The following is a 105,284-nucleotide window of genomic DNA, read 5'->3' as shown; positions in this document are numbered from 1 at the left end:
GTAGGCGCTGTAGCAGTTACCGAACACTGACCAGTTAAATCTGGTAACACTGGAGATGTAGGGGTTTCATCATCATTAACAGTAACTGTTTGTTCGCAAGAAGCTGTATTACCCGCAGAATCTTCTACAATCCAAACAACCGTAGTGTTGCCTAATCCAAATTCAAAGGTTGCAGGGTCAATTGTGTTACTATTTACTTGAGCAATTACCGAAGCGACTGTACAATTGTCTCCTGTAACAGGAGAGCCTAAATTGACTGTCGTTGAACAATTGCCATTACCATCATCTGAAGTACCCGCAGTAACATTACTAGGACAAGTAATTGTTGGGTTAGTAGTATCTCTTATTTGAATTATTTGTTGTACGCTGCTGGTATTTCCACAGTCATCAGTAGCGCTATAAGTTCTTGTAATTTCTATTAATGTAGGTGTATTAGAAGTTATAACATCTATATATGTTATGCTTTCTATAGTACCATTATCTGAAGCCGTATAACCTGTGGTAACATATGTATCCTTAATGTCGGATGATGTTGAAGCACTATAAGGATATCTGGCATTTATAGCTGTAATAGATGTTTCATCACAACCTTCTAACTCCAAAGGAGTTGGAGCTGTGATTATTGGAGCTTCGTTTACATAATCTACATAGTCAATACCAATAATAATTGGTGCTGGGATAGGTGCACCTGTACATACTCCTGTAGTTTCGTAGCCTTGTATTAGCTCTGTTTCAAATTCTTCTCCTGAAATGGCTCCCTCACCTTTTAAGGTACCACTTATGGCAACAGTGGGTTGGAAATTAGTATCTCCTAATACTGTACAATCCGTGGTTACTGTTATTTTAAATCCTAAATTTGCAAGAACTGTATTCGGATCTGCAGGAATAGGCAATGTGCCTAAATCCCAAACTATAGAACCATTTACGCCTTCATTTGGATCATAAACAGGTACGTTTGTAGTCGTTAAAGGAGGATTTACACTAGATGTAATAGTTACATTGTTTGGATCTATAGATACAGGTAAGGGAATAGTAAGTTCGGCATTGTTAATTTCTTCTGTACCAGTATTTCTAATAGCAATTTCAAAATCTGCGTTTTCTCCTGGCTCTAAATTGTTATTTGTAGGTCCTGGAGGAGCACCGTTAATTGAAGTGTTAGCTATTACAATTTCTGGATCTGGAACGAAAGCATCAACCGCAAAAACTAAATTAAAAATAGCAAAACCATCACTACCTGATCCATATCTAAATGAAGTAGATGTTTGACCATTCGCAATTATACTATTTCCTGCATTTGGAATATCAATTGTTAAGATATCAACACCAGTATTGTTTACTAAATTAGGCGTTCTTGAATTACCACCAGTTTCAATACTTGATGTGAAAAAGTTGTTTGTTGCACCATTTATGGTGTTTTCAAGACTTTGATAAGTTCCTGTATTTTGTATTTCAATTTCAAGAAAATCAGAAACAAAGTTAGGCTCACCTTCACCAGCCATTACACCAAGTTTTACATTTACAGGTCCATTCAGTGAAGCTGTAAATCCGCTGGCGTTGAATGAGAACGTTTCGGTACCATTGTTTCCACTTACAAAAGCATGACCATCAAAAACGGTGATGTCTCTCCAATCTAATTGTGGGTTTTCGTATACAACAACCATTCCCCATCCACCAGATAAACCATCGGGAGTTTGAGACCCTTCAGTTAAAGCCATATCTGCAACAAAATACTCACCAACGCCATTAGTTCTTACAAACTGAGTAACATCGGCATATGCCGTATAAAGATTAATGTCAATATCTTCAGGAAAATATAGTTCTGCTCCAGTAAGGGAGGTATTTGCATCTACTACTTGATAGGTAGTATTAACTGGACCTTTTAAAAGAATTTTGCGTTTATCCAAAGATTTAGTAACACCATTTTTAGTAACGTTAAAAGTATTAGGGTCATTATCTCCATCAAGATTGGCATCTGCTCCTGTATCTGCTTTACCAAACCAATAAATTCCTGCAAATACGACATTGGAACAACTAGGTATTGCTCCATTTTCAGTTGAAAAGTTCAATTCAGCCGAAGATGAATTAAATGTGTTGCTATCACCATCAATATCTACATATATCATATTATTGGTGTTAGGCGTGTTATCCGAATAATTCAACAATGTAAGATTGGTGTTCCCCATCATGGCGAAATCACCTTTAACACTATACGTTGTTACCGTTGGAGTTAATTCAGAAGCTCTTGGAGAAAAAGGAACTCTTACTTGGGCCGAAATTGAATTCAAACTCGAAATAACCAAAAAAACAAATAACATCAATTTTATTAGATGTTTTTTAGAGCAGGTTGTGATTTGGTATAACTTTTTCATATGAAAATATTTTAGGAAGCAAAGTATTGCTGAAACAATATCAATAAGTTAATTTTATTTAGACTATATTTTTACTTTATAGTTAATTGTATAATTCATTTTAGCTTATGTAGTTTTCATTTATATTGATAACACAAAGCAACATTAGTGTTAGAAAAACAAACACTAAAATTAAACAGTAATAAAGTTTTTGAGGGGAAAAACAGTGAGGGATCAGTACCGTAAAACAATACCTTTTGTACATTTAAAATTAGATTTGGGGTCATAATTTGTTGTATTTATAGGTACCACAAAAAAAACAAGATGTAATAAGCTGCTCAAAAATACGTGTTATATCACTTATAAATTCGATTAACAGTATAACTGTAACACTTAATCGGTTTTTAGTTGTTTTTTAACGATAGTAATATTTAACCATATATTTCTTTGATTATTAACTTAATTACTGTAATATTTTATTTATTCTTTTAATTTTACGAAGCAAATAAATTGAATTTAAACGATAAAAACAACTATTTATCGATAAAAAAAGCGTTTAATCGGGTATGAAAAGACTAATTATAATAAGACACGCAAAATCATCGTGGGAATTTGATGTCATTGATCACGAAAGGCCTTTGAAGAATAGAGGTATTAGTGATGCTCATTTGGTATCAAAACATTTAAAACAAATGAACTTAAGTGTTGATAAAATACTATCTAGCGATGCGGTTAGAACAAAGTTAACCGCCGATATTTTCGTGAAAAACCTTGGTTTGGAAACATTAGATATAGAGTTCAAGTACAAGTTATATGATTTTGAAGGACGAGATTTGTTGGAAACAGTCAAAAATTGTGATAACACTATAAACACATTAATGATTTTTGGTCATAATCATGCTATTACTGCATTTGTTAATACTTATGGCGATAAGTTTATTGATAATGTTCCTACCAGCGGCGCTGTTATTTTGGATTTCAATATAACTAATTGGAATAGGTTGACTAAAGGGAAGACAGAGGCTTGTATTTTTCCAAGGGATTTTAAAGTCTGATAATTTGTAGGAAAGTTTCTTTTTTCGAAAAAAAGTTAAAATAAATCGATAAAATGATTGTTTTTTACGTTAAAATGTATAAATTAGCGCACTAGAACCACAAATCTATTAGAATGAAAACTAAATCAATCCTACTTAGTTTTAGCTTTTTATTAATGGCAGGTATTTGTTTTGCCCAAAAAAATAAGAATGCAAGAAGTATTATTAGCGATAAAGTAGCAATTAAGAAATACCATAGTAAGGAAGAACTAGACAGGAAACAAAAAGGAGAACTTTTAGTGCTTTATGTTGAAAGAATTGAAAGTCTAGTAAAGCTTATGCCATATATTGCTTTTGCCACTAAACCTGGGGTAACGTTGACTACATTAGGTATACCCAATGATAATGAGAATAGAAAGGTGCTTGATGCTCAATTTGAAGCAACCGATGAATTTCTAGAGCAAAATGAGCAATTTCAAAAACGGATTTTACCTTATTCCGATACGGATGATTTAATTGCTGCTATTTTATTTTATGAAGACACCTTAAAAGCGCTTCATGAGTATAGCGAATTTCATTGATAAGAATAATTATAACATATATTAGGAAGGAGTTGTTTTACAACTCCTTTTTTATTTCAAAAAAACAAATAAATAATTTATTTTAAATATGCATTTCGTCGAAAATATTTAATATTTCGTCTTGGTTGAGTGGTGTTTCGTCGAATTATTTTGTATTTCGTGGATTTTGAGCTATATTTGAGACCTATTAAAGAATGTACCAAATTCTACTGTATTAATCATTAATTATTGATTATGAAAACTATTAAAATCTTAACCTATCTATTACTATTGGTTACCGCCAATGTATTTGCTCAACAAGAAAAAGGAATTGTTGGGAACAACAATTGGTTAGACAATTGGACAGAATTCCAGCCTAATCAAAACAATTACCGAGAGCCTACTCAAATTATCTCTGGTAATATTACAGAAAATACAAACTTATACAAAAGAGACACGTATTTATTAGTAGGTGATGTATTTGTTATAAATAATGCAACACTTACTATTGAGCCAGGAACTGTGATTTTAGCGGATTATACTTCTAAGGCGTCTTTAACAATATCTAAAGGATCTAAGCTTATTGCTAGAGGAACTGAAACAGACCCAATCGTTTTCTCTTCAAATAGAAGTGTAAGGCATGCAGGAGACTGGGGCGGAATTACTTTATTAGGTGATGCTCCTTTAAATAAATTTGGAAATGGATCTGTAGCTAATCTTCATTACAATCTTAGCCCTGAAAATTACATAAATGTAAACTATGGAGGTGATAATACCTGTAGTAATTCTGGTGTATTAAAATATGTTCGAATTGAATATGCTGGTAAAAGAATTAGAGGTGTAGGATATTTAAATGGATTACTTCTAGCTGGTGTTGGAAATGAGACAGTTTTAGATAATATAATGATAAGTTACTGCGCCGGAGATGCATACGAACTGTGGGGTGGTGAAGTAACTTTAAATCAGGTAGTTTCGTATAGAACAAGTAGTAACGATTTTAAGTTTAACTATGGTGTTCAATGTAAATTGAATAATTCTTTAGCTATTCGTTCCCCATATTCTTCTGGAAGCGATGGTTCTAGATGTTTAAAGGTAATGTCTTACGATAAGAAAGAAGAAGTAGATTTTTCTAAGAATGGTACACAGGTAATTGCAAAGAATCTTACTATGTTAAATGATAGTAAAGATTTACAGGCCAATATGGATATGGGACTTATTAATGAAGCCGTTTATGTTGGTATAGGAGCTACACTAGATATGAATAAAAGCGTTATATCTGGGTTTAATCCAGCCGTAATTTTAGATGATCGTATAGTGATTAATCAAGAAAGTCTAGAAAAAGTTAAGTTCACGGATATGTATTTTAACAATTGTAATGGAAACATTTTTGTTGAAAATAATAGTAATAACGATGATTTAGAAAATTGGTATGGTAATGCTGCCTTTTTTAACGTGTATTCGAAGAGTAACAACTTAGAAACCTTCATCGATATTGAAAATCAAAGAAGACCAGATTATAGATTAAGAATAAATAAAATTATTGCCACTAATATAGATTCTGATATCGATGAGTAACTAAGTTGCTTGGATTGATAATTTAGTGGAAAGAAACCATTGTTTAATGAAGAATTTCACGTTAATAACACTAATGCTTTGTGCGTTTACCTTATCATCGGTAAATGCACAAGTTGTTATTGGTAAACCCAATTTAGGATTTACACAAGCTTGTGCAAGTGAATCTTTTAACACCTATAATGTTACCTTTGTATTTTCTCCTCCAGCTGCTTTAACGGGTTCTAATCAGTTTATAATTGAGCTTTCAGATGAAACGGGAGATTTTGCAACACCAACCGTAATTTATTCATCTCCAGCTGGTAGTGTAACCACATCTCCGGCAACACTTACATTTTCTTTACCAACAACTATTGCGGGTGAAGCTTTTAAAATTCGGATAAAAAGTACATCTCCAGCTGCAACAAGTTCTAGCTCTGATTCTTTTGCTGCGTATTATAAAATTCAAGATACACCGTTTACTATCAATAATTTAATAGAGTCAGCTGTTTTTTGTTCTGGTGATAGTTATCTTTTAACAATAGATAACCCCGGTGGACCTATGAATGATTCACCTCTTCAATACCCTTCTTTAACTTTTAATTGGTTTAAGGAAACGAGTGAAACAACATCTGTGTTTGTAGCCTCAGGGCAGAGCTTAGAGGTTACTGAGGCAGGAACATATTTTGCCGAAACTAATTATGGAACTTGTACTTCAAATTCGTTTTCCAATAAAGTAGTTATTACAGAAGCTGCTTCATCCGAAACCAATACTTCGATAAGTTCTTCACTAGGAAACCCGTATTGTCATGAAATTGGACCTACAATTTTAAGTTCAATACAAGGAGAGAGCTATCAGTGGTTTAAAGACGGTGAGCAGATTAATGGTGCAACAGATCAAATGTATGAAACTAATGAAGCAGGAGCCTATTCTGTTATAGTGGATTTAGGGGATTGTTCGGCAACAGCTTTGATAGATTTAGAAAATAGTGGATTTAATAGTAGTATAGATGTTGCGGAAATAAATGAATTAGAGGAAGGAGAAACTTTAACAGCAACGGTTACAACAACGGCTATTAGCCCACAATTTCAATGGTTTAAAGATGAAGTTACTATTGCTGGAGAAACCAACAGTAGTTTAGATATTACAGCGTCTGGAAATTACAAAGTCATTATTACTCAAAATATAGGATGTAGTTCTACAAAAGAATTTGTGTTTAGGGTAACGGAGCAGTTTCCTAATGTAGAAAAAATCCCAAATATTGTTAGTCCTAATGGAGATAATATTAATGATACTTGGATAATACCTAAAGAATTTACTAGCGGTTCTGAAACCCAAGTTATGATTATTAATTCTCAAGGGAAAACTGTGTTAAATACAAATGATTACCAAAATAACTGGCCTGAGAATCTGTCTTTTAAAGATGTTAATCCAGTTTATTTCTATATAATAACCCCAAAAAACTCTCAAACACGTAAAGGATCTATTACTGTTGTAAAGTAAAATGAGCAAATACCTACTATATGTGATTTTATTTCTTAGTCTTTCGAGAATATCATACTCTCAAGAGAATGGTGTTGTTGCGTTAGATTTACCTGTTCGAAATTCTCTAAAATTTAATAGACATGTTGTAAACCCAACATTTAGTTTTGTAAGAGAGCAGAATAAGTACATTAGTTTTAGTAATAAAAGACAGTGGATGCAATTTGAAAATGCACCACAAGCTTATTTGTTTGGTTTTTCAGGTAGGATAAAAGAAAATATTGGAGCTGGTGTAAGTTTGTTTCAGCAAGATTTCGGTGTGCAAACAACTTTTGGTGGAATTTTAAACTTTGCATATAATGCGGTAATAAATAGAGAGAATAATTTAACATTTGGTTTAAACATTGGAGCCTATCAAAGTAGTATAAATGAAGGGAATGTTATTTCGAATTTTCCGGACCCAGCGCTTCAAAATTTACCAAAAAACCTCTTACTTACGGTTAATCCGGGAATTAATTATGGAACCGAATTTTTCGATTTTGGTGTGTCCGTAAATAACTTAGTTTCCTATAATTTTAATACCTCAAAACTTATTGAAGACAACCCAGAACTAGGTTATCAAGCTCATATCATGTATACTGGGTATATGGATAGCAGAGGTTTTTTTGATGAGGCTAAGTTTTCCTCATTAATTACTGCTGAATTAAAAGAAGAAACAACAGTTTTTTCTGGTTTGGCAATGTTAAGTATTCCCAAAGGTCTTTGGGGGCAAATAGGTTACAATACACTTTATGGTGCTTCTGCCGGATTAGGTATTAATATAAGTGAACAAATAGCCGTAGAATATAACTTTGAAAAATCTTTAGGAGAATTATCAGGTTTTGGTAGCTCTCATGAATTTACTTTGGCCTACAGGTTTAAAAATAACAGTAGATATTTGTATAATGGTGATGATGAAGAAAAATCGGTATTTGCAACTAAAAGAAGAAAAAGAAGTGTAGCAAAACGTAATACTTCAAACAATAAAACGAGAACACCAGACAGAAGAAAAATTGCAAATACAAATAATAATGATACTCCAGTAGCTTCTGATAAACCAAAGGATAATGTTGCTGAAGATTCAACAACCCAAACAGAAGTAGTAGAAAATAAAACATCCCAAAGCGAAGAAGAAAGCAGAATACAAGAAGCAACTAATGAAGCTGAAAGAATAGAGAAAGATAGACTTGAGGCTCAAGCAGAAAAAGAAAAAAAGGAGGCAGAAGAGAAGGCTAGATTAGAAGAAGAGAGAAAAGCTCGTATTGAAGCTGAAAGACAAAAAGCGGCGGCAGAAGAAAAAGCTAGATTGGAAGCTGAACGAATTAAAAATGAAGAATTAGAAAGAGCTAAAAAAGAAGCTGAAGCAAAAGAAGAAGAGAGAATTAGAGCTGAGTTGTTAAAGAAAAAACAAGAAGAGGAAGAAAAGGCAAGAATTGAAGCTGAAAGACAAAAAGCAGAAGCAGAAGAAAAAGCAAGATTGGAAGCTGAAAGAATTCGAAACGAAGAATTAGAGCAAGCTAAAATAGAAGAAGAGGCAAGAAGAAGAGCGGAGGAGGCTCAAGCACAGCAACTACCTGAAGTTGACGAAGAAACGGCGGAGTCTATAAATGATTTGAATAAAACCGCTGAAGCATCTAATAATTCTCAAAAGGACTTAATTAAGAAATTAACGGAAAAAGTAGCTATTAAGCAAAAAGACCTCGATGATCTTAAAGAAGAAAATGATTTAAGTGAACAAGGTATTGTTGTTGCGCCTAAGGCATTTAAGAGTGTAACAGCTGAAAATGCTGAAATTGAAAACCTTAAAGAAAGGTTGGATAAAGTCATTGAGGAACAACGCATAAAAATTGAAGAGTTAGAGGCTATTTATATTACTAGAAAGCGCAAAGTACGGGATGATAAAGATCCTCTAAATGCGGCATACTTAAAAGCGATTAATGAATTAAAGGAGCAGCAGTTAACCGCAATAAAGACTAAATCTGATTTGGAAGCCTCTTTGGTAACCATTAAGGCAGCAACAGAAGAAGAAAGAAAACGAAGAATTAAGCGTGCGGCTTATGATAATCAAAAAGATAGATTTAATAAGGATAGTTTAGCTCTTGCTAGAATTAAGAAATTTACTGAAGAAAGTACTGAAAAACTAACTGAATCGGACTTTGATTTTGGTGAAGAACGAAATAATAGCAACATTGAAATCGTCAAAAATGTTAGTCACTCCGAAAGTGGTTATTACATGGTTATTGCTGTACATGATAGCGAAGCTAAAAGAGATGAATTCTTGAAGAAAATGGTAGCTTCAGGAAGAAAGGATGTGAATTTCTTCTTTGATGTGAACTCCAATAAATACTTTATTTATTACGATAAATTTGACAATATCGGTCAAGCCCAAAGGTCATTACAAAATAAGGAGAATGAACCTTATAATGCAAAAATGTCAATAGTTAAGATTGAAAACTAGTAGTTTTTTGATTTCTGTATCTGTATTCAAAATATTACAATAAAGGCTATTTTTACGTTAATCGGTGTTAAAATATGGTTGAAATGCATAAAAAATGAATTTTCGCTTCATTCTTTAATTTAAAATCACGATATTTACTTCGATTAAAAGTTGTTTGTTTAGTTAAACAGCAAATTGGTTATTAATTAACTTACAAATAACTTCAATTGCAATATTTCTTTTAACGCCCCTTAAAAGAGGTAAAAATAACCGCCCATGAAAAAAACTACTTATGTTAACTATAGCATATGCGCTATACTTCTTTTATTGGGAGTGCAAATGTTTGCCCAAAATTATGTGCCCTTTGCTCCAAGATTTAATCAAGATTTAAAAGGAGATATTGTTTTAATAGGAAATAATATTCTAGGTCCTGATAATAACGCATTTAATAATGGTTCTACTTACAACCACACTGTTGATATGCGTTATATTGATATAGATAGTGATGCTTCAACGTTTAGTTCATCTAGTGCAGATTTAGAAATTGCAAACCCAAACTGTTATCAAATAATTCATGCGGGTTTATATTGGAGTGCGGTTAACAGAGGAACAGCTCCTATTGATCAAGTTAGATTTAGGGGACCATCAGGAGGGTATCAAGATGTAACAGGAACAATAGTTTTTGACGCGGGTACAACCTCAGTCGATGGAGGAGATAGCTTCCCATATGCATGTTATGCCGATGTTACAAGTATTGTAACAGGTTTAACCAATAATTTAGGTACTTATACAATTGCCAATGTTTCTTCAGCAGAAGGAAGAAGTCAAGATGCTGGGAATTATACAGGACAATCCGCAGGTTGGTCATTATTTATAGTTTATGAAGATCCTACTGTACCTGGAAAATCCATTACAAGTTTTGATGGTTTTAGTGCCATTAGCGTACCAGGAGGAAATCCAGCACTAGATATACCAGTTTCAGGATTTAGAACTTTACCTGCACCACAACCTGTTAGAGCAAATTTTGCCTTTGCTACTTTAGAGGGTGATAGTCCAATCTTAGGAGACGGATTACGATTAAACGGCTTATCTTTATCTACAACAGATAGACCTGTTAGTAATTTCTTTAATAGTTCTGTTACACAATTAAGTGCGCTTCCAGTAAATAATAGAGTGCCAAATAGCACTAATACATTAGGTTTTGATACTGGTATCATGGCGGTTCCTAACCCAGGAAATGGTGTTATTGCGAATGATGCTACCTCAGCCACAGTAAGATTAGAAACTTCAGGAGATACTTTCTTTCCATATTTCTTTGCTTTGGCAGTTGATATTATTGAACCTAATATTGTCTTAACCAAAATAGTAGAAGATACCTCAGGTTCAAATATTGGAGGGCAAACCGTTAACTTAGGTGATGAACTTAATTACATAATTGGTTTTCAAAACACAGGAAATGATAATGCTACTAATTTAACAATAAGAGATGTTTTACCTGTAAATATTGTATTTAACTATCCTGCAGATATCGTTTCTTTACCTCCAGGAGTAACCATTCAGAGTTATAATGCTGCAACCAGAGAAATAATTTTTGATGTAGATAACTCTGTTGTTGAAGAGTTTGATCCAGCACTAGAGATTAGATTTAGAGTAGAAGTTGTATCCAGTTGTAGTTTACTTGATGATGCCTGCGCAAACGTAATTAGTAATCAAGCTTTCGCTACTTATACTGGAACATTAAACCCCACCTTTACCATATCTGATGACCCAAGTATTAACAACAATACAGGATGTTTACTAACACCTGCGGCGACAAACTTCTTATCAGACCTAAACTGTGAGTTTCGAGAGGAAGTTATTTTATGTGGTGATACTGTTGAACTTACTGCTGGATCTGGATATGATTCGTATTCATGGTCTTCAGATCCTTCCGGAACACCGGTTATTGGAACAGGGCAAACACTAACAGTGAATGCAATTGGAACTTATTATGTTCACAATACAGCTATAGCCCCTTGTCAATCCATAGATCAAATATTTGATGTTATTACGTACGGAGCAGGAGTTCCTAATCCAGTAATACCATTCGCTGATCAGGTAGTTACTTGTCCTAATGACGGAAAAGAATTGCCTAATTTCTTTTTATGTGGTGGAAATGACACGCGAATCATTCAAACGGGTATTACAGATACCTCATCAATGATTTGGGAAAGACTTGATGAGTCTAGTTGTTCTGCAGTTATCAATGCTGATTGTGCTAATGAGGACGCTTCTTGTGTTTGGAATCAAGTAGCAACTGGTCCTGATTATACTATAGATTCAGCTGGACAATATCGATTAACACTTAACTATACAGGAGGGTGTTTTAATCAATATTATTTTAATGTTTATGAGAATGTTTTAGTACCAACGGTAACAACTACAGATATTATTTGTTCAACACCAGGAGAAATAACTGTTGGGGGCGTGCCAAGTGGTTATGAATATAGTATAGACGGCGTTAACTATCAAAACAGTAATATCATTTCGGTTACAACTGGAGGTATTTATACTGTTTATGTAAGACAAATAGGTGTTTCACCTAATCCTTGTATTTTCCAAGTGCCAGATGTACAAATTAGAGAAAGAAACTTTTCGGTATCTACAACAATAAATCAACCTTTATGTAATGGAGATTTAGGTAATATCATTTTGGCAGCAAACGATGTTAGGCCTCAATATTTCTTTTCCATTTATCAAGGAGCTACACTTGTAAATAGTGTAGGACCTATCAGTCCTAATAATTATACTTTTAGTAATTTAAATGCAGGTACTTATACTATTAATGTTTCAACAGAAGATGGCTGTACTTTTACAGATGATATTGAGATAATAGAACCTCCTTTATTAACTGCTACTGCGGCTGTTACACAACCATTAACCTGTAGTGATGGCGAGATAACTGTTTATCCGCAAGGAGGAACAGCGCCTTATTTCTATTTTGTTAACAGTACTACGGTATTTCAAACGGTACCAACTATAGATGTTACAACAGGGGGAACCTTTAATATTACGGTTATAGATTCTAATAACTGTTCTACAAGCGTATCAATTGATATTGATGCAATTCCTCAACCTGACTTTAACATTTTAAGTACAGATATATTGTGTGCAGATAATCCCAATAGTGGTGCTATTGACATTAATGTAACAAACGCAAACGGAAATACATTAAGGTATAGTATTGATAATGGCGTAACATATTCTAGTTCTTCGGCATTTACCGGATTATCTGCAGGAACATATGAGGTGGTAATTGAATATACTTATGGTACAGATGTTTGTCTAACTACACCTCAATCTATTACCATTGATACCGTTGATCCATTAGATGGAACTGCAACAGTTACAACACCTTATACATGTACATCACCAGGTGAAATTACAGTTTCTGGTGTTACAGGAGGAACTTTACCTTATGAATACAGTATTGACGGTGTAAATTACAGGGTATCAAATAGTTTTCCTGGATTAAGAAATGGGACATTTACCGTATACATTAGAGACGCTAATGGTTGTATATTCATAATAGATCCGGTGGTAATTGATCCATTAAATCCTCCGTCAGATTTAGACTTCAGTCATACAGCATTAACATGTCCGACTAATACAGCAACAGTTACATTAACTGCATCAGGAGGTGTGGCACCGTTAGAGTATCAAATTGTTTCGCCTAGTGGCGCGGCTACCTCATATCAGGCAAGTAATACTTTTGCAGGTTTATCTCCTGGAACTTACACGTTTAGGGTAAGAGATGATTATAACTGTGAATATACAGAGTCTTATACCATAGATCCATTGCCATCTATTTCGGTAGTGGGACAGGTAACTGAAAATGTTAGTTGTTTTGGTGCTGCAGACGGGGAAGCAAATTTTGTAGTTTCAAATACAACTAGCTTTACATATACAATTAATGGTGGAACATCAAATACCGGTACTTCTCCAATTAACTTGACTGGGTTATCAGCAGGAAATTATACAATTGTAATTACCGATACTGTTACAAATTGTACGGCAACAGAAACAGTTACGGTAGATACTCCTTCAGCAGCATTATCAGTTTCAACTTCTACTAATGCTTTAACATGTATTTCTGGAGGAAGTGTTACAGTTACAGCTACTGGTGGATGGGGTAATTATACCTATGAATTAGAACAACCTGACACTTCGGTTTTAGGACCGCAAACGAACAATACGTTTTCTAATTTAACTCAGGCAGGAACATATACTGTTACGGTTACAGATGCTAACAACTGTGTAGAAACTGCAACTTTTAATCTTACAACACCAACTAATCCAACCGCAACAATTGATGCAGCTTCAGATTATTGTTATGATCCAGTAAATGGTGCTACTTTGGTTGTGTCGGCTTCAGGAGGTTTACCGCCTTACGAATACAATATTAATGGAGGTGCATTCAATACTAGTAATACATTCACAGGTTTAACTCCGGGCAATTATACAATTGTAGTAAGGGATGCAAATGGTTGTGATGTTACAATAGCAACGCAAACCATTGAGCCGCAATTACAATTAGATGCTACATTAATTAAAGGATTAGATTGTTCAGCAACTCCCGATGGTTCAATTTCTATAACTCCTAATGGAGGAACAGCACCTTACACCTTCGAAGTTAATTACAATGGAGGAGGCTTTACAACTATCACAGGAACTGTTTCACCATATACAGCTTCGGCAGATGGAACATATGAATTTAGAGTAACAGATAGTCAAGGTTGTGTTGCGCAGTCCACAGTAGTTGTTAACCCATTAACTAATCCTACTGCTACTGTTACTGCCGTTAATCCTACTTGTGATGGAGATACGAATGGCTCTGTTCAAATTATACCATCAGGAGGCGTAGGCCCCTATGAATTTAGTTTTAATGGTAGTGGGTTTAGTACAACATCTTTATATGGTACTTTAGCGGCTGGAACCTATAATTATCAGGTAAGAGACGCTAACGAATGTGTTTTTAGTGGTTCAGTTACTTTAACAGCACCTTCTGCTTTAACAACTTCAACAAGTGCAACACCATTTAGTTGTAGTGTTACTAATATTTCGCAACCATCTGTAATAACGGTAACAGTTCCTACCACAGGAACGGCGCCATATCAATATAGTTTTAATGGTTCTGGATTTAGTGCTACTAACACGTTTACCGTTAATGATAATGGTAGCAATCAAACTATAAATTATACAGTAAGAGATGCGCAAGGATGTACATTTACAGATTCAGTTACAATTACTGCATTAGCACCTCCTACAGATTTAACCTTTACAGCAAGTACGGTTACTTGTTCTGCAACAACTAGTAACGTAACAGCAGTTGCTACAGGAGGGGTTGGCACATTAACTTATGAAATAATATTACCAGCAGCTTCTGCAACATCAAATACAACTGGAAACTTTACAGGTTTAGCTCCGGACACATATGTGTTTAGAGTTACCGATGCCAATGGGTGTTATTACGAAGAATCTTTAATAATAGATCCTGTTATTAATTTAGGTGTTATTGGTGCGTTAATTAGTGATGTAAGTTGTAATGGTGGAAATGATGGAGCTGTAACATTTACAGTATCAGATTTTGGAAGTACTTATAGTTACACCATAAATGGAGGAACAACTATTACAGGGCAAACTTCTTCAACAATAGCACTAACAGCATTAACAGCTAATACTTACACTATAGTTGTAACAGATGAAGCAACCAATTGTACGGATACTGTGGCGGTTACTGTTTCAGAACCTTCAACGCCTTTGTCTTTTTCAGCTTCATCAACAAATGTGTTCTGTACTAATGATGAATCACAAATTACAGTTACTGCAACTGGAGGAACCCCAAATTATAGATTTGCGGCAGTAGTTTCTGGTGCTCCAGCTCCTTTAGCAGGTGCTTACACATCAACAAATACGATTACTGTAGATACGAATTCAGGAACAGATCTTGTTTGGGATGTCTACGTTAGAGATATAAACGATTGTGAATTTATGCAATCGGTTACTATTACAAGTGATGGTTTACCAACTTTAAATCCTATAGCCACACAGTGTTATGACGGAACTGATTTCAATGTAACTTTATCAGGAACAGTTTCAGTTGGTACTGCAGAATACAGCATGGGTAGTGGTTATCAAGCAAGTCCAACATTTACAATTACCGGACCTGGAACGTACACTTTTACAATACGTGATGGAAATGGTTGTACTGCAACACAGTCATTGGTGGTTGAGCCAAGTTTATTGGTAAGTGCTTTGCTAACAAAAGATTTAACATGTTCGGTTCCAATGGATGCTACAATAGATGTAACAATTTCAGGAGGAACAGGTACATATACTAGCTACGAAGTATCAACGGATGGTGGTACAACATATAATCCAGTGCTACCAACGCCAGTAGGAGCTTCATTTACATATACAACATCCATAGCAGGAACATACCAGTTTAGAATTACGGATTCCAATTCTTGTCAAGAGGAAACTAATGGTATAACGGTTTCTGCACCTGTAAATCCAAGTATTACTAGTATAACTCAAATAGCAGATGTATTATGTAGTGGAGAATCTACAGCAGCAATAGATATTGTTTATGATAATACACAAGGTGTCCCACCTTTTACTATAAATGTAAATAATGATACAACAAGTACGGATTATGGAACTCAAACTAGTGGACTTCCAGCTGGCACATATACTATTACTTTAACAGACGGAAATGGTTGTACAGATACCGATACAATTACAATTAGTGAACCAAACCCTATTTCAATGTCCCATTCTGTAACTCCAATTACCTGTGGTGTAGGAGGTGTATCTTTAGGGGAAATTATAATAAACTCTGTTTCAGGTGGCACACCAAATTACAGTTATCATGTTACAGGGGTAAATGGATATGATGTTGAATTAACTAACCAGACGGGAGCATCAGCTGTTTTTCAAGTTGTGGATTTTGGTTTATATGAAATAATTATAACAGATGCCAACGGCTGTACCTATTTAGAACAAAATATTTTAGTAGCTTCTCCACCAGACGATTTAGATATTGTAGTGACCTCTCCACCAGCAGACTGTTCAACCGGTGGTTCTGCAACAGTTAGTATTGGTGCAGCAACTACTTTAACGGGAACAGGACCTTTCTATTTTGCAATTTATACAGGACCAGGAATGGTTTGGGATGGCATAGTTGGTGGATCTGCTATATGGCAATTAGGAACAGGAAGTCCAGCTTCAACAACTTTTACTAATTTAATTCCAGGTGCAACCTATACCTTTATAGTTTATGATGACGATACTAATTGTTACTATTTTGAGCAATCTACGCTTCCAGTACCTACCAATTCTACTTTAACAACAAGTGCTCTTGTTTCAAACAACATAACTTGTACAGGCAGTGCAGATGGAAATGTGAGTTTTGATATTAATAGTACATATGGAATTGGAACACCTGTTACGTACGAGATTTTTGAGTCACTTTCATTAACAACTACGGGTATAACAGGGTCTGGAACAGTACCTGCAAATGGTACGCTATCTGTAACAAACTTAGGTCCGTTGCCTTTTGGAGATTATATTGTTGTTGTAACTGAAACTGGTAGTGCAACGAATGCAGGATGTAGTGTAGCTACAACGAACTTTCAGATTACGGAATCTGCAATTTTATTAACAGTAACGGCAGATGCTACAAGAAATGAAAACTGTAATGAATTAGGTATAATTACGGTTACAGCACAACATGGAACTGGGCCTTATGAGTATCAGGCAGTAACTTCAGGTTCTGGGACACCAGCTACTTGGGTAAGTACTAATTCTTTTGACTTAGCCGCTGGTACTTATGACCTTTATGTAAGAGATGCATATGGATGTATTCAATTTGATACAGAAACAGTAATAAGAGATGCTGATCCTACTTTAGCGCCAATTTCACAACAATGTTTTAATGGAACTCCAATTAGTGTAACACTTTCTGGTACGGTATCAGTTGGTCCAGCTTCATACAGCATGGGAGGCGCATTCCAAAGTAGCCCAACATTCTCTATTACAACATCGGGTACATATACATTTACAATACAAGATGCTAATGGATGTACAGCAACACAAAACTTAGTAGTGGAGCCACAATTAGAACTATTAGCAACTTTAACCAAAGATTTAGATTGTACCGTAACTCCAGATGCCTCAATTACATTTACTGCAACTGGTGGAACAGGTACATATACCACTTTTGAAGTAGATTATAATGGAGGCGGCTTTGTTCCTACTGGAGGTTCACCATACACAGCAACAGCCGCGGGAACATATCAATTTAGAGTTACAGATAGTCAAGGCTGTATTGCTGTATCAAATATTATAACTGTAGATCCTTTAGTGAACCCAACCGCTTCAGAAACGCATATTGATGTAAGTTGTAATGGAGGTAACGATGGCAGTATTACAGTTACAGCATCAGGAGGAGTTGGTCCTTATGAATATAGTATTGATAACGGCGCTACTTTTGTTACTACTAATGTGTTTACAGGCTTAACAGCGGCAGGAAGTCCTTATAATGTTGTTGTGAGAGATAGTAAAAGTTGTACTTCTGTTGCCATTCCGGTAACTATAGATGAGCCTACAGTTGTAACTGCAGGATTAGTATTAACTCAAGGTCTAACTTGTGGAACTTCAAATTCAACACAAGCAGCTATATTAACAGCTACAGGATCTAATGGAACGCCTCCATATATGTATAGTTTTAATGGAGGAGCATTTACATCAACAAATACATTTACAACTAATACAGCTGGTCTAGTATCAGTTGTTGTAAGAGATGCTAATGGGTGTTTAAGCGTTGCAGCAACAGAGACGGTTCCTGCTTTAGACCCACCAACAGATTTATCATTTGTATCAACTCCAATTACTTGTACAAGCACTACAAGTACAGTAACATTAACTGCCACAAACGGCGTAGCTCCTCTTAGTTATGAAATTTTAGCTCCTGCTAGTGCAATAACTTCTAATACCACGGGAATATTTGCAGGTTTAGCTCCAGATACGTATGTATTTAGAGTTACAGATGCCAATAATTGTTATTATGACGAAGCTTATACCGTAGATCCAGTAACAAACATTGCAGTAATTGGAAATTTAGATAATAACGTAAACTGTAATGGAGGAAATGACGGAGAAGTAACATTTACAGTTTCTGGTTTTTCAACAACCTATAGTTATACTATTAATGGAGGAACACCTGTTACAGGCGCATCAGCATCAACAATTCCTTTAACTGGTTTAGTGGCCAACACATATACGATAATTGTAACTGATGATGCAACTGATTGTACTGCTACGGTTGATGTAATCGTAACAGAACCAAGTTTATTAGCACTTACAGAAACATCAAATGTAAATGCAAACTGTAATATTGGTTCGCAAGTAACAGTTACGGCAAGCGGAGGAACTGCACCATATACGTATGCTTTTGTTCAGGATGGTACAACTCCAACAGCTGGGGATTATACTACAAGTGATTCACGAGTTTTAGATCCAGCAGTAGATACAGATTGGGATGTTTATGTACTAGATGCCAATGGGTGTCCTTTTATGATTGATGTCATAATTGATACAGATCCTTTACCATCTGCAACTGTTCCAACTTTTGCTGCCAACCAGTGTGACTTAACTGGACCATATACCTTTACTGTTACTAGTCCAACAGGAATTGCTCCTTTTGATTACAGTATTGATGGCGGATTGTCCTACCAAACTAGTCCAACATTCTCCGTAGTCACTCCGGGAACTTATACAGTTACCATAAGAGATGGAAATGGGTGTACTACGAATTTACCAACTACTATAGATATTTATACAGGATTAGATATTGCTGCTGCCATTACAACATTACCTTCATGTAGTAATGATGATGGAGAGGTTACTGTTACAGGTTCTGGAGGAACAGGTACTTACTCTTATAGTATTAGCCCAAGTACCGGAATTACACTGACTGGTAATACATTTTCTGGATTGGCTTCAGGAACGAATTACACTATTACACTAACAGACATAACCACGTCTTGTACTACAGACACCACTGTGATTTTAGATGCTGCAACACCAGTAACATTTACTACCTCAGTTACTGATGTATCTTGTACTTCTGGAAATGATGGTACCATTACTGTTAACTTACCAGCTAGTAATGATAACCCTGTGTATACATATGAAATAATTGCACCTATTACAGTAGGACCACAAGCTTCCAATATATTCCAAGGTTTAAGTGCCGATACATATACAGTTCGTGTAACTTCTGGAAGAAATTGTTTCTTAACTAGAGATGTTGTTGTTGGAGAGCCCGCACTATTAACTGTTTCAGGTTCTGCAACCGATTATTCTTGTACAGCATTAAATGTGGTGAACACCTCTGCACTTACCATTTCAGAAGTAGGAGGGACGGCACCATTTACTTATAGTATAGATGGAAGTAATTATTTTAGTTCAAACATCTTTGATATTATTGACACAGGAAGTGTACAGAACATAAATATTTACGTAAGAGATGCTAACAATTGTATAGCTTCTAATACAGTAACCATAAACCCACTACCAACTTTAACTGCTGCCGCGGTAATAGCTGCAACTCCAATTGATTGTAATAATACAGGAACTGTGAGCATTAGCGTAACAGGTGGTTCGGGTAATTTCTCTTACCAAATGTTGCCTAGTGGAACACCGCAAGCTTCAAACGTCTTTAATATTACCGACCCTGGAGATTACTTTTTCCAAGTAAATGATTTAACAACTGGTTGTACAATTACTACAGCAGCATTTACTGTTGCTCCGTACCAAACAATTGATGCTGTGGCTACAACCACAACAGATATTACTTGTTTAGGAGATAATAATGGTACTTTTGAACTTAATGTAACAGGATATTCCGGAAATTATACATATGAAGTATATGATAGTAATAGTGGATTATCAGTAATAGCGGCAACACCTGCCAATACATCAACAAATCCTTTGACTATTTCAGGTTTAGCTGGAGGTAACTATTATGTTGAAGTAATTGAAACCGATAGTCCGTTCTGTAGTGTGATTTCTAACACGTTTACAATTGACTCACCTTCAGATCCTTTAGATGTTATTGCTACAGAAACATCAAGTGTAACCTGTGATAATAACATAGGAACGATAACAGCCGTAGCAACTGGAGGTTGGGGAACTTATGAGTACGAACTTACAGGAGCCGCAACTGTAGCTTATTCAACTAATGCTACATTTACAAATTTATCAGCTGGTTCGTATACTGTAAACGTACGTGATGCTGCTGGGTGTATAGATTCATATAATATTACATTAGACCTACCAGCACCAATTAATGCTACGGCTATAGCAACGCCATCTACATTAAATTGTTTTGGAGATGATAATGCAACAATAACAGTTAATACGGTTACTGGCGGACAGGGTAGTAATTACAGTTATACCTTGAATATGGTTACACCAACGGCAAGTGCTTCTGGTCCGCAATCCTCTAATATTTTTACAAATTTAGGTCCGGGAACTTACACTGTCACTATTACAGATGGTTATAATTGTTCATTTACAACTCCGTATATTGTAATAACAGAGCCAAATCAAATTCAGGCTTCTTTAGTTAGAGCTTCGGGGCTAACGTGTACAACGGATGCTACATTAACACTTAGTGCAACAGGAGGAACAGGTATTTATGAGTATAGTGATTCAGATAGTTTTACTACAATTTTAGGTACGTTTACATCGTCTACTACGTTTTCCGTTACTCCAGGCGACTATATGTATTACGTAAGAGATGCTAATGGATGTGTGTCCTCAATATCTAATCAGATAAGCGTTGATCCTTTACCGACATTAACTTTAGATTTAGATACATCTAATGCGAGTATTAATTGTGCGGGTGATACAACAGGAGTAATTGTAGCGACAGCGCAAGGAGGTATGGGAAGTTATGTGTACACTTTACAAGATACTATGGGTAACGCCATACCAGCAACACAAAATAGCCCAGGAGTATTTACAGAACTAGCCCAGGGGGATTATAGAGTATATGTAGAAAGTGGAGATTGCGTATTTACATCTGCAACTATTAATATAACAGAACCTAGTCTTCCTCTACAAGTAAACTTTAATACTTCGGATGTCACCTGTAGTGGAGAGAATAATGGTATTCTTGAAATCATTGCAACTGGAGGCACAGGAGTTGTTAAATATGCTATTTCGCCTCAATTAAATCAATTTTTTGATGACGCCATTTTTGAAGATTTAGCGCCAGGTAATTACCAAGCACTTGTGCAAGATGAGTTAGGTTGTTTTGTTTTATTCGATTTTACAATCAACGAACCGGCACCGGTATTAATCACTATTGTTCCTAATTCAATAGTTCCAGAAGTTTGCGAAGGAGATATGGACGGAGAGTTTAGTATTGATATCTCTGGAGGTACATTACCATATAGCGTAGCTTTAGATGATGTTAATGGCACTTACACCACAGGAGGTGCTACTCAAACTTTATTTGATTTTACCAATTTAAGCGGTGGAGACCATATTGTTTACATAAGCGATGCAGAAGGATGTACTTCTGAATGGAATATCACTTTTCCAGAATCAGTTCTTTTAGATCCTCAGGTTAGCATTGAGTACTGTACAGATGTTGCAGATGCTACTAGCAACAGTGTAACGGTTTCCATTGATGCTAGTGTTAATCCTGCCGATGTAGATTATTCTTTAGATGGTGTTAATTTTCAAGCAAGCAATGTATTTGTAGATGTAGCACCTGGTTTAAACAGAACAATTACAGTAAGGCATACAAATGGCTGTGAACAAGTTGTTGTATTTGATGTTAATCAATATAACCCGTTACAAATTGCACTTAGTGATGGTGGCTTAAATGAAATAGAGGCACAAGCTACAGGAGGATCCGGACCTTACGAATATGCCGTACAACGCGTTAACGAAATAGACTTTGAACCATATCAAGATACTGGAACATTTATAATTTATGAATCAGGAGAATATACAGTTACCGTTACAGATAGTAATGGATGTGTGGCCACTGCCACCAGATATTTTGAATATATAGATGTGTGTATTCCTAATTACTACACTCCTGCGAGTGGAACTGATGGTTGGGGACCAGGTTGTACGTCTCAATATCAAAATCTCACTGTGGACATTTTTGATAGATACGGAAGAGTAATAGCAACATTAAAAGTAAATCAGAAATGGGATGGTAATTATAATGGTAGACCTTTACCTTCTGGTGATTACTGGTACGTACTTAAGTTAAACGACCCTAGAGATGATAGAAATTTTGTTGGTCACTTTACACTATATAGATAGTTTATAAAATAGAATAAGATGCAAAAAGCCCTCTCATATATAACGTTTTTACTGGTTGTGTTTTCAAGCTATGCGCAAGAGCTAAATTTACCAGTATACACACAGTATTTAGCCGATAATAATTTTGTAATCTCACCCACATATGCTGGTATTGGAGATAACGTAAAGATTAGAGCTAACGGATTAAGTCAATGGGTAGGCATAAAAAATGCGCCAGAAAATCAATCTTTTTACGGCGATGTAAGGATTGCGAATAGAACCGGAATTGGAGCTTCCTTTTATAATGACAGCAATGGTAACACGCATCAATTAGGCGCAAAGTTTTCCTTTGCACATCACTTAGTATTAGATTATTATGCCAAGATGTATTTATCCTTAGGTATCTCTTATAACTTAAATACCATAAGATTTGATATTGGTAATTTTACAAATGGAAATGATACGCCTGTAACGCTACCCTCAAGTTTAACAGATGCAACAACAACGAATCATAATTTTGATGTAGGTGCATTATTTAGGCTTAAAGGTTACTTTATGAGTTTAAATGTAAATAATATTTTAAGTAAAGATTTTGATGAATTTATAAAAGGTAGCGAGCCAGAATTACTCTTAAACTATCAGGTTTATACAGGTTATACATTTTTAGGAGCTAAAAACTCTGGGCTTGAGTTTGAGCCTTCAATATTTTATCAAATGTTTACTAGTGATAAACGCTCCTCTACAGATGTTAATTTTAAGGTAAGAAAGTACAATAGAAACGAAGATTATATTTGGGCTGGTATTTCTTATAGGTTTTTAAATGATCAGTTTTTTAAACCATTAAACATAGGACCAATGGCCGGATTCAAGAAATCTGCATTCTATTTTGGGTATTCTTATCAAATAACTACCAATGGTTTGTCTACATACAATTCTGGAACTCATATGATTACAATAGGAATAGACTTCTTACAAGGTATAAGTAATTGTCCATGTACTCAAGATCCTGTTCATCATTAGTACAATAATTTAATAGATTTTTAAAGGCGTAGACCCTTTTTTTAAAGTGTAAATAAATATATTTGTTAGGAATATATCCTGACACCTATGATTACTACAGAAACTTCTAAAAATACTTATTTAAATAGAGAAATAAGCTGGTTACAATTTAATGGAAGAGTTTTACAAGAAGCTTCAGATGAAAGGGTGCCACTTATTGAAAGGCTAAGGTTTTTAGGTATTTTCTCAAATAACTTAGATGAATTTTTTAAAGTGCGTTACGCTACTGTAAAGCGTATCGTTGAAGCTAAAAAGGGTGGTAAGAATCAGTTAGGAGGTATCAAGGCTAAGGAGCTCTTAGATATCATTACCCAAATTGTTATTGAACAACAAACAGAAAGCATTAGAGTTTTAAATGAAATAGATGCCAGATTAAAGGAAGAAAATATTTATGTAATAGATGAGACTGAAGTTGATAGTTCTCAACATGAATTTATTAAAGAATATTACTTTAAAAATGTTAGTTCTGCATTGGTTACTATTGTTCTGAACGATTTGGTTGAACTTCCAAACCTTAAGGATAGCGCAGCGTATTTGGCAGTAAAGATGCAAATGAAAGATGAGACCAATCAGTTTGCATTAATAGAAATACCTAAGGGAGTAGATCGTTTTATTGTTCTTCCTAGACAAAACGGGCATAATTATATCATTATGTATGATGATTTGTTAAGATATTGTTTAAATGATATTTTCAGCATTTTTGATTATGATTCTATTTCTGCTCACATGATTAAAATTACCAGAGATGCAGAATTAGATTTTGATGGCGATCTAAGTAAAAGTTTTATTGAAAAACTATCTGATAGTGTTAAACACCGTGAAATTAGTGATCCTGTTCGTTTTGTTTACGATAAAACAATAGATGGCGACACTTTGGAGTACTTAATGCAAAAAATGAACATCGTAAATACAGATAGTATTATTCCAGGTGGGCGTTACCATAATAAGAGAGATTACATGAGTTTCCCAAGTTTAGGGAGAACAGATTTAATGTATGACAAAATAAGACCATTAGAGGTTAAAGGACTGAGTTTAAGACACAGTTTATTTAAAGCTATAAAAGAAAAGGATTATATGGTGCATGCGCCGTATCAAACTTTTGATTATGTTGTAAAGTTTCTTAAAGAAGCTGCAATAGACCCCAAGGTTACAACTATAAAAATTACGATTTATAGACTAGCGCAGATTTCGCATGTTGCAAGTGCTCTTATTAATGCTGCCATTAATGGAAAATCTGTTACGGTAGTTATAGAATTACGAGCTAGATTTGATGAAGAAGCCAATATTCACTACGCAAACCTTATGAAAAAGGAAGGTGTTAATCTAATGTTTGGTGTTCCAGGTCTTAAAGTACATAGCAAAATGTGTGTAATTGAACGTGAAGAGGGGAAAAAACTTAAACGTTACGGATTTATAAGTACAGGAAACTTTAATGAATCAACTGCAAAGATATATACAGACTATACCTTATTTACCTATAATCAGCCAATCCTAAAAGAAGTTAACAAAGTTTTTAACTTCTTTGAGAGTAGTTATAGGGTGTATTCCTATAAGCACCTTATTGTATCTCCAAATTATACCGAAAAAAGAGTATTTCAATTAATTGATGAACAAATTGAACGCAGTAAAAGAGGAGAAGAAGGTTACATTAGAGTTAAGATGAATAGCATATCTAACTACGCTATGGTAGACAAGCTATACGAAGCTAGTAATGAAGGCGTGAAAATAGATATGATTGTAAGAGGTATTTGTTGTTTAATCCCTGGAATTGAAGGAATGAGTGAAAATATTGATGTTATTAGTGTTGTTGATAAATTTTTAGAGCACCCAAGGGTTTATATCTTTGGAAGAGGAGAAGACGCTAAAGTTTTTATATCTTCAGCAGACTGGATGACTCGAAACATTCATAATAGGGTAGAGGTAAGTTGTCCTATTTATGATGAAGACATTAAAAATGAAATTTTAGACACATTTAATATGTGTTGGAGTGATAATGTTAAAGCCAGATTAATAAATACTCCAAACGAAAATGAATACAGAAAAAATGATAATCCAGAAGTAAGATCTCAAGAAGCGATTTACGATTATTATTTAGATAAGCTTAAAGACTAATATGCTTTCAATAAAAAAATACGCAGCAATTGACATTGGATCAAATGCTGTTAGACTACTTATATCTAATATTATTGAAGAACAGGGTAAACCTGTAAAATTCAAAAAGAACTCCTTGGTACGTGTACCAATTCGTTTGGGGGCGGATGTGTTTATTAACAATAGAATTTCTGAGGAAAACAAAGAACGCATGGTTGAAACTATGTTAGCATTTAGATTACTCATGAAATCTCATAAAGTAGTAAAGTATAAAGCCTGCGCGACTTCCGCTATGAGAGAATCAGAAAATGGGAGTGAAGTTGTGGATTCTGTTCTAAAGGAAGCAGGTATTAAAATAGATGTTATTGGAGGAGCAGAAGAGGCAGAAATTATTGCAGCAACAGACTTAAATAAGTTTATTAACCCTAATAAAACATATTTATATGTGGATGTTGGTGGAGGTAGTACCGAATTTACCGTTATTAGAAGTGGAGAAAAACGAGCTTCAAAATCCTTTAAAATAGGAACAGTTCGCTTACTGAATAATCAAGTTAAAGATGGCACTTGGGAAAAACTTGAAGCCTGGATTAAAAAGCACACTTCAAATTACGATAAGGTAAGAGTATTGGGTTCGGGAGGAAATATAAATAAAATTTTTAAGGTATCTGGCAAAGCCGAAGGTAAGCCATTAACTTACTTTTATTTAACAAGTTATTACAAAACACTTCAAAGCTATACTTACGAAGAACGCATTACTGAATTAGAACTTAATCAGGATAGAGCAGATGTTATAATTCCAGCCATGAGAATTTACCTTTCGGCCATGAAATGGAGTAACTCCAAGCATATATACGTGCCAAAGATTGGTCTTGCCGATGGTATTATAAAAAGCATATACTATGATACTGTTTCTAGTATTACACAGTAAAATTTTGCACTTTACCCTGTAAAATACAGGTTTTTAATAATATAACATATATTCGTACTCGTATAATTAACTTTAATTATCAGCCCAAATTTATTACTTATGAAAAAAATATTACTTTTTACATTACTACTTGTGCTTTCTTTTGGCGCATTTTCTCAAGAAGAATCTAAGACAATTCCAGTTGATACCTTAAAACAAAAAAAAGAAGGTTTTGTTTTTAAAGGGGTTAAATGGGGTGTAAGAGGAGGATATAACATCTCGAATTTAGATTTTGAAGATGGCTCATCTGCTAATATTCCTAATAAACATAGAAATAGCGTATATATTGGTTTTTTTGCAAATATTGGCTTGTCTAGAACTATATCTTTAAACCCAGAATTACAGTTTTCTGCTGAAGGTGCTAATGATGAAAGATTACACCTAGATTTTATTCAAGCTCCTGTTTTATTAAGATTTAGATTAAGTGAAAAAATTCACGTTGCTGCTGGACCACAAGCAGGTTTAAAAGTGCATAAGTACGAGGACGGCATGAAGAACATAACATATTCAGCCGTTGGTGGTGTTGAATATAAAATTACTCATGTATTATTCGCCGAAGCCAGATATACTTATGGTATTAGTAATGTATTTGATGAAGATACTGGAATTTCCGCAAGAAATACAAATATACAATTAGGTATAGGATATAAATTCTAACCGTGTACGGTTTCCTTTTTACCTAAATCAGACATAATTTTAGCTTCATATTCAAGAAGTTGTTGCCATTTAGCATCAACTTCTTTTTTTTCGCCATATTGTCTGGCAAAACCTAAAAACATAGTATAATGGTTTGCTTCACTAACCATCAGATTTCTGTAGAAAGTAGCCAACTCTTTGTCTTCCAGTTCTTCAGAAAGTAATCTAAATCGTTCGCAACTTCGGGCTTCAATTAAAGCGGCATACAATAATCTATGAACTAATTGCGTGGTTCTGCTACCACCTTTAGGAAAGAATTTCATAAGTTGTATAACGTACTCGTCTTTTCTATCTCTTCCGAGTGTCCAACCCCGTTCAAGTATTTTATCATGTACCATTTTAAAATGGCTGATTTCTTCCTTTACTAGAGCAACCATTTCCTGAACAAGCTCTGTGTATTCAGGGAAACTCACAATTAAAGAAATAGCAGTACTCGTTGCCTTTTGCTCACAAAATGCATGATCTGTTAGAATCTCTTCAATATTTTTCTCTACAATATTTACCCATCTTGGGTCTGTTGGTAATTTAAGTCCTAGCATTTCTATCTATCTCATTTACATTAAACCTTCCATTTTCATCAATTGTTATTATATACTCAGGACAATTATGAGTTCTTGGAACGCATCGGGAAGTTACTAATACAACTTTATTTGTTTCAAGCGACTTTAGTTCTTCTATATAAACATCATTATTTATATAATCAAGATCTTGCGCATTAATACTTCCTAAATTATTAGAAAAAAACTGGTTGTTAAATCTTTGGTTAAAAATTAGCTTATCATTTTTAAAAACAGTAACATCTGAAACCACTTCTCTAAAATAGAGCTTAACCGACTCTGAATCAGTTTTAAAAGACTGCAAAACGGAATTGGACATATCTGTATATGTCTTTATTTTTATGTTATATCCATTACTTAAAAGTGTATCCGTCTCCGTGATTATATCGTACTCTGGTATGTATTGAACTAGCTCTATGGGTTCAAGGGAATCTTTGTATTTTGTGATAGATTCTTTTAGTAAATCGTTTTTATATTTTCGGCTATCGCAACTACATAATCCTACAAACACAGCTAAAAGGACTACTGGTATTTTTAATAAAAGATTTTTAAACATTTAAATTAAAAGTTTTTCTTAATAATTCAATATTCGGATTTTTCTCTTTAAGTTTTTCAAACTTTTCGATTGAAGTGTAAGCATATTTCTTTTCCATGACTTCATTAACCTCAATAGATAAGTCAATATCATAATTATTAAGCGTCTTTCTAATATAACCTAATAAATTATATTGATTGCGCTCCACTTCAACTTTGTTTGTAGCATTAGGAAACTCCAAATGAATGGTTGTTTCTTTTAGTTTTGGAGTATCTATAGATAAAATGGAAGCTAAATTTCGTTGTCCTTTTTCTATTAAAAGATCAACATAGGTATTCCAAGTTTTTAGTAATTCTTCTTCTGTAAATGGTTCCTTTGGCAGATCTTCTTCGTCTACCACTACTTCCATTTGTTTTATTTGATGTTCTTTTTTTGCTTTTAAACTGCTAAGAGATAAACCTGATCTTCTTTTTGTGTCTTTATTTAAAACAATCTTGGGAGTTCCAGTGTTTAATTGATTATTAGGTACTTTTTTTGCCTCCGTACTTTTTTCTTCGTTAACGGTATCTTCCTTTTTGGGAACATTAACCGGAACAGGAGTAATACCTTTCTTTTTAAAATAGGAAGCTGGAATTATGTAATGTTTGCTATTTTTTTTTTCTCCATCAAAAGTGATAGAGGCAAGCTGCATAAGGCATAATTCAACCAGAAGTCTTTGGTTTTTACTGGTTTTGTATTTTAGGTCGCAATCGTTAGCTAAATTAATACCTTGAATTAGAAATTCTCTAGAGGCCTTTCTGGATTGCTCCAGATATTTCATTTTGGTTTGTTCGCCAACTTCTAAGAGTTCTATAGTATTTTCAGTTTTACTTACTAATAAGTCCCTAAAATGAGATGCTAAACCAGCAATATAATGATGGCCATCAAAGCCTTTAGATAATGTTTTATTGAATAATAGTAATAGTTCAGGTATTTTATTCTCTAAAATAAGGTCTGTGCTTTCAAAATAAGTTTCGTAATCAAGAACATTGAGATTTTCCGTAACCGCTTGTCTGGTTAAATTTTTTCCAGAAAAGCTAACAACGCGATCAAAAATAGAAAGTGCATCTCTCATGGCACCATCGGCTTTCTGAGCTATAATATGTAAGGCATCATCCTCAGCTGTTATACCTTGTTCTTCAGCAATATATTTTAAATATTCCTTTGCATCCGTTACCGTAATTCGCTTAAAATCAAAAATTTGGCAACGGGACAAAATAGTTGGAATAATTTTATGTTTTTCGGTGGTAGCTAAAATGAATATGCAATGTTTAGGCGGCTCTTCTAAAGTCTTTAAAAAGGCATTAAACGCGGCTTGGGAAAGCATATGAACCTCGTCAATGATATACACTTTGTATTTTCCAACTTGAGGAGGAATTCTAACTTGATCCGTTAAATTTCTTATATCATCAACAGAGTTATTAGAGGCAGCATCTAACTCAAAAATATTAAAGGCAAAATCTTCTTCGGTTTCATTGCCATCACTATTAATCATTTTAGCTAAAATACGAGCACAACTTGTTTTTCCAACACCTCTTGGACCTGTAAATAAAAGTGCTTGAGCTAAATGGTTATTTTCAATGGCATTCAGCAAAGTATTGGTAATAGCCTTTTGCCCTACAACATCTTTAAAAGACTGTGGTCTGTACTTTCTGGCCGATACTACAAAGTGTTCCATTGAAAAATATTAGTATAACAAAGTTAAAAATTCAATGCTTAAATAAGAATTGATAAGCTATATTTTGAAATGAGTTATTAACAATTTGTTTATTTTTGCGCTCAAGTAAATCGCCTTATCGCTGCGTTTTAAACGTGGAGGAAAGTCCGAACACCGTAGTGCAATATAGTGGTTAATGGCCACCAGTTGTAAAATTAGGAAAAGTGCAACAGAAAGTATGTACAGGTAATGCTGTAGTGAAATCAGGTAAACTCTATATGGTGCAATGTTATGTATACCAACGTTTAAGGGTTGCACGCCCAATGTTGGAGGGTAGACAGCTAAAGTGTATTGGTAACAATGCACTCAGATAAATGATAAGGGCTTTTGAACTATTTTAGATATTCTGAAACAAGTTCGGAATGCACAGAATTCGGCTTATAGATTTACTTAAATATACAAAACCCTTCTTTAAACTAAAGAAGGGTTTTTGAGTTAAAAAAAGGGTTGGTTATTGGCTTATTCTACTTTTTTTGGAGCATAGGATAGGTCTGGTCTCATCATTCCTGAATATTCTTCCATTCTACTAATATAATTTAAAACTTTATTAAAAGTCTCATACCTATCTGGACCAAGTACCTCTTGATTTTCTTTAGCCCGCTTAGCACTATCTAATTCGTCTATAGCCGGTACAGAAACTAAATAATGACTTTCCATATTTCCAATACCACTTTGGTATACATTATAATACTCTTTAGAACCTTTACTCTCAAACATGTCTCTTACCGCCTTCATACCTTCTTTAACTTTGTCGGCATTTTTTGGAGTATAATACATTAAGAACCATTTACGATAATTTAGATCTGACATATCAGTTCCTTCTGGTGCTTTATAACTAAGCTCATCAACACTATGCATAAAGTAACTACCATAGGAACTACAGGATTTGTCCATACGATTAAACATGTCTTCCCATTTATCTCCCATGGCTTCTTTCATATCAGAAAAAGGCCGTTTATCCATTTCCGCCATGTTTTCAATAGGTACAATATAGTAATAGGTAAAGTCATTTCTCATTGCAGACATCCAGCTGGTTTGAACATTATTTTCTACACTTGCAGCTTGGAATTCTTTTACTACCTTTTCATATTCTGTTGCTTTTGATGGCTTAACATTATCTTGATTAATAAAGTAAGTCTGCTGCCCATAAGAAAGTGAGGTAAGGAATAGGGCGTAAGTAATTAAAATGAAGGTTGTTTTTAAGTTTTTCATTTGTAAAAATGTTATTAGGTTGGTTAATTAAATCATACCTTCAGAATTGTAGCATATATTGCTTAACTACATCTGTATAGAGCGAGTAAAAAGTTGTAATTCATATAAATTAGTTTATGGTTATTGCATTACTCAAAACCATAAGCATAAGTACAGAAACTCAAATATTTCTGAAGTAAAAGAGAAGTAATAATAGAGTTAGGAACTCTTAGGGATTTATCTAAGATACTGAAAAAAAGCCAATTAATACAGTTTGTTTAACTTTCAGTTAATTCAAAAAAGCTAAAAACACAACCTCCATAACTCTTAGAATAACTAAAATGATTTAAGTCTGAAAGGTCTGTATGTTTAGAATGTTCAATGATTAGTACACCTTCTTCGTTTAAAAGTTGGTTTTTAAAAACAAGTTCTACAATGGTAGAAAATTGCTCATTACTAAAGTCGTAAGGGGGGTCTGCAAAAACAACATCAGACGTCACGGTAGCTTTTTCTAAAAATTTGAATACATCCGACTTTATAGTCTGTATTGGCATTTCAAATTCATCAGCAGTTTTATTAATAAACTTAATACAGCCAAAGTTTTGATCTACACATGTAATGTTTTCTGTTCCTCTAGAGGCAAATTCATAACTAATATTACCTGTTCCGGCAAATAAATCTAAAACTGAAATATCTTCAAAATAATACAAGTTATTTAAGATGTTGAATAGGGATTCCTTGGCCATGTCTGTTGTTGGTCTCACAGGAAGGTTTCTGGGAGCAACAATTTTTCGTCTCTTATAAGTACCAGAAATTATACGCATTAAAAGCTTTTTATTAGGGAGAAGTTAGAAAAATCGGTCTTAGTAGATGTTTTGTAATTATAAATATCCTTTCTTGATCCGAACGCTACATTTCTAATGTATTTATAAGCTATTTTATACAAATCATTACTCTTTTCAATATCACCAATAAAAACCAACTCAAAAACCTCAGGATTTAACTTTAATTGTTCAGCAGTGAATAAGAGGTAATAAATGAAATCTTCTTTGGTAACGTAATCAAATGAATTGTAAAATAATAGTTGAGATTTATCCAAGGTAATTAATTCGAAATGTGTTTTGTTAACATTAACATACATTTTAACCGTTTCCGAATTCTTCTCTAATTGGAGAATAGATTCAATGAGAACGGTAGAAACATGCTTAAATGTAAAAGAACCGAACTTGTCATAAATGTAATTATTAATGTTTACATAAGGTACGTATACACAAACACTATCTCCTAAGGAAGATTCATCATAACAGATATAATCTGTTTTTAAGATTTTAGAATTAAATTTTAAATAATCTGCTAAGGCTTCTTCATTAAACAAAGGCTTAGGTACGAGCGTAGAAAGCTCATTATCATGTATTACTGTTACATTAGTAAAGTTACCCTGCAGTTCTTCTTCCAAACTAAAAATCTCTTTAATTCTATCTAAGAGCTCTAAAGGATTTAATTTTCTATCAAAATCAAATTGCTTTAGTGCTATAATAGTATTGGTATCTGAGTCTAGTACAGAAAAAGAAAGTCCATTCAAACCAATTTGAATGGACAGTTGTTGATTAGTTAGTTTACTAGTTATATTACTCGTTAGAGCCATATGTCTTCGGCCAATTTCCAGTTGTATTTACTTCTTCCATAGATCCAACTTTTAATTTGTCTCCATTTACACCATCTACAGATACAACTTGGTTCTCTTGGATGATTAAATCTCTATTTTGGTCATCTAAAATAACGTTCTTTTTTACTGAAGCTTCAAAAACAGGAATGTTAATTCCGTTTTGTTGAATAAATCCAGCCTGCATTTTAAATTTTTCTCCTTCTTTACCTACAGGTACATTCATCATAGTTTTATATCTATCCGAATTCTTGAATAAAGAATCTTTAACAGACTCAAATCCTAAAGTATCGATAACTATGATCTCTTTAGTCATTTCAACACCATAACGTTTTGTCATTTCTTCATCTGGAATAGTAGAATCTTTACGCTGTGTAATTGTAAATTCAGCAGTATCTATGAATTTTACTAAACCATCAAAGTCCTTAGCAAATTTTCCTGTTACAGTTTTGTGTGCTAATTGTGCGTCTCTAATATCAATTAAACTTTCAATTACTTTGGCATAACGCTTTTTCTTCACTTTGTTAAATTGAATTGGCTCGTAGATAGACATGTAAGTCTGGTAGCCTAAAAATATAATTAAAGCCCAAAGAGCTATGGTTACAAAAGGCTTAGCTTTTGCTGGAATAAATTTATCTATTAATTTAACTAGTAATACAGTTAAGAGAATAACACCAACTGCAATAAGAATAAATGTTAACATTGTTGTTTTAATTAAAAGTTATCAAAGGTCTCTCGCAAATCTACAATTTTTTTTTAATCGTTAAAACACCTAGCTAATAAAAATCCTTTCTATATTTGAATAATTTTTTTTCGTTATATTTTTTAATGACCTCTTCAGAATTTTATTCTCTTATAAAACAGCAATTTCCGTTTCAACCTACCTTAAAACAGGAGGTGGTTTTACAACAATTGTCGGACTTTATTTTTAGCAAATCCACCAATGCTTTGTACGTTTTAAAGGGATATGCAGGTACAGGAAAAACTACAATTGTTGGAACTATTGTTTCTAATTTGTGGAAAGCAAAAAAAAGTGCAGTATTAATGGCTCCAACGGGTAGGGCCGCTAAAGTTATTGCAAACTATTCAAAGAAGGAGGCCTTCACTATTCATAAAAAAATATATTTTCCTAAAAAAGAGAGAGGGGGAGGTGTAAAGTTTGTTTTGCAACCTAACAAGCACAAAAACACGATTTTCATCGTAGATGAGGCTTCTATGATACCAGATACTCCTGGCGAATCAAAACTTTTTGAAAACGGCTCTTTACTAGATGATTTAATGCAATATGTGTATTCTGGTCATCAATGCAAATTACTTTTAATAGGCGATACAGCGCAATTACCACCAGTAAAATTAGATATTAGTCCAGCTTTAGATGAGAACAAAATAAGTCTTAACTATAATAAGGATGTTAGTAAAATGGAATTGGATGAAGTCGTTAGACAGGAATTCGATTCTGGAATTTTAGCAAATGCAACTGTTTTACGAGAAGCACTCTCAAATGAGATTTATGACTATTTTAAGTTTGATTTAAATGGTTTTAAGGATATTGTTAGGCTGGTTGATGGTTATGATATCATGAATGCCATTAATGGAGCTTACAGTGATTTAGGTAATGAAGAAACCGCTATAATTGTGAGAAGTAACAAACGTGCTAATCTTTATAACCAACAAATACGCAGTAGAATATTGTTTAATGAAAATGAGCTTTCTGCAGGAGACTATCTAATGGTTGTAAAAAACAATTATTTCTGGATTAAACCCAATACAGAAGCTGGTTTTATTGCTAATGGTGATATTATTGAAGTATTAGAAATTTTTAGAATTGAAGAACTCTACGGTTTTAGGTTTGCATCGGTAAAAATAAGAATGGTAGACTATCCCAAAATGCGACCTTTTGAAACCGTACTACTTTTAGATACTATACATGCAGAAACGCCATCACTTTCTTATGAAGATTCTAATAGGTTATACCAAGAAGTTGCTAAGGACTTTGAGAATGAGAGCAATTATAAAAAATTCTTAAAAATAAAGGCCAATAAACACTTTAATGCTCTGCAAGTTAAGTTTTCTTATGCTATTACTTGTCATAAATCGCAAGGAGGCCAATGGAATACTGTTTTTGTTGAACAACCGTATTTACCAGACGGTATTAACAAAGATTATCTAAGATGGTTATATACAGCAGTAACAAGAGCTAAAGAAAAATTGTATCTTATTGGTTTTAAAGACGATTTTTTTGAGATAGAGTAAACTAGAAAAGTATTTCTTGAAGTTTAGTAAATATGAATCCGGAAACAATTATTAGCATATGCCTTGGCATTGGTCTATCCGCTTCGGTAGGTTTTAGAGTATTTGTACCATTATTTGCCCTAAGTTTAGCAGCCCATTTTGATTATTGGGCATTAAACGAATCTTGGCAATGGATAGGGAGCACAACTGCACTTATTACTTTAGGCGCTGCTACCTTAGTAGAAATAACAGCATACTTTATTCCATACATTGATAATTTACTAGATACTATCGCGGTTCCGCTTGCTGGAATAGCTGGAACTATCGTAATGTTATCTACTGTGGCCAATTTAGATCCTGCAATAACTTGGTCTTTAGCCATTATAGCTGGAGGAGGAACTGCAGCAGCCGTGGCAGGAACGTCAAGTACAACTCGTTTAGCGTCTACCGCAACTACAGCCGGAGTAGGAAATCCTATTGTATCTATTATTGAAACTGGAACATCTATAATTATGTCCATCATTTCTGTTGTTCTGCCGTATCTGGCAATTATTTTGGTTATAATACTCCTTTTCGTTGTTTTTAAATTGTTCAAAAAGTTTAAGAAGGGCATCTCAAAACCTGAATAAATTTGTGTTACTTTTGAATTACTATAGACTAACTAACCATGAGAATAATTTCAATGATTCCTGCGCGTTATAGCGCAACTAGGTTTCCTGGTAAACTAATGCAAGATCTTAACGGTAAATCAGTGATTCTAAGAACTTATGAAGCTACCGTTGCAAGTAATTTGTTTGATGATGTATATGTGGTAACAGACAGTAATGTAATTTTTGAGGAAATAGAAAACAACGGAGGTAAGGCCATTATGAGCATTAAAGAACATAGTTCTGGAAGTGATAGAATTGCCGAAGCTGTTGAACATATGGACGTAGATGTGGTCATAAATGTTCAAGGAGATGAACCTTTCACTGATAAAGAGTCGCTTGAAAAACTAATTGAGGTTTTTAAGAAAGATGATAAAAAAGAGGTTGATTTGGCGTCATTAATGGTTCATATTACAGATAAAGATGAAATTAATAATCCTAATACCGTAAAGGTCATCATAGATACTTTTGATTTTGCTTTATATTTCTCTAGAAGTCCAATACCATATGCTAGAGATGAAAATGTTAATGTGAAATATTACAAACACAAAGGCGTTTATGCGTTTAGAAAAGAAGCCTTGTTAGATTTTTACAAATTACCTATGTTAACTTTAGAGGCTTCTGAAAAATTGGAGCAATTAAGGTATTTAGAGTACGGAAAACGAATAAAAATGGTGGAAACAGATATACAAGGTATAGAAATTGATACACCAGAAGATTTAGAACGCGCAAAAAAAGCATGGAGATGAGTTACCAAAATATAAAAGTTATTGGCTTTGATGCCGATGATACACTTTGGGTTAATGAAACCTATTTTAGGGAAGCAGAAAATGAGTTTTGTAAATTATTATCAGATTATGAAACACCTAATAAAATAGATCAGGAACTGTTTAAGATGGAAATGGCCAACTTGGGTCTGTATGGTTATGGCATTAAAGCTTTTGTTTTATCTATGGTAGAATCTGCATTGGAACTTTCAAATTATAATGTATCTCACAAAACCCTTGAGCGTATATTAAATATAGGGAAGGATATGTTAAATAAGCCAGTGGAATTGTTGGATGGTGTAGAAGAGGTGTTAAAAGTACTTTCAACGAAGTACAAAGTAATATTAGCTACCAAAGGAGATTTGCTAGATCAGGAGCGAAAACTTGAAAAATCTGGCTTAACAGAATATTTTCATCATATTGAAGTTTTAAGTGATAAAAAAGAGGCCAATTATTCAAAACTTTTAAAGTTTTTAGATGTAGAACCTTCAGAATTTTTGATGATTGGAAATTCCTTAAAATCTGATGTGTTACCGCTTGTAAACTTAAAGGCTAATGCTGTTCATGTGCCTTTTCATACAACATGGGCGCATGAGGAAGTTACAGAAAAGGAAACTAATGGAAAAGACTATAAAACAATTGGTTCGTTAAGAGAACTTTTAAAGCTGCTGGATTAGTGAAGATTATTGATATAGAAAATTGGAATAGAAAAGCACATTATAATCATTTTATGGGATTAAAAGACCCATACTTTGCGGTAACTATTCCATTCAATGTAACAAAAGCCTATACGTTTTCAAAAGATAATAATATAAGCTTTTTTGCAAAATACCTACACGATTGTATTAGGGCAATTAATGCTGTTGAAAACTTAAAATATAGAATTGAAGATGACAAGGTTGTGGCATATGATGTTATTCATGCTTCCGCTACCATAATGCGAAGTGATAATACTTATGGATTTTCTTTTATCGATTTTGATGAGGACTTGAATACATTTATTCAAAATATTGAAAAAGAAAAACAACGGATAGAACATAGTAAGGATTTGTACCCACCTAAAAATGGTCTGGATTGCATTCATTGTTCTGCAATGCCGTGGTTATATTATACCGGGCATAAAGAACCTGTATCTGGAGCTTTGGAGTCCGTACCTAAAGTATCATTTAGTAAGGCCATTAAAAAAGGAACAGAATTAAGTATGAATGTTTCCATAAATGTAAACCACGCACTTGCAGATGGTTATCATGTTGGTGAATTTTCTGAGAAATTTCAACACTTTTTGGTTCAGTAACATTTAAAATAGTATTATTTTTACATTTGAAAAAGAAGTATAGTAGATGAGTTATAAAAACTTTCCAATGGTGCCAAGAGTTATTTTTGGCAGAGGTAGTTTCAATCAGTTAAGCGAAATTTTAGCCCCAAAACGCTTAAATATAAATGCTCCGTTTATATTTTTAGTTGATGATGTCTTTAAGGCTAATTCTTGGCTAACTTCTAGAATCCCGTTGTCCTATGACGATAAGATTATCTATGTATCTGCTGCTGAAGAACCTAAAACAAGTCAGGTTGATAGCTTAGTAGAAAATATAATTTTAAATACAAAAGAAAGACCTTCAGGTATTATTGGAATAGGAGGAGGTACATTACTTGATTTAGCTAAAGCTGTTGCTATAATGTTGACCAATGAAGGTGAGGCCAAAGATTATCAAGGATGGGATTTAGTAAAAAATGAAGCAGTGTATCATGTAGGCATTCCAACAATTTCTGGTACAGGCGCAGAAGTGTCTAGAACCACAGTACTTACTGGTCCTGATAGAAAATTAGGAATTAATTCAGATTATACACCCTTCGATCAAGTTATCTTAGATTCAGAGTTAACTAAAAAAGTTCCTACTGAGCAGTGGTTTTATACAGGAATGGATTGTTATATTCATTGCATAGAATCTTTAGAGGGTACTTATTTAAATACGTTTAGTCAAAGCTATGGGGAAATGGCTCTTGAGTTATGTAAAGAAGTCTTTTTGGATGAAGAAGGTTTAAAACAATCAGATTCTGAAGAAAAATTAATGATGGCTTCATGGCATGGAGGAATGAGCATAGTGTATTCGCAAGTGGGTATAGCACATGCTATGAGTTATGGTCTTTCTTATTTGTTGGGAACTAAACATGGTATTGGGAACTGTATTGTTTTTGATCAGCTAGAAGAGTTTTATCCTGAAGGAGTTAAGCTATTTAAGCAGATGAAAGAGAAACATGGTATTGAATTACCTAAAGGAATATGTTCTGAATTGAGTGAGGCAGATCTAAACAAGATGATTGATATCGCTTTTGATTTAGCACCGTTATGGGAAAATGCTTTAGGAAAGAACTGGCAAAAAATTATGACTCGAGATAAGCTAAAAGAGTTGTATCTAAAAATGTAAATGCAATGGTTGGCCAAATTTATCTACCATAAAATATTAGGCTGGAAAGTTGTAGGTAATATAAATTTCTCAAAAGATAAAGTAAAGAAAGCTGTAATTATAGCAGCTCCTCATACCAGTTGGCACGATTTCTATATTGGTATCCTATTACGTTCTGTTTTAGGCATTCAAACAAATTTTATTGGTAAAAAAAGTTTATTTCGATTTCCTTTTGGTTGGTTCTTTAGAACGCTTGGCGGTGCTCCAGTAGATAGATTTAACAATGAAAATAAAGTACAAGCCATTGCAAAAATGTTTAAGAAACGTGATGAGTTTAGAATAGCTATGGCTCCAGAGGGAACTAGAAAAAAGGTGGAGAAGTTCAGAACTGGGTTTTACTTTATAGCAAAAGAAGCAAAAGTTCCTATTATCATGTTTACTTTGGATTTTGAGAATAAACAAAATAAAATTTCAGCACCGTTTTATCCAACAGATAATATGGAGGCAGATTTCAATTTTATTTATAACTTTTATAAGGGCGTAAAAGGAAAAATTAAAGCCTATTCATAAAATATGGCATAAATATTGTAACATAAAAATTAAAATGTACTAGTAAATGAAACATAAAGTAAACAAGTTTTGTCACTAAAAAGAAACATCAACTAATACACTAAAGCGAAAAAGCTATTTCTCTCGAAATAGCTTTTTTTCTTAATAGATTTATTTTCCAACGTTTATTTTATTTCCTTTAAAGCATTATCAATTAGCATTCTTAAATGCTGCTTATGAGCTCTAGAGGTAATGTTCCCCGTGTTTCCGGCCATTGTTCTAATGCGCTTTAAATTATATAATGCCATAGATTTTGAAGGACTGGTAAATTTATCTTTTTGTTTACCCGTAAGCATTTGTATTAATCTACTTGTATATTCTATTTGTAGATTTTGCCTAAAACTATTTACGTTACCATAAATATCTACATTAAAAATGGCAGCATTAAGATCTGTCATAAACAGTGACAACTTATACTCATTACCATACAATTCGGAATCTGTAATACGTTGTAATGTATTAGGATGAAGTAGATGACTCAGAACATTTTTTTGATAGGCTAATACCTGATTGTGAATTTTAGGATCTTCTGGTCCTTTAAAAAAATCAAAACCACGTCTTTGCATTGCTAAGTAGTTATATAAATCTTTTGGGGCGTTAAAGGCATTGGGAGCAAAGACATAGTCTTTTAGAGCTTTCATAGCTCGTTTTTGATCTTTTATGCTAACGGGAGTATAAGGCTGTGTTACTCCTAGTTGTCCAACCATAGCTCTGTCTAAATAAACGCCTCCAATGTATCTTGAAATTATGGAAGCAGCTCCAGCTTTCTGTCCACTTAGTACACTATAAACACGTCTTAGTTCTTCATAAGATTGCCCTTCCTTTAAAAACTTTTCCTTAGCGGTTTTCATAAGGTTTGTAGATAATTCTATTCTATCTATAGCATATTGAATAGCATCATTTGATTGATCATTTGTGTTTACTCTAGGATCTATTGCTTTACCTGGAGAGCGCATGTCATCTGCGTCATTTCCAAAAATTAACTCAGGCTCTGTAGATCTATTCAATAGTTCTATTTTTTCCGTATCAGTCTTAAAAGGCGTATAACCAAATTGAATTGCCCAAACATCGTAAGGTCCTACAGCCACGTCATCATACTGTCCTTGTTTACTTCTATCTTTTGTTATGTTTAACGTTGCATAATCCATAACCGAAGCCGTTAAACATTTTCCTTTAATAAACTCCGGATCAGACAGCTGTTCTGGTGAAAATAATTGACTTGCTTTCATATTATGATTTAAGCCCAGTGTATGACCAACTTCATGCATAATTAAAGCAAGCATAGACTCTTTTTTAATGCGCTCCATTTCCAAATCTGAAGCACCGCTTGCACTAGCCACAGCATTTGCAAACATAATGTCTTGGTGCATTGCTTCTCCAAAAGTGCAATATTCATGTCCGTGATGACTTATGTTTTTACCGTTTTCGAATGGAGCCTCAAGATGAGCTAATTCGTAAACTTTATCATAAAACACACGGTTTGTAAAATGTACATATTCTAACATAATATCTGCTCCTAAAATTTGGCCTGTTCTTGGGTTTACAAAACTTGGGCCATAACCACCAAAAGGAGGGTTAGGAGAGGAGGTCCATCTTAATACATTATATCGAATGTCACCAGCATCCCACTCAGCATCATCTGGTTGTTGTTTAACCACTATAGCATTTTTAAAACCGGCTTTTTCAAAAGCTTTATTCCATTGTAAAACACCTTCCTTAATAGTTTCTCTCCATTCTAAAGGCGTAGAGTTTTCCATCCACCAAACAATCGGTTCAACAGGTTCAGATAATTGTGCTTCAGGATTTTTTTTCTTTAAATGCCATCGGTGCACTAAGTCTCTATATGGTGTTGTTGATGTAGATGTTTGATCATCTACTTGAGTAGTAAAATATCCAACTCTTGGGTCGTCGTATCGAGGCACATAATCATTTTTAGGCATTTCTATTAAGCTATGAAACACTTTTATGCTCACATTCCTACCATCAGCTACCGCATTTGAACCTCTGCTTAAAGTAGAAGGTTTGGAATACACATACTCCACTTTAATATTGGTGTTCTTTGGGTAATTTTTTATCTCACGTATTTTAGTTTTACTCTTACTTAAAATACCAAGTTTAAACGAAAAAGGTGAGCCTCCAGGCCTTGATGAAGGCTTTATTTGCGAGAAGGTTTCTCTTAAAAACAAATCGTTTGCTTTAATTAAGTATAGCCCCTTCTTTTTGTCGTGAATTTCAATTTTTATACTAGCCATATTTCCTTGGCTCATATTGGCTTCTGCCGATTTGGAAATAGGATTGTTTGAGTCAAAATAAAAGGAGGTGTTTTGCGCAACAAATTCTATCTTATCAAAATATTTTTCAATTTTAAACACTTTAGAACCTCTATACGAACCTCTGTTTGCCCTGGCATCAACGACACCATCAGCGATTTGACTAAAGTAAATGTATTCTTTCCCAATTTGATCTTCAGAAATTACCATTTGGAGAGAACCTGTAATTGTATCTTGATAAATTGTAAAAAGTCCTTCTATCTTTTTACTTTTCTTTACTAAACTGGAAATAGTTTTTTTCTTAGGTGTTTTCGGCTTTGGAGGAACTATTGCAGCAACAGCGTCTTTTTTTCTCTTTTTCTTTTTCTGGCCAGAAGCATTTTGTGGCAACATTATACAAATGAGCATTATAGCTATTAGTATAAGTCTAATAGATTGCCTAAATGTTTTATTCATAATAGAAGTTAAATTTTAGTAGTAGTTTGATAAAATATTGAAAAATGATACCAAATTTAACTATTGACTTACAGAATTGTCACAATAAAATGTTAAAGGATAGTATTTTATAAGTTGTAACTTGTCTATAACTTCCCAAGAATCTTATCCATTACCCAATTGGTATGAAGCGCTGATTTGCCTGTAGATGGGTGCATGTAGTTGTTAAAGATGAGTTCATCTCTCATACCCTCCACATGAAATTGCTGAATGTGTTTAGGATTTTCAATAGTTACAGATTCGTTTTCGTTTTCAGAAGTAAACACTAATGGCTTTTCGTGAAAGACAGCAAATTCTATTCTACCTTTATTTCCGTAAATAGTCACTTTGTCCATATGACTATCTGAGGCAAAATTCCAAGTTCCGCTACCAGTAACGTCATTTTCATGAATCCAACTGGCGGTAATAGCATCTTTAGCTGTGTAATAGCCTTGTTGATTTGTGGCGAAACCTTTGGCATCTTTAATATCACCCAACAAAAAAGAGAAAAGATCCAGGCCATGGCTTGCTAAATCATCGAAATATCCTCCAGGGGCTATTTTATAATCCGTTCTCCAATTATAGCGTCCCGATTTATCAATATCACTAGCAGGCTTACTTTGGTGCCAGGAAATATGCCTAACCTTCCCAATTTTTCCATTATCTATCCAATCCTTAAGTTTTTTAAAACGAGGTAATGAGCGTCTGTAGTACGCTACGAATAATGGAAGGTTTTTGTCTTTAAACGTGTTATATATCTCTAGGCTTTCACTGTAAGATGGTGACATTGGTTTTTCAATACAGCAAATTTTACCAGCCTTAGCAACTTTTAAAGCATAATATTTGTGGGAATCTGGTGGTGTTGCAATATAAACAGCATCTACCTCTGCATCATTAATTAATGCTTCTGCATCTGTATAATACTTTTTAACTTGATGACGTTTAGTATAATCTTTTGCTTTAGCTTCATTACGCCTCATTACAGCTACTAATTCAAAACCTTGAGTAAGTTTGTATGGAGGTCCACTTTTAATTTCAGTGACATTACCGCAGCCAATAATGCCCCATTTAATTATTTTTTTTGGGTTTAAAGTGTGTTCCATCTAATGTGTTGGATTGAAAAATTATTCTGCCTCTACCATAGAATGATATACATTTTGCACATCATCGTCTTCTTCAAGTTTTTCCAATAGTTTTTCTACATCAGCAACTTTTTCAGCATCTAAAGGCTTTGTAACTTGAGGAATGCGTTCAAACCCAGAAGATAAAATTTCTATGTTATTTTCTTCTAAATAAGCCTGTATTTTACCAAAACTTTCAAAAGGCGCGTAAATCATAACACTGTTTACTTCATTACCATCGGCATCCTCATCTGTGTCTTCGAAGATTTCTTCAACACCAAAATCAATAAGTTCTAATTCTAATTCTTCTAAATCTAGGTTTTCACCTTTAATTTTAAAGTTGCATGTATGATCAAACATAAAAACAACAGAACCGGAAGTTCCTAAACTTCCATCACATTTATTAAAATAGCTTCTAACGTTAGCAACAGTACGTGTATTGTTATCTGTAGCGGTTTCAACCAAAATGGCTATACCATGAGGGGCATAACCTTCAAAAATAACTTCTTTATAGTCGCCTTGACTTTTATCACTAGCACGTTTAATAGCACGTTCTATATTGTCTTTAGGCATATTTACAGACTTAGCATTCTGTATAACGGCTCTTAAACGCGAATTACTATCAGGGTCTGGTCCACCTTCTTTTACTGCCATAACAATATCTTTACCAATTCGTGTAAAGGCTTTACTCATTGCAGACCAACGTTTCATTTTTCTTGCTTTTCTAAATTCAAAAGCTCTTCCCATAATACTATCTAGTTAAAAAGTTACAAAGTGTTTAAAGTGCTCTAAAGTTCAAATTTCTTTAGAAGCATGGCAAATTTAAAAAATAATTGCATTTATAAGTGTTATCTGAAACTATCTTAAAATTATTCGTCAATAGGCTCAACAATGGCTTCAATAGCTTCAGCTAGATTAAAGTCTTTTTCGGTAACGCCATCAACATCATGTGTAGAAAGTGAAATTGTAAGTACGTTGTATACGTTACTCCAGTTAGGGTGATGGTTAAGGGCTTCACACTCAAAGGCTATTCTGCTCATAGCACTAAAACAATCTTTGAAGTTTTCAAATTCAAACTCAGCGTGAATGGCATTGTCAAAGTATTCCCAGTCTGGGAAGCGCAATAATCTTTTTTCTATGTCTTGAGATGAGAGTTTACTCATGTAACATCTAATTTTTGGTTTAAGTTTCTTTACTAAAAATAAGTAAATTAGGGGACTAAATCAATTATTTTTTTAAATCTTCCAGTACTTCCATACTATAAATTTGTAGATGTTTTGGAAGTTTGTTGGATTTTGGCAATACAGCCAAGTAACGTTCATCATTTGTAGTATAAACACGCTTTAATATGGCTTGTTTTGTTGAAATGATTTCAATCATTTCTTTAATAAAATCGTCATGGTGAACTAAATCGTTACTTCCTAAATGAAAAATACCGTATTTATTTCTATTAACGATATAGTGCACTTGTTGGGCAAGCTTATCATAATTGGTAACATTCATAACTAAATTAGGAAATACTTCTACGGGTTCATTTTCTTTTATATTTTCAAGTATTTCGATCTCCCTGGGAGACTTTGCTCCAAAAACCATCGGTAATCTTAATATGGCTACGTTCTTCTTAGGAAGACGGAGTAACATGTTTTCTATTTTTATTTTAAAATGCCCATATACACTATTACTAAGCGTTTTATCATCTTCATAACTAGGATATTTACTATAGGCATCAAAAACGTTTGCAGAGGATAAAAATAGCAGTCTAATTTTTTTAGAAAAGACGTATTCACTTAGGTGTTCATGTAAAAGGACTTGTTTAGAGAAGTCGCCTCTAAGGGCAGATATTACAATTGAAGGTTTTACTATATCTAAAATCTCATAAATGTCATCTTCCTCAAAATTATAGTTGAAAAACTTATGATTCTTTTCAAGTTCTTTTTTTGGAGTTCTAAAGGTGCCGTAAGTATTAAAGTATGCACATAACTCTCTATAAATAATACCACCTATAAAACCACTGACTCCGAGTATGAGTATTCTATCTTTTTTCTCCTTCATTTTCAAACTACACTAAAACTTTAACTAACCTTTATAAAACGGAAGTTTAACTACAATGGCAGGAATTGCTTTTTTTCTTATTTGTATATTTATTTTGCTATCTATATCAGCAAAAACTTTTGGAACATAACCTAAACCAATACCAATACCTAGGCTTGGAGACATAGTGCCGGAAGTTACATTGCCTATTCTATTACCATTACCATCAACAATATCATAGCCTTGCCTTGGAATACCTCTTTCATCTAATTTAAAAGCTACAAGTTTACGTTCCAAACCACGTTCTTTTTCTGCCTTTAGAGCTTCAGAATTGGTAAATTCTTTGGTAAATTTAGTAATCCACCCTAAACCTGCTTCAATAGGAGAGGTGGTATCATCTATATCATTTCCGTATAAGCAATATCCCATTTCTAAGCGTAAGGTATCTCTAGCGGCAAGACCAATGGGTTTTATACCAAAATCGGCACCAGCTTCAAATACTTTATCCCAGATTTGTTTTACCTCGGAGTTTTTACAGTAGATTTCAAAACCACCACTTCCAGTATATCCAGTGGCCGAAATTATAACATGCTCAATGCCCGCAAAATCACCTACAATAAAATTATAGAACTTAATTGCAGACAAATCATGACTGCTTAAAGGCTGCATAGCTTCTACCGCCTTTGGCCCTTGAATAGCAAGTAGCGAATAATCGTCACTTAAATTGCGCATTGTTGCTCCAACATCGTTTCGGTCTGAAATCCATTTCCAATCTTTCTCAATATTACTAGCGTTAACAACGAGCAAATACGTGTTTTCTTTTACTCTGTAAACAATTAAATCATCCACAATGCCCCCAGTTTCATTGGGTAAACAACTGTATTGCGCTTTTCCTATAGTTAGTTTAGAGGCATCATTACTTGTTACTTTTTGAATTAAATCTAAAGCCTGTTCTCCTTCAATTAAAAACTCACCCATATGAGATACATCAAAAACACCAACAGCATTTCTAACTGTTTCATGCTCACTATTTACGCCTTCATATTGTACGGGCATATTAAAGCCTGCAAAGGGTACCATTTTAGCTCCAAGCGCTTCATGTGTTGATGTTAATGCAGTATTTTTCATATTTGACTGTAGATAATTAAATTTTGAGTAGCAAATCTACATAATTTCGTAAAATTCTAATTAGTAAAACCAAAATAAAAATCCCCTAAATCAAAAAAGAAATAAGGGATTTTTATTTAATCTATGTTAAATACTATCCGTTTAATAGAAACGCTTTTAAATCTTCATAAGTTGAAATTTTCACAGCTACTTTTTCTTTACCCATTACTTCTTGTATTTGCTCAGGTAAAGGTTGTTTCTCTTTAATCACGTCTTCAACCACATCTAAAAATTTAGTGGGGTGGGCCGTTTCTAAGAATACGCAATGAGCTTCAGGATTGGTTTCTAAATAGGCCTTACTACCTAAATAACCGACAGCACCGTGTGGATCTGCTACATAATTATAGTTATTGTAAATTTCTAACATAGCATCTCTGGTTACTTCATCTGTAAACCAATATGAAGACACATTTTCTTTTAAAGTTTCAAACTTGTTTTTATAGATTTCTTGAATTCTAATAAAATTACTAGGCGCCCCAACATCCATTGCATTACTTATGGTTTGAATGGATGGCTTTGGCTCATATAAAGCAGTTTCTAAATAACGTGTTACGACATTATTGGCATTATTAGATGCTATAAAATGTTTTACAGGCAGTCCTAATTGTTGAGCCATCATACCAGCACACACATTACCAAAATTGCCACTTGGTACTGAGAATACGATATCATTATATTTTTTGTATATCTGTTTATAGGCAAATACAAAATAGAATAACTGCGGTAACCAACGGGCAACATTAATAGAATTTGCAGACGTCAACTGCATTTCATTGGTTAAACTTTCATCTAAAAATGCAGTTTTCACCATAGCTTGGCAATCATCAAAGGTACCATTAACTTCTAAGGCCTTGATGTTTTGGCCAAGCGTAGTTAATTGCTTCTCTTGAATGTCGCTTACTTTTCCGCTTGGATAAAGTATCACAACATTTACACCCTTAACTCCTAAAAAGCCATTAGCAACCGCTCCTCCAGTATCACCTGAAGTAGCAACTAGAACAGTTACTTCATTGTCATTATCTTTATTAAAATAGCCTAAACAACGTGCCATAAACCTAGCGCCAACATCTTTAAACGCCATGGTTGGTCCGTGAAATAATTCTAATGTAGAAATATTGTCATTTAATTGCACTACGGGAAACTCAAAAGACAAGGTTTCTTCAACAATAGTTTTAAGAACATCCTCTGGAATTTCAGGAGATACAAATTGTTTAATGGTTTTAAATGCTATTTCCGTATTAGAAAGATTATCCAAGTTTTTGAAGAAATCTTCAGATAAAGGTGTTATACTTTCAGGAAAATACAAGCCTTTGTCGGGCGCTAGTCCTTTAACAACAGCATTTTCAAATGTTGAATCTGGCGCTTGTTTATTTAGAGAGTAGTAGTTCATTTTATTTAGTTAAGGATTTTAATTCCTTTTGAATTTATTTTAGAAACATGAATATCATATTCAATGCCTGTTTTAGAATAGATGGCTTCAATAGCCGCTTTTACCTCATTTGCTCTTTCTAAGCCTTTGCACAACGAGAAAATAGACGGTCCAGAACCGGAGATACCGGAACCTACGGCCCCGGCATGTATGGCAGCTTCCTTAACTTCTTGGAAATGAGGTATAAGTTTACTTCTATGAGGTTCTACAATAACATCGTGCAAAGCACTTTTTATAACCTCATAATCACCCGAATGTAATCCATGTACTAATCCTCCAAGATTTGCCCATTGTTTTATAGCATCTTGTAGCGCAACTTCTGTAGGCAATAATCCTCTGGCATCAGCAGTTTTAATTTCTATTTGGGGATGAATAATTGTAGCGTATAAATCCTCTGGAAATGGTATTTCTAGAATCTGTAAAGGAGACACACTTTTTGCTAATATAAATCCGCCAAAAATGGCAGGTCCAATATTATCGGCATGTTCACATTTGCTGATAAAAGCTTCGCCTTTCATTGCAAATTCGGTTAATTGTGTTTTATTGAAAGGTCTATTTAACAACTCATTCATACCAAAAACACTACCAACAGCACTAGCTGCACTACTACCTATACCGCTTCCAGGTTTAATTTTTTTATAGATTTCTATTTCAAAGCCAAAATCTAAATCCAAGGCATTGTACATGGCTAAGGCCGAAATACCAGCAACATTTTTGTCGGCTTCGTATGGCAAATCAAAACCCTCTATTTTGGTGATACGGATACCTTTTTGGTCTACTTTTCTAATAACCATTTCGTCTCCAACATTATCAAGGCAAAACCCCATAACGTCAAAACCACAAGATACATTAGCAACCGTACCCGGAGAAAATATTTTTATTTCGTTCATCTTTTCAATTAAATAACTTTCGGCTGCACTAGAGCAAGAAATTTCACTTTCCTTATGAATTTCCATAGTAATTAATCATTAGCTAATCTTATAATATCCGCAAATAAGCCAGAAGCAGTTACATCTGCTCCTGCACCTGCACCTTTAATAATCATAGGTTGTTTAGGGTAGCGTTCTGTATAAAACATTACGATATTATCACTTCCTTCTAAATTATAAAATGGATGACCCACAGGAATTTCTTGTAAACTAACACTAGCCTTACCATTATCAAACTTGGCTACATATTTTAATTGACAATCATTAGCTTTCGCAGAAGCATATAATGCCTGATAATGTGCTTCATCTTCAATTAAAGTTTGATAGAAATCATCAACAGTATCACTTTTTAATCCAGATTCTGAAAGGAATGACGTATTTTCAATATCTTCTAAATTCATTTCAACACCACTTTCTCTAGCTAAAATTAAAATCTTTCTAGCTACATCCACACCGCTTAAATCTATTCTAGGATCAGGTTCTGTATAACCTTCAGCTGCGGCTTGTTTTACTATATCATAGAATTTTGTGGTATCGTTAAAGTTGTTAAATACGAAATTTAAGCTGCCCGATAAAACGGCTTGAATAGAGTTAATCTTATCACCCGAAGCTACTAAATTGCTTAAAGTATCAATAACAGGGAGTCCTGCGCCAACATTAGTTTCAAATAAGAAAGGTGCATTGTACTTTAAAGATAAACGCTTTAATTCTTTATAATTTGAATATTCACTTGAGCATGCAATTTTATTACAAGCTACAACCGAAATACTTTCTCGTAAATACTGGGCATATAAGTCTGCTACATCTTTATTGGCAGTAACGTCTACAAAAATACTATTACGCAGGTTTAATGCTTTGGCTTTCTCAAAGAAACCTTGTAATGAAGCTTGTTCGCCATCGGCTAATTGCTCTTTCCAAGATTTTAAATCCAATCCACCATCATCAAATATCATTTTTCTAGAATTTGATAATCCAACAACACGTAGTTTTATTTTAAGATTTTCTTTTAAATATTTACGTTGTTGTTTTATTTGCTCAACTAAGCGCTCACCAACATTACCAACACCTGTAATGAATACATTTAGTTGTTTGGTTTTAGCCTCAAAGAACTGCTCGTGTAATACATTCAATGCCTTTTTAACATCATTATCGGCTATAACAACAGAGATATTCTTTTCTGAAGCACCTTGAGCAATAGCACGAACATTTACATTATTTCTACCTAAAGCACTGAATAATTTTCCACTAATACCTTGATGGTTTTGCATATTATCTCCAACAAGAGCTACAATTGATAAATCTTCTTCAACAATGATTGGTTCTATTTTATTTAAAGCTATTTCATTCTCAAATGTGGTATCAATAGCTTCTTTTGCTGCCTGTGCATCTTTAATATCAATTCCTAAACAAATTGAATGCTCAGAAGAGGCCTGAGTAATTAAAATAATATTTATTTTTTCTTGTGATAGCGTTTCAAACAAACGTTTCGAAAACCCTGGAATACCAACCATACCACTTCCTTCAAGAGTTAAAAGCGCAATATTTCCTATGTTGCTTATACCTTTAACAGGATTCCCTCCATTAGCCGCATTATTAGAAATAATAGTACCAACAGCTTCTGGTTCAAGGGTGTTTTTAATATGAATAGGAATTTCAAGACTTAAAACGGGTTGTACCGTTGGTGGATATAGTACCTTAGCCCCAAAATGGGATAATTCCATAGCTTCCTGATATGAAATTTCATTAATAGGGTAGGCCTGTTTTACCATTTTAGGGTTAGTAGTAAACATACCACTCACATCGGTCCAAATTTCCAATTGTTCTACTTTTAAAGCTGCGGCTATTATAGCCGCTGTAAAGTCAGATCCTCCGCGCCCGAGTGTGGTTTGCTCTCCGTTTATAGATTTAGATACAAACCCAGGAAGTATAGTTATTTGTTGACTAGCAGACTTAAAATAGTCTTGGATATTTTTATTTGTAATACTATAATTAACTTCAGCCTTAGTGAAGTTAGAATTGGTAATTACAAGCTCTTGGGAGTTCTTTCTTTCTGCAGACAACTTTCTACTCTTCATCGTTTCTGCAATAATAAATGATGATAAAAGTTCTCCAAAACTTACTAGTTTATCGGATGTTTTTGGAGATAATTCATTGATTAAAAAGATACCATCTAATAAACTCTTAAGTTCGCCTAAGCGTTCTTCAACAAATGCAATTACCTCTTGGTTGTTATTTGGAATTAATTCCTTTATAATATTAAAATGACTTTCTTTTATGGTATTGAAAACCTCTAAAAATGTTTCGTCTTTATTTTGAGCTTTTTTTCCAGCCAATAATAGTTTATCCGTAATACCTCCAACAGCAGACACCACGCAAGCAACAGCTCCAGATTTAGAATAATCTTCTAATATATTTATAACGTTATTTATGTTTTTTGAAGAACCTACAGACGTTCCTCCAAATTTTAAAACCTTCATTTTTTAATGAATTGATAATTGAAAATAATTTTTAAAAAGTGGTCTTAAATTAACCACATAATAGCCCGAAGTATATATAATTAACAACCCCAAAGGGTAGTTGTGTTTGTTGTAGTACCCAAAAAAGAAGCTGTTCTTTTTGAGAAAAAAGAATTTAAATTTTCTGTATTTTGGTTTAAATGATTCATTATAGCTATTATAATATTACTCAAAAGTATTACATTTAGCCAAATTAAAAAACTAATACATTTTTTTTGTGTTATTCTTAGGTTGAAGCTTTTTTATTTTAAGAAATTCAACGTATTCTCAAAAGAATTAAAAAATCAATAAACTAAAAAGATTAATGAAGATATTCTCTAAGGAACAGATATATGAAGGTGATAAATTAACCGCAACCAGACAGAAGATTACATCTACAGAATTAATGGAGCGCGCGGGAATTCAAATATTTAATTGGATGCATATGCGTATGCAAGGTGCACAAGTACCTGTACATGTATTTTGTGGTATAGGTAATAATGGGGGCGATGGATTGGTATTGGCAAGACACTTAATAACGCATGGTTATAATGTAAAAACTTATGTGGTTAATTATAGTGACAAACGCTCTAAGGATTTTTTGATAAACTACGATAGAATTAAAGGGGTTACAAAAGAATGGCCAACTTTAATGACTTGTGAAGAGGATTTTCCTGAAATACACCCAGATGACATAATTGTAGATGCTGTTTTTGGGATTGGATTAAACCGCCCGGTAGTTGATTGGGTAAAAGCACTTTTTGTACATTTTAGAAAGACTAAAGCATTTACGCTTTCAATAGATATTCCTTCGGGATTGCAAACTAATCAGGTTCCCCAGAATGAAAATGATGTTGTTTGGGCTGGATATACGTTAAGCTTTGCGTCTCCAAAATTATTATTCTTTTTGCCTGATACTGCAAAGTATACGGTACAATGGGAAGTATTGGATATTGGCTTGGACCCAGAGTTTTTACATACAACAAATACAGAGGTTGAGTTAATTGGAAAGTATGAAGTATTACCTATGTATGTTCCTCGTCAAAAGTTTTCGCATAAGGGTGAATTCGGACATAGTTTAATTATTGGTGGAAGCTATGGGAAAATAGGTGCAGTAACCTTAGCTAGTAGAGGCGCTTTATCTGCTGGCGCTGGCTTGGTGTCTGCTTTTGTTCCTAAATGTGGTTACAATGTATTGCAATCATCATTCCCAGAAGCAATGGTAATGACTGATGTGGATGACACAATTATTAGTGATATTAAATACAGTATTGAGCCAACTGTTATTGGTTTTGGAATAGGCGCAGGAACTAATACAAAAACGATAAACGCTTTTGAGGCTTTTTTAAAGGAGAATAAAACACCATTAGTAATTGATGCAGATGGCCTAAACATATTAGCAAAAAAGAAAGCTTTACTAAAATTATTACCTGAAAATACCATTTTAACACCACACCCTAAGGAACTACAACGATTGGTAGGTGAATGGAATGACGATTTTGATAAGCTAGAAAAAGTAAAAGCATTTTCTAAAAAGCATAAACTTATTATCGTAGTTAAAGGTTTTAATACAATTACGGTAATGCAGGATAAACTTTATATAAATACCACTGGAAACCCAGGATTGTCAACGGCGGGAACAGGCGATGTTTTATTTGGAGTTATTACTGGGTTAATATCTCAGGGATACAATCCTTTAGTGGCTGCTATATTTGGTGTGTACTTGCATGGAAAATCGGCAGACATCGCTGTTGAGGACTATGGTTACCAAAGTTTAATTGCTAGTCATGTAATTGATTATTTGGGTGAGGCTTACATTGATTTATTTAAGCAGCCTGAACAACAACAAGAGCCGCAAGAGGTGGAAGAAGAAGGGCAAAGGGCTTAATAAGGCTCTTTTCCTTTTGAAGGGGTGTTATGTTACTTCAAAGTAGACTAGACTACTCTATAACTTCCTGACTTATTTCTAAAGCAGCTTCAATTTCAATATCCTCTCCATTATTGATAGCCACAATAAAGGCGTCTTTAAAGCCAAGAGCTTTAAGATCTTCTTTTAGGGCTGATGCTTCTTTGTACGTAGTAAAGCTACCTACAGTATAAATGTATGTTCCGTTTGAAGTTCTCTTTTTAATAACTTCAGAGTCTGTCTCTTCAAGACTAGCAATGTTAAATTTCTTAAATGCCCCAATTTGAACACTATAGCTTAGGCCTAATTTAGGTAAGCTATGTTTAACTTCATTATTACTTTCAGCAGTTTCTTCGGTTTCTATTGGCGCTATTTTACTGGCTAACTGTTCTGAATTTATTGATTTATCATTAGTATAAAAGGTGTATACAAGCCCCAATGCCATTAGTATGATAACAGCAGTTAATACTTTTCTAATAAAAAGGGCTTTTTCTAATTTTCCTGATTCATTTTTAAGCTGTTCAGCAGCCAGGTCTAAATCTTTTTCTCCTTTTTCAATTAGCTTATGTAGATCAACTAGATTCTTTTCTTCAATAAAAGGCATCTTTTACAACGTAATTTTTAATTAATGAGAGGTTACGTAACTTGTTTGGGGAAGTTTAGTTGGTATACAAAGATACAGAATTGCAAAATTCTAACAAACAATAAAAAAGCCCCTTTTAAGAGGGGCTTTTTTATAAAATATATTTCGAGTTTATATATTTAGTTCATTAAACAGCTCAATAAGTTTTGGACTTGATGGTCTTGGTGCATTGGCGTTAACCACATTACCATTTGGGTCTATTAATATAAACCTTGGGATACCTCTAATTTCAAAGCCCTGAACAAAGTCAGATTCCCAAGCTTTATCAGAGAACAATTGTGTACCACCCATTTCTAAATCAGCTATCATCTTTCGCCATCCTTCTTTAGAAGCGGCAAATTTCTCTTCTTGAGTTTCACCTTTAAATCCTCTACCATTATCAACAGAAATACTTACGAATTCAATGTTTTTACCTTCGTAATTATGCTCTACTTCCTTTAAAAAAGGAATTTCTCTTTTACATGGCCCACACCAAGTAGCCCAAACATCTACATAAACATATTTACCTTTTAAATCACTTAGAGACGTAGTCCCTCCTTTATAATTTTCGTAGTTGACAAAAGTAGGGGATGGTTGGCCTACAAATTTTTCAAACTGACTTGCCATAGCTTTTTGTTGATTGTAAATAGCTAACAAGCCTTCTTCCATTTTTTCTAAGTTTAAATTTTCATTGGCAACAATGATAGAATCCAAATTTTTACTATTGTTCAAAAGCTCAGAAAAACTCACCTTTATTTCGGAAATTTTTGCCTTAAACTTATCTTCTTCAAGATCTAACAATCCTGGTGTAAGTGAAGCCTCCTCTAATAATGTCTTTTTTGCAAGATAGTTACTGCTCTCAGCACCTTCGCCTGTATAAGCAATAGTTTCATCAAATTCTTTTGTGTCTAGTGTTAAATTAATATTGTAACCATTTTTAAGGAATAGGTTGGTTGATTCATTTCCGTCAAAAAGATTATAAACACCAGCTTTAACCTTTAGCGTATCTGAAAATGATCCGTCTTCATTTAAAGGAATAGTCTTAGAAAATTCTCTTGTTCTAATAACTATATTGTCACCATACTTATTAGTTATTTTTCCTGAAAGCGTTACGTAGTCTTTTGGTTCAGCTTTACAAGAAGCTAAAACAATGGCAATTGCTATTAAAAGTAATTTTTTCATTTTTAAGATTTCAATTATCGGTCAAAAATAAGGATTTGATTAGGTTTGAATGTTAATTTTTGTCTTTTATTAACATTTATAGGAAGTAGAAATTAGAGGGTATAAATAAGTTGGTTATAATCTACCTTATGCGGAATGATATCTAATTTCAAAAGTTTATTTTGAACTTCATTTATAGTTTCTTTATCAATAAGTTCCTGAGACCACTCTGTTAAACTTAGCCATTCTTGTACATCTTCAAGTTGTTGTTCATACCTATTAGCAATGGTTTTATCAATACTTGGAATGTGTTTAAAATCTGCAGTGGTGTTATTTATTATTTCTAATATCGTCTTTAAAGTTGCTTCATCTGATGCAATAAAATCTTCTCTAACAGCTATTACAAAGCAAGGCCAAGGGGATGGGCAATTTCCAACACTTCTAAACGTACCATCATCTACTAATGGTTTTGTGGTGAATTTTTCCCAAAGAAAATAATCGGCATCGCCATTTGTTAAGCCTTCAACGGCACCATCTAGATTTTTAATGACTTCAAAATCCAAATCTTTTTCCTGATTCCAATCATTATTCTCGGCATTTATATAGGCCATTAAATGCGACCCAGAACCATATCGACTAATGGCTGCTTTAGTACCTTTAAGGTCTGCTATTTTAGTATAATTAGATTTAGCAGCAACATGGATACCCCAAATAAGTGGAGATTCCACAAATGTTTGTACAATTTTACTTGGGTTACCAGCTATAATATCTTTTATTATTCCTTCTGTAAGGATTACTGCAATATCAATTTCTTTTTCTCTTAAAGCCTTGCACATGGCACCTGTTCCTCCATGATAATCATGCCATCTTAAGTTAATGTTTTCTTCCTTGTATTCACCATTTTTAAGTGTTAAGTACCATGCTAAGTTAAAATGCTCTGGAACACCACCAATGTTTACTTTCTTCATTAATCTGTTATGTTTTCTGCTATTTTATCTAAAGTATAGATAATAAGGTTTTCAACTGCTTTTCCTGGATTCTCGCTAAAATTACCTGTTGCTCTATTAGCAATTATTGCATTCAATGATACTGCATTATGACCTAGTAATTTACTAAGCCCATAAATAGCGGAAGTTTCCATTTCTAAGTTGGTAACTTTAATACCATTAAAATCGAAAGTATCCATACTATTATTAAGCTTTGGGTCTTGCACAGGCAATCTTAAAACACGCCCCTGAGGCCCGTAAAAACCACCAGCTGTAGCAGTCATTCCTTTAAATGTTTTGTCACTTTCAAGCTTCTTTTCTAGTGCGGCACTGTTTTTAATAACTATTGGGGTAGATTTATTAGAATCCCAATTTGTTTTCTGAATGAAGGCTGCTTCAATATCCAGGTTTCTAATACCGTCAATGACATAATAATGTAGCATACCGTTTAAATCCAGACCATATTCACTTAATACAAAAGCATCAACCGGAATATCAGCCTGTAAAGACCCCGAAGTACCAACTCTGATGATATTTAAACTGGTAGTTTGCTCTTTAGGTTGCCTTGTTTGTAAGTTTATATTAACAAGCGCATCCAATTCATTTAAAACAATATCAATATTATCAGGCCCTATACCTGTTGAAAGCACTGAAATGCGTTTGTTTTTATAATAGCCTGTATGTGTCTTAAATTCTCTTTTTTGAGTTTCAAATTCAATGGAGTCAAAATGTTTGGAAATTTTATCAACTCTATTTTGATCACCAACAAAAATAATAGTGTTGGCAATGTTTTCTGGTTTTAAATTAAGATGATACACACTACCATCTGGATTTAAAATTAATTCAGATTCTTTAATTGTCATTTCATATTGTTTTTACAAGTTTGTTTTCTTGTTTACTAAATTGAAAATCCATTTTTTTTGAAGCACCAAAAACCATAGCATCATTTATTTCATTTGAAAAATTATGTTGTTCTAAAAGGGCTTCGTATCCTTTTTTATTGAGTGTTATTTCTTTTTCTGTTTCTGTAAAGAAGGCAGATAATTGATTAATAATTCTTTCTAACTGTAAATCCCCAAATCCATAAAAACCTTGATAATTAAGGGCGTAACCTAATAAATGGTGCTTAGATTTTATAACATTTTTATCTATAATTTCTAAAATGTTAGCTTCTAATGTACTTAATCCACTTTTGCTATTTGGAAATCTTTTTAAATGCGCTTTAAGGCAATTGCTCAAATAATCGAACGAGGAGCTTTTTACAATATAAGGTTTAAAAAGATTATGATTATTCCCGTTATAAATATCCCAAAGTGTTTGAGACATTTTAATATCACTTTCTTTTAATAAAATACGTTTATTGTAGTGAGCATTTAGTTGGCCAGGAGTTAATTCACCCAAACCCTTAAGGTTTTGACTACCTTTTACTCTGCCGCTACAAACCAGATATAAAGGTAGTTCTATGTTCTTTTGCTTAATTAAACTAATTACAGCTATGAGGTTGATATGACAAAATAAATCATATTCAAACCAAAGCACAATTTCTGAATATTTTTCGTGAGTATCTAGCTTTCCAATTTCTTCTTTAAATGCATTTTCATCTATTTCAATGTCATAGAAATCATTTAGAAAGCGAGATCTCTTATTTAGAAATTCATCGGAATCTATTTTTATTGTTGTAGGACCTTCGCATAACATTTCATGCCAGGTTAAAATATCTCCTTTATATCCGAGTTCCTCAAGATAACTGGTTAATACGCCTCCGTTTGTAATATGTAATTGCGTTTTACTCATTAACCTCCTACGCGCTTTACTTTAAACCCCTTATCCTTTAAAATCTGCATAATTTTATCGCGATAATCACCTTGTATGATTATTTTATCATCTTTAAAACTTCCACCCACGCTTAGTGTTTTCTTTATATCCTTAGCGAGTATTTTAAAGTCTTCGGTAGCACCAGTATAACCTTCTAGTATAGTTATTGGCTTGCCTTTACGCTTTTCATATTTGCAAATTATAGGATCATCTTGTAGCCACAAATTGTCACCTTCGTTTATTTGCTCTGCAGGTTCTTCGGAAATGTGATCCGGGAATAAGTTTTTTAATTGGTCTTGTAAATCCATATTAGCCCCTTTTAATCTCCCCAAAGGGAAGAAACTCTAATTGGGTATTTTGAGTTTTTGTTTACAAATTAATTCATTTTTAATTCCTTCCCTTTAGGAAGGTTAGGATGGGCTTTTCTACTTTTTAATAAGTCCTAGTTCAATTAAACGTTCCGTTAAAAATTCACCAGCAGTAATATCTTCAAACTGTTTAGGATTGTTATCGTCTACACAACTATTAAGCACATTTAATTTCATATCGCTAATGGGATGCATGAAAAAAGGAATAGAATATCTTGAGGTGCCCCATAATTCTTTTGGTGGGTTTACCACCCTGTGAATTGTAGACTTTAATTTGTTGTTGGTATGTCTAGAAAGCATATCTCCAACATTTATCATAAGTTCATCAGGTTGGGCAATAGCATCAATCCATTCACCATTATGATTTTGTACTTGTAAACCTCTTCCTTGAGCGCCCATAAGAAGTGTAATAAGGTTAATATCTCCATGCGCAGCAGCTCTAACTGCTTCTTTAGGCTCTTCGGTAATAGGAGGGTAGTGAATAGGCCTTAAAATAGAATTACCATTATGTATATAGCTATCAAAATATGTTTCTTCCAAACCTAAATGAAGTGCCAACGCTCTTAATACATATTTTGCAGTTTTTTCCAGCATTTGGTATGTCTCTTTACCAACTTTATTAAATTCTGGTAGCTCTTCAACCGTTACATTATCTGGATACTCAGCTTTAAGAGCATCATTATCATCAACATACTGTCCAAAATGCCAAAACTCTTTAAGATCACCTTCTTTTTTACCTTTAGCACTTTCTTTTCCAAAAGAGACATATCCTCGTTGACCTCCAATACCTGGAATTTCGTATTTCTGTTTTGTTTCCACAGGTAAATCAAAAAAGTTCTTTACTTCCGCATATAACCTTTCTACCAGAGCATCATCTAAGAAATGACCTTTTAGAGCTACAAAACCAATATCTTCATAGGCTTTTCCTATGGCATTCACGAAATTTTGTTTTCTTTCGGGATCATCAGCTATAAAATCCTCTAAATTAACGCTAGGTATACTGTTCATCTGTGTTTGTTTAATCTGTGAATATTTACAAATGTACAAAAACAAAGTAAAGTTTTACAGCTTCTTATTTTAACATATTTACTAAAAATAGTACTTTAATTATGGTATATTTGATATGCTAGACAATTAAAATATGGAGCACAATTACGCTACAAATACTATGCAGTTTGACATTGCTGAATTAAAAAATAAGACACTAGTTAAACTTTATAAGAACTTAATAAAACCTCGACTTATCGAAGAACGAATGTTGGTTCTACTGCGTCAAGGTAGAATTAGTAAGTGGTTTTCTGGTATAGGGCAAGAAGCTATTGCTGTTGGTGTTACTATGGCTTTAAAAGAAGACGAGTATATTTTACCAATGCATAGAAACCTAGGTGTATTTACCACAAGAAACATTCCGTTATACAGATTGTTTGGGCAGTGGTTTGGAAAAGCTTCTGGGTTTACAAAGGGCAGAGATAGGTCGTTTCATTTTGGAACGCAACAATATAAGATTGTTGGAATGATTTCACATCTGGGGCCACAATTAGGGGTTGCAGATGGTATTGCTCTGGCAAATAAACTTAGAGGAAATAATCAGGTTACCGCCGTTTTTACAGGCGAAGGTGGCACTAGTGAAGGCGATTTTCATGAAGCTTTAAATGTAGCATCGGTTTGGAAGCTCCCTGTTTTGTTTTGTATTGAAAATAATGGATATGGATTGTCTACGCCAACTAGTGAACAATATCGTTGCGAAAATTTGGCAGATAGGGGTGTAGGTTATGGTATGGAATCTCATATTATTGATGGGAATAATATACTGGAGGTTTACACTAAGGTTAAAAGAATAGCAAAGAGTGTTAGGAAAGACCCGCGACCAGTTTTAATTGAATTCAAAACTTTTAGAATGCGTGGTCATGAAGAAGCAAGCGGTACAAAATATGTACCTCAAGAGATTTTAGATGCTTGGTCTAAGAAAGATCCTGTTAAGAATTATCAAAGATTTTTAAAGTCTGAAGGTATCATAGATGATGATTTTGAGGCGATGTTAAAAGCTGAAATAGACGCTGAAATTCTAGAGCATTTACAAGTAGCTTTTGAGGAAGATTTAATCATATTTGATGAAATAAAAGAATTAAATGATGTTTTTCAAGATATTGATTATAAACAAATTAACTCAAATTCAAACTTGAAAGAATTAAGATTTGTTGATGCAATATCGGAAGGCCTAAAACAGAGTATGGAACGTCACGATGATCTCATTATAATGGGGCAAGATGTTGCTGATTACGGAGGTGTTTTTAAGGTTACTGAAAATTTTATTGAGCAATTCGGGAAAGACCGTGTAAGAAATACACCTATTTGTGAATCTGCCATCATCGAGACTGGTATGGGTTTATCAATTGCAGGTATGAAAGCTGTTGTTGAGTTGCAGTTTGCTGACTTTGTTAGCTCTGGTTTCAACCCTGTGGTAAACTATTTAGCAAAATCTTATTATAGATGGCAACAAAATGCCGATGTTGTTTTAAGAATGCCTTGTGGTGCAGATGTAGGGGCGGGGCCGTTTCATTCGCAAACAAATGAGGCTTGGTTTACTAAAACTCCTGGTTTAAAAGTAGTCTATCCTGCTTTTCCTTATGACGCCAAAGGATTACTTAATACAGCCATTAATGATCCTAATCCAGTGCTGTTTTTCGAACACAAAGCACTCTACAGAAGTATACGTCAAGACGTGCCAACAGATTATTACACACTACCGTTTGGTATGGCTTCAGTTTTAAAAGAAGGGAACAGTGTTTCTATTGTGTCATATGGTGCTGGAGTGCATTGGGCTTTAAATACTTTAAGTAAAAATCCTAATATCTCTGCAGATGTTATTGATCTTAGAACTTTAACACCTTTAGATACTGAAACCATCTATAAATCCGTTAAAAAAACAGGAAGAGCTATAATTTTACAAGAGGATACCATGTTTGGTGGAATAGCTGGTGATATTTCAGCTTTAATAACTGAGAATTGTTTTGAGTACTTAGATGCTCCGGTTAAACGAGTAGCTAGTTTAGATACACCGATACCTTTTGCTAAGCAACTAGAAGACGGCTTTTTACCTAAAGAACGATTTGAAAAAGCTTTAAAGGAATTATTAGATTATTAAGTGGAGAACTATATTGACATATTTATAAGTACTTTTTTGGGAGCTGTTAATTGGACATGGAATTCAATCATATTCAATGTGCCTTTTCAAGAGAACTATTTCTGGGGATTAATTTTAATTTCTGTCCTAGTTTGGATACTGGAAATTGGGTTTCCATGGAGAAAAAGGCAAGCTATATTTAGAAAAGATTTTTGGTTAGATGTGTTCTATATGTTTTTTAACTTCTTTATTTTTTCAATAGCTATTAGTGGTTTTTACAGTGTTTTAGAAGCTTTGTTTTCAAGTTATGGTTTAACTATAAATTCTTTAAAAGTTATTAACGTTTCTAACTTACCTGTTTGGATAGGACTACTAGTTTTCTTTTTGCTACAAGACTTTGTACAATGGTTTACACATGTGTTACTGCACAGATATGAGTTTTTATGGCGTTTTCATAAAGTACATCATTCTGTAAAGGAAATGGGGTTTGCTGCACACTTGCGCTATCACTGGATGGAGAATATATTTTACAAACCTTTAAAGTTATTGGTAGTTATGTTTTTGGGAGGTTTTGAGCCACAACAGGCTTTTATTGTACATTTTGTATCCATAGCCATTGGGCACCTAAACCATGCTAATGTAAAACTTACATATGGTCCGCTAAAATATATATTTAACAACCCCGTTATGCACTTATATCACCATGCTTATACGTTGCCGAAATCGCATAAGCACGGTGTTAATTTTGGAATTAGCCTTAGCCTATGGGACTATATTTTTAAAACCAATTACATTCCTGAAAGCAGCGGAACAATTGAACTTGGATATCAAGGTGATACCAAGATGCCAAAAAATTTCTTTGCCCAACTTCTTTATGGCTTTAAAAGGAGAGACTAATTAGTTTCTGCTTCCGATAATATAAAGGGATAAGCCGCTTTTACATCTTTTAATTCTTCTTTTGAAAGTTTATCTGATGCTTTATTAAAGGTATTAACTGCATAGTTATTTCTTAATTCATAATATGCCTTTGTTAGTTCGTTTTGAACAGCTATAAATTGTCTGTAACTTGTTTGCTTTCCACTAACTAAAGAAATAACTGCTTTTTTCGGGTTGTCTGAAGAAGAAGGAGCATGTGCTCCACTGCAATAAGTACAGGTTCCATCACCATTATTGTCTAAAAAGTTCTTAGCTAAATCTTTCAGCTCTTCTAAGGCAATAACATTTGTTTCTACCATTACCTCGTCCTTGTTATTAATTCTTACTTCAAGAATGTTTCTTTCATGAATATCAACAGTACACGGAGGGTTTGGACACTCTTTTGGGAGAAGCCTGTTAATTCCTGTATCTGTTGATACTGTAGCCGTTACCAAGAAAAAAATTAATAAAAGAAAGGCAATGTCTGCCATAGACCCTGCGTTAATTTCGGGTCTGAGTCTTAAATGTCTCATAAATTATAGTTTAAATGTTAATGTGAAGTATCTCACAAAAACAATACCATAACTTACTGACTTACAAATTAGTGAGCATATCGTTTCGTGCCTTTCCAGAGATCACCTGTAGAAGTTTTAAAATTTAAATGTCTTCTGGATTGAAAAATATTTTCTTCAGTTATTAGATTTAACCGTTTTGATATATGTTGTAATGTTTGCATTTTTATTGATGGTTGAAGTTTTAGTTTTAGAAGACGCTACTTACCTGTAGCGTCTTTTAGTATTCCAAGTATAACTTTTAGTGTTACTTAATGTTCCCGAGATTTGATTGTTACTTAAAGTTCTCATGTTTTACGTTTTTCGATTGATTGTAATTGATTAATTGATTTGATGAAATTTGGATTGAACACTAGCGACTTATCTATAGCGTCTTTTGGTGTTCCATGTATAACTTTTAGTGTTACTTAATGTTCCAGAGATTTGATTGTTGTTTAAAGTTCTCATTTTTTTCGTTTTTTGATTGATTAATTGATTTGATGAAATTGGATTGGACAGTAGCGACTTATCTATAACGTCTTTTGGTATTCCAAGTGTAACTTTTAGTGTTACTTAATGTTCCTGAAATTTGATTGTTGTTTAAAGTTCTCATTTTTTCGTTTTTTGATTGATTAATTGATTTGATGAAATTTGGATTGAATACTAGCGACTTATCTATAGCGTCTTTTGGTGTTCCAAGTGTAACTTTTAGTATTACCTAATGTTCCAGAAATTTGATTGTTGTTTAAAGTTCTCATTTTTTTCGTTTTTTAAAATTGATGTATACCAAGTAGACGACAACAAAATAGTTTTGTTACAGTACTATGCATTACAAAGTAGTATTTTAACATATTTTAACTATTTTTAAATAAAAAACTAGGGGAGATGCATCTACAAAATACCTAACGGAATGGTTTTTGTGTTAAAAGAAAATAAAATGTACGCTTCATATAAAGAATATAAAATATATTTGAAATAGATTTTCATTTCATGAATAAGACTTTATCATATACTATAATTATATTATTGATGCTTTTTACTTTTTCAGTAAAAGCTCAGATTGATAGTGAAAGAAGATCTATTTCTATTCCTGCAGTTGCCAGCAAAAAGGATTCCTTAGATAATACATCTAGTAAAAGTCCCTCTGCAAAAATTAAAAGCAATATCGATTTTAAGAAGCTTGATGCTGCTAACAAAAAGAAAGAACCTCTAAAAGCCTTGCCAAAAAAAGAACTTTCTATGTTTAAAGAAGAGTTTGGTAATCCGGGAGAACTTTACACCGATAGAATTAAAAAACAAGAAAACTCTATTAAAAACAAACTAGAATTAGGTACTATAGGAAGTAAAGTCGATGTGTTTTTTGGTGATCATAAAACCAAATCTAAGTATGTTAGAGTTATGTATAGGGATTATGGGTTAGAGGATGGTGACATTGTTAGAGTCTCAGTTAATGATGAAGTTATAGTTTACAGAGCTGGTTTATCCAACGCCTTTAGCGGTTTTAAAATTGAATTAAAACCAGGGGTTAACAAAATAGAATTCTTAGCATTAAATGAGGGGTACGCACTTCCAAATACTGCTCATTTCAGAATTGTTGGAGAAAACAAAGAACTTATTGCCTCAGATCTTTGGGCACTTTCCATTAATGTAAAAGGTACAATTAATATTATAAGAGAGTAATGAAACGCTCTAAACGAAACAAAACAAGAGGTTTTTCAATTTTGTTTCCTGCCCTAACAATAATTTCCATTGCTAGTATATCTATATTATCCTCTTTTTATGAAAAAAGTTGGTCTTTTAGGTGGAATGACATTAGGAAACCAATTAAAGATTCTATAGAAGTAGCCTTATGGAGTGGATACACAAAAGGAATAGGACCCAATGGAAGACATTATACTAAGGCTAAAAATACAAGGTTTTGGATTATGAATAATGCTTCAACCAAAGAACTCCTTCAGCTAACAGATTATCCAAACGGTACAATTAAAGCCTTAGCATATGAAGGTTTAATAAAAAGACCTGACTATAATGAAAAGGAAAACCTATTGGTTAAATCTATAAATGACAATGATTATAAAGTGTATTTTTCTGCTGGTTGTACTGGTATTGAAATAGAAATATGTGAATACTTAATCCAATTTGAGCTTCAAATAGATCCTAAATCTCCAAGATTTGTAGATCCTCCTTTTGAAAAACACGACTTATCACAAGCTGAAATTAATAGAGTTTTAGACCTCTTTTATCAAAGAAAGATTAAGTCCGGCGTGTTTTAATTTGCCTTCACGATCTCATCAATCAATTTTAATTCGTCTTCCGAGAACTGTAAATTATCTAATGCTGTTAAATTTTCTTTTAACTGTTTTGCCGAACTTGCTCCTAATAATACCGATGCTACAGTTGGTTTTCTAAGAATCCAAGCAATGGCCATTTGAGATAGTTTTTGTCCACGATTTTGAGCAATGGCATTTAACTTCTGAATTTTTTCAATATTACTATTAACCGTATCAGTATTTAGATAGCTTAAGCTTTTAGAAGCTCTTGAGCCTTCTGGGATACCATTTAAATATTTATCGGTTAACATTCCTTGAGCTAAGGGCGAAAAGGCTATACACCCAACGCCATTATTATCAAGGGTTTCTAGAAGTCCATCTTCAACCCATCTATCGAACATAGAATAACGCGCTTGATGTAAAATGAAAGGCACGTTAAGTTCCTTAAGAATAGTAGCAGCTTTTTGTGTTTCAGCAGGTTGATAATTAGAAATACCTACATATAATGCTTTTCCTTGCCTAACAATATCAGCTAAAGCTCCCATAGTCTCTTCTAAAGGTGTTTCTGGATCTGGTCTGTGATGATAGAAGATATCAACATAATCTAAGCCCATACGTTTTAAACTTTGGTCTAGACTAGAAATTAAATATTTTCTAGATCCTAAATTCCCGTAAGGTCCAGGCCACATATCATAACCAGCTTTAGTAGCAATAAATAGCTCGTCTCTATAATTTTTAAAATCTTGTTTTAAAATAGTCCCGAAGTTTTCCTCTGCAGAACCATAAGGAGGACCGTAGTTATTGGCTAAATCAATATGAGTTATACCATTATCAAAAGCACATCTTAAAATCTCACGACCATTTTGTAAACTATCAATAAAACCAAAATTATGCCACAAACCAATTGAAATTGCAGGTAGCAAAACACCACTTTTACCTGTTCGGTTGTACTTCATAGTGTCATAACGCCCATGAGATGCTAAATACTCTTGAACTCCAGATTTATCGTTAATTTGCATGAGATCTTAAATTTATATTCTTTTGATTGCGAATATAAATTATTTCTGCATTAACTAATCAATTATATTTTGTAATTCCGATTCAAGTGTATTTTTAATAGTCTCATCAGAAGCGCTTAGTGTAGATTGCATTAGGTTTGGATTCTCCAAAGCATTCTGACTTAAGTTGTACAAAGCCTCATTACCATCACCAAATTGTATGTATTTATGCGTTGTATTTCTTATGGTTACATCTTTGGTGCTTTCATCATTTAGAATTTCTGTAAATATGAAACTTTTAAAAGATTGATTAGAGGAAGTAAGCAAACTTTTAAAGCTTTTACTATCGTGAATTTCACTAGTCCCAGTTTCTGCAATATCTGCTACCGTTGCAAATATATCTAGCGAATTAATTAAAGCATCCTCGCTTTGATTTTTTCGAGATACACCATTTCCAGAAACAATCATGGGTACATTAACACCTCCTTGGTAAACGGTGCCTTTTGCTCTTCTACTGTGGTAGTCTTGGGCTACCTGTCCAGGCGTACCGTTATCTCCAATAAAAATTATAATAGTATTATCTCTTTCGGCTTGTGTCATGGAATTAAGTAATCTTCCCATTTCAGTATCTAAAGCTTCTACTGCCGCAAAATAATAAGGTCTAGGATTGTTACTTATACTTGTTTGATCAGCAGCAAGTGCACCTTGCGTGTGTAAATTATTTGGAGGTACATGAAAAGGGCTATGCGGCGCATTATAGGCCAACCATAGAAACCAAGGTTTCGTTTGGTTATCAATCCAGTTAATGGCTAAATCTGTTAACTTGCTGGTTACATAGTCTGTAGAATTGGATGTTGTTCCATTGATATTTAATGTCCAATTAAAATAAGAATCCACATTAGAATTTGTGCCTGCAAAGTAATCTACCCCCATATCATTTGGGTGAGAATCTGTTCGAGCTAAGTGCCATTTTCCAACAACAGCGTGGCTGTATGCCGAATTCGTATTAGTATCTAAAAATTGTTGTATTGAAGTTTCTGAGGTAGACAATACTTGTCCAGCTCTTACTACACCATTTTTAAAACCATGTTTTCCTGTTAAAATTCCAGCTCTTGTTGGCGAACAGGTAGGGTTAGACCAAACATTATTAAATTTTAAGCCATTATTCATTAAATTAATAAGATTAGGCATGCTAGGTTTTTCAGTACCTAAATTGTATCCAGGGCAGGCATCTAAACCAAAATCATCTGCAATTATCAACAAAATATTTGGTTCAGATTGTTCTATAGGAGTATCATTTGTTGTGTCTTCAGCAGTATCATCTTCATTAGAGTTAATCGCTTCATTATTAGAACTACAGCCATAAAAAAGCAGCCCTAAAAAGGTTAGAATTATTATTTGTCTCATACCAATAGTTTTAGGTTTGACTATCAATATTTCAATTGGTTTAAAAATTAGTTAATATTTTTTAGAATAACATTCGTTCAAAACGCTTTAAAGGTGTTATTTTTGCTGTCGTCAAATTTATATGCATGTCTGTATCTCAAATCGAATTAGAAGAAAGAAAAACTGGTAAGGATCTATATAGTTACCAAAAGGGAGCTATCAATAAAATTTTTAAAAGTTTTGATGAATCACCTGCAGATTATCATTTGTTGTACCAACTTCCAACAGGAGGAGGGAAAACAGTTATTTTCTCAGAAATAGTTAGGCAATACTTAAAGACTAAGAAGAAAAAAGTATTAGTCATGACGCATAGAATTGAGTTATGCAGACAAACTTCTAATGTGCTTACTGAATTTGGGGTTGATAACAAGGTTGTAGATAGTAAAGCTAATCTAGATGACCAAGCTGAATATTCATGTTTTGTTGCTATGGTTGAAACCTTAAACAACAGATTAAATGACGACAAACTAGATATTTCGGATATAGGTTTAGTTATTATTGATGAAGCACATTATAATTCGTTTACTAAACTTTTTAAATTCTTTAGTCAATCATTTATACTTGGTGTTACCGCAACGCCATTAAGTTCAAGCATTGAACTACCTATGACCGATAACTATGATGAATTAATTGTAGGTGAAAGTATTGAGTCTTTAATTAGTAATGGATTTTTGGCAAGAGCTGAAATGTTTAGTTATAATGTTGGTTTAACGTCTTTAGTTGTTGGAGCTAATGGTGATTACACCGTAAAATCATCAGAAGATTTATATACCGATGACAACATGCTTTCAAAGCTTCTGAGGGCTTATGAAGAACGTTCTAAAGGAAAAAAGACCTTAATCTTTAACAACGGTATCAATACATCGCTTCATGTTTATGACACTTTTAGAAGGGCAGGATATCCAATAGCACACTTAGATAATACAAATTCTAAGAAGGAGAGGGCTATGATACTAAAGTGGTTTAAAGAAACTCCCGACGCTATTTTGACTTCGGTAAGTATTTTAACCACAGGATTTGATGAACCTACAGTAGAGAGTATTATTCTAAATAGAGCAACAAAGTCTTTAACCTTATATTACCAGATGATTGGTAGAGGGTCTCGTATTTTAGAAAACAAAAAGACGTTTCAAGTCATAGATTTAGGTAATAACTTCCATAGGTTTGGTCCTTGGGGAGATAATTTGGATTGGCAACGTATATTCAGATCACCTAATTATTACTTAGACGCTTTATTAAGTGATGAGGAGCTAGAAAGCAACTTCAGATATGAGATGCCAGATGATTTAAGAGCAGAATTTGGCAAGTCTAAGGAAGTATACTTCGATATACAAAGAACCTATGTGGAATCTATACGCGCGGGAGAATCTTCTAAAGTGGTTTTAGAGCGCTCTATAGCACAGCATGCTAAAATTTGTATAGAAAATAGTGAGGATGTTTATGATGCTATTGCTTTAGCTAAAAAACTTGGTGATGATATTGACTTTAGAATTGGACGCTATACAAAGTGTATAAGTAAGAGCACATTTAACTTTGTAGAATGGTTAAAAGGAGAATATAGAAAAAAGCTAAACTCTTACCTTAGAACCAATTTTGATGAAGTTTTTGAAGAAATTCATGGTTACCCTCCTGAGGATTAAAAACATATTCTATTGGATATAAAAAATGCTTTAAAATTTATGCTAATCAGTACACTGTCTTTTGCGTGTATGAATAGTATAGTGAAGCATTTAACCCATATTAGCGCTTTTCAAATAGTTTTTTTTAGATCTATTGGAACCCTTGCTATTACTTCAACTTACCTTTTAAGGCATCGTATACCCTTCTCGGGAAACAACAAAAAAATACTGATTTTAAGAGGAGTTGTAGGTGTTACATCCATGACATTATTCTTTATGTCTACCAAATACCTACCAATTGGTACCGCAGTTTCATTGCGCTATATGGCGCCAATATTTGCCGCAATATTTGCGATTTTCTTTCTAAAAGAGAAAGTCATGCCTTTACAATGGTTGTTTTTTATTATGGCTTTTGGTGGTGTTGTCATTTTAAAAGGATTTGATGTAAATGTTAGCACTTATGGCCTAATACTTATATTCGGTTCAGCGATATTTAGTGGCTTAGTCTATGTAGTTTTAAGTAAAATTGGAAGTTCAGAACATCCCGTGGTGGTTGTCAACTATTTTATGGCTATTTCTGTAGTACTAGGAGGTATTTTGTCAATTGGAAAATGGGTGAATCCTGTTGGTGTAGAATGGCTAATGTTATTAGGATTAGGTCTGTTTGGGTATTTTGGGCAGTTATTTATGACTAAAGCATTTCAAACCGCTGCTTCTACTAGTCAGATAGCTCCCTTAAAGTATCTGGAAACTATTTTCACTTTATTGTTTGGAGTATTTCTCTTTTCTGAAGTATATACAATCTTAAGTCTTTTAGGGATCACTCTAATTATTACAGGCCTAGTACTAAATGCTAAGTATAAAGAAAAGCACAAAACATAGTAGCAATGCGTTTTAAAAGGAAAGTAAATAAGCTTAGGGGGAGAATAATGGGAAGACTTACTAAAAACGTTGGTACTTCCTTTAAGGCTAATGAAAGAATTGCAGATGTCTCTCAAGTTAAACGTATATTAATTAGTAGACCAAATCATCGCTTAGGTAATCAATTATTACTAACCCCTTTGGTTCAGGAAGTTGAAAATACGTTTCCCAATTGTAAGATAGATTTATTTGTAAAGGGAGGTGTGGCCAATTTGGTTTTTAAAAATTATGACCGTATTGATACTATTATTGAGCTCCCAAGAAAACCATTTAATAAGTTGTTGACATACGGATTAACATGGCTAAAGCTCAAAAAGCGAAAGTACGATTTGGTTATAAATGTAGACAAGAATTCGTCATCAGGTAGGCTTTCAACAAAATTTTCTAGAGGTACTTTTAAAATATTTGGAGATGTAAATGAAGACATTCTAAAGCAGTTCAAAGATCATGAACACATGTCTAAATATCCAATATATAACTTAAGGTACTATCTAGAAGCTTTGGGGTTACCCAAAAACACAAACCCCTTACCACTTTTAGATATTAAACTTACTGAAGAAGAAGTATCTAAAGGAAAGGCCATACTGGGTGATTTAGTAAAAAATAGCAAACCAATACTATGTATTTATACAAATGCCACTGGAAATAAATGCTATTCTGAAGATTGGTGGGAGCAATTTTACCAACGTCTGCTAAACGATTATCCTAATTATAACATTATAGAACTGTTGCCTGTAGAAAACATATCGAGAATTGGTTTTAAAGCTCCGCATTTTTACAGTAAGGATGTTAGAGAAATGGGGGGTGTATTGCGCAATATTGATGTTTTTATTGCAGCGGATAACGGTGTTATGCATTTAGCAAGTGCCTCATTAGTTACAACAGTAGGTTTTTTTAAAACCACAAAAGAAGCTATTTATGCCCCTTACGGGAATGGTAGTTTTGATATAAATACTAATGATACTTTAATTGATGATTGGTTTGTTCAGATAGACCAATTGTTAGGCTAGCCTTCAATCACTTCTCCCTTATCTTCAGCAACAGCCATTCCCCATTGTGCTATTGAATTTAAAACAGGCACCAAAGTTTCGCCAAATGGCGTTAATGAATACTCTACCTTTAATGGCGGTTTTTTTGTATACACTCTACGCGTAATAAGTCCATCTTTTTCTAATTGCTTTAACTGTAAGCTTAATGTACGTTCTGTAATTGTACTAATGAGCTTTTTTAGCTCGCTATAGCGCTTACTTCCATCAACCAAATAAATAAGAATAACACTTTTCCATTTACCACCAATGAGCTCCATAGCAATACTTGTGGCACATGAAAACATCTTATCATTGTATTTTATTAGTCTTTTTTTATGCTCCATTTTCTCCAAATTTTAAAGCAAAGTTAAGAAACTATAAACAATTCCTATACTATAAAAAATATAGTTTAAAAAATATACAATTAAATAATTGATATACAAGTATTTAACATTTTACAGTAGTAACTATCATTTTAGACCGTTATTGCATAAAATAAATACTATATATAATTTTGTCACTATAAAAATGATAGTATGTATAAAATTGGTGTAAATAGCACAAAATTAATAGTGTTTTTAGGAGTTATATTTTTAACTTCTTGCAAATCGGAAACCAAAGAAGTAATTGTAGAAAATCAGATTCCAGAATCTATTGAAAACACTACAACAAAAGTTGTTTTGGCCTCAGAAGTAGATTGGACATATTTAAATCCAAAAAGAAAGGACAAAGCGCCTTTAGCCGGAACGTTATGGGGAGATAGGAAGGGAACGGAACCAACCGGGTTCTTATTAAAACCAAAAGACAAATTTTCTTCACCACCACATATTCATAATGTGTCTTATAGAGGTATTGTAATTAGTGGGCTTATACATAATGATGATCCTGATGCAGGAAGTATGTGGATGCCTGCCGGTTCTTTCTGGACGCAACCCAAAGGAGAGGTGCATATTACATCTGCTGTTGGCGAAAACACTATTGCGTACATAGAAATAGAGAAGGGACCATATTTGGTGTTACCAAAAGAAGAAGCTTTTGATAGTGGTGAACGCCCTGTAAATGTAGACAAGTCTAATATAGTTTGGTTAAATGCAAATGATATCACTTGGTCTGATGTTAAAGGCACTCAGGTTGCATTCTTGTGGGATGAAGGAGAACTAAGAGGTACGTTATTAAGATTTCCAAGTGGTTTTAAAGGAAAATTATATACTAAAGCTTCCACTTTTGGAGCTGTATTGGTAAATGGTCAAATTAATTTAGAAGATAAAACCTTAGAAACTGGTAGCTATTTTAGTTCTAAAGGAGAAGCTTTACACCACATAACCACAGAAAATAGTGCTACACTTTACATAAGAAGCAACAATAAATACGAAGTAATAAAGAAATAAATAATAAAAACATGAGTAATATTCCAAACATTGCTAAAGAAGACATTATTAATGCCTTTAAATATAGACACGCTACAAAAGAGTTTGATGCTACAAAGAAGGTCTCTGAAGAGGATATGAATTTTATTTTGCAAACGGCTAACTTATCTCCAAGTTCTTTTGGATTTGAGCCATGGCATTTTGTTGTAGTTCAAGACCAAGAATTAAGAGAGTTATTAAAACCCGTTGCTTGGGGAGCTCCTTTAAAACTAGACACTGCCAGTCATTTTGTTTTAGGCTTAAGTATGAAAGCCCCAATGACTAAATGGGATACAGATTATATCATGTCTATGATGAAAGATGTAAAACAATTACCGGAAGATGTTATTGAAATGTATTCTAAATTTTATAGAGAGTTCCAAGAACGTGATTTTAACTTAGATACAGATAAGAAGCTTTTTGATTGGGCATCAAAGCAGACCTATATAGCATTAGGAAATATGATGACATCGGCAGCCTTAACAGGAATTGATAGCTGTCCAATTGAAGGATTTCACCAAGAAAAAGTTGAAGCACTTTTAAAAGAAAAATTTGGAGTGGATACCGATAAATATGGTTTGTCATACATGGTTGCTTTCGGTTATAGAAAAGCAGCTCCGGAATACCCGAAGTCAAGAAGAAATTTCGAAGATATTGTTACTTGGAAATAGTAGTAACAGGTTAGTTTGATAGATTGGTTTTTAGCAAGTTCCATAATTAAATAATTATGGAACTTTTTTTTAAAGCCTATTGTTAATCATCATTTTTTACTAATAAAACTTACTTTTTTACATAGTACAATGTCAATTCAAGCCATAACTTTGTTATAACAAATAAATACGTGAAGATTGAGCTAAAACAACTTTTTAAAACACTGAAAAAGTGTTGTTTAAGAAATTTCATTTCAACTTAAAAATGAACGTTTTTATAAAATAATTAAAGAAAGAAACTGCTCTTTTTTACATCATAAACCACAAATACGCCGAAGTATTATGAAAACAATATTAATAACTGGAAGCACCGATGGTATCGGTAAATTAACAGCCATTAAATTGGCTAAAGATGGACACCAAGTGTTTATTCATGGTAGAAACTCATACAAACTTGAAACCGTGATTTCGGAAATAAAGGAAGAAACAGGAAATAACAATATTGCTGGCTTTATTGCTGATTTCTCGGACATTAAACAAGTTAAATCAATGGTTAAAGCTGTGAATCAAAAGCTCTCAAAAATTGATGTGCTTATTAATAATGCTGGGGTTTTTAAGAGTTCGGTTGCCTCAACAGTTAATGGATTAGATATTAGATACGCGGTTAACTATTATGCGCCTTACGTCTTAACACTGGGCGTTCTTCCGTTGTTGGAAAAAGCTCAAGAGAGTAGAGTTGTTAACTTAAGCTCTGCGGCACAAGCAGCCGTTACCAAAGGCGCTGTAATAGGTAAAGTAACCGTTCCTGTAAGTGAAGCGTACGCACAAAGTAAATTGGCTTTGACAATGTGGAGCTTTTATCTGGCTAAAACAATCAAAAACCCTGCAATAATAGCGGTTAATCCAGGATCTCTACTAAATACCAATATGGTTAAAGAAGCTTACGGACACCATTGGTCTTCAGCCGATAAAGGAGCTTCAATTTTATATGAGTTAGCGGTATCAGAAGAATTTAAAGCCGTTACAGGTGTTTACTTTGATAATGATAGGGGTGGATTTAATAAAGCGCATCCAGATGCCTATAATTCAGATAAGATAAATGATTTGATAGGGCTTACAAATCAAATTGTAGATAATATCTGATTCGATTTTAGTAGCAAAGAGGCTATTTCCTCCCAGTTAGCCACTCTTTTATAACCAGTATCCTTTGCATTATGAGGGGTAGAAAATAAAAAGGTATCACCTTCAAACTTTTCCAAATTATAGGTGCGGTCATCAATTAAAAGATCTCCTTTTAAAATAAATTTATGACCGCACATAATTTGATGCTGCCAATCAATAAAAGGGAAATATTTAGCTAACCATTCACTTTTTTCTTTTAGCGAGTTTGGAAATTGAGTTGCCGCAGTAGCAATATATACATCATGTTTAGCACACAGTTCTTTTATAACCTCAATACTATTTGGCAATGGTTTTAGTTCATAAAAAAAACCTGGTGTCCAGGCATGTTTTATGATACTTTCTCTATGTAGTTCAGGTACGTTTTCATAAACCTCTCCAGAACAAATGTCACTACGTTTTAAATTAGCATTAAAATCTCTGTTATACCATTCAATATGTTTTCCGTAAGTATCGGCCAACACATCATCCATATCCACGAATATTGTCATAAGTAGTTTTCTTCAAATTTCATGATTTTTAAATGTAAAACCATGATATGACTAAAGGCTTAATGGTTTTGTAAAGATTAGGTAATATTTCTAGGCCTTGTTAATTAGCGAAATCAGTTTCTAGAACTGTTTTCTTTTTATTCAAGTCTTTAATTTGAAGCTCATGTATTTGTCCAGCCCCTATAAACCGATAACGTATACCAACAAAGCGACCAATAGATGTATTATACTTGCCACTATAAATAATTTTATCGGCAATAGAAACGGTAACATTCTTATCAATTATTTCGATATCAATTTTCTGATTTTCACTTAAATCGACACCGAACATGGACAAATCGTTCTTTTTTCCACTTAAATAGACATCACTCATCATTAAACCAAGATTAGAAACACATCCTAGTTTAGAAAATGGGATTATTATAGCACTTTCACTACCAAGTATAACAATTCTTAAACTTTGGCAAACGGCCCATTTTTCGTTCAAAACCGTATTAACTGTCTGACTAATCTTAATGTTATCTCCAGATACATTTCTAAAATTATCAACATAATGAAATGCCGATTGTAGTGGTTTTTCTCGTTGTTTTATTTCTTCTAGAATAACTTCTGGAAAGCTAATTTTCTGAGATACAATATTGGCCTTATCTACATATTTAGGCACTGGTTTGTAATCTAGGGTTCCCAACCATCCTTCAGATTTAATAAATAAATCATGCTCTCTTACCACTTTACCATCCACCCTTAATGTAGCATTAAAATATCCTGGGTAATAATAGATTCCAGTAGCTTGTTTTTGGTCGGCATTTACTTTTATAGTTTTTGTTACGTCCCAATATTGCTGAATGTATATACTGTCTGATGTTATACCATCTAAATTAAGATCAAAAATAACGGAGTTGGGTAAGGTATTGGTAACAGGCTGGCTGTTAAATTTTACTTTGGAAAAATCTTGAGTTGAATTATCTTCCGAAACATTGGCAACCGAAAACACAGAAATAAAGCCCAATGCCAAAACCACTGCAGAAATAATAATTATGTGCATATTGGGATTTATTGTTCTACTAAACCAGTTTGGTTTTTCTTTATCTTCTATACTTCCTTTAAAATCTCTCCAGTTGGTATAGCCAGCAAATTGGGCCAAGGTATTCAATGTACTTATACTTGGAGCGCTGTTGTATTTTACCTTACCCCAAACACGTTTTAACGTGGTTACACTCAATAAGACGGACGTGTCATCTTTAATTTTTTCGCTTAGCTCTAAAAAAACATCGTTATGCCAATTTTGGGCATCTCCCCATTGTAATTTCTTCTCAATGATTTCGAGACAGCGTTTTACCGAATTATGTTCAGGATATGTACTCATATAAAGACAAAAATCCTTAAAAAAAAGTACTTGTACAACATTGAACGAACTTGAACGAACTTGTTTTTAACATTTAATAACTGCTTTAGATATTCGAAACTCATATTTACATTAATCAAATTACGGAGTTATGAAAACACTTATTAAAACAATTGCATTTGTATTAATTTTTAAAGTTACTACAGGAGTGGCCCAAAATAGTATTCCTATAGATACTATTAATTGGAATATTACCACTAAAAACTATGTTCTTGAAACCTTTAAAGGTAAAAAATCCATATACCTTAAATCTGGAGGCATGAAGCTAAAGGATAGAAAATTTTTAAATGGTACCATTGAATTTAATATGTACTTAAGTGAGTCTAGAGGATTTCCTGGAATTTATTTTAGACTTAGAGATGATAAAAATGGAGAACAGTGGTATTTACGTCCGCACCAATCTGGTAACCCAGACGCCAACCAAGCGGCTCCAATTTTAAATGGTAAAACACCATGGCAATTAAATTTTGGTAAAAGATATTCGTTTCCGTACAAATACAAGTATAACGATTGGACCCATGTAAAATTAGTAGTTAAAGACGATAAAGCACAAATCTTTTTAGATCATGCCAAAACACCAAATTTATCATGGCACCTCTTTACCGAAGCAAAAGCTGGAGACATTATTATTAGAGGAGGAGGAGTAAGGGGTATTCATATCGCTAATATTAAAGTAGACGATACGGAACCTAATTTAGTAGACTTTAAACCTGTTTTTAGAAAACCAATTAAAGGATTAATTGAAAAATGGAAGGTTTCTAGCACATTTAATGAAACTATATTAAAAGACATTAGCCAAATACGTTCGCAAATAGATAAATCAGAATGGATAGGTGAAATTGAAGTAGAAGAAGGAACAGCTGCTAATATTTCAAGAAAAGTAGAAATAAAAAAGCGAAAGGAAAATACAGTATTTACCAAAATAGAAATTATTTCAGATATCGATCAACAGAAATTATTTCATTTTGGTTATAGTGATAGGGTAGTAGCACTATTAAATGGAAACCCTATTTATAAGGGCAACAACGGATTTAGAACAAGAGATTATAGATATTTAGGTACCATAGGGTTATTTGATGCCATCTATCTAAATTTAAAAAAAGGAAAAAACACGCTTTTAATGGCTGTTTCTGAAGACTTTGGTGGTTGGCTTATTACTGGAAAGTTTGAAAACACAACTGGTATAAAAATTAAGTACTAGGACTTATACTACATGCTAAAAGTGTTATTAATCGATGATTTTTACAAAAAAAAACTATTCATCGTTTTATTTATGAGTTGATATGCTTTTTTGTGGAAAACAGGTTTTATGCGGTAATTTTATCGAAATTAAAGTTTTAGCCCCATGAAATATTTAATAACACTTTTATCCTTAGGTTTAATTTTAGCCAATTGCATTACACTTAATGCACAAGAAACAGCCACGGTTTCTAACGAAATTCCAAAGAATTATAAGAAGCGTAGTCCTATTTATGATTATTCAGAGAAGAATCTAAATAATACAGACACTATACCAGAGTTTTTAACACAAAAAAACAAGTTAAAAATTACGGGAACCATATACGAAAGTGACGGTGTTACCCCTGCTAAAAATATATTATTATTCATTCATCAAACAGATGAAGATGGTAATTTTGAATTAAAAAGACATAATAAAAAACGTTATGTTCACCATAGAGGATGGGTAAGAACTAATGAAGACGGAAAGTATACCATTTATACATTCGTACCTGGAAGTTACATATACGGAAAAGAACTAAAGCAAATCTATCCAATAGTTAAAGAACCTAACAAACCAGAATATAAAATAGAAACTTTTTTATTTGACAATGATCCTTTATTAAAAGGAAAATGTAGAGATAAAGTATTAGAAACAGACCCTCAAAGAATTTTAAAACTAGATTTAAAAGAAGGTTTGTGGGTAGGTACACGAGATATCGTCTTAGGTAAAGAAATAGATTCCTATTAATTATAGTTATTATTGCATATTTTCAAAAGCAACCATATGTTTATGGTTGCTTTTTTTGTTAATGTATATTTAACATTACTCTTACAAAATTGTTCTATTTTAGAGTCTCTCCTTTTTAATTTTTAGCTTAAATAATTTACTAATCAAAAATTAAACTTCATGTGGTACAATGATTTAAGACCAGATAATGAATTAACGAGTGATAGATACTCGCTAATTATGTTAGATCCTGACAATGACTATGAACGAGAGATGAACGATGAGGATAAAAAGAGAACAATAGCCAATATTCTTGAACTTAAGAAAGGGATACTAAAAGACATTCCAAGTAAAACAGTAGATAGAAACCTATTATTGGCATCATGGAATATTAAAAACTTTGGCAAGTTACTTAATAGAACTTCAGAATCTTTGTATTACATCGCAGAGATAATCAATGCCTTTGATATAGTTGGTATACAAGAGATAAACAGTGATATTACTCAATTTAAGAAGCTATTAAAACTTTTGGGAAGTAATTGGAAATATACACTAAGTGATGTTACGGAAGGGAGTAGCGGAAATGACGAACGTTTTGGTTTTATCTATGACTCCACCAGAGTAACCCACTCAGGGCTAGCAGGGGAGTTGGTTATTCCGCCAGAGATGATATCAGATAATCCTATTATAGAACAATTAAAGCGTACACCAACATTTACGGGATTTGAAAGTGGTTGGAGAAAATTTTCGATAGTTAGTGTTCATTTGCATCCAGGAGATGATGCCGATGATAAAGTCCTTAGAAAAGAAGAAGTAAAACTTCTACTAGATCTTTTAGAAGAAAAAATGAAGGATGCACCTTATGAGGATCAAAACCTTATCATCTTAGGAGACACTAATTTATATGAAGACGATACTGAAATTGTTGATTTATTTACAGATAAAGGTTTTGTTGAAAGTGAAGGTTTAATAGGAAAATTTACGAATACCAGCCTAAATCAGATTTATGATCGCATCTTTTTGAATGTACATAAGTACTTTAAGGTTGGAACAGACATAGATGGTGACGAAAGAGGGGGTGTATTTAATCTTTTCGATTACGTTTATAAAAACACCCAACAAGAAATAGCAAAATATCACCCTTTAATGCTACAACATAAAGGAGACCCTTCAACATTAACATCTCATGATGCTTTTGAAAGTTATTTTAATTCCTATTGGAAAAGAAATCAAATGAGTGACCATTTACCTGTGTGGTTAGAAATAGAGGTAGACAGCAGTCCAAGCTTCTTAAAAAGTAAATTGAGTAAGTTTTAGAATTTTTAATTGTAGAGAAGTAAGAGCTTTTATGCTCTACTTCTCAATAAATAATTTTTGCCCAACCTTAATAACAGAGGTTTTTCTAATACGATTGACTTTGCATATTGATGCAACCGAAACATCATTATTTCTTGAAATTCTAGACAATGTATCTCCTGGCCTTACAACATAAATAGAACGTTTCTTTTGCAAACTAGCTATGGCCTCGGCTTCCGTAAATAAAGGGGTTATTTTGCTTTGCCTTCTAGAGCTATGAAATACAGGCTGTGTCCATTTTTTAGTTACCCAAAGTTCATTATTTCTTATTTCGTTCTTTTCATTGAATTTAAATAGATATTCAGGGTTTATAGGTACCCCTTTATAATTTATAACTAAATGTAAATGGCTTCCTCTTGCATTACCAGAAGTACCGCCTTTACCTAAGTATTGTCCCTTAGCTACTGTGTCATTTTCTTTTACGCCATATTTAGAAAGGTGCGCATAAACCGTTTCCAAACCATTGTAATGCCTAACTACTACTGTCCTTCCATGTCCGCTTGTATATCTAGCCATTCTCACAATACCACCAAACATGGAATAAAGGCTATCTCCTGTAATCAAATCTATATCAATTCCTTCATGAGCTCTACCACGTCTCCATCCATACCTTGAGGTTACAACCTTTTTTCGCTTTACAGGTGCAGCATATGAAGAATCATCGAATTTTATTTGAAGCGGAAAGCTAACTTTAACTTCTTTATACGGATTATAAACTGTATTACTCCAATTATTAGCTTTAATGTCTGGAGCCGCTTTTATAACTTGTGAAACTGCATCAGATTGCACCGTATCTTTAATTGTAATAGCTTTTATTGCGCTATAAAATGTATCTATATTCCTAATCTTTTTTTGGCTAAAGGTATTTAAGGATATAAAAAGCACTAAACCAGTAATGATGTATCTCATTCTAGAAATTGAGGGATTAAAATTTTTGATTGACGAATTTAAGTATTAAATACGTTTCTTAAGTGAAGATATTGTGTTAGTTATCAACAAGTTTGTTAATTTAAGAGTACAAAATAAGGAAAACCCCCAATAAGATACCGAAAAGTGGCACCATTTTTTTTCGCTTGTTTTGCTCCTTGAATATAAGCCCACCAACAACCACAGCAATTAGTATTTGACTTCGTTTAATAGCAGATAACAACATAATTAAAGCCTCAGGGTCTTGCAGAGCCTTAAAATAAAAGTAATCTGCTGCTTGAAGCAATACACCAACGGCAACAATAGTCCAGCGCCATTTAAACGCTTTTCGTTTTTCTTTATATGGAAACCAAGTTATAAGAAGTATTACCAATAAAATAAGTACGGTATACAAACAAAACCAAAATTGCAATGTTTCCGGGTTAAGACTTAGGTGTTGAATTAAAAATTTATCATACAAACCACTTGATGCCCCAAGAAATGTAGCACCAATAATAGCAAAGATCCACTTATTTCTTTTAAAAACAATCCCTTCTTTCTTTCCTATTTTAGAGTACAGAATTACCGAAAAAATAATTAGAAAGAAACCAATCCATTGTAGAAAATTTGGGGTTTCTCTATAAATTACAATGGCTCCGATAAACGTAAAGAAAGGACCTGCCGAACGTATTGGCGTTACAATAGTAATTGGTAAATGTTTTAATGCTTGATAGGCAAGTACCCAAGAAGCCGCCATAATCATAGACTTTATAATTATAAACCCATGTGTTTTTAAGGAAATTGGCGTAAAATGAAGTCCTAAACCTTTAGTCTGCTCGGGTAAATAAACAGAGACTAAAAATAGAGACACTAATAAAATGAATCCCGAACCAATAGTGCCTAAAAGCACTGGGAATACTTCATTTCCTTGCACCGCATGTTTTTTACACAAATTGTGTAACCCTAAAAACAGTGCCGCTAACAAACCTAGATACATCCACATAATGGGCGCGAAGATACATTTTTGACACTTCTTAAAGGTTAAATTATTAAAGGATTTGTATTATATTTTTAGGATCTCATATTACGTTGAATTTTATAGGTTAACCCCCAATTCAAAGGCAAAACCAAGATTAGTTTTATATACCTTTGAGGTTTGAATAGTTTCAAATACACTTGCTCCGAATACTAGGCCGAATTCCTTCCAAGGAATTATTTTTATACCTTGATTACTGCTTAAACCAATTAAAAAGTTTTTCGATTTAGTGTTATTTAAATCTTTTAGAACTTCCAGCCCAATAGAGGCATTCAATCCTAGTTCAAGATAAAAACCAGAAGTAATTTTAATAAGACCATTAAAACCTGGAGAAATATTATAGGTATCTAAAGACTCATACCCTTTACGGTTAAGAGCTTTGGTTTTAGCTTTATTTTGACCAAAAGACAATTCAAACGGAAGAATAAAATCGGTGTCGCTATCATTAAAGCCTATATAACTTACCTTCCAACCGTTGTAATTCTTGCTAAAAGTCTTCTTATAGTTAAATGTATCAAACCAATTATGGCTATTATTAGTGTCCTGAGAATAACCAAACGAAAGGTTAATAATAAACACTAAAAGACATATGTTTCTCATAAAATTAATGGTTTGGTTTATAAATAATCTCTATGTCTCTTAGCTCACCAATATCATATTTAAGAATGAGTGCTTTGGTACTAAGCTCTACAATATAAGCCCTTAATACGACCTTTGTTCCATCTTTAAAATCTATATAATCGTCCTGAGAATTTAAGGTATAGTTACCCGTTTCAATATTGCCTTCACTTTTAGAAATAAAGGTATTATCCGCATTAAATTGAATAAAGTCATCTTGTTCCTTAGGTTCCGGCGGATATGTTTTATTCTTTATGTTATAGGCGTCCAAATCCCATTTAGTTGTTAAAAGCTCTTTTTGTGTTTCTTGTGCGCAACCACTTGCGGAAAATAGAATAGTCATAACAACAGCTATTACGATAGTTACTGATTCATTTTTCATTTGTCTTCTTTTATAATTTTAAGTTTTTGTTACATACCTAATAAACATAGATAGAGGTCCTTTTTTGTATTTCTTGTTCCATAGCACTGAGAATAGGATACAGAAAAAGCAATAGACTAAGGCCAAGGTTATAGCGTACCATAACGGAAGATTGTTTTCTCCATAAATAGTAATACAAATTATGAGTCCAATTACAATATGGCTTATGTAGTGGGTAAATGCCATTTGTCCTGTTTTTACCAGAAAAACGAACATTGTGGTATGCTTTAATTTCTCCGTAATCCAAATACATAAGGTTATTACCATAAATGCCCAACTTATACTTGAAATCATGAAAACAGGCATTGGAGGCATTGGAGCTGTACCATAGAAAGCCAAAGCTTCGTCTAAGGTTAAATTTGTAAAGCTTTGAGAGGCTTCAATAAGACGTTTAGATAGCATTTGGGTTAGTACAAAAACTGTTATAGATACTCCCAAAATGGTATTTCTAATACTCTTAGAGTGTATGTTTTGTCTTCCTAACCAAATTCCGGCTAGAATAAATGCGACCCAAGGTACTACAGGGTTAAAACCATTAATAAAAAAGTTTCTGATAAAACCATTAAAACTCCAATAATCGGTATATTCAATGGTTAACCAATCCCAGCCTTTTTCATAGTCAACCACTTCAATTATAAATGGATATGAAAAAATCAACAACAAAATAAATACCCATAAATATGCAGAATGTCTGGTCATAACTATAGCACCAATTAGAATATAACATCCGTAAGAATGTAATATATCGGCGGGCCACACTAGGCTAAAAATCAGTCCGAATAGGAATAAAAACGCTGCACGTTTAAAAAGCAGCATCCGCTTTTCTCTTAGCCTTAAGAGATCATTAAAAAACAGGTTGGTTCGGATCATTAACGATATTCCTGCTCCAGCAATAACTACAAACAGAGCGGCACCTTTACCTTGTATTAGGTTTAATATGCTAGCCAAAACACTTTCATCATTATTGGCTTTGGCTAACACCAAATTAAAGTGTACAATAATCATTATAAACACTGCTAAAGCCCTGGCCACATCGTAACCTTGTATTCTTTCTTGATGTTTTATCATTTGTGCAATTATTTGAGAATTATTCATTAATAATAAGATGAAGGTGTCCGCTCTGAACTTCAAAAAACTAACTCGTCTTAAAAACTATATGAAAGTGCTAATTGAAGGGCTCTGTTTTTTGCATCTGAATTGGCATTAGTAATATCACGAATACCTAAAACATAGCGTGCACCAATTTCTAAGTTATCAGAGATATGATATGCTAAACCAACCGTACCTCCGTAGTCTATTTTTCTATAATCAGATTTGCTAGCGCCTTTTGCAGACAGTAAATACCCTCCGTAAGGCCCAACTTCTAAACCAATTTTTTTAGTTGGATATACTCGCAATAATGCTGGAAATACTTGAATGTAGTTAAGTTTTAATTTTGTCTTTTCAGTAGCATTTTTCTTTGAACGTGCCCCTAGAATGCTATAACTTAATTCGGATCGAACAGCTATAGTTTCTGAGGCTTTATACTGTGTGAATAAACCAAAATTTGGCGCTATTTTAGGTCTAGTGCCAGAAATATTAATGGTGCTGCGGTTGGCCCCAGCTTTTATACCAAACGTAAACAAGTCGTTACTTTGTGCATTAGATACATAGCTTAAGGTCATCATTAATACGACCGCAAAAATTGTTCTCATTGAAATAATCATAATCTTTTGTTTTTAACTGTTATAAATTTTAATTGATGCTCCAAAAGTATGCGGAGGTTAACAGTTAAAAGACGTTCCCTATAATTGCGGACAAAAAAAAGTGTCTCGATTTATAAGGAGACACTTTTTAGATTTTAAACACCTGTTTTTAAGCTTGTTACAATTTGTGTGCTTTTTTGAATTCTGTTGGTGTCATATTGGTGTTTTTTCTAAAAGCGGTGTAAAATGCGGCTTTACTATTAAAGCCGACATCTAATGCTATAGCAAAAATTGTATTGGGTTTAGGTTCTAAAAGCATAGATTTTGCAGCTTCAATTCTATATCTATTTATAAAATCTGAAAAGCCCATGTTTGCGTTTTGATTAATAGCCTGAGAAATATGATGTATAGAAGTATCTAATTTATCTGCAAGTGTATTCAGTTTTATATCATAATCTAAGTATAAGTCTTCTGAGGTGACCAATGCTTCAATTTTATTGAATAACTCCGATGAATCTGTTAAAGATGACTTTGCGTATTTTTTTTTAGTTTTTTCAGGTAAATCTTCAAAAGCACCCGTAAAAGCAAAAACGGGAAAATGCATAATAGAGTAGGCTAGGACAAAGAAAAATACAGCAAGTAACAGTGTTTCGGTCTTGGCATAGAACTCTAAAGTTTCAAGTGTTTTAGTATTAATAACCGTATTAAATCCGCTAGTAATTTGAATCCCTACGCATAAAACAATAAGCAACTTTACCCATTTGTAATTTAGCTTTTGAGCGGCATCTAGTTTTAAATAAATAGGTGTATTTTTCAGCTTTATAAATGCAATTACCAAGAGCAAGATGTTTATTGCAGTGGCTAAGATGTATTCCATTTCAATCCAAAACCAAATACCTAGTGTATTCCCTGTAGCCATTAAATCTGTTACTGTGTTATATTCTAAAATTGGAAGGAAAAGCATCCATCTTAACAGAGTATAACCACCAATACTAAGCATACTCTTTTTAAGGTTGAATTCTGTTTTTGTAAAGAGCAATATGAAAAGGTAAAACAACGGACCGGTAAGATGGTATAGCAAATAAGCACCGCCAGAAAGCATGCTATTGATGTCTACTTTAAGTAATACATAATAATCAAAAGACGTATACGCATAAATAAACACTAAGGCAGCAAGCACATATCTAATGCTCTTATCTTTACCCAAACCAGAGGTTCTAGAAATTATAAAAATGCCCAGAAAGAGCCCAAGAATAGAACTTAGTAATGGCGATATATCCAAAAGACTCATAAAATAAAGATAAGATTTTAGTGTTGATACCACATAATTATAAAAACCCTGTAAAACAGGACTTACTTTTTATAAAAATTGTGTCTTGATTTATCGGGAGCTACTATTTTCCTTAGGAGAGAACATAGTTTTACAAAAATAAATTTGTTAACTATGAGTTTCGCAAAACTAATTTCATTATTTGAAGAATCCCAAATAATGGCCTTTATTGGCTATTTCTTTCTGTTTAATTTGGGGATTATCTTTTTAGAAATTCTATTGGATATAGTTACCGATAAAAAAAGGCGATGGAAAGATACTTACGCCAATATTTCAATATTTATCATCAACCAATTACTGGAAAAAACTATTATTGGTTCTATTGGAGTGCTGTGTTTAGTACCTATTTCATGGGTTGCTATTTTAGAAATTCCTTTAAATACGATGACTTGGATATTGGCTTTTTTTGCAGCCGATTTCACTTATTATTGGATGCACAGGTTTGAGCATGAACATAGAATTTTATGGGCTAGTCATAGTGTGCATCACTCATCTGAAGATTATAATCTTACTATCTCATTTCGATTAAGCTTTATTGAAGGTTTATTTGAATGGCTGTTTTTAGTGCCAATGGTTTTCATTGGATTTTCACCATTCCAAGCTATTGTAAGCCTAGTTTTGGTGGCGCAATTTCAAACATGGATTCATACAGAACGTATTGGTAAATTGGGTTGGTTAGACGGTATTTTTAACACACCTTCTGTTCACAGGGTACACCATGGTTCTAATAGCAAATATTTAGATAAAAATTATGGTGGTTTCCTAATAATTTGGGATAGGCTTTTTGGTACTTACCAAAGGGAAGAGGAAACCGTTATTTATGGTTTAACAAAAAACGTAAATACTAACAATCCTATTACTATTAATTTTATTGAATACAGGCATATTTGGAAAGATGTAAAGCGTTGCAAAACCCTAGGAGATAAGTTTAAGATTGTATTTGGAGGCTTAGGTTGGAGACCAAAGTACTTTACTAAAAATGACGAATAGAATTCGGTAATTCCACCCGTCATTTTATGTGGTTTTATTGAGTATTTTGAATATAAAGAGAACCCGTATCAAAAATAATGAGATTCATCTTTGTGCATAATCCAGTATGATAATACTGATTGAACCTTTTAAACTTACTTCAACGATATAGCACCAATTCCTTCATGCCATAGTTTTTTATTAAACTCAGGGATTTTGGTATTGATTAAACTTTCAGCAGTTTGCTTTAAGGTATCCCATTCTTTATCTAATTCCTGTTTTCTAAGTACAGACGCTTGCGTAATTTTTGGCAAACTACTATTGGTTTGATTCATTAAGAATAGGTAATCTGCTGTAAACTTGTTTTCAAAGTTTTCTACATCGTCATAAGCTTGAGAACGGCGTTGAACCATTTTCTCATCCCATTCTTTTATGTCTTTTAGAAGGCTTTCACCTGTTTTAATTAGATCAGACGCTTTGTTTGTCTTTTTTAATCGCTTTAAAGCCTCGCGAATATCTTTTGCAACTGAATTTAACAGGTTGACTTTGTTATGCATATCAGTAGCATTCGCCTCCAGTTCACTCATAATAGCATCGTAAGCCTTATATTCAGCTTTAGTGATGTTGTAATCCGGATTTTCTTTAATTACTGCTTTTGTACTATAGGTTTTTCCATCATAACTTAATGTCATCGTATACTCACCAGGCACCACTTTATGACCTCTAAAGCTAGCTTCTATATATACTTTTGGTACACCCGGTACAATTTTATGTTGCATATTCCATACAAAACGGTTTAAACCTTCTTTTTTAGGTAATCTTGGAGCCCTTGGAGCGCCTCCACCATTATGAGGAACATAGTTCGTATCTTTTTCTGAGGTATAGCTATTAATAACTTTCCCGTTACTATCAGTTACTGTTAGTGTCACCGCTTTTGAGGCATCAACTTTAGGAAGTTCATAATAGAGTTCTATGCCGTTGGCAGGATTAATTCCTGTGAAATTCTGCATACCAGTAAAGCTATCTGTATTTCCACTCATGCTGCTTCCCCAATTACCATAAGAAATAGGTTCTGGATTATAGATTTTAGCCTCTTTATTTTTAGCGTCGTATTGGGATAAAAGCGATAGATTATCCAAAATCCAGAACGATCTTCCGGAGGTAGCAACTACTAAATCATTTTGGTGAACCATTAAATCTAGAATAGGTGTAACAGGTAAGTTTCTTTGAAAAGACGTCCAGTTGCTGCCATCATCAAAAGAGATATACATACCAAGCTCGGTGCCGGCATACAACAAACCTTTCTTTGCTTTATCTTCTCTTATTACTCTTGTATGTGCTCCTTGCGGAATTCCGTTGTTTATAGCTTTCCATGTTTTTCCGTAATTTTCACTTTTAAAAAGGGCAGGCGTATAGTCGCCCAATTTATACTTAGTAGTGGCTATGTAAACCACCGCAGGATTATGCGGAGATACTTCAATAGCATTAACAAGTGTTTCACCTAGGTTTTTTGGTGTAATATTCTGCCAAGTTTTACCATTATCTCTGGTAACATGTACTAAGCCATCATCACTTCCGGAGTAAAACACACCTTTTTCATGAGGCGATTCAATTAAATAACTAATTGTACCATAATTTTCTGCTCCAACAGCCTCATTGGTATAAGGCCCGCCACCTTTACCTTGTTTTGCATCAATATTTCTAGTAAGGTCTGGTGAAAAATGCGTCCAGGTCTTACCCATATCAGTTGATTTTAAAACCAATTGTGCCGCATGAAAAATAGTATTCTTCTCATGTTGCGACCATACAATTGGCGCATTCCAATTGTACAGGTATTTCATATCTCTGGCTGCTTTTCCAAGGTATTGAATAGGTGCTGCTATAATATCTGTACTTACTTTGGTTTTCATGTCTAAGGCTTCAATAGTTCCTAAATAACTACCACCTACGGTAATTGTAGGGTTGTCTTTATCAAAGGCTAGAAAAGCACTTTCACCACCTGCAGCAGGCGTCCAATTGCGTTCCGAGATACTAGACCCTGTCATATTCATACTTGCAATTCTCACAGAAGTATTGTCTTGCTGACCTGCGTAAATGTTATATGGAGATAAATTATCTACATTAATACGGTAAAACTGGGCAGTAGGCATAATATTTTGAGAAGACCATGTTTTTGCAAAATTAAAGGAGATTGCTGCACCACCATCATTAGCAATAACCATATTGTTCGAGTTATTCGGATTAATCCATAAATCGTGAAAATCACCATGAGTCCCCGTAATTCTACTCCATGTTTTACCGCCATCCTTAGAACGTAGGGCAGGGGCACTTAAAACATAAACGGTCTCTTCGTTATTCGGATCGGTAAAAACTTCTGTGTAATACCAAGCACGTTGCGTTAATCTGTTATCGCCACTTACTTGTTTCCAAGATTTTCCGGCGTTGTTAGATACATACAAACCACTGTTATCGGTTTGAGAATCACTTTCTACAAGTGCATAAACTTTGTTACTGTTACTTCTACAAACGGCAATAGCTAGTTTCCCTAATGCTTTTGGTAGTCCTTTTTCTAGTTTTGTCCATGTTTCTCCTGCATCGGTAGACTTGTATAACCCACTACCTTCGCCACCACTTATCATTTTCCAAGGTGTTCTTTGGTGATGCCATAAAGCAGCATATAGAATTTGAGGATTGTTCATATCCATAGATAATTCTGAAGCTCCTGAAAAGTTATTTACGAATAAAGTTTTTTTCCATGTTTTTCCACCATCAACAGATTTATAGATACCACGTTCTTCGGTAGGCGCACTATATTTTCCTTGTGCTGCTACATATACTATATCTGGATTTGTAGGGTGAATAACAATCCTAGAGATTTGTTCTGTTTTGGTTAAACCTATATGTTTCCATGTTTTTCCAGCATCGGTAGATTTATAAACACCATCACCATAAGAGGTCATTACACCACGAATGGCATGTTCTCCCATACCCACATAAATAATATTCGGATTACTTTCTGAAGCAGCTACAGCGCCTACAGAACCTGTTTTAAAAAAGCCATCACTTATGTTATTCCAATGCGCTCCGGCGTCTTCAGTTTTCCAAAGACCACCACCTGTGGTTCCCATATAATAGGTTAGGGGATTGTTTACAATTCCTGTAGCACTTACAGAACGACCGCCTCTAAACGGACCAATGTTTCTGAATTTCATTGAAGAAAAGTACTCATTTGCTTCTTGAGCAATCATTAACACTGGTAGGGCGAATAGAATAAAAGCTATTTTAATTTTCATAAATATGATGGTTTGTTTCTGACTAAATTACATGATTTTTTTCGATTAAAATAGTTTGTGGAACATCTAGGTAATTTGATAAAAACAGGGTTTGTTTTTTGCAGGAATTGTAATTTTTAGAATGCCATTTTACGATAACTACAGGTTTTTTGTTAAAACCTTGTTTTACTCTATGGTGTAGCGTGTTTAATTATTAGTAAATAATGCCGTTTGTTTTATACTTTTTCTTTTTAACTGTATTTTTACTGTTATAATTAGCTATTAAAAGGAAGGATTGGATTCACTTACCCAAATTGTTTTAGGCGCTGCAGTAGGAGAGGCTGCTTTAGGAAAGAAAATAGGCAATAAAGCCTTGCTTTATGGCGCTATTGGTGGCACAATTCCAGATCTTGATGTGTTACTTGGTTTCTTTACAGATACTATTACTACTGTAGAGCTACACCGCGGGTTTAGTCATTCTATAGTGTTTTGCGTTCTTATGTCTCCTATTTTAGGATGGCTTGTTAATAGCATAGAACGTAAACATCATCTTGGTTGGCAACCTTGGGCTAAACTTTTCTTTTGGTGTTTACTTACCCACCCGTTGTTAGATGCTTTCACCACCTGGGGCACGCAACTGTTCTGGCCCTTTAAAATAAAACTGGCGTTTAACGCTATTTTTGTAATAGACCCTTTGTATACTGTGCCGTTTCTTACGTGTTGTATTGCTGTTTTGTTTTGTAAACGCAATTCTAAACTAAGAAGGCGATTAAATACAATTGGTTTAACACTATCTACAAGTTATCTTTTAGTAGCCCTTGTTTTAAAGTTTGTTGCGCATAAAAAGATTGAAAACGAACTGAGAGATCAAGGCATTGCATACACTGCAATAAGCACACGTCCGGCGCCATTAAATACTGTTTTATGGAATGCTAATATTGATACCAAAGAGGATTACCTCATTACAGATTACTCCTTTTTTGATACCCAACCTCTAACTTTTACAAAATACCCAAAGGGTCGCGCATCCTCAGACTCCTTAACCAATTATCCAAATGTACAACGGCTTATAGCCATTTCTGAAGGTTGGTATATCATTGAACAAAAAGATGGCGAATGGTATTTTAATGATTTACGTTTTGGATTAATACCCAAGAAAGATGGTTCTTCGTTTTTTACATTTTCTTATCAACTTAAAGAGAAAGATGGCTCTATTGAAGCTACCGAAGTTCCAAAAACAGGACGTGATGCAACATTTTTAATGAATATATTATGGGAACGCATTAAGGGAAACTAGCTCCAATAAACATTAATGCAGAGTCACATTTTTTTCATTATCTCGTAACTATATCGAAATATTTGTAACACCATTTCCTGTTATTGGTACATAAAATTATTTGTGTTCATTCATAAACTTAAGAACCTCTGTAGCAAATCTATTGGGTTCACTAAATAGAGGTGCATGACCCGACCTATCGAATATGAGTAAATCTTTAGATTCGGAACCTATAGATTCAAAAGCAATTTGAGCTGATGCTAGGGGTACTATCATATCATATTGTCCAGATATAAATAGTGATGGTATGGTTATTTCCGAAAGTTGATGTGTATAATCTAATGTTTGAAACAACCCCTGATCATCAATTATAGTTCCTATTTGATAGGTATTCCAGGATTTAGTAAATAGATTATATGCAAAAAATGTATTAACCCCTTCGGTTCCTTCGTCATCAAAATCTATAAAACCATCGTCATGCAAGGTGCGCTCCACTTCAAAAGCCTTTATATTTAGTTTTCTATTATCATCAAAATTAATTACAGGATCTACTTTAGAAACAAGTTCTAAAACAGATTCCCAAAAATCAATACTATTACCTAATGCTATTTGAGTGTTAGCTGTACTCGTAAAAGTCTCTATATATTGATTGTATAATAGCGCTGGACTGTATGCCCCATCTAAACCTATCCATCCAATAAAGTCAGTTTGATCTTTTAAGAGGGTAGCTGTTCCTAATGCGCCGCCCCAACTGTGTCCGATTAAATAGAAACGAGAATCGCTTCCAAATTTATGTTTTATAACTTTTACCAATGCTAATACATCTTCGGCCATAAGGTCTATGCTTACGTCATCTTTAGAGTATTGTCCTTGAGCGTTACCCGATCCTCGTTGATCAAAATATACAACGCCGTACTGTTGTTCAATTTGGTTAAATGCTTCACCTGAAAAACCCAAACCAATATCGCCGGGGCCACCGTGTAATGTTATTAGAAACACCTTTTCACTGGCATTTCCTTTTACATATGCAGGCATATCTGCGTTTTTATGGCGTACAAAAATAGTTTCGTCTAAGTCATTAATATCAAAATCGGTAGAGCACGCCATTACAAGACATAGGTTAATTGTAACACATGTTATCTTTAAAACTGATTTACAGAACTGTTTCATTGGTTTTTGTTTTTAAAATTAAATCGGTAACCGTATTGCAAAGAAAAGTTGGGTAGTACGCCGGTATTGTAAGGCATTCTTAGGGTGTAGTTAAAATTAAGATACCATCCCGAACGTCTTTTTTCCTTCCGTTGTCTTCCTATCCCTATAGCCATTGAAGGCGCATAATAATGGCGTCCTGGAAATTTAACTTTAGACACATTATCGCCTTTTACCTCAAAGGTTTCTTTCAGAAAAGAGCGGTAATACCCCAAAGGATTTACTTCTATATGAAACTGCCTCCTTTTAGGATTTGTTCTTCGCCATATAAGGCCATAATAGGTATGTAAACCATTATCGGTTTTGTTAGCAAAATTAGTGGCATAGCCTAAACTCCCATTAAATAAAAATTGGTGCACTATGATTTTTTGCCCTTTCTTTTTTGCTTTAACAACTACCTTTTCTTTCCAGAGATATTCTATACCTGAATTGAGTCCGTTGTCCCATAAAAGATTACCATAATAGCCTACTTTAAATTCGGCTTTATTTAAAAATGAGTGCTCATTTGTCTGGTTTTGAGCATGAATACTTATGGTGCATATGAGTATAAGAATTACGCAGTACTTTTTCATCTTTACGACTATTTTACTGAAGTGATTCTATACCAAATGCCTCACTAAAGCCTCGTTCTATAAACCTCTCAAAAGGTTGGTCGTGACCACCATTGCCAGAAAGTATGTTGGCGTTTTTAGACTCTAAAAAGGCAACTTCAGCATCTGTAAGACTACCAACAGCTTCATCAGTTTTGCCGTAGATGTAGGTTAGGTTAGATAAACGCGCTATAGGATTAAATTCTTGGGTATATCTATTCTTTATAATTCCTGCAAATAATCTTGCTTCATTTCTATTAAAAGTGCTATTAAAAGGTTCCGGAGCTACTATTGGCGTTACACCATTTTCAAACTCTGCGTTTCTACCATCGGCTAACCCTTGCCAAAAGACATCATTAATATCTAATCTGCCAGAAATAATCAAAAAGTTATCGGCCACGTCTATGCCTTTTTTCGCAATTAATTCTTGGGTAATAAATGCTCCAAATGAAGCACCTACAACGTATACCGTTCTACCTTCATCTTTAAAATATTTAATGGTTTTATACAGCATTTCTACACTTTCGGCATTAAAACCAACGGCATCGTTTAATGTCATTTCATCTCCAAATAAGAGGTTAGCATTCTTAGTTTGCACTTGATGCACAGTTACCGTTAAAATACCAGTAGTATTAAAAGTTTCAGTCAACCAATCTAAAGTACTTTCATCAAGTTCTGATGCTGGACCTCCTTGCACATTTATTAAAACTGTTGGTGCTTTTTTGTCTCCTTTGTAAAATATTAGGTCTTTAATTTCTTGGGCTATGTCATCGGCTATTACGGGAGCCTTTTCGCCATCATCGTTAGAACATGAGAATGTTATAAAGGCGAACATTACAGCGAGTATGGTACTGCTGTTAAAATAAAATAGTTGTGATTTGGTGATTTTTAAGATCGTTTTTTTCATGATATATAAATTTTAGGCAAAGAAATAGGAGGAAAGCATCTTTAAAACAAGTAATTTGACAAGCGTTGCATACTAGTTGATGAACGTCATAATGGATTTATTACAAATAAATAATGTGTTTCTTTGTACAAAAACCACCAATGATCAAAACCAAATCCATAAAGAAAATAGTACTGCATCTATTGTTCTGGGTTATAAATTATTGGTTGTTTGCCTTTGTTGTCCATTCAGATTGGAACGGGTTTAATAATGTTTCTCAAACTCATAATACTTTAGCCTATGCCTATACCTATGGCATTCTAACTAATATCTTTCTGTTTTATGTACAGGTCTTTTGGTTGGTGCCAAAAATGTATATGAATGATAAAAGAGTACTATTTTATGTGTTGTCGTTTTCTTTATGCGTAGTAGTTTCTCTAATTGAAACTTATTTTGATTATATGCTGTATGATATATTTGAAATCTATGATACAGATGAATTTGAGGATAACTTTAGTATTACTGTTTTTGTAAACCTATTCTACAGTGTCGCTGGTTTTTATTATATCTTAAGACAAGCACACAAAACATCAGAAAAGGAAAAACAACTCCTCATACAAGAATCTTTTAAAGCAGAATTAAAATATCTAAGGGCACAGTTAAACCCTCACTTTTTATTTAACGGCATTAACAATGTCTACCATTTAATTGGTAAAGACGATGCTCTGGCTAAAGACACATTGCTTCAGTTTTCAGAGCTGTTGCGCTATCAGTTGTATGAAAGCGGAAAACAGATTTTATTGGAGAAAGAATTAGACTTTGTATTACAATATATTAAACTAGAAAAAACGCGTAAAGGATCGGATATTCAGTTAACGTATACCATAGATTTTGAAAGCACTACAAAAAAAATAGTACCCTTATTACTAATACCGTTTATAGAAAATGCGTTTAAACATTGTAGTAACATGAGCAATAATTTGGATAACGTTATAAACATACACATTAAAGAAGTAGGAGGTAAGCTTTCGCTAAAATGCACAAATACTTATGACGATGTTAGTGGTAAGCATATTGCAGGAGGCATAGGATTAATAAATGTAAAAAGACGCTTGTCTTTGGTGTATCCAGATAAACATGAATTAGATATTCGTAAGGCACACCCAAATTTTATAGTGGATCTGACCATAGATTTATAAAGCACTAGCATGAAACAACTAAATTGTTTAATTATAGATGATGAGCCTGTAGCAAGAGAAGGTATTAACGATTATTGTAAAGAAGTGCCATTTCTAAACGTTGTGGCCTTATGTAAAAATGTATTACAAGCAAATCATCATCTCGCAACAAATGACATCGATTTGATTTTTTTAGATATCAATATGCCCATACTTTCGGGTATAGATTGGTTAAAAGGTTTAAAAAAATCACCTTCAGTAATAATGACAACGGCCTACAAAGAGTACGCGTTAGAAAGCTTTACATTTAACGTTTTAGACTATTTAGTAAAACCCATTTCATTTAAACGCTTTTTACAGGCGGTAAATAAGGTTCATAGCTATTATGACCAGAATAATGACAACAACATACTCTTTTTAAAAAGTGAACGTCAACTTAAAAAGATAAACATAAATGATATACTTTATGCAGAAGCCATGCAAAATTATATTAAAGTGGTAACAACGAAAGAGAGCATAATTACCCAAATATCCTTAAAGAGTTTTAAAAACCAATTACCCGAAAACAGCTTTATTCAAACGCATAAATCTTATATAGTATCTAAGTATAAAGTAGATAGAATTGTAGATAACCAAATTATAATAGGTGATACTTGCATTCCTATAAGTGTGCGTTTAAAGAAGTTTGTTTTGGACAAATTTTAAGCGCAAGGATGAAGTTCAAAAGTGTCCTATACTGAATAAGCTTCACTTTTAAAAAACACTTAAGCGCTTTCTAACTTATCAAAGACCATTATCTTGTACATTGCGCTTACAGGAATCTTATTATTTTCAATAAACAAAAAGGTTTTAGTAGCTTTTGTCACCCTTTTTAAATTAACGATGTACGATTTATGTGTACGCTGAAAATTGCTGGGTAACACGGTTGTAATGTTCGTTAAAGTTTCAGTTATCAAATACATACGAGATTCGGTAAAAATCTTTAAATAGTTACCAAAACTTTGAATGTATAGCATTGAATTAAATGCAATATTTACAGGGAGGCCATCATGTTTTATTTGCAGTTCTCCCTTTCCTGTATCATGTTCGGGAGTGCTTGCTTTTGAAGTCACCACCTTGTTAACGGCTTTTAAAAAACGCTCAAGTTTTATCGGTTTTAACAAATAATCTACCACACCATAGTCATAACTCTCTAGGGCATATTCAGAATAAGCTGTGGTTAAAATTACTTTTGGAGGATTTATCAGAGATCTTAAAATTTCAATCCCATTAAGTTCTGGCATTTCAATATCTAGAAAGATTAAATCAACGTCTTGTTGCTGAATAAAATTGATAAACTCAAGCGGATTCCCTGTGCATATTACGATACTAAAACTCTCAATTTTAGAACAATACTCCTCTAACACCTTACGTGCTAAAGGCTCATCATCTATTATTCCAATTTTAATCATAAGTGTTTATACGGTTAAATCAATAGTTAAATTTACACAGTATTCTTTTACGCTCTCATCAATTTCTAGAGTATGCGTAGTAGGATAAAGTAAATTTAAACGTCTTTTTACATTAGTTAGTCCTGTTCCTGTTCTATTCTGTTGACCTACTTTTACGGGCTTAGAATTTAATACTTGTAAATGCAGCCTTTTATTGTCTATTGTAGCAGAAACATCTATTGAACTCGGTTTGTTTGTACTTTGGGCTCCATGTTTTATGGCATTCTCAACGAAGGGAATAAGGAGCATTGGCGCAATTTTTAAACTCTGAGCTTCACCCTTAATTATAAAGTCAATTGTACAACGTTTACCCAGTCTTTTATCTTCAAGCAACAGATAGTTTTCTATAAACTGCAACTCTTCTTTAAGTAAAACACTATCTTTTTTTGCACTCTCTAATTGGTAACGCATTAATTCGGAAAGCTGCATTACAACATCGGGTGTTTCGGGCGATTGTTCTCTAGACAGCGCATAAATACTGTTTAGAGAATTAAATAAAAAATGAGGATTTACCTGTTCTTTTAAATAATTAAGTTCCAATTCCTTTTGTAACTTTTCTTTCTCATTGTTTTTTTTCTGAATATGCATACTTCTTCTTAAAAAGAAGACTGCCATTCCAGCTCCGGTTGTATAAATAAGAAAAAAGAACATTTTAGAAAGCCCATGGCCGCCACTTACAACGCTTCTTATATAGGCGCCAATAAAGATGCAGGCAAAAAGCAATACGCCATATAAAACGTACCTTTTCTTATCTAAAATAAAAGGAATAAGAACAAAGTGATTTAACCAAATGATTGTCATGATAAAAAGTGAGTACTTAAACCCATGAAAGAGGTAAGGGAAATTAGGATTAAGTTTATCTTTTATGGTCCATACGCTTAAGGTCTCCAATATAAAAACCAGCAAAAATGCACTTACATTGATAAGAATGCTATTATTTAGGTTCCTTTTTATCATAAATTTCTATAAAAAAGTTAAAGATACCATCTATACTTACAAGTTGCTATAATTTATTACCAAAGCCTTATATCAATGACAACTTAGGTTCATCATTAAATTATCCTGCTTGTCCTATTCCTAGTTTTAGATAGAGATTATAAGATACTTTTAGTCAACAAAAACTATTTTAATTATGGCCACTAAGCTAAAAATGAAAAACTATGTAAACCTATGCATTTCAGCAGTAGTTCTAGTACTAATATATGCATGTAAAACAGAGAAAGACCACCCAAAAAAGAAAGATGATGTAAAGCAAGACAGCTTGTATTTTGGATATAAACCTCCAGGGCTAATTCCAGAACCTTTTGTACCCAAGACAAGCAGTACTGTAGATTGGACATTAGGTAATCCGGATGCTCTAGATATGCAAGAGTTTTATTTTACCTATTCCGGAACCAATCCTTTTGAACCTGCTGTTATAGTTTATAAACAAGGTGCAAATTCATACAGAACTAACAAGTACAAATTCCAGTCTAGAGGCTCTAAAAACGACACTATATTGTATTCAAGGCAAAACTATATTGAACGCACCGCTACGGGTTGGTCTAAAATGAAAAGTCTCGGTGCTATGTTCAATAGGAACGATTGGGGCATTATGGTATTGTCGGTTTCCGATAAGGGCACTATAGTTTTTGACGATTATAAAAACAATGATGTCATACGCATGTCTAGAATTGTTGATGGTAAACGAGAAGCACCAAAACTACTAGGAAAGCAGATTAATTCTGGTAAATGGACAGCGCACCCTTTTATAGCACCAGATGAGTCCTTCTTAATTTGGGGAAGCGAGCGAGACGATGGCTATGGAAGATCCGACAATTACATTAGTTTTAAACAGCGAGATGGTTCTTGGGGACCAGCTATTAATATGGGCGATAAAATAAATTCCAAATTGGTAGAAAATGGCGCAAAGCTAACGCCAGATGGGAAATATTTGCTCTTTTCGAGATCGGAAGAAAAATCTAGAGACGATGGCAGCACTTATTGGGTTTCCTATAAATATTGGGTAGATGCCAAAATCATTGACACATTAAGACCAAAAGCCTAAAGCATGTAGAGCAGCCCGAATAAACAAAAAAACATCCATCAAATAAACATATTCTTACATTATTTTGTAGCTTTATAATCTCCTAATACACTGATTAATACTATAACGTGTTGTGCGTTTTGGGTAACAATTAAATTAAGATGTCAGTTCCAGTAATGTTGAGGCACGAAAAATTGTATCGAGAACGCATTTACAAGGTAATGTTTATTAAAACAAGAATACATGTATAGAATTCTTTCACTAGATGGAGGTGGCAGTTGGGCTGTTATACAATTGCTAACACTTAAAGACCGCTACGGAAACCTAAATGGTCATGAGATCCTTAAAAAATTTGATTTAGTCATTGCCAATTCGGGAGGTAGCATTGTTTTAGCGGCTTTGGCAGAAAATTGGACTTTAAATGAAGCGTTAACGCTCTTTCAAGATAAAAGCATAAGAGAACGTATATTTAGTAAAAACTCGTTTAGAGATCGTTTTTTTCCTGTGGATTATTTGCGTTTTTTTGGACTTCCTTTTGGACCAAAATATAGCTCAAAACGAAAACGGGAAAGTTTTGAATCTTTATTTAAGGAAGTAGATAAAAAGCAAATGCATGAACTGCCTGCTTATATTGGCAAAGACACACTTAAAATTGCAGTATGTACCTATGATGCTTTAAATAATAGAGCCAAATTCTTTAAATCTTATGGTGAAGATGCAGAAGATTATGATTCCGTACGTTTAACCCAAGCTATTCATGGTTCTTCTAATGCACCGGTTCAATATTTTGATTTCCCTGCTCGATTTAAGGCTAAGCAAAGTGAGATTTTCTATGAGTTATGGGATGGGGCTTTAGGTGGTTTTAATAATCCGGTGTTGGCGGGTATAATAGAAGCCTTTAAACTTGGGGTAAATCTGGAAGAACTACAGATTGTGTCTTTGGGCACAAGCAATAGCCTAATGTCTAATGAGGACAAAGAAAACTTCTGGAAATGGAAACAAATAGCAGTAAGGCAAAGACGAAATAAGTTCAATTTTAAAGCCTTTGGGCCACAAGCAAAATTTTTTAAGGAGACGGTTTTAAATCAGGCTAAAACTATTTTGTATCAACCGCCAGACACTGCCAATTACATGTCCATGATATTCATGAAGGCCATTTCTTACAAGGCATTAAATGACCATATTATTCGTTTATCACCTTTAATTCATTACGATTCTAACACACCCAAGGAAGTGATAGAATTAATTAAAAGGCTGTATAAGTTAGATATGGATCTTACTACAGATGAAGACATTGCTGCTTTAGAAACCTGTTTTAAGTCTTGGAAAGATGGTGCCATGTATAACCAACCCATAGAATTTAAAGTAAAACGAAATAATGATTTACTATTCTTAAATGGCGATAAATGGTATCAAGATGGTATGGATAGATGGAAGGCTTGGGGGTTTTGAAGGTGAAAGTTAATTGTTCTATAATAAAATTGTATTTTTTTGAGTTACAAGGAATTTAGTATAATGTCTTACTATAATAACTTAAAATGAATTATAACGTTCTCGCGTGGAGCCTGTTCTGAACTTGATTCGGGATAACTTGAGCTTTGGATAAAAGCGAAAATTATCACCCTGTTTCTTTAAAAATTTCACTCCAAAAGTTTCTTTATGATGTTAATAGAATAGTTCGAACTATGAACAGCATTGACTTAAGCATAAGAGAGGAGAGTATTAATTATGTGTATGGAGTGGGATTATTCTGTTTAAAAACTAATCAATTTCGGTACTCTGTAGAATATTACGTGTTAAAATATTGTATATTTGAGTACCTAATTTTATCCATAAAAAATATTGAATAATCATAAAATCTACGACTATAAGTTACTATGGCAAATTAAACAAAGAATAAAGAATATTAAGCTGAAAATTAATATTCTAAAATTCAAAGCCAAGAAAAAATATTTACTAGAAAAAGAGAGGCTATCCGTTAGAAAAGTTTTTTTGTTAGAAATAGCAAAAAATGTAATTGTTGCTCTTTTTTTCGTGTTACTGCTCTATTTAATAGAATTCTTTTCTCAAAACGTTTATAATGCACATTTTCAGAGTTTCCCCAATTGGTTAAAATCAATAACTAATAGTTTACCTAAACCAAGTTATCCAAAAAGTTTAGACTCTGTAAATGGATTTATTTCTTTAATAGCTAGCATTTCTGGCGTTTTATTGGCACTATTTTATCCAATATTGGCAACTATTGCTAGTTCAGGATATTCAAAAGTGAATTCTAGTATTAGGAACTTATTGTTTTTAGAGCCAATAACTCAAAATTATCTAAGAAGATTAGCATTTTTAACAGCATATTCTGTTTGTGTATTATTATTCATAACCTTTGGATACTACCCTGGGAACTTGGTCTTAATAACCTTAGCTCTCCTAAGCCTTATTAGCTTATTTAATCTTTTAAAAATTGGAGCAGGGGTATATAATCTTTTTGAGCCAAATACTCTAGCCCAAATTGCGAATAAACAGATTGTTGGAAATATTAAAAATGTCACTATAAACAGTGCTTATTGGGATAATCCTAGTTTTCAGAGTTTCTTTAGAAGGAATGTAGAAAAAGATTTAGAGATACTAAGGTTGTTAAATGTTATCGGTATTGAAGGCTTTCCGATAAACAAAAAATCTTTTCTGAATACAGTTTCGCAAACATTAAAACTCTTAGAGTTCTACCTTAGTTTTAAGAGCAACATACCCATAAAAAGTAAATGGTTTAAGAATAAATCAGAACATAAATCCTATTTTGAGGCTGACCTTAGAGACAGAGAATTATCAATAAATACTAGAACATATCCCTTTCCAAAAGAAGTTTCAAATACATTTTGGTTTGAGGAACAAATATTCAAAATCTACAGAGATATAGGTGAAAAAGTCACTTTGCTTGATGACCAAGAAATCAAATACGAGTATTTATACAAATCAGTTAATGTATTGCAATATTTTGGCTACTCTTTTGAATATAGTTTAGCTGAACGATTATTAAAGGAAAATTTTTTAATCACCAAAAACTCTTTAGTACATAACGAAAAGAATACATATGAAAATTCAAAAGCAAATTTAGTATTAATAGAATCATTTATTTCTTCAAGTATTCGGGACTATCAAATCAGGTTTTTTCAAGCATCAGAAAATCTAACCAAGACAGTTTTTAATAATGAAATTTCTAAAATTGATTGGAATAAAAAATCTTCTTTATATAAAATAAGTTTACCGTATCAGCTAAATGTCTTTTTTGAAAAATATTTTACTTATGTAAAAAATGAAAAAGCCGTTGAAGGTAAACAAATTACTCCTACTTGGTATATTACTCAACACATCACAGCCGAGTATTTGATATTGTTAGAAAGAAATTTTAAAAATACAATTCAACAAATAAAGACTTTTGCAATTCCTCTTGTGGAACTCTGTAGAAGTAACAACAATCATTTATCGGCATCATTTGCAGCTCATTGCACGTTAGAATTAATTGACAGGATAAAATTTAGAATTCCAAGGATTAATAGTGTAATACAAGAATTTGAGTCCAACAACTTACATAAAGGGGCTTTTAAATGGACTAGTTTAGATATTGAAGAAGCTAATACAGAGTTAAAAAGTATAAATGACAAATTAGTTGCGGGTATTTCAGAAGACATGCAGAAAATATTTCACTTAAAATGGGATGAAAATTACCCTGATATTTTCGCTAGGTCATTTGCTATAATTTCAAATGATATTAATGACTCATATATCAACAATGATTTAGATAAATTCAAAAGCATTTTCTCGAGTTTTCTTAAAAGCTCTCTCGCATCTTTCTACGCTTTATACTATCAAAGATATAAGGATAGATACCATCACGATTTAGAAGTGATATATCAAATTCATATTGAGTTAATGCAATTGTCTGGCTTAGGTTATGTCTATTCCGAAATTTCAGGGATACCTTTTTGGGAAGAAATAATTAATAGTTGGAATGAAACTAAAATTGATAAAGCACAAATTGATTTAATGATGGCATCTTACAGCTTTTACATTAACGAAAAACATGGTACAGGTTTAAACTTTACAGATAACTTTAGCAGAACTAAAAAACTTTCACAAATACTTGTAGATAGAGGTATCGACGTAAACAATTACGAAAACACTATTATAAGAAGGTATATAACAGATAGAATACACACAGATAAAAATTATGAAGAGCTTTTTTTAGAACTATATCTATTTACTTTCATAGAAGCTAAAGAGAGTGTTTCAAAATTAAGCTCTGGTAGAAGGTCAGTATTATTTGATATTAATCGCATTTATGGAAGAGAAGTATAAAAAAGGGCAAATATCTCTAGATTTTGATGTCCCAATAAGTGATTATTTCCATAGACACAACTCTTCTATGTTTATGGAAGATTTATCCATGTCTAGGTATAGAATAAAAGAAGATTTTTTATCTATTTCTATAGAATCAGAAAATCAAGATGAAATAGCTGATTTCTTGTCAAATCAAGTAACAACGTTTAAGTATAGAAATCGATGGCGAAACAGATTGGATTTGAATGAAGAATTATTAGAATTATTAGAAACGATATCCGATAAACTAGTTAATGAAGGTAATTGTGTTATTGAAAAGATTTTTGATGAAAATGGGAGTTTAACGAGATTGAAAGTCATTAGAGGCGAAGTAAAAATTGGAAATAAAAAAGTGATTCAGGTAATACCTAAAAATATCGCCAAAGAATTGAAATCAAAAACGAAAATTTCAATTCCAAAATCTAAGTGTTTTATTCTTGAGTTTCCAAAAGAGATTTGTTCAATTAAAGACTATAAAAACATTTTAGACCAAATGTTGAAAATAGATTCTAAAGACCCCATGTTCTCAGTTTTAAATCCATCTAACCTAAGTAAAACAAAAGGTTACGACGCAATGAAGCATAGAGAAAACTTAGATATAATTCTAAGAAGGTTAACAAGAAAAATATCTTGGCACCATAGAGAACAATACTCTTCAGGTGATAAATTCTCGTATTATTATTCAACCTTGAGAAGTTTAAAATTTAAAAGAACGAAGCTTCAAATGTTGAATAATATTTTTGAATTTATTGAGCAAATAGTTAACGAATTATTTCCCGAGGCTAATTTGAAAATAGCTTATGAAAAGACCATTGGTGATATTGATAGGATAATTGAAAATTATAAAAAGGGTGAATTTCCACACGAATTACATATGCAAATAATTAGAGAGTATTTGTAAAACAAGCTCTTGCTAGGTGTAATTTCGCTGAAATCAGTTAAACGAATTACTTTATCAAACTACGTGCTTTATAGCTTTTACAACTTCTTAATATCCCATTTAGTTAAACCAGTTATTTCTTTAATAGTATCGATATCGTAGTTTTTAGAAAGCATTTTCTTAGCAATTTCAATTTTAACAGCATGCTCTTTTTCGGTTTTTACGCGCCAATCTTCAAATTCTTTCTTTCGTTTATCAATGATTTCATATGCTCCAGATTTTTGTAGTTCGGCTATAATACCATTATCAGTAAAGCTTGTATACTTTTCTTCAGAGATAATTAAATGGTCAATAACCTCTATATTAATGAGTTTTCCAACTTTTAATATTTTATCGGTAAAGTTCTTGTCGGTTTTTGAAGGTTCAATATTACCACTCGGGTGATTATGTACAAGAATCATTTTTACAGCTAACTTGTAAATACCCATTCTAAAGATATCTGGCGGATTTGCATTTACACGGTTAACAGCTCCAAGACCTATGAGCTCAACAAACAAAATCTTGTTCTTATTGTCTAAGCCAACTACCCAAAAATGCTCTTGATTACGTCTTATTTTATTCTCACGAAGTAATACCTGTTGCATTACTTTATAAATATCGGAAGAGTTTAGTATTTGGATTTTTTGTTCTTTGGATAATCTTACATTCATAACGTAAATATACAAATCAAGGTCAGAAATTAATGTATCAGGACGAAAAGATATTTTACCTTAGTCCAAACAAATAATATCATAATGAAGAATCTCTTGTTTATTGTCTTTTTAAGTATTTTCTTTTCATCTTATTCTCAAACCTTTGTTGATGATGTAGATAGGGTAGCGGTGGTAGTAATTGATTACTGTGTTGATAATAATGGAAAACGTTACGATATAAAAATTAACCAAGAAAAAAGTAACTATAAACATGAGGGATGGCAATTAGGTTGTCTGGAACACTTCAAAAATGCAAAATTGATTTATCCAATGAAAATGACAAATGAATGTTGGCAATCCGTGTATTACTTCG

The 105,284-nt window shown here is 33.4% G+C and carries 84 protein-coding genes and 1 other RNA gene (1 of these 85 running past the window's edge); 41 read left to right on the top strand and 44 right to left on the bottom strand.

The features are described 5' to 3' along the window. Positions 1-2,369 (bottom strand): HYR domain-containing protein (locus FUA24_RS20945; protein WP_148544999.1); only part of this gene is annotated, 2,369 nt, incomplete at its 3' end. A 545-nt stretch (positions 2,370-2,914) separates the two neighbouring features. Here FUA24_RS20945 and FUA24_RS20940 point away from each other — a divergent pair. The 10 genes from FUA24_RS20940 to FUA24_RS20895 all read left to right on the top strand — a co-directional run bounded on the left by FUA24_RS20940 (position 2,915) and on the right by FUA24_RS20895 (position 27,597). Then, positions 2,915-3,403, top strand: coding sequence for a SixA phosphatase family protein (locus FUA24_RS20940; RefSeq protein ID WP_148544998.1), 489 nt, complete (start codon positions 2,915-2,917; stop codon positions 3,401-3,403). A gap of 113 nt (positions 3,404-3,516) precedes the next feature. Continuing rightward, entirely contained in the window at positions 3,517-3,963 is a 447-nt protein-coding gene (locus FUA24_RS20935; protein WP_148544997.1) for a hypothetical protein, read from the top strand. A 234-nt stretch (positions 3,964-4,197) separates the two neighbouring features. Beyond that, positions 4,198-5,517, top strand: coding sequence for a hypothetical protein (locus FUA24_RS20930; RefSeq protein WP_187388348.1), 1,320 nt, complete (start codon positions 4,198-4,200; stop codon positions 5,515-5,517). Between the two features lie 46 nt (positions 5,518-5,563). Next, entirely contained in the window at positions 5,564-6,997 is a 1,434-nt protein-coding gene (locus FUA24_RS20925) for a T9SS type B sorting domain-containing protein (protein ID WP_148544996.1), read from the top strand. Between the two features lies 1 nt (position 6,998). Then, a complete protein-coding gene (locus FUA24_RS20920; RefSeq protein WP_148544995.1) occupies positions 6,999-9,473 on the top strand; it encodes a PorP/SprF family type IX secretion system membrane protein in 2,475 nt (824 codons plus the stop codon). A gap of 255 nt (positions 9,474-9,728) precedes the next feature. Further along, the gene (locus tag FUA24_RS20915) at positions 9,729-22,844 is read left to right on the top strand and encodes a T9SS type B sorting domain-containing protein (protein WP_148544994.1); all 13,116 of its coding nucleotides are present in this window, start codon (positions 9,729-9,731) and stop codon (positions 22,842-22,844) included. Between the two features lie 18 nt (positions 22,845-22,862). Next, complete coding sequence (locus FUA24_RS20910; RefSeq protein ID WP_148544993.1) at positions 22,863-23,843, top strand: PorP/SprF family type IX secretion system membrane protein; 981 nt, start codon at positions 22,863-22,865, stop codon at positions 23,841-23,843. A gap of 87 nt (positions 23,844-23,930) precedes the next feature. Next, the gene (gene ppk1 / locus FUA24_RS20905) at positions 23,931-25,994 is read left to right on the top strand and encodes a polyphosphate kinase 1 (RefSeq protein ID WP_148544992.1); all 2,064 of its coding nucleotides are present in this window, start codon (positions 23,931-23,933) and stop codon (positions 25,992-25,994) included. Position 25,995: 1 nt separating this feature from the next. Next, positions 25,996-26,901 carry a Ppx/GppA phosphatase family protein gene (locus FUA24_RS20900; RefSeq protein WP_148544991.1) on the top strand — a complete coding sequence of 302 codons (906 nt, stop codon included), beginning with the start codon at positions 25,996-25,998 and terminating at the stop codon, positions 26,899-26,901. Positions 26,902-27,000: 99 nt separating this feature from the next. Beyond that, positions 27,001-27,597, top strand: coding sequence for a porin family protein (locus tag FUA24_RS20895; protein ID WP_148544990.1), 597 nt, complete (start codon positions 27,001-27,003; stop codon positions 27,595-27,597). Here the strand turns inward: FUA24_RS20895 and miaE are convergent. From miaE to dnaX, 3 genes are read right to left on the bottom strand one after another with little or no spacing between them, the layout of a single operon-like run. Beyond that, positions 27,594-28,175 (bottom strand): tRNA-(ms[2]io[6]A)-hydroxylase, encoded by a 582-nt coding sequence (gene miaE / locus FUA24_RS20890; RefSeq protein ID WP_148544989.1) that lies wholly within the window; start codon positions 28,173-28,175, stop codon positions 27,594-27,596. The two genes, FUA24_RS20895 and miaE, sit on opposite strands and share 4 nt — an antisense overlap. Continuing rightward, the gene (locus FUA24_RS20885) at positions 28,162-28,749 is read right to left on the bottom strand and encodes a hypothetical protein (protein ID WP_148544988.1); all 588 of its coding nucleotides are present in this window, start codon (positions 28,747-28,749) and stop codon (positions 28,162-28,164) included. The genes miaE and FUA24_RS20885 overlap by 14 nt, the downstream gene beginning before the upstream one ends. Next, on the bottom strand, positions 28,742-30,445 hold the full coding sequence (gene dnaX, locus FUA24_RS20880; RefSeq protein WP_148544987.1) for a DNA polymerase III subunit gamma/tau: 1,704 nt from the start codon (positions 30,443-30,445) through the stop codon (positions 28,742-28,744). The genes FUA24_RS20885 and dnaX overlap by 8 nt, the downstream gene beginning before the upstream one ends. A gap of 102 nt (positions 30,446-30,547) precedes the next feature. Between dnaX and rnpB the strand changes: the two genes are divergently transcribed. After that, positions 30,548-30,881: RNase P RNA component class A (rnpB, locus tag FUA24_RS20875), an RNA gene on the top strand. Between the two features lie 62 nt (positions 30,882-30,943). Here rnpB and FUA24_RS20870 read toward each other — a convergent pair. From FUA24_RS20870 to FUA24_RS20855, 4 genes are all read right to left on the bottom strand, one after another. Next, entirely contained in the window at positions 30,944-31,696 is a 753-nt protein-coding gene (locus FUA24_RS20870; RefSeq protein WP_148544986.1) for a hypothetical protein, read from the bottom strand. 257 nt (positions 31,697-31,953) lie between these two features. Beyond that, on the bottom strand, positions 31,954-32,499 hold the full coding sequence (gene rsmD, locus FUA24_RS20865) for a 16S rRNA (guanine(966)-N(2))-methyltransferase RsmD (RefSeq protein WP_148544985.1): 546 nt from the start codon (positions 32,497-32,499) through the stop codon (positions 31,954-31,956). After that, on the bottom strand, positions 32,499-33,320 hold the full coding sequence (locus FUA24_RS20860) for a DUF3822 family protein (protein ID WP_148544984.1): 822 nt from the start codon (positions 33,318-33,320) through the stop codon (positions 32,499-32,501). The genes rsmD and FUA24_RS20860 overlap by 1 nt, the downstream gene beginning before the upstream one ends. Then, entirely contained in the window at positions 33,304-34,041 is a 738-nt protein-coding gene (locus FUA24_RS20855; RefSeq protein WP_187388347.1) for a hypothetical protein, read from the bottom strand. Before FUA24_RS20855 ends, FUA24_RS20860 begins: the two co-directional genes overlap by 17 nt. 125 nt (positions 34,042-34,166) lie before the next feature. Here FUA24_RS20855 and FUA24_RS20850 point away from each other — a divergent pair, with 125 nt between their 5' ends. Genes FUA24_RS20850 through FUA24_RS20820 form a run of 7 tightly spaced genes read left to right on the top strand, consistent with a single transcriptional unit; the run spans position 34,167 to position 39,959 of the window. Beyond that, positions 34,167-35,591 carry an ATP-dependent DNA helicase gene (locus FUA24_RS20850; protein WP_148544983.1) on the top strand — a complete coding sequence of 475 codons (1,425 nt, stop codon included), beginning with the start codon at positions 34,167-34,169 and terminating at the stop codon, positions 35,589-35,591. Positions 35,592-35,623: 32 nt separating this feature from the next. Further along, entirely contained in the window at positions 35,624-36,199 is a 576-nt protein-coding gene (locus FUA24_RS20845; RefSeq protein ID WP_148544982.1) for a DUF4126 domain-containing protein, read from the top strand. Positions 36,200-36,237: 38 nt separating this feature from the next. Beyond that, on the top strand, positions 36,238-36,966 hold the full coding sequence (gene kdsB, locus FUA24_RS20840) for a 3-deoxy-manno-octulosonate cytidylyltransferase (protein ID WP_148544981.1): 729 nt from the start codon (positions 36,238-36,240) through the stop codon (positions 36,964-36,966). Next, the gene (locus FUA24_RS20835) at positions 36,957-37,661 is read left to right on the top strand and encodes an HAD family hydrolase (protein WP_148544980.1); all 705 of its coding nucleotides are present in this window, start codon (positions 36,957-36,959) and stop codon (positions 37,659-37,661) included. The genes kdsB and FUA24_RS20835 overlap by 10 nt, the downstream gene beginning before the upstream one ends. Then, positions 37,661-38,278 (top strand): CatA-like O-acetyltransferase, encoded by a 618-nt coding sequence (locus tag FUA24_RS20830; RefSeq protein WP_148544979.1) that lies wholly within the window; start codon positions 37,661-37,663, stop codon positions 38,276-38,278. Before FUA24_RS20835 ends, FUA24_RS20830 begins: the two co-directional genes overlap by 1 nt. 46 nt (positions 38,279-38,324) lie before the next feature. After that, positions 38,325-39,410 (top strand): iron-containing alcohol dehydrogenase family protein, encoded by a 1,086-nt coding sequence (locus FUA24_RS20825; protein ID WP_148544978.1) that lies wholly within the window; start codon positions 38,325-38,327, stop codon positions 39,408-39,410. Next, on the top strand, positions 39,411-39,959 hold the full coding sequence (locus FUA24_RS20820) for a 1-acyl-sn-glycerol-3-phosphate acyltransferase (protein ID WP_148544977.1): 549 nt from the start codon (positions 39,411-39,413) through the stop codon (positions 39,957-39,959). Positions 39,960-40,123: 164 nt separating this feature from the next. Here FUA24_RS20820 and FUA24_RS20815 read toward each other — a convergent pair whose 3' ends face one another. From FUA24_RS20815 to thrA, 9 genes are all read right to left on the bottom strand, one after another. Continuing rightward, positions 40,124-42,724, bottom strand: a complete 2,601-nt coding sequence (locus tag FUA24_RS20815) for a zinc-dependent metalloprotease (protein WP_148544976.1) — start codon at positions 42,722-42,724, stop codon at positions 40,124-40,126. 125 nt (positions 42,725-42,849) lie between these two features. Next, the gene (locus FUA24_RS20810) at positions 42,850-43,845 is read right to left on the bottom strand and encodes a Gfo/Idh/MocA family protein (RefSeq protein WP_148544975.1); all 996 of its coding nucleotides are present in this window, start codon (positions 43,843-43,845) and stop codon (positions 42,850-42,852) included. A 21-nt stretch (positions 43,846-43,866) separates the two neighbouring features. Further along, positions 43,867-44,610 carry a YebC/PmpR family DNA-binding transcriptional regulator gene (locus tag FUA24_RS20805; protein ID WP_148544974.1) on the bottom strand — a complete coding sequence of 248 codons (744 nt, stop codon included), beginning with the start codon at positions 44,608-44,610 and terminating at the stop codon, positions 43,867-43,869. Between the two features lie 122 nt (positions 44,611-44,732). Next, the gene (locus FUA24_RS20800) at positions 44,733-45,026 is read right to left on the bottom strand and encodes a 4a-hydroxytetrahydrobiopterin dehydratase (protein ID WP_148544973.1); all 294 of its coding nucleotides are present in this window, start codon (positions 45,024-45,026) and stop codon (positions 44,733-44,735) included. A gap of 64 nt (positions 45,027-45,090) precedes the next feature. Then, the gene (locus tag FUA24_RS20795; protein ID WP_148544972.1) at positions 45,091-45,915 is read right to left on the bottom strand and encodes a sugar nucleotide-binding protein; all 825 of its coding nucleotides are present in this window, start codon (positions 45,913-45,915) and stop codon (positions 45,091-45,093) included. Between the two features lie 24 nt (positions 45,916-45,939). Further along, positions 45,940-47,022, bottom strand: a complete 1,083-nt coding sequence (gene gcvT, locus FUA24_RS20790) for a glycine cleavage system aminomethyltransferase GcvT (RefSeq protein WP_148544971.1) — start codon at positions 47,020-47,022, stop codon at positions 45,940-45,942. A gap of 133 nt (positions 47,023-47,155) precedes the next feature. Continuing rightward, positions 47,156-48,451, bottom strand: coding sequence for a threonine synthase (gene thrC / locus FUA24_RS20785; protein ID WP_148544970.1), 1,296 nt, complete (start codon positions 48,449-48,451; stop codon positions 47,156-47,158). A 5-nt stretch (positions 48,452-48,456) separates the two neighbouring features. Further along, positions 48,457-49,380 (bottom strand): homoserine kinase, encoded by a 924-nt coding sequence (locus tag FUA24_RS20780; RefSeq protein ID WP_148545040.1) that lies wholly within the window; start codon positions 49,378-49,380, stop codon positions 48,457-48,459. A gap of 71 nt (positions 49,381-49,451) precedes the next feature. After that, a complete protein-coding gene (gene thrA / locus FUA24_RS20775; RefSeq protein WP_148544969.1) occupies positions 49,452-51,896 on the bottom strand; it encodes a bifunctional aspartate kinase/homoserine dehydrogenase I in 2,445 nt (814 codons plus the stop codon). Between the two features lie 343 nt (positions 51,897-52,239). Here thrA and FUA24_RS20770 point away from each other — a divergent pair, with 343 nt between their 5' ends. Beyond that, positions 52,240-53,802, top strand: coding sequence for an NAD(P)H-hydrate dehydratase (locus tag FUA24_RS20770; protein ID WP_148544968.1), 1,563 nt, complete (start codon positions 52,240-52,242; stop codon positions 53,800-53,802). Between the two features lie 52 nt (positions 53,803-53,854). Here FUA24_RS20770 and FUA24_RS20765 read toward each other — a convergent pair whose 3' ends face one another. From FUA24_RS20765 to FUA24_RS20735, 7 genes are all read right to left on the bottom strand, one after another. Beyond that, complete coding sequence (locus FUA24_RS20765; RefSeq protein ID WP_148544967.1) at positions 53,855-54,424, bottom strand: SPOR domain-containing protein; 570 nt, start codon at positions 54,422-54,424, stop codon at positions 53,855-53,857. A 150-nt stretch (positions 54,425-54,574) separates the two neighbouring features. After that, entirely contained in the window at positions 54,575-55,624 is a 1,050-nt protein-coding gene (locus tag FUA24_RS20760; RefSeq protein ID WP_148544966.1) for a TlpA family protein disulfide reductase, read from the bottom strand. A 92-nt stretch (positions 55,625-55,716) separates the two neighbouring features. Beyond that, complete coding sequence (locus tag FUA24_RS20755; protein WP_148544965.1) at positions 55,717-56,571, bottom strand: substrate-binding domain-containing protein; 855 nt, start codon at positions 56,569-56,571, stop codon at positions 55,717-55,719. After that, a complete protein-coding gene (locus tag FUA24_RS20750; RefSeq protein ID WP_148544964.1) occupies positions 56,571-57,452 on the bottom strand; it encodes a nucleoside phosphorylase in 882 nt (293 codons plus the stop codon). The genes FUA24_RS20755 and FUA24_RS20750 overlap by 1 nt, the downstream gene beginning before the upstream one ends. Position 57,453: 1 nt before the next feature. Further along, positions 57,454-58,383: a DUF1835 domain-containing protein gene (locus tag FUA24_RS20745; protein ID WP_148544963.1), complete on the bottom strand. Its 930-nt coding sequence runs from the start codon at positions 58,381-58,383 to the stop codon at positions 57,454-57,456. Continuing rightward, positions 58,383-58,712, bottom strand: coding sequence for a translation initiation factor (locus FUA24_RS20740; protein ID WP_148544962.1), 330 nt, complete (start codon positions 58,710-58,712; stop codon positions 58,383-58,385). Before FUA24_RS20740 ends, FUA24_RS20745 begins: the two co-directional genes overlap by 1 nt. A 117-nt stretch (positions 58,713-58,829) precedes the next feature. Continuing rightward, complete coding sequence (locus FUA24_RS20735) at positions 58,830-59,780, bottom strand: isopenicillin N synthase family dioxygenase (RefSeq protein ID WP_148544961.1); 951 nt, start codon at positions 59,778-59,780, stop codon at positions 58,830-58,832. A 160-nt stretch (positions 59,781-59,940) separates the two neighbouring features. Here FUA24_RS20735 and FUA24_RS20730 point away from each other — a divergent pair, with 160 nt between their 5' ends. After that, the gene (locus FUA24_RS20730; protein WP_148545039.1) at positions 59,941-61,917 is read left to right on the top strand and encodes an alpha-ketoacid dehydrogenase subunit alpha/beta; all 1,977 of its coding nucleotides are present in this window, start codon (positions 59,941-59,943) and stop codon (positions 61,915-61,917) included. After that, entirely contained in the window at positions 61,918-62,793 is an 876-nt protein-coding gene (locus FUA24_RS20725) for a sterol desaturase family protein (protein ID WP_148544960.1), read from the top strand. Here the strand turns inward: FUA24_RS20725 and FUA24_RS20720 are convergent. After that, entirely contained in the window at positions 62,790-63,344 is a 555-nt protein-coding gene (locus FUA24_RS20720) for an ExbD/TolR family protein (RefSeq protein WP_148544959.1), read from the bottom strand. The two genes, FUA24_RS20725 and FUA24_RS20720, sit on opposite strands and share 4 nt — an antisense overlap. A gap of 1,008 nt (positions 63,345-64,352) precedes the next feature. On the opposite strand from FUA24_RS20720, the gene FUA24_RS20715 reads away from it, so the two are divergent. Together FUA24_RS20715 and FUA24_RS20710 are read left to right on the top strand one after the other, a co-directional pair. Next, entirely contained in the window at positions 64,353-65,042 is a 690-nt protein-coding gene (locus FUA24_RS20715) for a hypothetical protein (protein WP_148544958.1), read from the top strand. After that, complete coding sequence (locus FUA24_RS20710) at positions 65,042-65,635, top strand: hypothetical protein (protein ID WP_148544957.1); 594 nt, start codon at positions 65,042-65,044, stop codon at positions 65,633-65,635. The genes FUA24_RS20715 and FUA24_RS20710 overlap by 1 nt, the downstream gene beginning before the upstream one ends. Here the strand turns inward: FUA24_RS20710 and mgrA are convergent. Next, positions 65,632-66,651 carry an L-glyceraldehyde 3-phosphate reductase gene (mgrA, locus tag FUA24_RS20705; protein WP_148544956.1) on the bottom strand — a complete coding sequence of 340 codons (1,020 nt, stop codon included), beginning with the start codon at positions 66,649-66,651 and terminating at the stop codon, positions 65,632-65,634. The two genes, FUA24_RS20710 and mgrA, sit on opposite strands and share 4 nt — an antisense overlap. Before the next feature lie 54 nt (positions 66,652-66,705). Next, positions 66,706-68,037: a sulfatase-like hydrolase/transferase gene (locus tag FUA24_RS20700; RefSeq protein ID WP_148544955.1), complete on the bottom strand. Its 1,332-nt coding sequence runs from the start codon at positions 68,035-68,037 to the stop codon at positions 66,706-66,708. 125 nt (positions 68,038-68,162) lie between these two features. On the opposite strand from FUA24_RS20700, the gene FUA24_RS20695 reads away from it, so the two are divergent. From FUA24_RS20695 to FUA24_RS20685, 3 genes are read left to right on the top strand one after another with little or no spacing between them, the layout of a single operon-like run. Further along, positions 68,163-69,716: a DEAD/DEAH box helicase gene (locus FUA24_RS20695; RefSeq protein WP_148544954.1), complete on the top strand. Its 1,554-nt coding sequence runs from the start codon at positions 68,163-68,165 to the stop codon at positions 69,714-69,716. 12 nt (positions 69,717-69,728) lie between these two features. Next, positions 69,729-70,577 (top strand): DMT family transporter, encoded by an 849-nt coding sequence (locus tag FUA24_RS20690; RefSeq protein WP_148544953.1) that lies wholly within the window; start codon positions 69,729-69,731, stop codon positions 70,575-70,577. Between the two features lie 5 nt (positions 70,578-70,582). Then, positions 70,583-71,626, top strand: a complete 1,044-nt coding sequence (locus FUA24_RS20685; protein ID WP_148544952.1) for a glycosyltransferase family 9 protein — start codon at positions 70,583-70,585, stop codon at positions 71,624-71,626. Here FUA24_RS20685 and FUA24_RS20680 read toward each other — a convergent pair. Next, the gene (locus tag FUA24_RS20680) at positions 71,623-71,988 is read right to left on the bottom strand and encodes a winged helix-turn-helix transcriptional regulator (RefSeq protein ID WP_148544951.1); all 366 of its coding nucleotides are present in this window, start codon (positions 71,986-71,988) and stop codon (positions 71,623-71,625) included. The genes FUA24_RS20685 and FUA24_RS20680 overlap by 4 nt on opposite strands. A gap of 192 nt (positions 71,989-72,180) precedes the next feature. Between FUA24_RS20680 and FUA24_RS20675 the strand changes: the two genes are divergently transcribed. The 3 genes from FUA24_RS20675 to FUA24_RS20665 all read left to right on the top strand — a co-directional run bounded on the left by FUA24_RS20675 (position 72,181) and on the right by FUA24_RS20665 (position 74,843). Further along, positions 72,181-73,032, top strand: coding sequence for a DUF4437 domain-containing protein (locus tag FUA24_RS20675; RefSeq protein WP_148544950.1), 852 nt, complete (start codon positions 72,181-72,183; stop codon positions 73,030-73,032). 11 nt (positions 73,033-73,043) lie between these two features. After that, on the top strand, positions 73,044-73,721 hold the full coding sequence (locus FUA24_RS20670) for an NAD(P)H-dependent oxidoreductase (protein ID WP_148544949.1): 678 nt from the start codon (positions 73,044-73,046) through the stop codon (positions 73,719-73,721). A gap of 321 nt (positions 73,722-74,042) precedes the next feature. After that, on the top strand, positions 74,043-74,843 hold the full coding sequence (locus FUA24_RS20665; RefSeq protein ID WP_148544948.1) for an SDR family NAD(P)-dependent oxidoreductase: 801 nt from the start codon (positions 74,043-74,045) through the stop codon (positions 74,841-74,843). Here the strand turns inward: FUA24_RS20665 and FUA24_RS20660 are convergent. Continuing rightward, complete coding sequence (locus tag FUA24_RS20660; protein WP_148544947.1) at positions 74,822-75,370, bottom strand: 5' nucleotidase, NT5C type; 549 nt, start codon at positions 75,368-75,370, stop codon at positions 74,822-74,824. The genes FUA24_RS20665 and FUA24_RS20660 overlap by 22 nt on opposite strands. 100 nt (positions 75,371-75,470) lie before the next feature. Next, positions 75,471-76,736, bottom strand: coding sequence for a hypothetical protein (locus FUA24_RS20655; protein WP_148544946.1), 1,266 nt, complete (start codon positions 76,734-76,736; stop codon positions 75,471-75,473). Positions 76,737-76,866: 130 nt separating this feature from the next. Between FUA24_RS20655 and FUA24_RS20650 the strand changes: the two genes are divergently transcribed. From FUA24_RS20650 to FUA24_RS20640, 3 genes are all read left to right on the top strand, one after another. Then, positions 76,867-77,976 carry a hypothetical protein gene (locus FUA24_RS20650; protein WP_148544945.1) on the top strand — a complete coding sequence of 370 codons (1,110 nt, stop codon included), beginning with the start codon at positions 76,867-76,869 and terminating at the stop codon, positions 77,974-77,976. A 144-nt stretch (positions 77,977-78,120) separates the two neighbouring features. Beyond that, the gene (locus tag FUA24_RS20645) at positions 78,121-78,744 is read left to right on the top strand and encodes a peptidase associated/transthyretin-like domain-containing protein (protein ID WP_148544944.1); all 624 of its coding nucleotides are present in this window, start codon (positions 78,121-78,123) and stop codon (positions 78,742-78,744) included. A 159-nt stretch (positions 78,745-78,903) separates the two neighbouring features. Further along, positions 78,904-80,040: an endonuclease/exonuclease/phosphatase family protein gene (locus FUA24_RS20640; RefSeq protein WP_148544943.1), complete on the top strand. Its 1,137-nt coding sequence runs from the start codon at positions 78,904-78,906 to the stop codon at positions 80,038-80,040. Between the two features lie 36 nt (positions 80,041-80,076). Here FUA24_RS20640 and FUA24_RS20635 read toward each other — a convergent pair whose 3' ends face one another. The 7 genes from FUA24_RS20635 to FUA24_RS20605 form a co-directional block, all read right to left on the bottom strand. After that, entirely contained in the window at positions 80,077-80,988 is a 912-nt protein-coding gene (locus FUA24_RS20635; RefSeq protein WP_148544942.1) for a peptidoglycan DD-metalloendopeptidase family protein, read from the bottom strand. A 100-nt stretch (positions 80,989-81,088) separates the two neighbouring features. Then, positions 81,089-81,988: an EamA family transporter gene (locus FUA24_RS20630; RefSeq protein WP_148544941.1), complete on the bottom strand. Its 900-nt coding sequence runs from the start codon at positions 81,986-81,988 to the stop codon at positions 81,089-81,091. A gap of 93 nt (positions 81,989-82,081) precedes the next feature. Next, complete coding sequence (locus tag FUA24_RS20625) at positions 82,082-82,621, bottom strand: hypothetical protein (RefSeq protein ID WP_148544940.1); 540 nt, start codon at positions 82,619-82,621, stop codon at positions 82,082-82,084. 4 nt (positions 82,622-82,625) lie between these two features. Then, complete coding sequence (locus FUA24_RS20620; RefSeq protein ID WP_148544939.1) at positions 82,626-83,021, bottom strand: lipocalin family protein; 396 nt, start codon at positions 83,019-83,021, stop codon at positions 82,626-82,628. Positions 83,022-83,039: 18 nt separating this feature from the next. Next, a complete protein-coding gene (locus tag FUA24_RS20615; RefSeq protein ID WP_187388346.1) occupies positions 83,040-84,191 on the bottom strand; it encodes a DUF418 domain-containing protein in 1,152 nt (383 codons plus the stop codon). A gap of 14 nt (positions 84,192-84,205) precedes the next feature. Continuing rightward, positions 84,206-84,766, bottom strand: a complete 561-nt coding sequence (locus tag FUA24_RS20610) for a porin family protein (RefSeq protein WP_148544937.1) — start codon at positions 84,764-84,766, stop codon at positions 84,206-84,208. A gap of 157 nt (positions 84,767-84,923) precedes the next feature. After that, positions 84,924-86,036 (bottom strand): helix-turn-helix domain-containing protein, encoded by a 1,113-nt coding sequence (locus FUA24_RS20605; RefSeq protein ID WP_148544936.1) that lies wholly within the window; start codon positions 86,034-86,036, stop codon positions 84,924-84,926. Positions 86,037-86,189: 153 nt separating this feature from the next. Here FUA24_RS20605 and FUA24_RS20600 point away from each other — a divergent pair, with 153 nt between their 5' ends. After that, entirely contained in the window at positions 86,190-87,065 is an 876-nt protein-coding gene (locus tag FUA24_RS20600) for a sterol desaturase family protein (protein WP_148544935.1), read from the top strand. Between the two features lie 134 nt (positions 87,066-87,199). On the opposite strand, the gene FUA24_RS20595 is transcribed toward FUA24_RS20600, so the two are convergent. Beyond that, entirely contained in the window at positions 87,200-90,337 is a 3,138-nt protein-coding gene (locus FUA24_RS20595; RefSeq protein WP_148544934.1) for a WD40/YVTN/BNR-like repeat-containing protein, read from the bottom strand. 274 nt (positions 90,338-90,611) lie between these two features. On the opposite strand from FUA24_RS20595, the gene FUA24_RS20590 reads away from it, so the two are divergent. Then, complete coding sequence (locus FUA24_RS20590) at positions 90,612-91,613, top strand: metal-dependent hydrolase (protein ID WP_148544933.1); 1,002 nt, start codon at positions 90,612-90,614, stop codon at positions 91,611-91,613. Positions 91,614-91,709: 96 nt separating this feature from the next. On the opposite strand, the gene FUA24_RS20585 is transcribed toward FUA24_RS20590, so the two are convergent. From FUA24_RS20585 to FUA24_RS20575, 3 genes are read right to left on the bottom strand one after another with little or no spacing between them, the layout of a single operon-like run. Further along, positions 91,710-92,762, bottom strand: coding sequence for an alpha/beta fold hydrolase (locus FUA24_RS20585; protein ID WP_148544932.1), 1,053 nt, complete (start codon positions 92,760-92,762; stop codon positions 91,710-91,712). Continuing rightward, positions 92,759-93,373: a hypothetical protein gene (locus FUA24_RS20580; protein WP_148544931.1), complete on the bottom strand. Its 615-nt coding sequence runs from the start codon at positions 93,371-93,373 to the stop codon at positions 92,759-92,761. The genes FUA24_RS20585 and FUA24_RS20580 overlap by 4 nt, the downstream gene beginning before the upstream one ends. A gap of 13 nt (positions 93,374-93,386) precedes the next feature. After that, a complete protein-coding gene (locus FUA24_RS20575; RefSeq protein WP_148544930.1) occupies positions 93,387-94,298 on the bottom strand; it encodes a hypothetical protein in 912 nt (303 codons plus the stop codon). Positions 94,299-94,438: 140 nt separating this feature from the next. Here FUA24_RS20575 and FUA24_RS20570 point away from each other — a divergent pair, with 140 nt between their 5' ends. Beyond that, a complete protein-coding gene (locus FUA24_RS20570) occupies positions 94,439-95,476 on the top strand; it encodes a sensor histidine kinase (RefSeq protein WP_187388345.1) in 1,038 nt (345 codons plus the stop codon). Positions 95,477-95,485: 9 nt separating this feature from the next. Continuing rightward, entirely contained in the window at positions 95,486-96,160 is a 675-nt protein-coding gene (locus FUA24_RS20565) for a LytR/AlgR family response regulator transcription factor (RefSeq protein WP_148544928.1), read from the top strand. A gap of 59 nt (positions 96,161-96,219) precedes the next feature. Here the strand turns inward: FUA24_RS20565 and FUA24_RS20560 are convergent, their stop codons facing one another. Both FUA24_RS20560 and FUA24_RS20555 read right to left on the bottom strand, forming a co-directional pair. Then, complete coding sequence (locus FUA24_RS20560; protein WP_148544927.1) at positions 96,220-96,906, bottom strand: LytR/AlgR family response regulator transcription factor; 687 nt, start codon at positions 96,904-96,906, stop codon at positions 96,220-96,222. Positions 96,907-96,912: 6 nt separating this feature from the next. Then, positions 96,913-97,746: a sensor histidine kinase gene (locus FUA24_RS20555; RefSeq protein WP_187388344.1), complete on the bottom strand. Its 834-nt coding sequence runs from the start codon at positions 97,744-97,746 to the stop codon at positions 96,913-96,915. A 331-nt stretch (positions 97,747-98,077) separates the two neighbouring features. Between FUA24_RS20555 and FUA24_RS20550 the strand changes: the two genes are divergently transcribed. The 4 genes from FUA24_RS20550 to FUA24_RS20535 all read left to right on the top strand — a co-directional run bounded on the left by FUA24_RS20550 (position 98,078) and on the right by FUA24_RS20535 (position 104,240). Continuing rightward, positions 98,078-98,992: a hypothetical protein gene (locus FUA24_RS20550; RefSeq protein ID WP_222861378.1), complete on the top strand. Its 915-nt coding sequence runs from the start codon at positions 98,078-98,080 to the stop codon at positions 98,990-98,992. Between the two features lie 222 nt (positions 98,993-99,214). Continuing rightward, positions 99,215-100,423 carry a patatin-like phospholipase family protein gene (locus FUA24_RS20545; RefSeq protein WP_148544925.1) on the top strand — a complete coding sequence of 403 codons (1,209 nt, stop codon included), beginning with the start codon at positions 99,215-99,217 and terminating at the stop codon, positions 100,421-100,423. Positions 100,424-100,963: 540 nt separating this feature from the next. Then, positions 100,964-103,318: a hypothetical protein gene (locus tag FUA24_RS20540; RefSeq protein WP_187388342.1), complete on the top strand. Its 2,355-nt coding sequence runs from the start codon at positions 100,964-100,966 to the stop codon at positions 103,316-103,318. Continuing rightward, positions 103,302-104,240: a hypothetical protein gene (locus FUA24_RS20535; RefSeq protein WP_148544923.1), complete on the top strand. Its 939-nt coding sequence runs from the start codon at positions 103,302-103,304 to the stop codon at positions 104,238-104,240. The genes FUA24_RS20540 and FUA24_RS20535 overlap by 17 nt, the downstream gene beginning before the upstream one ends. Positions 104,241-104,317: 77 nt before the next feature. Here the strand turns inward: FUA24_RS20535 and FUA24_RS20530 are convergent, their stop codons facing one another. After that, entirely contained in the window at positions 104,318-104,929 is a 612-nt protein-coding gene (locus FUA24_RS20530; RefSeq protein WP_148544922.1) for a JAB domain-containing protein, read from the bottom strand. Positions 104,930-105,013: 84 nt separating this feature from the next. Between FUA24_RS20530 and FUA24_RS20525 the strand changes: the two genes are divergently transcribed. Then, positions 105,014-105,284, top strand: partial view of a hypothetical protein gene (locus FUA24_RS20525; protein WP_148544921.1) — the 5' portion only. 365 nt of this gene lie beyond the right edge of the window; the window shows 271 of its 636 coding nt (coding positions 1-271); its start codon is at positions 105,014-105,016; its stop codon lies beyond the right edge, outside the window.

The sequence above is a fragment of the Seonamhaeicola marinus genome, from assembly GCF_008085455.1.
This window is presented reverse-complemented; position numbering and strand designations above follow the sequence as displayed.

What these genes read in the sequence shown, in the direction of transcription:
- kdsB (WP_148544981.1), top strand. Translation starts at nt 36,238, where the DNA reads ATGAGAATAATTTCAATGATTCCTGCGCGTTATAGCGCAACTAGGTTT.
- FUA24_RS20660 (WP_148544947.1), bottom strand. Translation starts at nt 75,370, where the DNA reads ATGACAATATTCGTGGATATGGATGATGTGTTGGCCGATACTTACGGA.
- FUA24_RS20730 (WP_148545039.1), top strand. Translation starts at nt 59,941, where the DNA reads ATGCAGTTTGACATTGCTGAATTAAAAAATAAGACACTAGTTAAACTT.
- FUA24_RS20560 (WP_148544927.1), bottom strand. Translation starts at nt 96,906, where the DNA reads ATGATTAAAATTGGAATAATAGATGATGAGCCTTTAGCACGTAAGGTG.
- thrC (WP_148544970.1), bottom strand. Translation starts at nt 48,451, where the DNA reads ATGAACTACTACTCTCTAAATAAACAAGCGCCAGATTCAACATTTGAA.
- FUA24_RS20835 (WP_148544980.1), top strand. Translation starts at nt 36,957, where the DNA reads ATGGAGATGAGTTACCAAAATATAAAAGTTATTGGCTTTGATGCCGAT.
- FUA24_RS20810 (WP_148544975.1), bottom strand. Translation starts at nt 43,845, where the DNA reads ATGGAACACACTTTAAACCCAAAAAAAATAATTAAATGGGGCATTATT.
- FUA24_RS20895 (WP_148544990.1), top strand. Translation starts at nt 27,001, where the DNA reads ATGAAAAAAATATTACTTTTTACATTACTACTTGTGCTTTCTTTTGGC.
- FUA24_RS20625 (WP_148544940.1), bottom strand. Translation starts at nt 82,621, where the DNA reads ATGAGAAACATATGTCTTTTAGTGTTTATTATTAACCTTTCGTTTGGT.
- FUA24_RS20640 (WP_148544943.1), top strand. Translation starts at nt 78,904, where the DNA reads ATGTGGTACAATGATTTAAGACCAGATAATGAATTAACGAGTGATAGA.
- FUA24_RS20765 (WP_148544967.1), bottom strand. Translation starts at nt 54,424, where the DNA reads ATGCCTTTTATTGAAGAAAAGAATCTAGTTGATCTACATAAGCTAATT.
- FUA24_RS20680 (WP_148544951.1), bottom strand. Translation starts at nt 71,988, where the DNA reads ATGGAGCATAAAAAAAGACTAATAAAATACAATGATAAGATGTTTTCA.
- FUA24_RS20600 (WP_148544935.1), top strand. Translation starts at nt 86,190, where the DNA reads ATGAGTTTCGCAAAACTAATTTCATTATTTGAAGAATCCCAAATAATG.
- FUA24_RS20745 (WP_148544963.1), bottom strand. Translation starts at nt 58,383, where the DNA reads ATGAGTAAAACGCAATTACATATTACAAACGGAGGCGTATTAACCAGT.
- FUA24_RS20825 (WP_148544978.1), top strand. Translation starts at nt 38,325, where the DNA reads ATGAGTTATAAAAACTTTCCAATGGTGCCAAGAGTTATTTTTGGCAGA.
- FUA24_RS20935 (WP_148544997.1), top strand. Translation starts at nt 3,517, where the DNA reads ATGAAAACTAAATCAATCCTACTTAGTTTTAGCTTTTTATTAATGGCA.
- FUA24_RS20570 (WP_187388345.1), top strand. Translation starts at nt 94,439, where the DNA reads ATGATCAAAACCAAATCCATAAAGAAAATAGTACTGCATCTATTGTTC.
- FUA24_RS20925 (WP_148544996.1), top strand. Translation starts at nt 5,564, where the DNA reads ATGAAGAATTTCACGTTAATAACACTAATGCTTTGTGCGTTTACCTTA.
- FUA24_RS20550 (WP_222861378.1), top strand. Translation starts at nt 98,078, where the DNA reads ATGGCCACTAAGCTAAAAATGAAAAACTATGTAAACCTATGCATTTCA.
- FUA24_RS20805 (WP_148544974.1), bottom strand. Translation starts at nt 44,610, where the DNA reads ATGGGAAGAGCTTTTGAATTTAGAAAAGCAAGAAAAATGAAACGTTGG.
- FUA24_RS20815 (WP_148544976.1), bottom strand. Translation starts at nt 42,724, where the DNA reads ATGAATAAAACATTTAGGCAATCTATTAGACTTATACTAATAGCTATA.
- FUA24_RS20845 (WP_148544982.1), top strand. Translation starts at nt 35,624, where the DNA reads ATGAATCCGGAAACAATTATTAGCATATGCCTTGGCATTGGTCTATCC.
- FUA24_RS20610 (WP_148544937.1), bottom strand. Translation starts at nt 84,766, where the DNA reads ATGATTATTTCAATGAGAACAATTTTTGCGGTCGTATTAATGATGACC.
- FUA24_RS20585 (WP_148544932.1), bottom strand. Translation starts at nt 92,762, where the DNA reads ATGAAACAGTTCTGTAAATCAGTTTTAAAGATAACATGTGTTACAATT.
- FUA24_RS20655 (WP_148544946.1), bottom strand. Translation starts at nt 76,736, where the DNA reads ATGAGTACATATCCTGAACATAATTCGGTAAAACGCTGTCTCGAAATC.
- FUA24_RS20900 (WP_148544991.1), top strand. Translation starts at nt 25,996, where the DNA reads ATGCTTTCAATAAAAAAATACGCAGCAATTGACATTGGATCAAATGCT.
- FUA24_RS20860 (WP_148544984.1), bottom strand. Translation starts at nt 33,320, where the DNA reads ATGGCTCTAACGAGTAATATAACTAGTAAACTAACTAATCAACAACTG.
- FUA24_RS20700 (WP_148544955.1), bottom strand. Translation starts at nt 68,037, where the DNA reads ATGAGACAAATAATAATTCTAACCTTTTTAGGGCTGCTTTTTTATGGC.
- FUA24_RS20750 (WP_148544964.1), bottom strand. Translation starts at nt 57,452, where the DNA reads ATGACAATTAAAGAATCTGAATTAATTTTAAATCCAGATGGTAGTGTG.
- FUA24_RS20760 (WP_148544966.1), bottom strand. Translation starts at nt 55,624, where the DNA reads ATGAAAAAATTACTTTTAATAGCAATTGCCATTGTTTTAGCTTCTTGT.
- FUA24_RS20740 (WP_148544962.1), bottom strand. Translation starts at nt 58,712, where the DNA reads ATGGATTTACAAGACCAATTAAAAAACTTATTCCCGGATCACATTTCC.
- FUA24_RS20770 (WP_148544968.1), top strand. Translation starts at nt 52,240, where the DNA reads ATGAAGATATTCTCTAAGGAACAGATATATGAAGGTGATAAATTAACC.
- FUA24_RS20850 (WP_148544983.1), top strand. Translation starts at nt 34,167, where the DNA reads ATGACCTCTTCAGAATTTTATTCTCTTATAAAACAGCAATTTCCGTTT.
- FUA24_RS20695 (WP_148544954.1), top strand. Translation starts at nt 68,163, where the DNA reads ATGTCTGTATCTCAAATCGAATTAGAAGAAAGAAAAACTGGTAAGGAT.
- FUA24_RS20910 (WP_148544993.1), top strand. Translation starts at nt 22,863, where the DNA reads ATGCAAAAAGCCCTCTCATATATAACGTTTTTACTGGTTGTGTTTTCA.
- FUA24_RS20575 (WP_148544930.1), bottom strand. Translation starts at nt 94,298, where the DNA reads ATGAAAAAAACGATCTTAAAAATCACCAAATCACAACTATTTTATTTT.
- FUA24_RS20650 (WP_148544945.1), top strand. Translation starts at nt 76,867, where the DNA reads ATGAAAACACTTATTAAAACAATTGCATTTGTATTAATTTTTAAAGTT.
- FUA24_RS20855 (WP_187388347.1), bottom strand. Translation starts at nt 34,041, where the DNA reads ATGTTAACATTTATTCTTATTGCAGTTGGTGTTATTCTCTTAACTGTA.
- dnaX (WP_148544987.1), bottom strand. Translation starts at nt 30,445, where the DNA reads ATGGAACACTTTGTAGTATCGGCCAGAAAGTACAGACCACAGTCTTTT.
- FUA24_RS20710 (WP_148544957.1), top strand. Translation starts at nt 65,042, where the DNA reads ATGAAACGCTCTAAACGAAACAAAACAAGAGGTTTTTCAATTTTGTTT.
- FUA24_RS20820 (WP_148544977.1), top strand. Translation starts at nt 39,411, where the DNA reads ATGCAATGGTTGGCCAAATTTATCTACCATAAAATATTAGGCTGGAAA.
- FUA24_RS20915 (WP_148544994.1), top strand. Translation starts at nt 9,729, where the DNA reads ATGAAAAAAACTACTTATGTTAACTATAGCATATGCGCTATACTTCTT.
- FUA24_RS20605 (WP_148544936.1), bottom strand. Translation starts at nt 86,036, where the DNA reads ATGAGTCTTTTGGATATATCGCCATTACTAAGTTCTATTCTTGGGCTC.
- FUA24_RS20630 (WP_148544941.1), bottom strand. Translation starts at nt 81,988, where the DNA reads ATGTGGATGTATCTAGGTTTGTTAGCGGCACTGTTTTTAGGGTTACAC.
- thrA (WP_148544969.1), bottom strand. Translation starts at nt 51,896, where the DNA reads ATGAAGGTTTTAAAATTTGGAGGAACGTCTGTAGGTTCTTCAAAAAAC.
- FUA24_RS20620 (WP_148544939.1), bottom strand. Translation starts at nt 83,021, where the DNA reads ATGAAAAATGAATCAGTAACTATCGTAATAGCTGTTGTTATGACTATT.
- FUA24_RS20755 (WP_148544965.1), bottom strand. Translation starts at nt 56,571, where the DNA reads ATGAAGAAAGTAAACATTGGTGGTGTTCCAGAGCATTTTAACTTAGCA.
- FUA24_RS20800 (WP_148544973.1), bottom strand. Translation starts at nt 45,026, where the DNA reads ATGAGTAAACTCTCATCTCAAGACATAGAAAAAAGATTATTGCGCTTC.
- FUA24_RS20545 (WP_148544925.1), top strand. Translation starts at nt 99,215, where the DNA reads ATGTATAGAATTCTTTCACTAGATGGAGGTGGCAGTTGGGCTGTTATA.
- gcvT (WP_148544971.1), bottom strand. Translation starts at nt 47,022, where the DNA reads ATGAAAAATACTGCATTAACATCAACACATGAAGCGCTTGGAGCTAAA.
- FUA24_RS20735 (WP_148544961.1), bottom strand. Translation starts at nt 59,780, where the DNA reads ATGAACAGTATACCTAGCGTTAATTTAGAGGATTTTATAGCTGATGAT.
- FUA24_RS20920 (WP_148544995.1), top strand. Translation starts at nt 6,999, where the DNA reads ATGAGCAAATACCTACTATATGTGATTTTATTTCTTAGTCTTTCGAGA.
- FUA24_RS20635 (WP_148544942.1), bottom strand. Translation starts at nt 80,988, where the DNA reads ATGAGATACATCATTACTGGTTTAGTGCTTTTTATATCCTTAAATACC.
- FUA24_RS20720 (WP_148544959.1), bottom strand. Translation starts at nt 63,344, where the DNA reads ATGAGACATTTAAGACTCAGACCCGAAATTAACGCAGGGTCTATGGCA.
- FUA24_RS20530 (WP_148544922.1), bottom strand. Translation starts at nt 104,929, where the DNA reads ATGAATGTAAGATTATCCAAAGAACAAAAAATCCAAATACTAAACTCT.
- miaE (WP_148544989.1), bottom strand. Translation starts at nt 28,175, where the DNA reads ATGCTAGGACTTAAATTACCAACAGACCCAAGATGGGTAAATATTGTA.
- FUA24_RS20685 (WP_148544952.1), top strand. Translation starts at nt 70,583, where the DNA reads ATGCGTTTTAAAAGGAAAGTAAATAAGCTTAGGGGGAGAATAATGGGA.
- FUA24_RS20940 (WP_148544998.1), top strand. Translation starts at nt 2,915, where the DNA reads ATGAAAAGACTAATTATAATAAGACACGCAAAATCATCGTGGGAATTT.
- FUA24_RS20580 (WP_148544931.1), bottom strand. Translation starts at nt 93,373, where the DNA reads ATGAAAAAGTACTGCGTAATTCTTATACTCATATGCACCATAAGTATT.
- FUA24_RS20670 (WP_148544949.1), top strand. Translation starts at nt 73,044, where the DNA reads ATGAGTAATATTCCAAACATTGCTAAAGAAGACATTATTAATGCCTTT.
- FUA24_RS20715 (WP_148544958.1), top strand. Translation starts at nt 64,353, where the DNA reads ATGAATAAGACTTTATCATATACTATAATTATATTATTGATGCTTTTT.
- mgrA (WP_148544956.1), bottom strand. Translation starts at nt 66,651, where the DNA reads ATGCAAATTAACGATAAATCTGGAGTTCAAGAGTATTTAGCATCTCAT.
- rsmD (WP_148544985.1), bottom strand. Translation starts at nt 32,499, where the DNA reads ATGCGTATAATTTCTGGTACTTATAAGAGACGAAAAATTGTTGCTCCC.
- FUA24_RS20885 (WP_148544988.1), bottom strand. Translation starts at nt 28,749, where the DNA reads ATGTTTAAAAATCTTTTATTAAAAATACCAGTAGTCCTTTTAGCTGTG.
- FUA24_RS20565 (WP_148544928.1), top strand. Translation starts at nt 95,486, where the DNA reads ATGAAACAACTAAATTGTTTAATTATAGATGATGAGCCTGTAGCAAGA.
- FUA24_RS20795 (WP_148544972.1), bottom strand. Translation starts at nt 45,915, where the DNA reads ATGAAGGAGAAAAAAGATAGAATACTCATACTCGGAGTCAGTGGTTTT.
- FUA24_RS20675 (WP_148544950.1), top strand. Translation starts at nt 72,181, where the DNA reads ATGTATAAAATTGGTGTAAATAGCACAAAATTAATAGTGTTTTTAGGA.
- FUA24_RS20930 (WP_187388348.1), top strand. Translation starts at nt 4,198, where the DNA reads ATGAAAACTATTAAAATCTTAACCTATCTATTACTATTGGTTACCGCC.
- FUA24_RS20870 (WP_148544986.1), bottom strand. Translation starts at nt 31,696, where the DNA reads ATGAAAAACTTAAAAACAACCTTCATTTTAATTACTTACGCCCTATTC.
- FUA24_RS20535 (WP_148544923.1), top strand. Translation starts at nt 103,302, where the DNA reads ATGGAAGAGAAGTATAAAAAAGGGCAAATATCTCTAGATTTTGATGTC.
- FUA24_RS20780 (WP_148545040.1), bottom strand. Translation starts at nt 49,380, where the DNA reads ATGAACGAAATAAAAATATTTTCTCCGGGTACGGTTGCTAATGTATCT.
- FUA24_RS20595 (WP_148544934.1), bottom strand. Translation starts at nt 90,337, where the DNA reads ATGAAAATTAAAATAGCTTTTATTCTATTCGCCCTACCAGTGTTAATG.
- FUA24_RS20555 (WP_187388344.1), bottom strand. Translation starts at nt 97,746, where the DNA reads ATGACAATCATTTGGTTAAATCACTTTGTTCTTATTCCTTTTATTTTA.
- ppk1 (WP_148544992.1), top strand. Translation starts at nt 23,931, where the DNA reads ATGATTACTACAGAAACTTCTAAAAATACTTATTTAAATAGAGAAATA.
- FUA24_RS20645 (WP_148544944.1), top strand. Translation starts at nt 78,121, where the DNA reads ATGAAATATTTAATAACACTTTTATCCTTAGGTTTAATTTTAGCCAAT.
- FUA24_RS20665 (WP_148544948.1), top strand. Translation starts at nt 74,043, where the DNA reads ATGAAAACAATATTAATAACTGGAAGCACCGATGGTATCGGTAAATTA.